This is a genomic window from Nonomuraea sp. NPDC049486, from assembly GCF_040676925.1.
Classification (GTDB): domain Bacteria; phylum Actinomycetota; class Actinomycetes; order Streptosporangiales; family Streptosporangiaceae; genus Nonomuraea; species Nonomuraea ferruginea.
In genome coordinates this window covers 1-113,368 of the sequence record NZ_JBFAPV010000005.1, presented here as the reverse complement: position 1 = coordinate 113,368, position 113,368 = coordinate 1, and the positions used below count along the sequence as shown (strand labels likewise).

Genomic DNA, 113,368 nt, shown 5'->3' with positions numbered 1-113,368 from the left:
GCTGCCGCGTGGCGGGGTGGAGGTGGCGGAGCCGATCGTGCGCCGGCTCGGCGGAGTGCTGGACGTGCTCGTCACCCGCAAGATCGGCTACCCGCCGTCGCCGGAGTTCGGCGTGGGGGCGATCGCCGAGGGCGGCGAGCCGGTGTTCGACCTGCCGTTGCTGCACCGGCTGGGGCTGACGCCGGAGGACCTGGCCGGCGAGGTGGCCGCCGAGCGGCGGGAGCTGGCCCGCCGGGTGGCGGTGTACCGGGGTGACCGGCCGCTGCCCCGCCTGGCGGGCCGCGAGGTGGTGGTGGCCGACGACGGGCTGGCCACCGGGGTGACCGCGCGGGCCGCGCTACGGGCGGTGGCCGCGGCCGGGCCCGGCAGGGTGACGCTCGCCGTGCCGGTGGGCGCCAGGGACACGGTCAGCGCCATGCGGGAGGAGGCCGACGAGGTGGTGGTGCTCTGCGTGCCGGCCGACTTCCGCGCGGTCGGGCAGTGGTACGAGCATTTCGGCCAGCTCTCCGACGCCGACGTGCTGGAGGTGCTGGCCCGGAACCCGGCGCCGGGTTAGAGCGGCAGCACCGCCCACACGAGCTTGCGCGCGCCGCCGGGCGTGAGCCAGCCCCAGGCGCGGCAGAGGGCGCCCACCAGGCGCAGCCCGCGACCGTACTCGGCGAAAACGTCGGCGCCGCCGGTGACCGGCGGCGCCGTGCTGTGATCGCTCACAACGCAGGCCAGTTCGGTCCTGTCCATCAGCAGCCGCAGGTCGATCGCGCCGCCGCCGTGGCGCATGGCGTTGGTGACCAGCTCGGAGGTGATGAGCTGGGCGTCGAACACGGCCCGCTCGGCCCCCCACGAGCCGAGCGTCTGGTCGACGAACCGTCTTGCCACCGAGACGCACCCGGGCTCGAACGTGCTGAGCTCGTGGAAGCCGAAGAGGCGATCGCGCTCGGCGGGCCGACCTTCGATCAGGACGGCCGTCAGCCATCCTGGTGGCCTGAGACCGCTGGCGGTTTGCGGTCCCGGGTCGAAAGTCGTCATGCTGGCCCCCGAAGCGCGTTCTGGTGTCCAAGACCATCTTTACGGCGTGACGTCGGCGATGCAAGACTCTTTCGTGATTTACGGATGCAAATCGCATCTGCACGTGCAGATGCGATAGGGAGCGGTGAGCGTGAGCGCGGAGCGGGCGAAGCGGATGGAAAGCGACATTCTGCGACATTCTCCGGGTAGCCCGACCGTCCTGCGGATCCTGCTGGGCACGCAGCTCCGCAGACTCCGCACCGGCAAGGGGATCTCCCGGGAGGACGCCGGCTACTCCATCCGCGCGTCCCATGCCAAGATCAGCAGGCTGGAGCTGGGCCAGGTCAGCTTCAAGGAGCGCGACGTGGCCGACCTGCTCACCCTCTACGGCGTCACGGACCCCGGCGACCGGGCGCCGCTGCTGGAACTGGCCAGGAAGGCCAACGAGCCCGGCTGGTGGCACAAGTACAGCGATCTGCTGCCGAGCTGGTTCGAGATCTACATCGGGCTGGAGGGCGCCGCCTCGGTCATCCGGACCTACGAGAACCAGTTCGTGCCCGGCCTGCTGCAGACGCCCGCCTACGCCAGGGCGGTGATCGAGCTGGCCCACGAGAACGCCCCGGCCGGCGAGCTGGAGCGCAGGGTCCAGTTGCGGACGGCCCGCCAGCGGCGGCTGACCGGGGAGAGCCCGCTCACGCTCTGGGCGGTGATCGACGAGGCGGCGGTGCGCCGGGTGCTGGGTGGCCCTGAGGTCATGCGCGAGCAGATCGAGCACCTGCTGGAGCTCATCGCCCACCACAATGTCACGTTGCAGATCATGCCGTTCGACCGGGGCGGGCACGCCGCGGCCGGCGGCCCGTTCAGCATCCTGCGCTTCCCCGAGCGTGAGCTGCCCGACGTGGTCTACATGGAGCAGCTGACGAGCGCGCTCTACCTGGACAAGGTCGCCGATTCCGAGCACTACGTGAAGGTCATGGATCGGCTGAGCGTGCAGGCGGAGCAGCCCCGCCAGACCCGGGCGTTCCTGGAGCGGCTGCTGAACGGCTGAGTCCCTGTGACCCATCACATAGGGATTTTTGGCCATCCGGTATATGGCCTCCGGTTCGTCCCTCTATTCTCGGCTCGTAAGCACGGATGCACGTGCATCCGTAAGGGCCGAGGAGCAACACCCATGCACGAGTTCCGCAACGGAACGCCCGCCGGTCGACTCTCCGCCGACTGGCGCAAGAGCGCGCGGAGCAATCCCAACGGCAACTGCGTCGAGGTGGCGACCCTGCCCACAGGGGAGGTGGCCATGCGCAACTCGCGGTTTCCCGACGGTCCCGCGCTCGTCTACACGCGAGCCGAGATCACCGCGTTCGTCCTGGGCGCCAAAGACGGAGAGTTCGACGACCTGCTGGTGTGATCAGCCCTAGCCCGCCGACCGGCGGGCACGCGAAAGCCGCCGTCCGGATCGGACGGCGGCTTCTTTCATGCGCGGTTCTTTCGTGCGGGGCGAGGTCCGCCTGATCAGGCAGTTGTCCCGACCGGGTTCTCCGGAGCCCGGCGTGCCGGGCCCCGGTCATCGGGACAACTGCGTGATCACACGATCTTCGGAGACGCTGCCGGGTGTGTCAGGCGGCGGAGATGCCGGCGCTGGCGGCGCGGCGCATGCGACGGCGACGCTCGGAGGCGCGCTCGTCCTCGTTGAGGCCACCCCACGTGCCGTACTTCTCCGGACGGGACAGTGCGTAGTCAAGGCACTCCGTGCGGACGGGGCACTGGGCGCAGATCGCCTTGGCCTTCCGCTCACGTACGTCACGCTCGGGCTGCCGCTCCCCGTCGGGGCCGAAGAAGAGCACGAGGTCCTCACCCCGGCACGCGGCATCATCCTGCCAACCCCAGCTGGGGCGCGGGCGGGCGAGCTGCCGACGTACCTGAGACATGAGAAAACCACCTTCGTGAGAGGTATTTCGGTAATTGAGCCGCATCGGACGCTTTGGGCGTCACTGTTCCAACGCAATGGAGGACCGTGATGTTCCCTTTGTCAGGCGTAGGCAGGCGTGGCGTACCGCACAGGCGAAAGCCTGTCCAGCGAAACCAGCCGGTAGGTGGCGGCCTTGTCGGCGCAAACCGAGCCACACGGCGCTTGCCGCGCCGAGGGCTGGACCACAACCTTGAACCGGACGTCGCCGCAGCGCACGATGGCTTCGGTGACGTCGCCGTCCGACTTGGAGGATTCCACGGTCACCGCGCCGACGGAGCACTCTCCCGTATGGGTTCGGGCGAAGTGCTCGACGGCTTGCAATGGCTCAGGGATACCCGCGCGTCCCCGGAAACGGTCGAGAATGATCTCGCCCGACCGGTACGCGTTAGCCGCTGCGATCGCAGCAGCCTGAGACATGCTGCCGTAGAAAATTCCGTGTGGCAAGCACACGAGGTTGGCGGCGTACCGATCGCCGCCAACGTGTGACGTTTCCCACACCCTTTCTGGCAGTTTTTCCGCCAGAGCACGGGCGAGGGGCAGTCCGATGCGGGCGCAGCACGCGTTGCGCTTGGCATGCGTGCACACCAGAAATACCGGCTCGTCTTCAAGTATGCAGGACTCGGGGACCACTCCGGCCACCAGCGCGTCCAGGTCAAGATCGTCAGGACCTGCGATGACGCCGCCGGCGAGCCACGGCCGGTCGCCGATCCCGTACCCGACTAGCACGCGGATGCCCTGATCCCGCGTCCGGGTGCGGCGGCCCGGTCGGCGGATGAGCTGCGGCCTGATGCCCCGGGCGAGCGCCCGCGCCACCAGTTCGGCGATGTTCTCAGGAAGTTCGAAGCTTTCCAGGTGTGACGGCCACGGGCCCGCGTACTCGACCAGGAGCCAGAGCCGCGCGCCCGCCGTGGCGCTCGCGAGAGTGGGGACGCCACCCGTGTGACATCCCCTCGCGTGTTCGCAGCCCTTCGCCACACCTTCCCCCTTCCAACGGTTAGGTAAGACTAACCTAACGGGTTGGGGAGGATCAGCCGAACATGCCCTCCGCGGCCTCCAGAGCCCGTTCGCGGTCCGCCGCCACCAGGCCGATCCGGGTGCGCCGGTCGAGCAGGTCGCCGGCGTCGAGCGCGCCCTCGTGCCGCACGGACCAGAGCAGGTCGCCCCGGGTCAGGCCGAGACCGACCGGCTCGGGACAGGACTCCACCAGCGGCCGGACCGCCGCCGCCTCCGCGCCGTAGCGCTCGGCGAGCCTGCGCGGCGTCCCCGCGGCCGGCCGGCCCGCTCCCACCAGCGGGATGGCGGCCGTCCGGCTCGGGCCCGCGCGCAGCCCGCGGACCGCGACCGCCCGGTCCACGGCGTCCTGGGCCATCCGCCGGTAGGTGGTCAGCTTGCCGCCGACGACCGTGACGAACCCGCCCGAGGACAGCACCGCGTGCCGCCGCGACAGATCCGCCGTGCGCCCGCCCGCCCCCGGGTCCCCGCGCCCGTCCCCGCGCCCGTCCCCGTGCCCGCTCGTGTGCCCGCCGCCCGCCAGGAGCGGTCTGAGGCCCGCGTACGCGCCCGCCACGGCCTTCCTCGGCACTTCGATCTCCAGGACGCCGTTCAGCACGTCCAGGAGCGTCCTGACGTCCTCCTCGGGCGCCTCGGGGACGTCGGGCACCGGCCCGTCCACCGCGACGTCCGTGAGCCCCACGTACACCCGCCCGTCCGCTTGCGGCAGGACGAGCGCGAAACGGTTGCTCTCACCCGGGATCGGCACGTGGAGCCCGGCCCGCAGCCCCGGCAGCGCGCCCGCCGCGAGCACCAGGTGGGTGCCGCGCGAGGGCCGCAGCCGCACCCTCGGGTCCAGCCCGCCGGCCCACACGCCGGTCGCGTTGACCACCGCCCGCGCCCTGATCTCGAACTCCTCGCCGGTCAGCTCGTCACGCACCCGGGCGCCGTCCGGGCGCAGCTCCAGCGCGCGGCAGCGGGTCAGGATCCGGGCCCCGTGCGCGGCCGCCGTCCTGGCCACGGCGACCACGAGCCGGGCGTCGTCGAGCACCCGCCCGTCCCACGACAGCAGCCCGCCGCGCAGCCCGCCCGCGCGCAGCACCGGGGCCAGCTCGCGGACCCGGCCCGCCGGCAGCGCCGACGGGCCCGGCAGCAGCCGCCGCGGGGTGCCCGCCGCGCGCCGCAGCCCGTCCCCGAGCAGGTAACCGGTCATCACCGTCGCGGCCCGCGCCCCGGTGACCCCCGGCGTCAGCGGCAGCACGTACGGGTGCGCCCTGACCAGGTGCGGGGCGGTGCGGGTGAGCAGGACGCCGCGCTCCACCGCGCTCTCGTACGCGACCCCCACCTGCCCCTTGGCCAGATAGCGCAGGCCGCCGTGGATCAGCTTGGAACTCCACCTGGAGGTGCCGAAGGCGAGGTCCTGGGCGTCGATCGCGGCGACGCCCAGCCCTCGCGAGGCCGCGTCCAGCGCCGCGCCCGCCCCGGTCGCGCCCAGCCCGACCACCAGCACGTCCACCCGCTCCTCGGCGGTGCGGGCCAGCTCGCGCGCCCTCCGGGCGGCGTTCAGCGAGCTGCCCGGCACGACCCCGCTCACCGTCCCGCCGGGCGCGCGAGGTAGGACTCCAGCAGGGCGGCGAGCTCGGCGTCGAGGTCGTCGAGGGTGAGCGGATCGAGCATGGTGGGCGCCGACAGCAGGAACGACTGGGCGACCAGCAGCACCGCCCTGGCCCTGCGCGGGTCGCCGAGGGCGGGCTCCAGCACCGCGAGCACCGCCTCCTGGCTGGCCCCCCGCCGGTCGAGCAGGTAGGGGAGGAGCAGCTCGGGATCCGCCTCCACGATCTTGCGCCAGAGCGGGTGCCCGCGCAGCCCGCGCACCCCGGCCACCACCGCGCCCACCGGATCGGCCAGGTCGAGCCCGCTGATCACCCGTACCCACTCGCGCGTCATCAGGTCGGCGACCAGCGCCCGCATGTCCGGCCAGTGCCGGTAGATCGTCATCCGCGAGACCCCGGCCCGCCGCGCCACGTCCGTGAGCGTGGTGCGGCGCACCCCGTAGGCCAGCACGCAGTCGCGGGCCGCGTCCAGCACGCCGTCATTGTGACGAATAGCCGTCATATGTCACAGTGTAACCGTGCGATCGGAACCGATGCTCTGGTCCGGCTGGGGCGACCCGGCCAAGGCCCGCGAGCTTCCAGAACAGGTCCGCCGGCTGCTCCACGATCTGCTGGGCGTGCGCGCGCCGGCGGTCCCCGCCGCCGGACTGGAGTCCGTACGGATGCCGCCCGCCGCGCTGGAGCCCCGGCTGCTCGACGCGCTCGCCGGCCTGGTCGGCGACGGGCACGTGCTGACCACGCACGAGGCGCGGGTCCGGCACGCCCGTGGCAAGTCCACCCCCGACCTGCTGCGGATGCGCGCCGGGGATGGCGCCGGCGCGCCGGACGCCGTCGTGCTGCCCGGCGGCCACGACGAGGTGGCGCGAGTGCTGCGGCTGTGCGCGGCCGAGCGGATCGCGGTCGTGCCGTTCGGCGGCGGCACCTCCGTCGTCGGCGGGCTCACCGCAGCCCGCGACGGCTTCGCCGGGGTGATCTCGCTCGACCTGGGCCGGATGGACCGGCTGGTCGAGGTCGACGCCGAGTCGATGACCGCGGTGTTCGAGCCCGGCGTGCCCGCCCCCGAGGCCGAGCGCCTGCTGGCCGCGCACGGCCTCACGCTGGGCCACTTCCCCCAGTCCTTCGAGTACGCCACGCTGGGCGGCTTCGCCGCGGCCCGCTCCAGCGGCCAGGCCTCGGCGGGATACGGCCGCTTCGACGACATGGTGACCGGGCTGACCGTCGCCACCCCCGAGGGCGACCTGGACCTGGGCCGGGCGCCCAAGTCGGCGGCCGGGCCCGACCTGCGCCAGCTCCTGCTCGGGTCCGAGGGCGCCTTCGGCGTCATCACCTCTCTCCGGCTGCGGGTGCGCCGCGCCCCGGCCGAGAAGGTGTACGAGGGCTGGCGCCTGCCCGGCTTCGCCGCCGGCACGGCCGCGCTGCGGGCGCTCGCCCAGGACGGCCCGCTGCCCACGGTCCTGCGGCTCTCCGACGAGACCGAGACCATGATCGGCCTGGCCCGCCCCGACCGGATCGGCGGCGGCGAGGCCGGCTGCCTGGTGATCGCCGGCTACGAGGGCGCCTCGGTGGCCGCCCGCCGCGAGGCCGCCGCCGCGGTGCTGTCAAGCCACGGCGGCGTCCCTCTCGGCGAGGAGCCCGGTCAAGGATGGGCGCACGGCCGCTTCTCCGCGCCGTACCTGCGCGACTCGCTGCTCGCCGCGGGCGCCACCGTGGAGACGCTGGAGACGGCCGGCTTCTGGGCCGACCTGCCGCGCCTGTACGACGCGGTCCGGCTCGCGCTGCTCGGCGCGCTCGGCTCGCCGCTGGTCATGTGCCACATCTCCCACGTGTACGAGACCGGCGCGTCGCTCTACTTCACCGTCGTCACCGCGCAGGAGGACGACCCGGTGGCGCAGTGGGAGCGGGCCAAGGAGGCGGCGAACACGGCCATCGTCGAGGCGGGCGGCACCATCTCGCACCATCACGGGGTCGGCCGCGACCATCGCGCCGCCTACGCCGCCGAGATCGGCCCGCTCGGCGTGGCGATCCTGCGCGCGGTCAAGGACCGGGTGGACCCGCGGGGGGTGCTGAACCCGGGAGCGCTCGTCTAGTCGAGCTCGACGACCCTGGACGCCTCCTCCGCCGCCTCGGCGGCCTCGCCGAAGCGGCGGAGCGCCCTGTAGGCGGCGGCCAGCGCGTGCAGGGAGCGCGCCAGCGGGGCCCCGCCCGCCCTCCTGGCCAGCGCCACCGACTCCTCGGCCGGGGGCAGCGCCTCGGCCGGGCACTTACGTCTCAGCTGCAGGGACGCCTCCATGATCAGGGCGCGCACCAGCAGGGAGGTGTGCTCGGGGTGCTCGGCCGCCAGATCGCGGCTCATCGCCACGGCACGGCTCACCTGGCGCAGCGCCTCGCGCGCGCTCCTCGTGGCGGCGTACGCGAGCAGGCCCTCGACGGCATCCACCTGCGTGGTGTTCCGCCTGAGCGCGTCATCGGAACCGTTCCGGGCCATGGCTAGCCCTCCCCTTGGCGACGACAACCGCTTGCTTGGGGCGACTGAGGTTACACCATCGTGAACCAGCTGTGTCGGCAACGGCACGCTCTGTTCGGATGCGCGCGACGTGATCTACGGGCAAAGATGGGGTCATGGGCGAATCAACGGCTGAACGGGGGAAGCGGGCATCCTCGCGGGTGTCCGAGGAGGGCGCCGGATGGGTGTGCCAGGAGATCGGCACGTTCGACCGGCTGCGGCCGAAGGACGAGGGCTTCACCTGGCTGAACCCGGTCACTCTGTGGAAGTCCCGCAACGAGATCCTCGCCGGCCTGTTCGGCGACCCGTCCGGCGAGGTGCGCGAGCAGTGGGTCGCCGCCCTGCGCGGGCGCGGCACGGACCCCGATTTCCGGATCGCGCCCGAGGTCGGCGAGAGCTTCGACTTCCTGCTCGTCGGCGACACCGGTGAGGGCGACGCGTCCCAGTACGCGGTGGTGCCCGGCATGCTGAAGGCGGGGGAGGGCACCGCGTTCGCGATCCTGGCCAGCGACATCATCTACCCGGCCGGGTCGGGCAACGACTACCGCGACAAGTTCTTCCGCCCTTACCAGGACTACGACGCGCCGATCTACGCGATCCCCGGCAACCACGACTGGTACGACGGGCTCGGCGGGTTCATGCGGGTCTTCTGCGACGCCTCGCTCAAGCCCAGGCCCGACCGGGGGCTGCGCGGGCTGCTGTGGCGCAAGCCCGAGACGATCGACGAACCGGCCCTGGCCGAGGCCCGCGCGCTGCGTGGCCGCCCGGCCCAGCAGGCGACGCAGCCCGGCCCGTACTGGGTGATCGACACCCCGAGCCTGCTCATCGTGGGCGTCGACACCGGCATCAAGGGCACCATCGACAAAGGCCAGACCGCGTGGCTGCGCCGCGTGTCGCTCGACCCCCGGCCGAAGCTCCTGGTCACCGGCAAGCCGATCTACACCGGCAACGCCTACAAGCCCTCCGCGCTGGAGGGCGGCGGCACCATCGACGACATCGTGCGCGACCCGCGCCACCGCTACGTGGCGGCCATCGGCGGCGACGTGCACAACTACCAGCGCTACCCGGTCCAGGTCGGCGACCGGGTCATCCAGTACGTCGTGTCCGGCGGCGGCGGCGCGTTCATGCACGCCACCCACACCATCCGGCGCGTCGACGTGGGCGGCGTGCACGAGGACGACTACCGCTGCTACCCGCTGCGCGGCGACTCGCTGTCCTTCTACAGCCAGCTCTACGCCAAGCGGCTGCGGATGAAGTGGCTCTGCCTCACCCCTGACGAGGCCGCCTGCATCATGGCCGAGCAGATCAAGAACACGCCGGTGCGGCCGGCCGGCGGCGCCGTGACGATCACCCGGCGGATGCGGTGGGCGGCGCGGCTGCTCGGGTCCTGGCCGTGGCCGTTCCGGCTGCCGGTGGACCGGGTGTTCCAGCACTTCCTGTCCGAGCTGTCCGACTGGGACACCCCGCCGTTCTTCAAGCAGTTCCTGCGCCTGTCGGTCACCCCCGACGCGCTCACCATCCGGTGCCACGCCGCCACCGGATGCCTGCGGCAGGAGCTCGAACCCCCCATCGAGGACGAGGTGCGCATCTCTTTGTCGTAGCCGCCTGGCACCCTGGAGTCGTGTACGTGGTGCTGGCCGGAGAGCGGCTCCTTCCCGCGGGCGGGCCGCCCCGCCCCGCCGGGCCCGGCGCGGTGAGCGAGCTGGAGGCGTCGCGGCCACGGTGGGTGTGGGCCGACACCCGCGAGGCCTACCCGCCGCTGCTCGCCGCCGGGGTGCGGGTCTCCCGCTGCCACGACCTCGCACTCACCGAGGCCCTGCTGCTCGCGTACGAAGGGCGTCACGGGGAGCCGCGCTCGGCCAGGGCCGCGCACGCCAGGCTGCACGGCCGGCCCGTCCCCGACGACGCGCCGGAAGATCCCGGCACGCTCTTCGCGCCCGAGCCGCTGCCCCCGGAGGCGGTGGCCGAGGTGCTCGCCGACCAGCTCGCCCGGATCGCGGCGCTGCCCGATCCCGGCCGGTTCCGGTTGCTGGCCGCCGCCGAGTCCGCCGGCGCGCTCATCGCCGCCGAGATGAGCCACGACGGCATGCCCTGGCGCAGAAACGTGCACGACGCGCTGCTCGCCGAGATGCTCGGGCCCCGGCCGGTCCACGGCATGCGGCCGGCCAAGCTGCAGGCGCTGGCCGACCGGGTGTCGGCGGCGTTCGGCCATCCGGTCAACCCCGACTCGGTGCAGCAGCTGGTCAAGGCGTTCAAGGGGGCCGGGGTGGCGATCAAGTCCACCCGGTCCTGGGAGCTCAAGCAGGTCGGCCATCCGGCGGTCGAGCCGCTGCTCGCCTACAAGGAGCTGGCCAGGCTCCACAGCTTCCACGGCTGGGCGTGGGCCGACCAGTGGGTGCGCGGCGGCCGCTTCCGGCCCGAATACGTGGTCGGCGGCGTGGTCTCCGGCCGCTGGGCGACCAGCGGCGGCGGCGCCCTGCAGATCCCCAAGGTGCTGCGCAGGGTGGTGGTGGCCGACGACGGGTGGGCCCTCGTCGTCGCCGACGCTGCCCAGCTGGAGCCGCGGGTGCTCGCCGCGATGGCGGGCGACGCCGGGCTGGCCGCCGCGGCGGGGGAGATCGACCTCTACTCGGCGCTGGCCGGCTCGTTCGGCGGCCAGCGCGACCACGCCAAGATCGCGATGCTGTCGGCGATGTACGGCGGCACCAGCGGCGACGCCGCCCGGCTGCTGCCCGTCATGCGCCGGCGCTTCCCGAAGGCCTACCAGTTCGTCGAGGACGCCGCCAAGGCCGGGGAGGAGGGCCGGCTCGTGCGGTCCTGGCTCGGGCGCACCAGCCCGCCGCCGTCCGCGTCGTGGCGCGAGCTCGTCTCCGGCCCCGAGGGCGGCCGGGCGGCGCGCGACCGGGGCAGGTTCACCCGCAACTTCGTGGTCCAGGCCACGGCCGCCGAATGGGCGCTGTCGCTCATGGGGGTGCTGCGCGGCCTGCTGCCCGGCCCGGCCAGGCTGGTGTTCTTCCAGCACGACGAGGTCATCGTGCACTGCCCGCTCGACCTGGCCGAGCAGGTGGCGAATGCGGTGGGCGCCGCGGCGGCCGAGGCGACCCGGCTGCTGTTCGGGGCCACTCCGGTGCGCTTCCCGATGGAGGCGGTCGCGGTCAGCTGCTACGCGGACGCCAAATAGCGCCCGACCGGCGGGCCGCCAGCGCCAGCCACACCCCGGCCAGCGCCACCATCACGCCCACGCCCGAACCGAGCACCCCGTACGACAGACCGCCCACGATCACGCCGGCCAGCACCGTGCCGGTCGCCCCGCACACGTTCATGAGCAGGTCCGACAGCCCTTGGACGGCCGTGCGGCCGTCGATCGAGACCGACTCGCTGACCAGCGCGGAGCCGGCCACCAGCCCGCACGACCAGCCCAGGCCGAGCACGAACAGCGCCACCGTCACCTGCCACACCTGGTGGCCCGCCGTGGCCGCCAGCACGGCGGAGACCAGCAGCAGGCCCATGCCGAGCAGCAGCACCGGCACCCGGCCCGCCTTGTCCGCCAGCCAGCCGACCACCGGCGACATCACGTACATGCCGGCGATGTGCAGGCTGATCACGATGCCGATCACGTCCAGCTCGGCGCCGTCGTGGTGCAGCTTGACCGGGGTCATCGACATGATCGACACCATCGCGGTGTGGCTGACGGCGATCATCACCAGGGCCTGGCGGGCCATCGGCGTGGTGCGCAGGATCCGCCACGCGGTGCGGACCGTCCGGTTGCCCGCCTCCGTCGAGGGCTTCCTGCCGTCGTGCTCCCTGGCCAGCTTGAGCGGGTCGGGGCGCAGTCCGGCGAAGACGATCAGCAGCGCCAGCGCGAACGCCAGCGCGGCGAACGCGAACGGCCCGGCCTTCCCCACCAGCCCGGCCTCCATGCCGATCCGGTCGGCGGGCTCGGCCAGGTTGGGGCCCGCCACCGAGCCGACCGTCGCCGCCCACACCACCAGCGACAGGTGCCGGGCGGCGTGGTTCCTGGGCGACAGGTCGGTGGCCGAGTAGCGGGCCGCCAGGTTGCCCGCGCTGCCGCCGCCGACCAGCACCAGCCCGGCCAGCAGCAACTGCCAGTTGCCGAGGTTGATGGCGACGACCGAGATGGCGCAGCCGAGCAGCGCCGCCAGGTACGCCAGCGCCAGGCCGGACCGCCTGCCGCCCTTGCTCGACGCCTTGGCCGTCGGCAGGGCGAGCAGGGCCGCCCCCAGCACCGTCGCGGTCCCCGCGAAGCCGCTGATCATCGTCGACCCGGAGAGCTGGTCGACCACCACCGAGCTGAGCGCCAGTCCGACGGCGACTCCGACGCCGCCCACGATCTGCGCGGCCGAGAGCACGATCAGAGTGCGGCGCTGGACGGCCCGGAGATGGGCGGAGGGCGAGGCGTCAGCGGTCGTGGGGGTGCTGGTCACCCGTGAAGTCTCGCATAGCCCCAGAGATCACCCCAAAACGTTGTTTTTGGGACTACAGCACTGTGACGGGGTCACCTCGCCTGATCACGCCCGTGCCGTCGGGGATCAGGTTGACGCCGAACCACACCTTGCCGTCCCACCTGCGGTGACGGTTCAGGGTGCGGATCGGCTCCTTGCCCTTGGCGTAGGTGTCCGGGTCGACGGTCGTCAGCACGCAGCGGTCGCATCCCTTGGCGGCCCGGAACTCCACCTCGCCGATCCGCAGCCGCCGCCACCCGTCCTCGGCGAACGCCTCGTCCGCGCCCTCCACCACCACGCTGGGCCGGAACCTGCGCATGTCCAGCGGCTGCGGGATCTCCTCGCCCAGCTCGGCCGCCGTCTCCGCGACCCAGTCGCCGAGCCGGGCCAGCGAGGCCGTCGTGGTGAGCAGCAGCGGGTAGCCGTCGGCCAGGCTCACCCGGTCGCCGGGCAGGCCGTACGCGGGATCGACCGGGCGCCGGGTGGGGTCGTCCAGCCAGGCCAGCCTGGCGGGCCGCCCGATCAGCGCGGCCATCCACGCGGCCGCGTCGTCCCCGCAGTCGGTCACCTCCACCGGCGTCCCCCAGACGTTCGCCGTGAACCTGCGCGAGGTGGGGACGACGCGCAGCGGGTCGGCGTGCGGGCCGGTGAGTTTGATCGCGGCGCCGTCGGCCAGGGCCACGCAGGCCAGCATGATCGGATGCTCGCGGGCGGTGATCGGCTCGCCGCGCTCGTCCACGACGAGGTAGCGCCGGTCGCCGGCCAGCCCCCACGGCTGCACCTCGGCCTCGGCCACCTCGTGCCCAGAGGTGGATTTGATGGGATAGAAGAAGATGCTCCCCAGCCTCATGTGCAGACCGTACAACATCACGATCTGACTTCCGGGCCTTCCACCAGGAAGGACGCCGGGTCAGGTGGACTGGCGGAAGGTGTCGAAGAAGACCTTGCGGGCCCCGGACTGGTCGTCCCAGACGAGCTCCGGCATGTCGAAGGTGATCGTGAAGGCCGTCTTGTCGTCGACGGTGACGAACCGGGTGAGCGCGTGCATGGGCACCTCGTTCTCGGCGGCGTAGGTGTACTCCCAGTCGGTCGCCTTCCAGCCGCGGTAGTCGGTCTCCTGCAGCTGCACCTGGATGTAGCCGTCCCTGCCGCCGTCCGCCTCCTCGCGGGTCAGCTCCGACAGGCCGCCGTCGGCCTGGGGCGCCACCTGGGCGACGATCACCTCGATGCCCGAGTCCTTCGGCCCGGTGATCGTGGTCTGGCCGCCCGAGGTGCTCAGCTTCCAGCCCTCGGGCACGCCCACGCTGAACCCCGGCGGGGTCTCCTCGACGTACCCGTCGGGCACCGGGGAGGCCTCGGCCCGCGCCGGGGCGCTGCTGGCGACCGAGAGCGGGGTCGTCACGGGCTCGACGGAACCGCTCGACGCGTAGATCATCAGCGCGGCCACCACGGCGACCACGGCCGCCACGGCGGCGACGATCAGCAGCGGCGTCGGCCGCCCGTCGCGCACCCAGGCGTTGCCGTTCTCGTCCGGGCTGCGCCGGCTGGTGGTGGGCCGGCCGGCGGAGGTCCGATGGGGACCGCCGGGCAGCTGGGCCAGGCGGCTGCGGCCGACGTCCTTGGACAGCCTGTGCGACTGGTCGCGCAGGTCGTCGTCAGTGGCCAGCGGCCACCGGCCGGAGGCGCTCACGCTGCGGCTGTCGCTGGTCAGCGGCAGGATGGGCGGCGCCGGTTGCTCACCGGAGTCACCCGGCCCCCGCGTGCGGCCCCCGCCGGGGAAGGACAGGCCGTCCGGCTCCGGGTAGGCGCCGGACGCCCCGCCCGGCGTCGCGTACGGTCCGGACGCGCCTCCCGGCGTCGAGTAGGGGCCCGACGTCTCCTGTCCCGGCAACGGGTACGGGCCGGACGTGTCGTGTCCGGGCAGCGGGTACGGCCCGGACGTGCTGCCCGGTGACGGGTAGCCGCCCGGGGCCGGGTCCGACAGCGACCTCGGGGCCGCCGAGCCGCCGAGCCCCGGAAGGGAGTGCGGGCCCGAGGAGAAAGCGTCGAACCCCGGCTGCCGCACCTGGTCGGTCCGGTGACCGGACGTCGTGTCGTAGGAAATGCCGTACCCGTCGGAAGGGTTGTTCTCCGGGTCGTACGGGACGCGCACCGGGCCCGAGGGCGTCTCCACGATCCGGGAGGGCAGCGGCCCCGACGGCGGCTCCAGCGGCGGCAGCAGCCCCGCGGGCGTCGAGTCGCCCAGCGTGGGCAGCGGCGCGGGCGTCTCCGGGGTGCGCGGCCGTACCGAGCCGTGCGCGAGCAGCACCCGCTCCAGCCGGTCGGCGACCTGGTCGGCGGTGAGCCGCGCGGCCGGGTTCTTCTGCAGCAGCCCCTCGATCACCGGCAGCAGCGCGCCGGCGCGCTGCGGCCTGGACGGCTCCTGCGTGAGCACCGCGCCCAGCACCGCGACCGCGTCAGGACCCTCGTACGGGGGACGGCCCTCGACAGCCGCGTACAGCGTCGCCCCGAACGACCACAGGTCGGCCGCCGCCGAGATCGGCTGCCCCGACAGGCGCTCCGGCGGGATGTACGCGGGCGAGCCCATGAGCAGCCCGGTCTGGGTGATCGTGACGTCGCCCTCGACGGCGGCGATGCCGAAGTCGGTCAGCACCACCCGGTCGGCGGTGAGCAGCACGTTGCCCGGCTTGACGTCGCGGTGCAGGATGCCGGAGGCGTGCGCGTGCCGGAGCGCGTCGAGCACCCGGATGGCGATCTCGGCGGCCTGGATCACCGGCAGCGGGCCGCTCTGCCGCACCGCCTGCTCCAGCGACCAGGCGCGGACCAGCTCCATGACGATCCACGGGCGGCCGTCCTCCTCCACCACGTCGTGCACGGTGACGATGCCCGGGTGCTGCAGCCGCGCGGCCGACCTGGCCTCGCGCAGCACCCGCCGGTGCGCCGCCTGCTTGCCCGCGTGGTCCAGGCCGAACGGCAGGATGAGCTCCTTGACCGCCACATCCCTGTCGAGCAGCACGTCGTGGGCGTGCCACACCATGCCCATGCCGCCCCGGCCGACGGGCGACATCAACCGGTAACGCCTGCCGACGAGCTTGCCCTGGCTCTGTGGAGTGCCGCCTTCAGCGCCGGGGCCGCTGAGCACGCGGTCGGCTGCCATGTCCCGCCCCCATCTCCAGCCTCAAAGGTCACACAAGTCACGCCGTGGTTTCACATCATGGGATTCGTCACCATATAGGCACGTGAACCGGGGCGAAACCATAGTGTCGCTTTTCGGGGGTTGACGTGCGGTTTCGCTATACCTCGAAAGGATCAGCCACCGCGTCCGACAGCGCCCGCAGAGCCGCCGTGAACGCCTCCGCGGGAGGGCTGACGAGCCCCGCGCCGACCTGCCCGGTGCCCGCGATCCTGCCCGCGATTCCGGTGTTCACCACGGGCAGCAGACCGGTCCTGGCGACGAGCGTGACGTCGATGCCGGTGGGCGTGCCGCGGAAGCCGAGCCCCGGGATCTGGTAGGCGGGATGCTCCGCCAGCGTGATCTCGTACATCGAGCGCGTGGCGGCCACCGCGTCCGCGACCTCGCCGCCCACGAACCGGACGATGGCCGGGGCCGCCGCCATCGCGAACCCGCCCAGCCCGGACGTCTCGGTGATGGTGGAGTCGCCGATGTCCGGGTTGGCGTCGCCGGGCCCGTACGCGCCCAGGTACAGCCCGTCCGGCACCCCGGCCGGCCCGGTGAACCACCGGCCGCCGAGCCCCGACACCTGCACGCCGAAGTCTGTGCCGTTCCGCGCCATGGCCACGACCAGGGTCGAACCCGGCACGTCCCGGGCCGCGTCGGTGCTCACCTTGGCCGCGGCCATCCCCGCGTTGAGGAAGAAGTGGTCGTTGCCGGCGATGAAGCGCAGCACCTCCGACGCGTGGCCCGGAGCCGCGTCCGAGATCGCCGGGGCCAGCTCGCGCAGCAGCAGCGAGGTCGCCGCCCGGTTGCGGTTGTGCAGCTCGTCGCCCATCTGCAGCGCCTGCGCGATGAGCGACCGCAGGTCCAGCGGCCCCGTCAGCCCGATCGCCGCCGACAGCGCGGGCCCGAGCACGCCGTCCATCCAGCGCAGCCGGTCGAGCACCTCGGGCCCGTACGCGCCGTAGCGCAGCACCTTGCCCAGGCCCTCGTTGAGCGAGCAGTACGCGGTGCCGCCGTGCTCGGTGTCGCGCACCTCGAACAGCCACATGGACGGGCTGACGACGCCCGCCATCGGGCCCACGGCCGCGTGCTGATGGCACGGCTCCAGCCGCACCTCCCCGGCGGCGAGCCTGGCCGCCGCCTCCCGCTCGTCGTCCGCGTACCCCTCGAACAGCATCGCGCCGATCAGCGCGCCGCGCATCGGGCCCGACGCCCGCTCCCAGGTGATCGGCGGGCCCGCGTGCAGGAACGTGCGCTCCGCCGTCCGCAGCACCTCCGACGCCCGCCGTACGCCGGCCAGCTCCGGGCGGGCCGAGACCAGGCGGCGCACCGCCAGGTCGTTGGCCGCCTGCCTGCGCGGGTCGGCGAGCACCCTGGCCAGGGCGTCCGCGGTGCCCGCCAGGGGCGGGCGCCAGGAGACGCCGGTGACGGCGGCGGCCTGCTCGCGCAGCGCGTCCGCGAGCAGGCCGGCGCCGGCCGTGATGACATGGGGCGGGCCGTCGAGCAGTGTCATAGCGAGTCCCTGGCGTGCCGGGCGGCTTGCGCGTTGGAGGTGAACACGACGGCCCCGGCGTCGCGGAACGCCGCGGCCTGCCGGAGCAGGTCCTGCGGGTCGGCCTCGGTGCCGATCAGCGCGACCACCACGGCGGCGGGCAGGGCGGCGATCGCGGGGGCGAGCCGGGCGGCGGGATCGGGGTCGGCGGCGTGGCCGAGCACCACGTCCATGAGCACCACGCCGCCCGGCGGCACCTTGCCCAGGGCCTCCAGCCGCAGCGTGGGGTCGATCATCGGGTGCGCCCGGCCCCGGGTGTAGACGTCGTCCCCGTAGTCGGTGAACTCCCCGGCCCCGGCGATCAGCGCCGCCTCGGCGCACAGCGTCCCACCGGAGTAGATCCCGATCAGCGGCCCGGGATCTTCGCCTGCCACCGTCACGGCTCTCCGGGCGGAGCCGTCCCAGCAGGGCCAGGCGGGCACCGGGCGGCCGAGGGCGCGCAGCGCGGCCTCGGCGGCGGCGGTGAGGTCGGTGCCGGAGCCGAGCAGCGCCTCCACGACCGGCGTGCGCAGCGACTCCACGACCTCCCGCACGGTCCCCGCCACCTCCGGGTCCGGCGGCTTGGAGACCAGCACGATCAGCTCCGTGGCCGGGTCCTCGTCCAGCATGCGCAGCGCCCGCACCGTCGAGAGCCCGCCGACCGCCGCCGACAGGTCCCTGCCGCCGACGCCGAGCACGTGGCTGACCCCCACGCCCGCGAGGTCCAGCAGGCAGCTCACCTGCTGGGCGCCGGTCCCCGACGCGGCCACCAGCCCGACGGGCCCGGGACGCAGCACGTTGGCGAACCCCAGCCCCACCCCGCCGACCACGGCCGTGCCGCAGTCGGGTCCCATGACGAGCACGCCGCGCTCGTCCGCGCGCTCCTTCAGCAGCCGCTCCAACCCGACCGGCACCCCGTCGCTGAAGACCATGACGGGCAGCCCGGCCTCGATCGCGTCCATCGCCTCGGCGAAGGCGTGCTCGCCCGGCACCGACACCAGCGCCAGGTCCGCGCCGCCGCCGCGCGCCGCCGAGCGGGTGGTCAGCGGCGGCTGCTCGGCCTCCCGCGCCGGCCCCGCCGAGGAGAGCTCCGCCAGGTGGCGGTCCAGCTCGTGCGCCGCCGCCGCGGTGTCCGGCCCGCGCAGCGCGACCAGCAGGTCGCCCGGACCGGCCGGAGGCAGCTCGAAGCCCAGGTCGCGGGCCAGCTCCAGGTTGAGCTCCGTGGCCATGGCGACGATCGCCACCGCCGTGCCAGGCAGCTCGGACAGCGCCCTGCTCACCCGCATCAGCGCCACCGAGTCGTGGTAGACGCCCTCGCGTACGAAGACCGTGTCGTTCATCCCCGTCCCCCCAGCGCGCGTACGGTCTCCAGCCCGATCGCGATGCCCTGCGCCAGGTCGGCGCCCGAGGTGTGGCCCAGCCCGCACAGCCGGCGCAGCGCCGGCCCCAGCGGCTGCCGCCCGGTCAGGCCGCGCAGCACCGCGAGCACCTCCGGGCACGCCTCGCCGCGCGCAGCGCAGTGCAGCAGCGTCGCGGAGATCGGCGTGGTACGGGTGCGCGCGTCGAACGTGACGGTCGCCCCCAGCCACCCGGCCAGGTCGACCGCCCGCGCGGTGCCGGTCGCCGCCCCCAGGTGGCGCAGCGTCACCAGCAGCCCCGCCAGCACGTCGTCGCCGCTCGGCGTCAGCCCGGGACCGAGGCCGACCAGCCGCTCGGCCGCCGTCACCGCGCCCAGCAGCCACCCGGAGGCGCAACTGGCCGCGAGCAGCTCGACCGCGTCGTTGCCGTCCAGGCCCGGCGTGCCCCGCCCGGCCAGCGCCGACGGCGGCGGCAGCGTCGCCGGATCGACCTCGCCCAGCCGCGGAGACGGGTCCCACCAGCGGCGGGCGCGCAGACTCAGCCCGCCGACGTCCACCGAGCCGTCCCCTACGAAGGCCTCGTCACCCATGGTCACGCGCGGCAGCGCTCCGGCGAGCAGCATCGAGTTCGGCAGCCGGGTGGCAGGTCCCGTCACCACGGCGATCACCGCGGGCTCCAGCTCGGTCCTGACCTCCAGGTAGATCCCGGCGGGGAACGCGGCGAGCACCCGGGCGGGCCGCCTCGAAGCCTCCAGGACCGGGCGCACCGCGGTGCTCGCGGCGCCCGTGACGTGCGCGCGTACCCGCCTCACGTGAGTACCGACCGTCACCGGACCTCCCTACCGACCCTGGACCTGACCGTAGAACGGGCCCGGCAACCGCCCGTACGGAGAAATTTGCCAACAGTCAGCGGGAAGACTGGCTCTTCCTGACAGACGGTATGTGGGGCCACAATCTGTACATGGAGCCCCCAGTTCGTCTCGCCAGCACGGGAACGATCATCCACGGCGTGTCCGTCGGAGAGTTGCTGGGCGTGTCGACCCTCGCGGAGGCCCGGCTGATCGCGGGGGAGAGCGGTCTGGGCCGTATCGTGCAACGCCTCAACGTCATGGAGGTGCCCGACATCCTGGCCTGGGTGAAGCCGCACGAGCTGCTGCTCACCACCGGCTACCCGCTGCGCAACACGCCGCAGTCGCTCGGCCGCCTGGTCGCCGACCTGGACGAGCGCGGGCTGGCGGCGCTGGCCATCAAGCTCGGACGGTACGTCGACGAGCTGCCGTCGGCGATGGCCGAGCAGGCGGACCGGCTCGGCTTCCCGCTCATCCTGCTGCCGAACGACGTCGGTTTCGACGACATCCTCAACCAGGTGCTCACCGACATCCTCAACCGGCAGGCGGCCGTGCTCGTCCGCGCAGAGGAGGCGCACCGGGCGCTGGTGCAGGTGGTGCTGGCCGGCGGCGGGCTGGACGAGGTCACCACGGAGGTGGCGGCGCTGCTGGACGTGTCGGTGGCCGCCGTCGACGGCCGCGGCCGGGTGCTGGCGTCGGCGGGCCCGCACGAGGCGGCGCTGCGCGAGTCCATCACCCGCGACTGGCCGCCCGGCGCGGCCGCGTCGCCCGGCGCCCGCACCGCGGTGTCGGTGCCGGTGATCGCGGGCGGGCACCACCACGGCCGGATCGTCGCCTACAGCCCGTCCGGCGACATCCGCGACAGCGACGTCGGCATCCTGGAACGTGCCGCCACCGTGGCCGCGCTCGCCGTCACCCGGCAGGAGGCGGTGAACGCGGTCGAGAGCAAGTACCGCGCCGACTTCCTGCGCGACGTGCTCACCGGCCGGGCCGGCTCCGCCGAGCGGGTGGTGGTCAGGGCGCGGGCGTTCGGCTGGGACCTGGAGCGGCCGGTGACCGTGCTGGTGGCCGAGCTCGACCCCGACGGCGACGAGCGCACCGCCCAGGACCGGCTGGTGACCTGCTGGACGGCCGCGATGCGCCGGCACGACCCGCGCGGCGCGGTGGCCGGCTTCTCCCACGAGGTGGTGGCCGTGGTGGACGCCTCGGTGGACGCCTCCCGCATCGCCAAGGACGCCGCCTCGGCCTTCGCCGACACGCCGCCCGTGACCTTTTCCACCGGCACCTCCCGCCCCAGCCGCGGCCCCGAGACGTTACCGGAGGCGTACTCGCAGGCGCTGAAGGCGGCCCGGGTGGGCCGCCAGCTGCACGGGCCCGGCGCCGTCGCGCACTTCGACCAGCTCGGTGTCTACCGGCTGCTGTCGCTGGTCAACGACACCGACGAGTTGCACGCGTTCGTCCGGGAGACGCTCGGCCCGCTGGCCTCCGACGACGACGCCGAGAACGCCGACCTGCGCCGCACCCTGCAGGTCCTGCTGGAGACCAACCTCAACGTGGCCGAGACCGCCCGCCGGCTGCACTTCCACTACAACACGCTCCGCTACCGCATCGGGAAACTGGAGCGGCTGCTGGGCAACTTCACCGACGACCCGCACCTGCGGCTCAACCTGACCCTGGCCCTGCACGTGCTGAGGATGCGCGGCATCTAGGGTTGGCAGGCGTGGACTTCGAACTGCGCTCCGACTACATCCCGCTCTGCGACCTGCTGAAGTACTGCGGGGTCACCGAGACGGGCGGCCTGGCCAAGATGCTCGTCGCCGAAGGCATGGTGGAGGTGGACGGCGAGGTGGAGCTGCGCAAGACGGCCAAGATCCGCTCCGGCCAGGTCGTCACCGGTGAGGGCTTCACCATCCACGTCCACTGACGATCACCGGCCCCGCCGGGCAGAAGTGCGCAACGGGACCACTGGTCAACCGGGCAGATTTGGCAGATCATGCCCGTGTACCAGCGCGCCTGCTGGCCTAATGTGCCCGCAAGCAGCGGCCCGGTGAAAAGGGGTTCACATGGCATTCGGGTGGACCAAGCACGGCGACGGCAAGCATCTGGCACCAGGCGAGGTCGTGAGGCCGGACGAACGGCTGAGCTGGCCCCGCATGGTGGGGTTCGGCGCCCAGCACGTCGTGGCGATGTTCGGCGCCACGTTCGTCTTCCCCCTGGTGATGGGGCTCAGCCCGAACATGGCGATCATGATGTCCGGGGTCGCCACGATCCTGTTCCTGCTGATCGTCAAGGGGAAGGTGCCCAGCTACCTGGGCACGAGCGCCTCCTTCGTGGGCGGCGTGCTCGCGATCAGGGCGCTGTTCGGCGGCGACTCGCCCGAGGCCAGCTCCGTCGTGGTGGGCGCGATCCTGGTGGCCGGGTTCGTGCTGGCGCTGATCGGCCTCGCGGTCCACTTCCTCGGCGTCCAGGTCATCAACAAGATCTTCCCGCCGCCGGTCACCGGCGCGGTGGTCATGCTCATCGGGTTCGGGCTCGCGTTCGTGGTCGCGGACGTCTACTGGCCGCAGGACCAGTGGATGGCCCTGCTCACGATGCTGATCACGTTCGTCGTCGTGGTGGCGTTCAAGGGCTTCGTCGGCCGCGTCGCCATCCTCGTCGGCCTCGTCGCCGGCTACGTGCTCTCCTGGGCCGCCGACCGGGTCTTCGGCATGGTGCCCGCCTACGACGACGGCGCCGTGCAGGTCGCCGCGCACTTCCGGGTCGACCTCAGCGGGGTGGCCGAGGCCGACTGGTTCGGTCTGCCGCCCGTCACCTGGCCCAGCTTCCACACCTCGGCCGTGCTGCTGGTCCTGCCCGCCGTCATCGCGCTCGTCGCGGAGAACATCGGCCACGTCAAGGCCGTCGGCGAGATGACCAAGACGGACCTCGACCCGTACATGGGCCGGGCGATCGCCGCCGACGGCGTCGCCACCGTGGTCGCCAGCTCGGTCGGCGGCTCGCCGACCACCACCTACGCCGAGAACATCGGCGTCATGGCCGCCACCAAGGTCTACTCGACCGCCGCCTACTACATCGCCGGCGTCATCGCGATCCTGTTCGGCCTGATGCCCAAGTTCGGCGCGCTGGTCTCAGCCACGCCGTCCGGCGTGCTGGGCGGCATCACGGTCATCCTGTACGGGATGATCGGCCTGCTCGGCGCCAAGATCTGGATCGAGAACAGGGTGGATTTCGCCGATCCGGTGAACATGGTCCCGATCGGCGCGGGCATCATCCTGGCCATCGGACCGGTGAAGCAGTTGATCAGCAGCGACTTCAGGCTTGAGGGCATCGCGCTCGGCACCATCGTGGTGGTGGGCGGCTGGCACCTGCTCCGGGTCATCGCCCGCCGCACCCCCGAACCCGTCAGGATCGAGGCAGGGTGAAGCCGCCGCCGTTCGAGTACCACGCCCCCCGCGACCTCGGCGAGGCGCTGGAGATCCTGGCCGGGGCGGGGCCGCGCGGCAAGGTGCTCGCCGGCGGCCAGAGCCTCATCCCGATGCTCAACATGCGGATCGCCGCGCCGGACCACCTGGTCGACATCAACCGGCTCGGCGCGCTGAGCTCGATCGACGCGGCCCCCGGCGGGGTCACCGTGGGCGCGCTGGCCCGGCACGCCGAGGTGGAGCGGGCCGCCCCGCACCCGCTCATGGTCCAGGCGCTCCGGCTGGTGGCCCACCCGGTGATCCGCAACCGGGGCACCGTGGTGGGCAGCCTCGTGCACGCCGACCCGGCCGCCGAACTGCCCGCCGTGCTCGCCGTACTCGACGGCTCGGTGCGCCTGGCACGCCGCGCGCCCGGCGCGTCCGGCCTGCCGGACGGGGTGGTGACCAGGGACGTGCCCGCGGGCGCGTTCTTCACCGGCCCCATGGAGTCGGCGGCCGAGCCGGGCGAGCTGGCCGTCTCCGCGTTCTTCCCCGCGCTGCCGCCGCGCACCGGCACCGCCTTCCGCGAGATCGCCAGGCGGCACGGCGACTACGCGCTCGCCGGGGTGTGCGCGGTGGTGACGCTCGACGAGGACCTGCACATCAGCGCCGCCCGGGTCGGCTGCGTCGGCGTCGGCCCCGTCCCGGTCGTGGTCGACGTGACCGAGGCCTGCGAACGCCGGCCCGCCGCGACCGTCCCCTGGTCGCGGGTCGCCGGGGCCGTACGGGAACGCGCCGAGCCGGACGGCGACGTGCACGCCTCCGCGGCGTACCGGCTCCACCTGATCGGGGTGCTGGCCGAGCAGGCGGTCAAGGACGCGGCCAGGGAGGCGGCTGGATGAGCACCGGGACGGATTCGAGTCACGAGATCACCCTCGGCGTGAACGGCACCGCCCGCCGCGTGCGGGTGCCGGGCAGGCGGCTGCTGTCCGACTGCCTGCGCCACGACCTCGGCCTGACCGGCACCCACGTCGGCTGCGAGCACGGCGTGTGCGGCTGCTGCACGGTGCTGCTCGACGGCCGGCCGGTGCGCTCCTGCCTGATGCTGGCCGTCACCGCCGACGGGCACGAGATCACCACCGTGGAGGGGCTGGCCGGGCCGGACGGGATGTCGCCGGTGCAGCGGGCGTTCGGCGAGAGCCACGCCCTGCAGTGCGGCTTCTGCACGCCCGGCTTCCTCTGCACGGTGACGGCGCTGCTGGAGGAGAACCCCGCGCCCACCGACGAGGAGGTGCTGGAGGGCATCTCGGGAAACCTGTGCCGCTGCACCGGATACCAGAACATCGTCAAGGCCGTCCACCGCGCCGCCGAGCTGAAGGCGGAGGAGTCATGACCACCAGGCTGTTCGGAGAGCCGGTGCAGCGCCGCGAGGACCCCCGGCTGCTCACCGGGCAGGGCCGGTTCCTCGACGACCTGGGCTCCGGCGCGCTGGCCGCCGCGTTCGTGCGCTCCCCGCACGCGCACGCCCGCATCCGCGACGTCGACGTCACCGCCGCGCTCGACGTCGACGGCCTGATCGCCATCTACACCTGGGAGGACCTGCCCGAGCGGGTCGGCCGGCCGCTGCCGCTGCTCATCCCGCACCCGGCGCTCACCCACGGCCGCACCGCCTACCCGCTGGCCAAGGAGACCGTGCGGCACGTCGGCGAGCCCGTCGTCATGGTCGTGGCCACCGACCGCTACCTCGCCGAGGACGCCTGCGGGCTCATCGAGGTCGACTACGAGCCGCTCAAGCCGGTCGTCGGCCTGGAGGACGCCGTGCAGAGCGGCCACCTCGTGCACGAGGACGTGCCCGGCAACATCGGCGCCCACCTGGTGCAGGAGGTGCCCTCCGCGTCCGGGCTGAGCGCCGGGGAGGCGATCGACGCCGCCCCGCACACCCTGTCGTTCCGGCTCGACATCGAGCGCAGCGCCAGCACCCCGCTCGAAGGCCGCGGCGTGTACGCCCGCTGGGACGGCGCCGACCTGCGCGTCTACTCCAGCACCCAGACCTCCACCAGCGTCCGCATGGCCATCGCGGCCGCGCTCGGCCTGCCGCTGACCAGCGTCGAGGTCATCGCGCCCGATGTGGGCGGCGGGTTCGGGGTGAAGATCGTGCACCCGTGGCCGGAGGAGATCCTGGTGCCGTGGGCCGCCATGCTGCTCGGCCGCGAGATCAAGTGGACCGAGGACCGGCGCGAGCACTTCATCTCCTCCGCGCACGAGCGCGGCCAGGTGCAGCACGTGCGGGTCGGCTTCGACGACGACGGCCGGGTGCTCGGCATGGACGTGCGCATCCTGCACGACCACGGCGCCTACACCCCGTACGGGATCATCGTGCCGATCATCACCTCCACCCAGCTGCTCGGGCCGTACAAACTCGGCGCCTACCGGGTCGAATTCTCCTCCGTCTACACCAACACCGTGCAGGTCACCCCGTACCGGGGCGCGGGCCGCCCGCAGGGCGTGTTCTGCATGGAGCGGACGATGGACAAGATCGCCCGCCATCTGGGCAGGGACCGCACCGAGGTGCGCGCCGCCAACTTCATCCAGCCCGACGAGTTCCCGTACGACCAGCGCATGACCTTCCAGGACGGCCGGCCGCTCATCTACGACAGCGGCGACTACCCCGAGATGCTCCGCCTGGTGAAGGAGCTGATCGGCTGGGACGACTTCGAGCGCGCCCCGAACCGTGGCATCGGCATCGGCTGCTACGTCGAGGGCACCGGCGTCGGCCCGTACGAGGGCGGGCACGTGCAGATCACCTCGGACGGGCGGGTGCACGTCTCCACCGGGCTCACCTCCCAGGGGCAGGGACACCAGACCGTGTTCGCCCAGATCGCCGCCACCGAGCTGGGCGTGCCGATCGAGCGGGTGTCCGTGGTCACCGGCGACACCCGCAGGTTCGGGTACGCGGTCGGCACGTTCGCCTCCCGGGCCGCGGTCATGAGCGGCAACGCGATCGCGCTCGCCTGCCGCAAGGTGCGCGAGAAGGCGCTGCGCATCGCCGCCGACGCGCTGGAGGCGAACCCGGCCGACCTGGAGATCACCGAAGGCATCGTGCACGTGGTCGGCGACCCGAAGGCGGCCGTCCCGCTGTCCACGGTCGCGGTGCTGGCCAACCCGCTGCGGTACGCGTTCGACGACGAGGCGGCCAGGGCCACCCAGTTCTCCGGCCAGTCGTCGGGCGGGGCCTCGCCCGACCGGCCGCCGGTCGCCGAGGGGGACGAGCCGGGGCTGGAGGGCCGCGACTACTACTCGCCGATCCGCTCCACCTTCGCCGCCGGCATGCACGCGGCCGTCGTCGAGACCGACCCGCTCACGGCCGAGATCAAGGTCCTCAGGTACGCGGTCGTGCACGACTGCGGCAAGCTGATCAACCCGATGATCGTCGAGGGCCAGATCCACGGCGGGGTGGCGCAGGGCATCGGCGGCGCGCTCTACGAGCGGATGGTGTACGACTCGCACGGGCAGCTCGTCAACGCCTCCTTCATGGACTTCCTCATGCCGTACGCGACCGAGATCCCGCACGTCGAGACCGCCCACCTGGAGACCCCGTCGCCGCTCAACCCGCTGGGCATCAAGGGAGCGGGGGAGGCGGGGGTGATCCCGGTGTCGGCGGTCATCGCCTCGGCGATCGAGGACGCGGAGGGCGTCGACATCGACCGCATGCCGATCTCCCCGTCGGAGCTGTTCGACCTGCGCGGCTGATCGTCCGCCCATGGCAGGATCTGCGGCATGCGAACGGACCGGACCGGCGCCGCCCCTGGCCCCCAGACCACAGCGGCAGAACAGGCGGCCAGACACGCGGCCGGACAGGCGACCAGACAGGCGGCCGGACAGGCGGCCGGTCACGGGGCCGGACGCGCGGTAGAACAGGCGGCCGGACACGGGGCCGGACAGGCGGTAGAACAGGCGGCCGGACACGGGGCCGGACAGGCGGTAGAACAGGCGGTCGAGCTGCGGGTGCCCGGCGCCGGGCTGACTCGGTTCCCGGGCGACGCGGCCGGGGCGGCCCGCGTCCGGCTGGTCGACCTGGCCTGGAACGAGCTCACCGAGCTGCCCGCGTGGGCCGGGGAGCTGACCGAGCTGGAGGAACTGCGCCTCGACGGCAACAGGCTGCGCGCGCTGCCCGACCTGTCGCGTCTGAAGGCCCTGCGCGCTCTCCACGCCGACGGCAACCGGCTCACCGAGGTCCCACCCCTCCCGCCCGCCCTGGAGACCCTCTCCCTGTACGGGAACGTCGTCGAGCGGCTGCCGGACCGCCTAGGCGACCGGCTGCGCCACCTGTCCGTCGGCGGAAACCGGGTCACCGGGCTGCCCGCGGCGCTGTGGCGGCTGACCCGGCTGGAGACGCTCAACGTCGCCGAGAACGCGCTCACCGAGCTGCCGCCCGCCGTCGCCGGCCTCACGTCGCTGCGCATGCTCGACGTGGGCCACAACCGGCTCACGTCCCTCCCCGCGGAGCTCGGCGACCTGCCGCTCACCGACTACCTGTACGCGAGCGACAACCTGCTCACCGAGGTGCCCGCCGCCATCGGCCGCCTGGACCGGCTCGCCTACCTCGGCCTCACCGACAACCGGCTGCGCGCCCTGCCCGAGAGCCTCGGCCGGATGGCCTCCCTGGTCGAGCTCAGGCTCTACGGCAACCGGCTGGAGTCGCTCCCGGCGGGCATCGGCGGCCTGGGCCGGCTCCGCGAGCTCCACCTGAGGGGCAACCGGCTGGGCGCCCTGCCCCCGTCGATCGCCGGGCTGGGCGAGCTGCGCGTACTCGACCTGCGCGACAACGTCCTGCGCGAGCTGCCCGATCTGTCACCGCTCACCCGGCTCACCCATCTCGACCTGCGCAACAACCGGCTGCGCCGTCTTCCGGCGCTGCCGCCCGCCCTGGAGAAGCTCGACCTGCGCTGGAACAAGCTCGACGACGAACCGTCCGCCCTGCGCGACCTGGCCGCCCGCGGCTGCGTCATCCTACGCTGAACGGGTGAACCGTCCTCACGGATCCTGCGTATCTCGGCACATGACGACTTTTCCACGTCTGGCCGCGTTCGGGCTGCTGGCCGGGCTCCTCGTCGCATGCACCCCCGGCGGCGACGGCGACTACGTCGCCGCGGGCCAGAAGCAGGAGCAACTGCCGGCGCTCACCGTGGAGCAGCTCGCCGACAAGGTGGGCTGCGCCCCGCGCATCCAGGTCGACGCCTCCGACATCCGCACCGGCTACTGCAAGACGGACGACGGCGAGTTCTTCGTGAGCACCTTCGCCACGGAGGACGGCAAGGACGCCTGGATGGACCAGGCGCCCGAGTACAAGCCGCACCTCGTCGGCCCCAGGTGGACCGTGCTCGCCGACCTGGAGGTGCTGGAGGCCCTGCAGATCCCGCTCGACGGCGACCTGCACCTGAGCGACCACCGCGTCAGCCAGTCGCCCGCCCCCGGCAACGACGCCGGCTCCGGCTACTGACCTTGCCCCCGGCGCGACCGAACTCGAAGTGTGCCAGCCCCACGCTTGAGGGACAACATCTGGGACGGCCCGCGCCAGGGGAGGGCGAGTGCGCATCGCGATCAGCGGACACCGGGATCTGAGCATTGAAACGGCGGCCCTGGTGCGGTCGGCGATACGGGAGATCCTCCGGCCTTTCGGCGGCGACATGGTCGGCGTGTCGTGCCTAGCACCGGGGAGCGACCAAATCTTCGCTGACGTCGTCCTCGAACTCGGCGGGCGGCTGGAGGCCGTCGTGCCGGCCCGACAGTACGGCCCAGGGCTGCCGGAGGTCGTGCGGTGCGGGTACGACCTCCGGCTGGGCCTCGCCTCCAGAGTGCTCCGGGCGCCGTTCGACCGGCCCTCTCCGGAGGCGTACGCGTCGGCCAACGCGCTGCTGCTGCGAGACGCCGACGTGCTGGTGGCGGTCTGGGACGGCCGGCCGGCGAGGGGCACGGGCGGGACCGCCGACGTGGTCCGCGACGCCCGGCGCCTGAGCATAGAAGTGCGAATAGTCTGGCCCGAGGGTGCCCTGCGCGAGCCTTGACGCCGAAGGCCGGGCAGGATCGGCTCGGGTGCATGGACCTCGCTCACTTCCCTGAGCTGTTCCACCTGGCGGACCGGAGCGCGATCGCCGGTCAGCGAAGGTTTCTCGCTTCCACGCTGGTGCGCCTGGTCTCCCTCGCCATAGCGGCCGTCTTCGGTACCTTCAGCATCGAGAACGGGCTGCTCAACATCGCGGCCCTGATCACCGGCTCGGCGCTCGCGGTCGCCCTCGTGACCGAGGTCTACCTGCTGACGGCCCGGCCCGAGAGACACTGGCACGAGGCCAGGGCGGCGGCTGAATCCGCCAAGTCACTCGTCTGGCGGTACATCGTGGGGGGACAGCCGTTCGGCATGGCGGACGGGCCAGACGATCCGGACGCGCTCCTGCTGAGCAGGATGATGCACATCGCCACCCGTTTCCGGGGCATCCCCACGCGGTCGCCCGCTGAGGAGGGGGAGGCCGTCACAGAGGACATGCGCAGGATCCGCGCGCTCACCCTCAAGGAGCGGCAAGAGTGCTACCGGCACGGGCGCATCAAGGATCAGCGGCGCTGGTACTGGGTGAAGGCGCAGCGGAACGAGCGGTGGGCGGTGGGCTGGTCCGTGGCACTGGCGTCGATCGAGGCGGTCGGGCTGGTCGCGGCGGTGCTCGGCGCCGCCCGGGTGATCGAACTGGACGTGCCGGGGATCGTGGGGGCGCTGGCCGTGGCGGGGATCGCGTGGACGCAAACCCGGCAGTACCGCTGGCTGGCGCAGTCGTACGCGGTGACAGCCCTGGAACTCGGCGTGATCGCCATCGAGGATCGATGGCCGGTGCTGGAGCGGGACTGGGCGCATTTCGTGGACGAGACCGAGGAGACGATCTCCAAGGAGCACATGCTGTGGGCCGCATCTCACAGCATCGAGGCGATGGATCACTAAGCCATGTCCCCGACCTGGGAAGACGCTGACCCACGGTAACGATTGCTTGCCCCTGGCGATAGACCTATGTCGCCAACCGCTGGTGAACCTCCTATTACAATCCGTGAATTAGGAGTCACTGAAAAGCCATGCCTGCACTTCCAAGCTATGAGACGCTGGGTACCGGTCTTTGACTCGTTTCCCCTCAGGTCGAATCGACGTTCCAAACATTCATATCACCTCAACAAGAACCAGGATTCCATGATGGCCGCACAGCTGCCCACGGGGCTCATTTCGGACGTTGCGCTATTCGCGGATTTGCGGCTCGCCGAGATGGAGGCGGTCGGCGAGGAGGAGCTGGCTCTGGCTCTCAGCCGTGTCGTGCCCAAGGTGGAGGAAGTCCGGCGGGTGCCTGTCGCGGCATTCAGTTCGTCCATCTGAGCGGGCAGGACGAGTCAGGTCATGAGCGGCAGAGGCGCCCCTCTCTCGCAATTCATCATCAAGGTGCACAGTCGCTGTGATCTTGCTTGCGATCATTGCTACGTATACACCAAAGCGGATCAATCTTGGAATTCTCGTCCGCGAGCCATGTCCGAGGAGATCGTTGCTCGAACGGCGGGCCGGATCGCCGAACACGCGCGCTTCCACCGCCTGGACGACGTCCGCATCGTGCTCCATGGCGGGGAGCCGCTACTCGCCGGACGCCCCCTCTTGGGCAGGCTCCTGAGCATCCTGCGCGACGCCCTGTCGTTCGTACCCGAGGTCGACATCCGGATCCACACCAACGGACTCCTGCTCGACGAGGGGTTCTGCGATCTGTTCGCCGAGCATGGCGTCCGCGTCGGCGTCTCGCTCGACGGGGATCGGCGGGCCAACGACCTCCATCGCCGCTACGCAGACGGGCGCAGCTCTTATGACCAGGTCAGCAGAGCCCTACGGCTGCTCCAGAGCAGGCCCGGCATCTACGGCGGCATCTTGTGCACCATCGACCTGGCCAACGACCCCGCCAACGTCTACCGGGCGCTCCTGCGCTTCGAGCCGCCGCACGTGGACTTCCTGCTTCCGCACGCCACCTGGGACGATCCGCCGCCGCGCCCGGCCGGCCGGCCCGCGCCCTACGCCGACTGGCTACTGTCGGTCTTCCGTCTGTGGGAGGAGGGCGGCAGGCCGGTTGACGTCCGCCTCTTCAACTCGATCATCCGCACCACCCATGGGAGATCCAGCCTGACGGAGGCGATAGGGCTGGAGCCCAGCGCCCTGGTCGTGATCGAGACCGACGGCACCTACGAGCAGGTCGACTCGCTCAAGGTCGCCTATGAGGGCGCAGCAGGCACCGGTATGAACGTCTTCAGTCACGACCTCGACGCGGTCGCCGCGCATCCGGGAGTGGTGGCGCGGCGGACGGGTCTCGCGGGGCTCAGCCGGATCTGCCGGGAGTGCCCAGTGGTGAGCAGTTGCGGAGGCGGCCTCTACCCGCACCGCTACCGGTCCGGCGCCGGGTTCGACGAGCCCAGCGTCTTCTGTCCAGATCTCTACAAGCTCATCACGAACGTCCGGGGGGAAATCAAGATACAGCGGCACGTCCTGCCGGCTCACACGCTCGACGCTCTGGCCCGCGGACTGGGCGGCGAGCAGGACATACGTTGGCTGGCGGCGTCGCAGCGCAGCCTTCAGCAAGCCCTGATGACCACGCTGCGCACCCGGGAGGACGCCCGCGCCGCCTGGGACGTTCTTGTGGACATGGAGTCCCGCGCGCCCGACGAGACGCGCCGCGTGCTCACCCACCCCTACGTCCGTGCCTGGGCCGTACAGTGCGTGAAGGGGAGGAGTCCGGCCCGTTACCTGGCCAACATCGCCGCGGCCGCCGTCGTCCGCGCCGGAGCCGAGGCCGAGTTGCTGGTGCAGGCGCACGACGGCCTCGTCCACCTGCCGACCGTAGCCACCTTGGGACCGGTGCGGGGTGAGACCGCCCTGCTGACCGCCGGGCCGGACGGCATCCTGCTCGACGGGCGCGAGACCGCCAGCCGGTCCGTCCGCACGCTCACCTCGGGGACCGGCTACGAGATCCTGCTGGAGGACTCCGACCCTTACCGCGACTGCCACCAGTGGCCGGTCGCACCGCCGCTGTCAGACGAGCAGGCGGACGCCTGGCAGGCGGCGTTCGACGCCGCCTGGCGGCTGGTCGAGCGGGAGCACCCCAGTTACGCCGAAGGCATCCGTGCCGGGCTGAATACGCTGACGGTCCTGGCACCGCCGCCTCCCGGCCGCGAGGCCAGCTCGGCGGCCCGGCAGGCGTTCGGCGCGGTGGCCGCAGCTCTGCCGCGCGATCCGGCCACGCTGGCGCTACTCCTGATGCACGAGTTCCAGCATGTCAAGCTGGGCGCGTTGCTCGATCTGTTCGACCTGTACGACGAGAACGACCCCCGGCGCTTCCCGGCTCCCTGGCGCGACGACCCGCGCCCGCTGGAGGGACTGCTCCAAGGCACCTACGCTCATCTGGCGGTCACCGACTTCTGGCGCGTCCACGAGCCGCGCGGAGAGCGCTTCCTGCGCTGGGGACGCCACACCGCAAGCGCCGTCGAGACGCTCGCTGGGTCCGGATCGCTGACACCGCTCGGCGACCTGTTCGTCGCCCGCATGCGCGAGGCTGTGACGCGGATGATCGCCGAGCCGGGCGGCGCCGGATGAACGTCCTCCTTCGCCGGCCGCCCGTGCGGAGCCTTGCCCTGGACGATCGCCGAGCCTGGCGTGGAACGAGCGTCCTGGAGGGCGAGCTGCGCGAGCTGGGAGTACGGGCGGGACGGGTGCTGGTGGTCCACGCGTCCCTGCGAGGACTCGGGCTCGGTTTTGAAGCCGGCGCCGTGGTATCCGCGTTGCGGTCGTTGCTGGGGGCGGAGGGGACCCTCGTGGTCCCGACCCACACGGCCGGGAACTCCGACACCTCCGCGCTCTTCCGCCGGGCAGTCGAGGGTATGACCACGGCCGAGATCGCCGCTCATAAAGCGGGGATGTCCGCATTCGACCGGGCCACCACGCCATCACAGGGCATGGGGCGGCTGGCCGAGACCGTGCGCGTACTGCCGGAGGCCGTGCGCAGCGCCCACCCGCAGACATCGTTCGCCGCAGTCGGCGCGCGTGCCGCGGAGCTCATGGAAGGGCATGATCCGCGCTGCCACCTGGGGGAGTCCTCGCCGCTGGCCAAGCTGTACGAGGCAGACGCCGACATCCTTCTGCTGGGCGTCGGCTATGACCGGTGCACCGCCTTCCATCTGGGGGAGTACCGATACTGTGCGAGCCCGCCCCGGCGGCGTTACCGCTGCGTGGTCGATTTCGGCCAGGGGGCACAGTGGTGGGAGTACGAGGACGTCGAACTGGACGCCAGTGATATGGCTCAGCTCGGGGCGGAATATGAAAGATCCGGAAATGTTGCCATTGGCCGGGTGGGCCAGGCCGAATGCCGGCTGATCTCCATGCCTGGTGCGGTCGATTTCGCCACTCGCTGGTATGCGATGCGGAGAAAGGTGTAGGAAATACCACAGCGGAGGGAGGCAGATGTCAGGTGGCGGGAGGCCTCGGCCTTACTTCTTCCTCAGCTACGCACGGTTGCCGCAGCAGCGCTTCAACCCCAGAGCCAACCCGAACAAGCCTCTTACCAGGCTCTTTGGCAACCTCTGCAGAAACATCCTCAACATGACGGATTGCTCTGAATCGGAAGCCGGATTCATGGATCAGGGGATGGATTCGGGCGACCGATGGCCTGACCGACTGGCGGACGCCCTGGCGACCTGTAAGGTGTTCGTTCCGGTATATTCTCCCCGCTATTTCACCAGCGAGGAGTGCGGGAAAGAGTGGGCCGCTTTCCTGCACCGCGTGCACGCGCAACGTGACGCCGAGGGCCGCGAACCGCAGGCGATCGTCCCTTTGGTGTGGCATCCGGTGCCCGTCGAGCAGTTGCCCGTCGTGGCCAGGCCGATCCAGTACTCGTTACAGAACGCCGGCGAGCGCTACCTGCGCGACGGATTCCACGGGCTGACCGAATTGCCACGCCTGTGGAGCCATCTCCGGGACGCGACGTACCAGATCGCCAGAAGGATCGTGACCGTCGCCGAGACCACCAACGTTGCCCCCTGCGAGCCGCTTCCCTACGACCAGCTCACCAGCGTCTTCGGCGACTACGGGGTTCGCCGCCCGCTCAAGGTGACGGTGATCGCGGCGATCGCCGATGCACTGCCCGAGGGGCGCAACGCGTTCTACTACGGCCGCGTGCCCGCGCAGTGGAGCCCGTTCCGCGACCAGGACGATGCCAGGCCGCTCGCCGACCTCGCCTGCGAGCTCGCCGAGGAGCATGGATACCAGGCGGAGGTCGTCGGCTTCGAGCAGTACATGGCACAGATGCTCGGCTCCGGGGAGCCGGAAGGACCGGAGCTGATGCTGCTGGACCCCTGGCAGGTCACGCGTCCCGGCGCCCGGGACGAGTTGCTCCGCCTTGATGCGAGCGACCGGCCGTGGATCAGCGTCGTCGTGCCGTGGAACCGGTCCGACCCGCAGACCAAACAGGTCAAGGGTGACCTTGAGAACCGCTTGCACGAGGCCCTGCCGAGGAAGTACGACAGCCCAGAGTCGCGGGACGTGGTGTCGGTCGAGGCGTTCCGCGACGCCTTCCCGGAGATCGTCGCCCGGGCGGCCAGCCACTTCTTCAGATCGGTCAGAACGTTCCCCCCGAGCGGCCAGAAGGGGCGCCGGCCTCGGCTTTTGGAGGATCAATGACGGAGAGCGAGCACGAGGGCCAGGTCGTGACGTTCTACTCCTACAAAGGCGGGGCGGGGAGGACCATGGCGCTGGCGAACACGGCGTGGCTGCTGGCGAGCAACGGTCTGCGCGTGCTGGCGATCGACTGGGATCTGGAATCGCCCGGACTGCACAAGTACTTCCACCCCTTCCTCGACAGCCGGCTCATCGAGTCGAGCCAGGGAGTCATCGACATCGTCAGCAACTACTCCTGGGAGGCCACCCGCGAGCACGAAGGCGCCGACTGGTATCGCGACTACGCGAAGGTCTCGCCGCACGCCGTTCCGGTCGAGTGGGACTTCCCCGCCGCCGGGATGCTCTACTTCCTCTCCGCGGGTCAGCAGAACCGCGACTACTCCTCCCTGGTGACCACTTTCGACTGGGACAACTTCTACGGGCGGATCGGCGGTGGCTCCTTCCTGGACGCGCTACGCGCCGACATGAAGGCCCAGTACGACTACGCGCTCATCGACAGCCGGACCGGCCTCAGCGACATCGCCGACATCTGCACGATGCAGATGCCCGACATCCTCGTCGACTGTTTCACCATGGCGGACCAGAGCATCGAGGGTGCCGCGAAGGTCGCGCGCTACATCCACGAACGCTACGCCGCTCGCAAGATCCGCATCCTCCCCGTGCCGGCCAGGATCGACGACGGCGAGAAGGAGAAGCTCGACGCGGGCCGGGCGCTGGCCCGCAGCAAGTTCGAGAAGTTCCCGGGAGGCATGTCCCCGGAGGAGGCGCAGCAGTACTGGGGACGGGTGGAGATCCCGTACAAGAGGTTCTACGCCTTCGAGGAGACGCTGGCGGTCTTCGGTGATCTGCCGGGGTCGCCCACCTCGCTGTTGGCGGCGTACGAACGGCTCACGGAGTTCATCACCGAGGGCCGGGTCACCTCCTTCCCGGGCATGGACGAGGCCACGCGCACCAGGTTCCTGGAGGCGTACACGAGGAAGCAGCCGGTGCAGCAGGCCGACCTGCTGCTCAGCTACGTGCCGGAGGACCGCATGTGGGCGGACTGGGCCGTTGCGGTGCTCACCCACGCGGGCTTCCGGGTGGTGCCGCGGATCGCCGGCAAGAGCGCTCCCGAAGGGGAGGGCTGCGTTCTCGTGCTGCTGTCCGGGGCGTACGCGCGTGTCGCCCGCTCTACCCAGGTGCCGCATCCGCTCGGTGCCGACGCTTTCGGTTCCCGCCAGGTCATCCCGCTCATGGTCAGCGAGTACCGCGGAGCCGTGCCCTTCACCGAACGACCGGCGGTCGACCTGGCCTCACTCGGGGCGGAACAGGCGGCCGAGACGCTGTTGCGGGTCGTGGGCAGGCCGGACGACGTGTCGGGTTACGACATACCGGCCGTGTCACCGTCATTCCGGTTCCCCCTCCACTCACCGGACGTCTGGAGCGTGCCGACCAGGAACGCCTCCTTCACCGGGCGAAACAGGATCTTGGAGTCGCTGCGCGACCGGCTCGTGGGCGGCGATGACCTGGGGTCGCGGCCGCAGGCCCTCTTCGGCCTGGGCGGCGTCGGCAAGACCCAGATCGCTCTCGAGTACGCCCACCGGTTCAAGGCCGACTACGGGCTGGTGTGGTGGGTCCCCAGCAACGATGTCGGTGAGATCAACCGATCGCTCGCGGCGCTGGCCGTGCGCCTCGGCATCCGGTTCGGCGACAGCATCGCCGATGGAGCCAAGGCGGCGCTGGAGGCGCTACGGCGCGGGCAGCCGCACGCTCGCTGGCTGCTCACCTTCGACAACGCCGAGGACGCCGAGGCGCTGCGGCCGTTCCTGCCGGGCGGCCCCGGTCACGTCCTGATCACCTCGCGCAGCCAGGCGTGGTCCAGTGTGGCCGTCCCGCTGGAGATCGACGTGTTCAGTCGCGAGGAGGGCGTCGAGCACCTGCTGCGCCGGGTCCCGAGACTGGCAGCCGATGAGGCTCTGCAGATCGCGGACGCTCTGGGTTATCTGCCGCTGGCGATCGAGCAGGCGGCCGCGTGGCTGGAGGAGACCTCCATGTCGGCGGGCATGTACCTCACCGAACTGGAGACGCAGACGCTCAATACGCTCGATCTCAACCAACCCGATGACTATCCCCACTCGGTGGCCGCGACGTGGGAGATCTCTTTCAACCAGCTCAACGTGCGGTCACCGGCCGCCGGACGCCTGCTCCAGCTCTGCGCCTTCTTCGCGCCCGAGTCGATCTCCCAGTCGCTGGTGTACAGCGATCGGATGCTGGAGGTCCTCAGACCGTTCGACGAGACGCTGCGCGACAAACTCGTACTGGGCCGCATCATCAGGGACATCGGCCGTTACGCGCTGGCCCAGGTGGACCAGGGCAACAACACGATCCAGGTGCACCGCCTGGTGCAGAAGGTCATCCGTTCCCGGATGAGGGAGGAGGAAGCGCTCACGGCGGAGCACGAGGTGCACCGGATCCTGGCCGCCGCCCGCCCCCGGCAGGGTGAGGTGGACGATCCCGAGAACTGGCCGCAGTACGAGCTGCTCTGGCCGCACCTGGGCCCGTCCGGCGCCATCACCTGTACCGAGGAGCAGGTGCGCCTCCTGCTCACCGAGTACGTGCGCTATCTGTACAAGCGCGGCGACTTCGAGAACGCCCTCGCCCGCGGACAGGAGCTGGCGCGTACGTGGGAGGCGGAGTTCGGCGCTGGGGACGGGCAGCGGCTGCACCTGCAGTTTCAGATCGCGAACGCGCTGCGCTCGCTTGGCCGCTTCGAGGAGGCCCGCGAGCTGGACGAGGAGGTGCGCGACGCGCAGCGCTCCCTGTACGGGGACAGCCACTACTACACGATGTTGACGTCGGGTTCGCTCGCCGCCGACCTCCGCGCGCTGGGGCGGTTCGACGAGGCCTTGGCGATGGACAGGGAGACGTACGAGCGGTGGAAGGACGCCTATGGCGAGGATTATCCGCGCACGCTCACCTCGGCCAACAATTTGGCGGTCTCTTACCGCCTGGTAGGCGACCCCTACAGCGCCATGGAACTGGACCAGGAGACGCGCCGCAGAATGCAGGCCAGTTCCGTGATGGGGCCATCCCATCCCGACACCTTGAACACCACCCAGAACCTGGCGCGGGACATGCGCGAGGCGGGTGAGTACCAGGCTTCGATCGAACTGCTCAAGGGAGCGCTCCCCCTCTACCGGGAGGTGCTCGGCGAGAACTACCTGCACACGCTGCGCGCGGGCAAAAGCCTGGCGGTCTCACTGCGCAAGGCCGGGCAGTACCAGGAGGCGCTCGGTCTCGTGCAGGACACCTACCAGCGCTACCAGCGGCTGTACCCCTCCGCGCCGGAGACCAAGGCGGCCGCGCTGGAGGTCGCCACCTGCATGTCGGTCATGGGTCACAAGGAAAGCGCCCGCGACATGACGGCCAAGGTCGTGGAGGACTACACGGAGTTGCTCGGCGTCGACCATCCCTACACGCTCGTGGCGGCCAACAACCTGATGGTCCTCCGGCGTGCCGTGGGGGATGTGGAGCCGGCCCACCGGGAAGGCGAGCGGGTGCTGGAGAGTTTCCGCCATCGGCTTGGCGAGAACCACCCCTTCACGCTGGCGTGCACCGTGAACCTCGCCAATTGCGCCGCCGACCTGGGAGACCTGGAACAGGCCCGGACTCTGGAGGTGCGCGCGCTCGACGGGCTGCGCCGGTGCCTGCGGCCGGAGCACCCGGACAGCCTGATCTGCCAGGCCAATCTGGCTATCACCCTGCGGGAGGTGGGTCAGCGGGCGGACGCCGAGCTCCTGCACGCCAAGGCACTCGACAGGCTCGCCGTCACGCTCGGGGGCAGCCATCCCAGTGTGGTCGCCGCACACGAGTGGGAGAGGCTCAACCGGGATCTGGAGCCTCAGCCGACCTGAGCCACAGCAGCACCTCGGGCAGCACGTCGAGGGCACCGAAGTGGGCGGCGTCGGGCTGTATCCGCACCAGCGCCCCGGGGATCCGGCTGCCGAGCCAGCTGGTGTGGCCGGCGGGAGAGAACACGTCGTCCTCGCCATGCCAGAGCAGTGTCGGGACGGTTATGTCGGCCGGATCGAATCCCCACGCGCTGGTGAGCGCGACCACGTCGTCCACCCAGCCATCCGCCGACTCGCGGAGCCCTTCGGCGAAGTTGCGTACGAGCATGCGCCGGATTCCGTCGTCGGCCACCACCTTGCGGTCCGATTCGGGCACCTGCTCGCGGAGCCCGAGAACCTTGCTGAACGGGTCCGCCCGGATCTGCTCGGCTGCCACGGTCAGCCGGGCGGCCACCGCGATGCGTCCGGTCCGGGCCACGCCGTACTCCACGATGTTGGACTCGTGCATCCCGTCGAACCAGTGGAGCCCCTCGGCGCCTGGCGGCGCCAGGCCGACCAGGGCGGCCGCCCTGGTGATCCGGTGGGGAAGCAGCGCCGCGCAGGCCAGCGCGTGCGGTGCGCCGCCTGAGCGGCCGACCACCCCGAACCTGCCCAGGCCCAGCGCCGCCGCGATCGCCTCGACGTCCGAGGCCACATCGGACACCGTACGGTCCGGCCTGCGCTCCGAGTGCCCGTAGCCGGGCCGGTCGAAGCTGATCAACCGGATACCGAGCCGATACAGCACCCCAGCCCTGGGTGAGGGGCCGAACCTGCTGCCCGGGGTGCCGTGCAGGAGAACGATCGGGTAGCCGTCAGGATTTCCGCTGTCTTCGACTGCGAGTCTTCTTCCGTCGGATGCGACCACCTCGATGGCCAAGAAGCACCTCCACGCGGTGTGCGGCTCACGGTGGATTTTCCCAGAATCGTGACCGCGGTCACCCGGGGCTTGGCGAGTTTCTCAAAGAGCCGGCCGGACCCGCTTCCTGAACACCCAGTACGTCCAGCCCTGGTAACCGAGCACGAACGGCAGCGCGATCAGGCCGATCCAGCTGAGCATCGTCAGCGTGTACGGGCCGGAGGCCGCCTCCGCCAGCGTCAGCCCTGGCAGCGGGGCGTGGCGCAGCTGGGCGAAGACCGCGACCGACACCAGCACGATCGTGGCCGCCATGGCCACGAACGCCCAGCCCTCGCGGCGCCGCCACACCAGCGCCGGCGCGGCGGCCAGCGCGGCCACCGCCGCGAGCGCCGGGATCGTGCCCATGCCCGACAGCGCCACCACGCCGATCGGCAGCGTCACCGCGCTCAGCGCGACCGCCGCCGACCTGGCCCGCTTGCGCACCGGGCCGTCCGTCTTGAGCGCCAGGAAGATCGCGCCGTGCAGCAGGCACACCGTCAGCGAGAACGCGCCGCCCAGCATCGCCGCCACCGCGCTCCCGTACAGGAGGTCGGCGAAGACCGTGCCCCACACGAACGCGGGCAGCGCGCTGCCGACCACGATGCCGAGGTCGCACCAGGCCGGGTTCTCGACCTTGCCGCGCCACTCCAGGCCGACGCCGCGCACGATCAGGCCGACGAGCACGAGCAGCACCGGCAGGTAGAAGCCGCTGAACATGCCCGCGTACCAGGCGGGGAACGCGGCGAACATGGCGCCCACCGCGGTGATCAGCCACACCTCGTTGCCGTCCCACACCGGCCCGATCGTCTGCAGGCTCTGCCGCTGCTCCTCGCCGTCGCCGCTGACGAACGGCGCAAGCAGCCCCACGCCGAAGTCGAACCCTTCCAGGACGAAGTAGCCCGTCCACAGGAAGGCGATGATGATGAACCACAGGTCGATCACGTCTGCTCCTCAGTACATCAGCGACGGCTGGCGCTTCTCGGCCGCGGGAGCGGGCTCGATCTCCTCGGGGCCCTTGCGTACGTGCCGGGCCAGCAGCACGATCTCGGCCACGGTGAGCGCGCCGTACAGCAGGGTGAAGATCGTCAGGGAGATCGCGACCTCGGCCAGGCTCACCCCGGGTGAGACGGAGGCCGCCGTGAGCAGCTCGCCCGCGACCGTCCATGGCTGGCGCCCGATCTCGCTCAGCAGCCAGCCGGCCGTCACCGCGAGCAGCGGCAGCGGGAGCGCCAGCAGGAACACCCGCGACAGCCAGGGCGGCATCGGCCTCCGGCGGCGGGTCAGCCAGAGCCCGAGCACGGACAGCCCGACGGTCGCCATGCCGAACCCGATCATCAGCCGGAACGACCAGAACACGATCGTCTGGTCCGGCCGGTAGTCGCCGGGGCCGAACTCCTGCTCGAAGCGCCGCTGCAGGTCCTCGGTGCCCTGGACGACGGCGTCGGGGTCGTTCGTGGAAAGGAAGCTGAGCACCTTGGGGATCTCGATGCCGGGCGCGACCGTGAACGGCGCTCCGGCGGTGTCGCGTTCGAGCCCTTCGGCGGCGGCCAGCTTCATCGGCTGCTGCTCGTACATCAGCTTGGCGGACGTGTCGCCGGTGACCGCGACCAGCGCGCCCGCGACCGCCGTCATCACCAGCGCCGCCCTGGCGGCGCCGCGCCACATCTCCGCCCGGGTCCGCAGCAGCCAGTAGCCGCACACCGCCAGCACGAACCCGCCGGCCACCACGAACGCGGCGGCGACCACGTGCGGCACCTGCGCGAGCGCGGTCGAGTTGGTCAGCACCGCCCACAGGTCCGTCATCCTGGCCTTGCCGTCGACCACCTCGTAGCCGACCGGGTGCTTCATCCACGCGTTGGCGGCCAGGATGAAGTACGCCGACAGGTTGGAGGCCAGCGCCGCCGCCCAGATGCAGGCCAGGTGGAGCCGCTTCGGCAGCCGGTCCCACCCGAAGATCCACAACCCGATGAACGTGGACTCCAGGAAGAACGCCAGCAACGCCTCCAAGGCCAGCGGCGCGCCGAACACGTCACCGACGAACGTGGAGTACTCCGACCAGTTCATGCCGAACTGGAACTCCTGCACGATGCCGGTGACCACGCCCATCGCGAAGTTGATCACGAAGAGCTTGCCGAAGAACTTCGTCAGCCGCAGGTAGTGGTCCTTCCCGGTGCGGTGCCACGCGGTCTGCAGCCCGGCCACGAAGATGCCCAGGCCGATCGTCAGCGGCACGAACAGGAAGTGGTACACGGTGGTCACCCCGAACTGCCACCGTGCGAGATCAAGTGCGTCCATGTCCCCTCATCGGGTCAACGAGCTCTACGGCTTGTAGTACATCTACTTGAAGTAGTACTACACGCTGTAGAGCAATGTGGTGCGACCTTGGTCACACCGGCCCCCTTCAGCCCATCCCACGATGCCGTTCGGGCTCGTCCCGCCGCGTCACCCGCCGGGTGGATCCCCGCGTACACCGGGCGGTGGACCCGGCCACAGGGCGACGCGGGGACGTTGGGCAGGTGTTGCCCTTATCCCGGCGGGCGGTGGCTTTCTAGAGTGACGGTGTGAAAGTCGCAGGCAGCGCCGAGATCGGCGTCGAAAGAGACCGCGTGTGGGCAGCCCTGCAGGACCCGGCGGTCCTGGTGCGCACCATCCCCGGATGCGAGCGCCTGGAGGAGTGCGGGCCCGACACGTACCGGATGACCGTCAACGCCGGGGTGGCCTCGCTCAAAGGGGTCTACCAGGGCGAGGTGGCCCTCGCGGAACCGGCGGCCCCGGTGAGCTTCGTGCTGCGGGCGCGCGGCCAGGGCGCCCCAGGGACGGTGGACGCCACCGTCCTGGTACGGCTGAGCGAGATCGACGGCGGGACCCGGGTCGAGTACGACGCCGACGCGGTCATCGGCGGGATGATCGGCGGGGTGGGGCAGCGGATGCTGGGCTCGGTGGCCCGGAAGACGGCCGGCGAGTTCTTCGCCGCCGTCGAACGCCACCTGTGCACCCCTGCGGAAACCCTGCCTCCGGCAGAAGCCCTGGCCCCGGCGGGAACCCTGCCTTCGGAGGGAGCCCTGGCCCCTGCGGGAACCCCGGCCGTGGTACCGGTCCCACGCCCCACCACGGAAGGCCCCGGGCCTCTCCGGGAGCCCTCCGCCCTGACACCCGCGGCGAGCCGCCCCGCCGTCTACGAGCGCCCCCCGGTCGCGGAGAAGCGCCGTACGGAGACTCCGCCGTGGGTGATGCTGGCCGCCTTCGGCATGGGCGCCGGCGTCGCGCTCGGCAGCGCGGCCATCGGCTGGCTCTTCGGCCGAGCCCGCCGCTAACCCGCCCGCCCTCGGACGGACGGCGCGGGACCGCCCACCCCTCGGACGGGCGGTCCCGGAGAGCCGCTGGCCTGGTCCGTTTCTTGGATGGGGGTGCCGGAGAGTTGATGGCCTGGACCCTTCCTCGGCCGGGCGGTCGCGGAGGGAGGCGAGCCCGATGTGGGCGCGCCTCCTTCGAACCCCGTCCTTTCGCATGCGCTCCCTCCTCGCCCATGTGACGCCGTGAAAGGCGGATCGCGCGTCGAGGAGTGGGTGGTGGACGAGAACGCGGCGGCCGTCCGCGTTCGAGGAAGGCGGGCTCGGCAGGGCAGGGGCACGCCCTCAGGGGATGCGGGAAACGACCAGGTCAGAGCCTCTCGCGGAAAAGGATCTCCGGGCGTAGCGTGGCAATATGCGGCAGGCTCATGCTGAAGACGCGCGTACCGAGGCCCGGCGGGTTGTCCGCAACCTGCTGGGCGAGGACCACCCCACCGCCGACGCGCTGATCGCCGCAGCCCGGCCGGTCATCGGCGACGAGCGTTGCGACCGGTGCGTCGGGCTGGCGCTGGGCGCGTCCCTGACGCGGCGCTCGGCCGAGCTGGCCGCGCTCGCCGCCCTGCTGGTCGGCACCCGCGAGCTGGGCGGGCAGTGGTGGACCCGGCCCAGGGGCGGCAAGCTGCCCGCGCCCGACGAGGTGCTGCACACGGCGGTGGCGATCGAGCCGTGGACGGACCTGACCGCGCTGGAGATGCTGGCCGCCTGGGTGTCCGACGACGCCGCCGACGAGCTGTGGGGCAGGCCCGTCGCCCAGGTCGACCTGAACTCCTGGCAGGCGGAGGACCGGTTCGGCCTGCCGCCGGGGGTGCGGCCGGGGCAGCGGCTGGTGGTGCACTTCGACGCCGGCGGCCGCCTCGACGCGGTGGTGACGCGCAGGCCTGACGACAACCTGGGCTCCAACCTGGACTTCCACTCGCTGCGCTACTCACGCCCCGCCGAGGCGCAGTGGAGCTGGGGGGTGGCCGCCGGTCTCGGGCCGCACCGGCTGCCGGGGGAGAAACCCGACCCGTACGCGCGCCGCGTGGACGCTTACGCGGCCCGCGTCCTGCGCGCCTGGGCGCTCAGGCACGGTGCCACCGGCCAGCAGCTCGGCGAGCGCTGGGAGACCGTCGGCGACGTGGTGGCCGCGATCGAGCGGGTCGACTGGATGTGGCGCAGCGGCGAGTGGTTCGGCTGGTGGCGCGGCGCGTCGGCGCTGGTGGACGACTCCGCGTACCTTCCCTACCGGCTGGAGGAGCTGGCCGCGGGCTGACCCGGCCCTTGCCCGCGGCTGAACCGGCGGACCGGAATGGACCGCTGTGCCAAGTCGTTGTCAAGAAACATGAAGGTTGAGATTTTCTCCGACGTCGTCTGCCCGTGGTGCTACGTCGGCCATGCCCGCTTCGCCCGCGCCGCGCAGGCGTTCCGCGACAAGGGCGGGTCCATCGAGGTCACCATGCGCCCCTTCCAGCTGAACCCGGACGCGTCCACCGAGGGTGAGCCGTTGCTGCCCGCGCTGGAGCGCAAGTTCGGCGCCGGCGTGGCCCAGATGACCTCCAGGGTGACGGACGTGGCCGCGGAGGAAGGGCTCGACCTCCGTTTCGACCGGGCGATCAGCACCGGCACGCTGGAGGCGCACCGGCTCGTCGAGGTCGCCACCGGCCAGGGCCTGGGCGAGGAGATGGCCGACCGGCTGTTCCGCGCGCACTTCACCGACGGCCTGAACGTCGGCGACGCCGGGGTGCTCGCCAAGCTCGCCGCCGAGGCGGGCGTGCGCGACACCGGTGAGGGCGCCGCCGAGGTACGCGATCAGATCGGCCGCGCCAGGCGGCTGGGCATCACGGGTGTGCCGCTGTTCCTGTTCGAAGGGCAGTTCGCGGTGTCCGGCGCGCAGCCGTACGAGACGATGACGGCCGCGATCGACGAGGTGGCCGACCGCATCGGCGAGACCCCGATCCAGCAGCTCGCCGCCCCCGCCGACGGCTGCGACGACGGCTACTGCGCCGTCTGAGGAGCCGTCTGAACCGTCCCGCCCCCGACGCCGGTGCCCTCGCCGAGCAGCCCCGCCCGGTGATGGCGGCGGCACAGCACCTGGTAACGCACCGGCGAGGCGTCGGTGTCCCCGATCACCACCTGTTCCCCCGTACGCGCCATCTCCCCGCCCACCACGCGCGCGTTGAGCTGCCCCGGCCGCCCGCACCAGCACAGCACCTCGACCTGCAACCGGCACACCTCGTCGGCCAGCTCGAACAGCCGCCGCGAGGCCGGGAACAGCACCGAGCGGAAGTCGGAGGCCAGCCCGAACGCGTACACGTCGACGCCGTGCCCGTCGACCAGGTCGGCGAGCTGCTCGATCTGCTCCACCGTGTAGAAGCACGCCTCGTCGCAGATCAGGTAGTCGATCCGGTCGTGCCCGCGCACCAGCTCCACCAGGTCCATCGAGTCCACCACCTCGACGGCCTCCAGGCCCAGGCCGATCCTGCTGGTGACCCTGGGCTCGCCCGACCGGTCGTGCTTGGTCAGCACCAGCCCTCTCCTGCCCTGACGGCCGTGGTTGTAGTTCATCTGCAGGGCCAGGGTGGACTTCCCGCAGTCCATCGGCCCGAAGTAGAACTTGAGCACGGCATCACGTGGCGCATGGGGTGCAGGAGACAACGCGGACAGTTCGGTCACGGGGTGCCACCTTAGCGCTTGGCTTGTTCCCTGACCTCATGGGAGATTTCTCCTCTGGAGTATCAGGAGGAAAATCTAGTGGTCACAGATAAACCCCCCACGCTCGACGCCATGATGACGCCGGACGACCTCACCGCCGCCCAGGCCGACGCGGCGCGCTGGCGGTACGGCTTCTACGTGGTGCTGACGGGCATCGTGGCGACCCTCGTCGCGTTCGGCGCGGCCGTGTACGCCACCGGGGAGTCGGCCGCCCTGTTCGCCGGTGTGGCGGGCGTGGTCGGCACCATCATCGGGGCGTACTTCGGCGTGCAGGCGGGCCAGTCGGGTAAGGCCAGGGTGGAGGCCGAACTCGGCAGGACCCAGGAGCTCGTGGTCAGGCTGGCGGCCTACGTCGGCACCGACAACGCGCCCCGGGTCATCGACGAAGTGCTCGGCAAGCGCCGAAGCTGAGGAGCCATGCGTAGCGTCCGAATCGGAGTCGACACCGGCGGCACCTTCACCGACGTCGTGGCGGTGGACGAGGAGACCGGTGAGATCGTCACCACCAAGACCCCCTCGACCCCCGCGAACCCCGCCGACGGGTTCATCGCCGGCATCGAGAAGCTCGGCGAGCTGGATGTCGCCGGCATCGTGCACGGCACCACCGTGGCCACCAACCAGTTGCTCGAGGACCGCATCGCCGGCCTCGGGCTGATCACCACCGAGGGCTTCGAGTACATCCTGGAGATCGGCCGGCAGAGCGTGCCCGACGGCTACGGCAACTCCTACTTCTGGGTCAAGCCGTCCCGCATCGTGCCCGTCCACCTGGTCAAGACCGTCGGCGGCCGGCTCGACCACCAGGGCGGCGAAGTGCGCCCCTTCGACGAGACCCAGGCCGTCGAGGTCGCCCGCTGGTACCGTTCCCGCGGCATCACCACGCTCGGCGTCTGCTTCCTCCACTCCTACGCCAACCCCGAACACGAGCGGCGCATGCGCGAGGTCCTGGCCCGCGAGTTCCCCGAGGCGGTCGTGTCGCTCTCCAGCGACGTGCTGCGCGAGTACCGCGAGTACGAGCGGGCCGTCACCACGCTGGTCGACGCCGCGGTCAAGCCGGGCATGCGGGCCTACATCGCCAACCTGTCCAGCCGCCTCGGCCGCCCGTTCTCGGTGATGAAGTCCAACGGCGGCGTGCTGTCGGCCCGCGAGGTCGTCAACCAGCCCATCACCACCGTCCTGTCCGGCCCCGCCGCGGGCGCGCTCGGCGCGGCGCTGATCGCCGCCACCGCCGGCCACCGGAGCGTGATCACCCTGGACGGCGGCGGCACCTCCACCGACGTGACCGTGGTCGTCGACGGCGACCCGTCCGTCACCACGGAGGGCAGCGTCGGCCGCTTCCCGTGCAAGATCCCGATGATCGACATCGTCACCGTCGGCGCGGGCGGCGGCTCGATCGCGTGGATCTCGCCCGAGGGCACGCTCAAGGTCGGCCCCCGCTCGGCCGGCGCGGACCCCGGCCCGATCTGCTACCGCCGCGGCGGCACCGAGGTGACCGTCACCGACGCCCACGTCTACCTGCGCCGCATCCCTCCGCACCTGCTCGGCGGCGAGATCCCGCTCGACTACGACGCCGCCAGGATGGCCGTCGAGGCGCTGGCCGACAAGCTCGACCTCACCCCCGAGCGGACCGCCGCCGGCATCCTGGAGATCAGCGCGTTCAACCAGAGCAACGCCATCCGCCAGCTCACCGTCAAGCGCGGGCTGGACGTGCGCGACTTCCCGCTGGTGACGTTCGGCGGGTCCGGGCCGCTGCTGGCCTGCCGGCTCATCGACATCCTCGACCTGCCCGCAGTGATCGTCCCGCCCGAGCCCGGCAACGTCTCCGCGTTCGGCCTGCTCACCGTCGACGTCAAGAACGACTACGTGCGCACGTACGTCACCCGCGACCTCGCGCTGAACAAGGCCGCGCAGATCTTCGGCGAGCTGGAGAGCCAGGCCGCCGACGAGCTCGAACGCGAGGGCTTCGACGAGCCCGTCTTCGCGCGCAGCGCCGACCTGCGCTACTACGGGCAGGCGTACGAGGTCCGGGTGCCCGCCCCGGCCGGCCCGCTCGACGAGGACTGGCTGCGCGAGGTCACCGGCCGCTTCCACGACGCGCACGAGAAGCTGTACGGCTACGCCTACCGCGACGACCCACGCCACGCCGTCGAATGGGTCAACCTGCGCGTCTCCGGCATCGGGCCGATCAACCGGCCGGTGATCCGGCGCGACCCGTACCCGAAGACCGAGCCCGTCGAGGCGAGCCGGCGCGTGATCTTCGACGAGCCGCACGACACCCCGATCCTCCAGCGCGCCGCGCTGGAGGCCGGCGCCGTCGTCCACGGCCCGGCCGTCATCGAGGAGTACGGCTCCACCATCCCCCTGCACCCCGGGTTCACCGCCACGGTGGACGAATACGGCAACGTGGAGATCCGTCGTGACTGACCCGATCCTCATCGAGATCGTCGAGGGCACCCTCGCCTCCGTGGAGAAGGAGGTCGAGACCGCCATCGCGCGCACCGCCCGGTCGCCCATGATCCGCGACGCGCACGACTTCCGCGCCGGCATCCACGACAGGAAGATGCGCAAGCTGACCGGCCGCTCCTACAGCGCGCTCGTCCAGCCGGTCGTCCGCGACTTCCCGATCGAGACGATGAAGCCCGGCGACGTCTACTTCCACAACGACGTCTACCTGTCCGAAGGCGGCATCGGCCACCTGCCCGACCTGTGCGTCACCGTGCCCGTCTTCCACCGCGACGAGGTGGTGGCGTTCGTGCAGGCGTTCGGTCACCACGACGACATCGGCGGCGCGGTGCCGGGCTCGATGCCGTCGCACGCCCGGTCGGCGTTCGAAGAAGGGCTGATGGTCCCGCCGATCAAGCTGTGGGGCCAGGGCGTGCCCAACGAGGCCGCGCTGCGCATCATGACCCGCAACTCCCGCATGCCCGACTCTCTCGCCGGCGACCTGGACGCGGAGTGCTCCGCCTGCCTCATGGGCGCGCGGCGGCTGGGCGAGCTGTTCGACCGGTACGGGCGCGACGAGGTGGAGGCGTGCTTCGACGCCATCATCGGCAAGACCACCGAGACGTTCCGGCGCGAGCTGCTGTCCAAGATCCCCGAGGGCACCTACGTCTGGGAGGACTACGCCGAGCACGACGGCGTCGACGAGCCCCGCCTGCACACCCAGCGCATCACCCTCACGGTCGACCACGCCGCGGACGCGCCGCTCACCATCGACTTCACCGGCACCTCACCGCAGGCCAAGGGGCCGATCAACCACGCGGGCGACTACGCCGACGGCGTCTTCCTCAAGAAGTGGCTCGCGCCCATCCTGCGCAACCTGGCCGACACGCCCGAGCGGATGGCCGAGCTCGACGTCAACGAGGGCGTCGTGCCGCTCATCAAGATGGTCTTCCCGGAGAAGGGCACCCTGCTCACCCCGGTCTTCCCCGCGCCCACCAACGCCCGCACGTTCGTCATCCTGCGCCTGCTCGGCGTGCTGGCGGGCGTGCTGGCCAAGGCCACCGGCGGGCGGATGCCGGCCGACCAGGAGACGATCCGCTACACGGGCGTGTACGGCACGGACGCCGGCGGGCAGCCCTACCTGATGCGGGAGGTGCTCGGCGGCGGCTCCGGCGGGCGCTGGTACGCCGACGGCGAGGACACCATCCACGTCGTCCCCGACTCGCGCAACATCCCGGTCGAGTTCGCCGAGGCCCGCTGGCCCTTCAGGGTCGAGCGCCTCGGCCTGGCCTGCGACTCGGGCGGGCCCGGCATGTTCCGCGGCGGCCTCGGCTACGACAAGCACATCCGGATGCTGCGCGACGCCTCCTACATGTCGATCGCCGACCGTTCCATCCTGTCCTGCTGGGGCGTCAACGGCGGCCTCGCCGGGCGGCCGTTCCGCGTGGAGATCGCGGGCAAGGAGATGGAAGGCCTGGTCGACGACCACCCGGTCCAGGCGGGCGAGACCATCCGCATCCGCACCACGGGCGGCGGCGGCTGGGGCTCCCCGTACGACCGCGACCCCCGCGCGGTGGCGGCCGACGTCCGCGACGGCAAGGTCTCGATCGCCGGCGCGCTCGGCGACTACGGCGTCGTCCTCGACGGCGACCGCATCGACGAGCAGGGCACCGCCGAACTCCGCGCCCGCCTGCGTCCCCCGGCCGACCGCTTCTTCGACCGCGGCCCCGGCTACCCGAAACTGTCCGGCGGCCGCACCTTCGCGGAGGTAGACGAACTGTAAGAAGACAATCACCGTACGTGATCGCCGGGGATAACATGACCCCTCATGAACCCCCCGTTCTCCGCCTATGTCGATGAGTCCATGCTTCTTCAGCGCGGGCTCTATCTCCTCGCGGCGGTGCTCGTGGCGCCTGCGGAGGCCGAGCGTCACCGCGCCGACCTGCGGTCCCTGTTGCTGCGACGCCAGCGGAAACTGCATTGGCGTGACGAGAACGACAAGCGGCGCACCCTGCTCGCCGAGGCGGTGGCCGCGATGAGGCCGATGGGCGTCGTCGTCGTGGGCGTGGGTCTGGACGGGAGACGTCAGGAACGAGCGCGTCGCAAGTGTGTGGAGCACCTGCTCTGGGATATGGGTGGCCACCATGTGCTCGACGTAGTCTTCGAACGTCGCCACAGTGAGCTCGACCTGCGGGACCATGAGCTGGTCGCGGTGCTCCAGGGGCGTCACTCGATGCCGCCGAGGCTGAGGTTGTCATGGTGCGACCCGGCGGCCGAGCCGCTTCTGTGGCTCCCCGACATCGTCGCGGGCGCGCTCTCGCGCGCTGAACGCGGTGACGAGCGGTTCTGGGACCTGGTGAGCGGTGACCTGGCTGTCCGGCGCATCGACGTGCGGTGAGAAGCGCGAAGCCCGGGCTTCCGTCGTCCGGCGGTCCACCCGGGCTCACTTCCCATCCCCCCGTAGGAGGCGGCAGTCGTAAGCGTACCCGTCTGCGTACCCAGTGTCACCTGAATGCGGTGGCTGCCATGATGGGCGCGTTTCGTGAAGTGCGACATCGGAGGACATCGTGCGCATCGCTCTCGCCGGGCTCGCCACCAGCCACCCGTACACCGACGCCAGGACCCTGGCCAGGCATGCCGAGCTCGTGGTGTGGGAGCCGGACGGGGAACGGCTGCGGAGGTTCACCGAGGAGCACCCGGAGGCACGGGTGGCCGGAAGCCTGGGGGAGGCGCTGGACGGCGGGCCGGACGGGGTGGTGCTGACCGTGCCGAACCCGCGGGTGCCGGAGGCGCTGGCGGCGGTGCTGGAGACGGGGGCGGCGTGTTTCGTGAACAAGCCGGCGGCGGCCACCAGGGAGCAGCTCGACCGGCTGGACCGGCTGCCGATCCACGACCGGGTGATGTCGGGGTCCGTGCTGCGGTTCGCGCCGGCCTTCGCCGGGTGGGCGGCGGATCCGGCCGGGGTGCTGTCGGTGCGCGCGACCGTACGGCATGACGTGGGGCTCTGGGCGACCGGCTACAACGCCTGGCAGGACAACCCGTCCGAGGGCGGCGGGACGCTGGTGACCATGGGGGTGCACGGGGTGGAGCTGCTGGTGGCGCTGCTCGGCCCGGACGTGCGGCTGGCGGGCGCCGCGGGCGCCGTCCGGCACTACGGGACGCTCCGGTCGGAGGACACCGGGGTCATGGCGCTGCGGTGGGGGAGCGGCGTGACGGGCGTGGTGGAGGTCGTCGGCGTGAGCGACGAGGAGTCGTACGCCGTCACCGTCCACCGGCGCGGCGGGGACGAGCACGTGGTGATCGAGGCCGGTGACGACCCGGTGCTGGGCCTCGGTTACGCGGGGACGATCGAGGCGTTCCTGGAGATGGCGGGCGGCGGGCCCAGCCCGGTGCCGTGGGCGGAGACCCGGGCCATCCTCGACGTCCTCGTCTCGGCCCGCGAGAGCGTGCCCGTCCGTTGACAGCGGCAGTCCCTCCCGGTTACGGTCTGGACCGTAAATAAGGACAAAGGGGGACCCCGCGTGCGGACCACAGCGGAACTCGAGGAGCGGCTGGCGCGGCCGAGCGCCGGGCTCGTGGCGGACCTCGCCGCGCTGGACGGCGACATCATGATCCTCGGCGCCGGGGGCAAGCTCGGCCCCAGCCTGGTGCGGCTGGCGCTGAACGCCACCGGGGGCGACCGGCGGATCATCGCCGTCTCCCGCTTCTCCGAGCCCGGACTCGCCGACGCGCTCGCCGGCGCGGGCGCCACCGTGGTGAGCGCCGACGTGGCCGACGACCGGGCGCTGCGCGAGCTGCCCGAAGCGCCGAACGTGGTGTTCCTGGTCGGCGCCAAGTTCGGCACCCAGGGGCGCGAGCACGCCACCTGGTTCACCAACACCTACCTGCCCGGCCGGGTCGCCGACCGGTTCCGCGGCAGCCGGATCGCCGCCCTGTCCACCGGGAACGTCTACCCGCTCGTCCCGGTCGCCGGCGGGGGCAGCGTCGAGGACGACCCCGCCGGGCCTGTCGGCGAGTACGCGATGAGCTGCCTCGGGCGGGAGCGCACGCTGGCGCACTTCGCCGAGGCGCACGGCACCCCGATGGCGCTGATCCGGCTCAACTACGCGGTCGAGCTCCGCTACGGGGTGCTGGTCGACCTGGCGCAGAAGGTCCTGGCCGGCGAGCCCGTCGACCTGACCACCGGCCAGGTCAACGTGGTGTGGCAGGGGTACGCGAACGAGGTGACGCTCCGCTCCCTGCGGCTCGCCGCGACCCCGCCGTACGTGCTCAACGTGACGGGCCCCGAGCGGATCTCGGTACGGTGGGCCGCGCTGGAGCTGGGCGCGCGGCTCGGGGTGGAGCCGGTGTTCACCGGCGAGGAGGCGCCGACGGCGCTGCTGTCGGACGCGTCGCGGTGCCACCGGCTGTTCGGGTATCCCGGGATCACGCCGCTGGAGCTGATCGACCACATCGCCGGCTGGGTGGCCGGCGGCGGGCCGCTGCTGGGCAAGCCCACCAAGTTCGAACGCCGTGACGGCCGTTTCTGAGACCGGCGACATCACATGACGAGGGGGACCCACGTGCTCAGCACGGCTCCAGAGGCCAAGACGTCCGCGCGCGACCTGTTCAGGCGCGGCCTGGTCATCCCGGCGCACCCGCTGGCGCTGACCGCGGACCGGACGTTCGACGAGCGCCGCCAGCGCGCCCTGACCCGCTACTACGTGGAGGCGGGCGCCGGCGGCCTCGCGGTGGGCGTGCACACCACGCAGTTCGCCATCCACGGCACCGACCTGCTGCCGCCGGTGCTGGAGCTGGCCGCGGAGACCGCCCGCGAGTCGGAGCGCGAGGTGCTGCTGATAGCGGGAGCCACCGGGCCGACCGCCCAGGCCGTGGCCGAGGCCGAGCTGGCCCGGTCGCTCGGCTACCACATGGTGCTGCTGAGCCCGTACGCGGAGCTCGGCGAGGACGCGCTGGTGGAGCGGGCGCGGGCGGTCGGGGAGGTGCTGCCGGTGATCGGCTTCTACCTGCAGCCCGCGGTCGGCGGGCGGCCGCTGTCGCGGGACTTCTGGACCAGGCTGGCGGCGGTCGAGTCGGTGGCCGGCATCAAGGTCGCGCCGTTCGACCGCTACCGCACGCTCGACGTGCTGCACGGCGTCGTGCGCGCGGGGCGGGCCGAGGAGGTCGCGCTCTACACCGGCAACGACGACCACATCCTGGCCGACCTCATCACCCCGCACCGGGTGGTCGTGGACGGGCGGGAGGTGGAGGTCGAGTTCGTCGGCGGCCTGCTCGGCCAGTGGGCGGTCTGGGTGCGGCGGGCGGTCGAGCTGCTGGAGGAGGCCAAGAGGGCCAGGGCGGGCGACGACGCGGCCGTCCGGCGGCTGCTGACGCTCGACGGGCACCTCACCGACGCCAACGCGGCCATCTTCGACAGCGTCAACGGCTTCCACGGGTGCATCCCCGGGATCCACGAGGTGCTGCGCCGCCAGGGTCTGCTGGAGGGGCGCTGGTGCCTGGACCCGGCGGAGGAGCTGTCGCCGGGGCAGCTCGCGGAGATCGACCGGGTCTGGGCGGCCTACCCGTGGCTCAGGGACGACGACTTCGTGGCCGAGGGCCTGGCCCGCTGGCTGTCCTGACGGCTTCCGTCCATGAAGGGGAGGAGGCCGCGGGGTGTCACAGTGTCAGCCGGTACAGCGTGAGCGGCCGCCCGCTGGACCCGCTGGTCAGATTCCCGGTGCGTTCGGCGAGGCCGGCGAGCTCCAGGCGGTGGAGCATGCGGCGGGCGGTGCGCTGCTGGACGGCGAGCCGGTCGGCGATCTCCCGGGTCGTCAGCGGCTCGTCGCCGGCGGCCCTGCGCGCCTCCAGGAGCTTCTCCAGGGTGGGCACCGACAGGCCGACGCGGCGGGCGATGACGGAGAGGTTCTGCTCGCCGGCCTGCCCGGTGGGAACCGACTCCAGCACGATGTCGGTGTCGGCGCGCAGCGACAGGACCGCCGCGACGTCGCCGATGCGGCGGGCACGGGCGAGCGCGCGGCGGGCCAGGCTCTCCGCCTCGGCGGCGCTGCGGCCCAGGCCGAAGCCGACGCGCACCACGTTGTTCTGGACGGCCAGGCGGGCCAGCAGCGGCAGACCGGTGAAGCCGCCGGTGGCGTCGTGCAGCGGGCCCCGGGTGGTCACCAGCAGGTGGGTGCCGCCCCGGAAGGCGGCCACGGTGCCGCCCAGCGCGGTGGCCTCGCGCAGCAGGCCCTCGTCGTTCGCCACCTCGACGAGGCCGAGCGCGATCTGCGCGTCCTCCTGGGCCTGGCCCTGCGCGGTCAGCAGGAGCTGGCGCAGCGCCACCCGCACCGAGTGCGTCGACGGGGCCAGCCGCAGCACGCGCATGTCGTCGCGGAGGGCCTCGTGGACGCTGCTGAGGCAGGTGATCACCGGGTGGGCGGGGCCGCGCCGGTGGAAGGCGACGGCCTTCTCCGACGTCATCTCCGGCCGGTAGGGGAGCGTGCGCAGCTCGCCCGTGGGCAGCCCGGCCTCGGCGAACGTGGCGACGACGTCGGCGGCCGGCAGCGTGTCGATGGACAGCCGGGTCACGTCCACGCCCTGGTGCTGGAGTCGTACCAGGGCGCTGAGCAGTGTCGCGCCCGTGTAGTCGACGAACGCGGCGGGGCGGGTCAGCGCCTCGGCGTCGCGGGAGAGCATGTACGGCACGATGCCGGTGAACAGCCATCCCTCGACGGCCGCGGTGTGCGCCTCCACGATCGCGGGCGCCTGCGACTCGTGGTCGTAGTCCAGCCGCAGGGCGCTGACGCCCGGCTGCTCCTCGCAGGTGGCCGCGACCTGGTCTACCAGGTCATGCGGGCCGACGACGCCGATGACGATCGCCACCCATGTCCCCCTCTCGCTCATTACGGTCAAGGCCGCAATCGTATCCTGTGAGGTGCTCTGTGAAGTTCCCGTCCATGGCCGAGCCGGAAGGCCGCACGCTCGGCGACGAGGAGGTGGCCGCCCTGGAGCGGGTGATCCGCTCGGGCATGCTCAACTCCGTCTGGGGCACCGAGGCGCGGGCGCTCGAACGCGAGATCGCCGAGCTGCACGGCGTGCGCCACGCGATCGCGTGCAGCTCGGGCACCGCAGCCCTCCATCTCGCCGTCGTGGCCGCCGCGCCGGACCCCGGCGACGAGATCATCACGACACCGATCACGGACTTCGGCACTGTGGCCCCCATCTTGGCGCAGAACGCCGTCCCTGTCTTCGCCGACGTCGATCCGTCCGACGGCAATCTCGACCCGGCCGCCGTCGCGGCGCTCATCGGGCCGCGCACGCGGGCCATCATGGCGGTGCACCTGTTCGGCGCGCCGGCGCGGGTGGACGAGCTGCGCGCCCTGGCGGACGCGCACGGCCTGGCCCTGATCGAGGACTGCGCCCAGGCCTGGCTCACCGAACTGCCCGACCCGGCGGGCGGAGGCGGCAGGGACGTGCGGCTCGCCGGGACGGTCGGCGACGTCGCCTGCCTGAGCCTGCAGCAGTGGAAGCACATCACCTGCGGCGACGGCGGCCTCACGCTGACCGGCGACGACGAGCTGGCCCGCCGGATGCGGCTGTTCGCCGACAAGGGCTGGGACCGCTCGGCGGGCCGTTCGCACGCCGCCTTCGGGCTGAACTACCGCATGACCGAGCTCCAGGCCGCCGTGGCGCGGGCCCAGCTCGCCAAGCTGCCCGGGGTGGTCGCCGCCCGCCGCCGCACGGCCGTACAGCTCCTGGATGCCTTGCAGGGGCTTCCAGGCGTACGGTTGCCGCGCCCGGAGGGCCACGCCTGGTGGCTCTTCCCCGTCGTGCTCCCCGGCGGCGGCGCGGCGGAGCTGGCCGGGAAGCTGCGGGCGGCCGGGATACCGGCGCGGGCCGGATATCTGGACGAGCCGCTGAACCACGCCCCCGTATGGCAAGGGCCGATATACGGGGCCTCTCGCTACCCTTTGCAGGGGTACGCCCCCCGGCCCTGCCCGGAGGCCGAGCGGATGGTCGCGGAGACCTTGGTGGTCATCGACTGGAACGAGAACTACACACCCGATCACGTCCACCTCATCGCGCGTGAGATGACCAGATTTCTGGCGCCGTCCTCGTCACGGTCGGATATCGGGGATTGACCCGAGACGGATCGCGTTACTAGGTTTCGGTCAGGACCGGTATTAAGGAAAGGTTGCCGCCGATGAGAAAGACAGCGACCCTGGGCGTCGCGATCGCGCTGAGCATCGCCGCCGCCGGGTGCGGATCGTCCAGCGGTTCGGACAAGAGCACGGTGACCCTGTGGATGTATCCGGTCATCGGCGACCAGGCCAAGAGCCAGGCGTTCTGGCAGAAGGTCGAGAAGGACTTCGAGGCGAAGAACCCGGACGTCGACGTCACCGTCGACCAGCAGCCGTGGGAGGGCCGTCAGGAGAAGGTCACCACCGCCCTGGTCTCGAAGAAGGGCTTCGACCTGGTCGTCCTCGGCCCCGACCAGATCCCGCAGTACGCCCAGCAGGGCACGATCGAGCCGGTCGACGACGTGGTGGCCGAGGCGAAGGACGCCTACCTGCCCAGCTCGCTCACCGCGCTGACCGTCGACGGCAAGCTCTACGGCGTGCCGATCTACCAGACGATCACCGCGCCCATCTACAACAAGAAGCTGTTCGCCGAGGCGGGCGTCGAGAAGATCCCCGAGACGCTGGACGAGCTCAAGGCGGCCGCCCCCAAGCTCGCCGCGAACAAGGTCGCCGTCCTGGACTACCCGGGCAAGCCCGAGGTCAGCCTGAACCAGAGCTTCTACCCCTTCCTGTGGGCCAACGGCGGCACCGTGTTCGCCCCCGACGGCAAGAGCGTGGCGTTCAACGGCCCGGAGGGCGTGGCGAGCCTGCAGCTCCTGCTCGACCTCAAGGCCGCGGGCGGGCTCCCGGAGAACACCGCCAGCAAGGGCAACGACATCGAGGGCGGCGCGCTCGCGGCGGGCAAGACCGCCATGTACCACGCGGCCACCGCCGGGCAGGCCGTCCAGCTCGGCGCCGTCATCGGCGAGGAGAACGTCGGCATCGGCCTGCCTCTCGAAGGTGCCAAGCGGGTCGCGTTCGGCATCCCCGGCGGGGTCGTGCTGGCCAAGCACTCCGAGCACAAGGACGCCGCCAGGAAGCTGGCCGGCTACCTGGCCTCGCCCGAGGTCACGGGAGAGCTGGCCAAGGAGTCCGGCTTCTTCCCGGCCCGCACCGACGTCACCGTGCCGGACCAGTCGGAGTCGGCCAAGGAGTTCGCCAAGTCCCTGGAGTACGCCTTCCCCGGCGACACCCACCCCCAGGCCCGCCAGGTCATGGGCCTCATCGCGCCGCACATCCAGGCGGCCCTGCTCGGCCAGGAGGACGCCAAGCAGGCCCTCGACGCGGCGGCCGAGGAGGCCAACGCGCTGCTGGCCAACGGCGGCTGAACGAGAAAGGAACGCCGTGCGTCATCGCTTGCGTGACCCGGTCACCGGGCTGCTGTTCGTGCTGCCCGTGTTCGTGCTCTTCCTGATCTTCCGGATCTTCCCCTCACTGGGGGCGGCGGGCATGAGCCTGACGAACTGGAACATCGGCGGCGAGTGGAGCTTCGTCGGCGCGGACAACTACGCCAGGCTGCTCGGCGACGTCAACTTCTGGCTCAGCCTGCGGGTCTCGCTGGTGTACGCGGCGATCTACGTGCCGCTCACCGTCCTGGTGGCGCTCGGCACCGCGCTGCTGCTCAACCAGGTGGTGTTCATGCGCGGCCTGTTCCGCGGCATGCTCTTCCTGCCGTACGTGACCAGCTTCGTGCTGGCGGGCATCGTCTGGCGCTGGATCTACGAGTTCGACGGGCTGATCAACGGCCTGATCGGCAAGCTGGGGCTCGGCCCGGTGGCGTTCCTGGAGCAGGCGTCGCTGGTGCTGCCCGCGCTGGCCGTGGTGTCGGTATGGAAGGGGTTCGGCTACTCGATGCTCATCCTGCTGGCCGGTCTCAAGTCGATCCCGGCCAGCTACCTGGAGGCCGCCACGGTCGACGGGGCCGGCGCCTGGCAGAAGTTCCGCCGGATCACGCTGCCGCTGCTCAAACCGACGCTCTTCTTCGTCCTGGTGATCGAGACGATCAGCGCCTTCCAGGTGTTCGACACCATCTACGTGATGACCGGCGGCGGCCCGGCGCGGGCCACGTACACGCTCATCTACGGCATCTACGACCACGGCTTCCGCTCCTTCGACTTCGGCTACGCCGCGACCTGGGGCGTGGTGCTGTTCGCGATCGTGCTGGCCGTGTCGCTGATCCAGCGCCGCTTCCTGGACCGGGGGAACACGTGACGCTCACCGCATCCAGGCCGCTCGCCCGCGACCGCGCCGCCGGACGGGCGCCGCGCCGACGGGCCAGGTGGCCGCTCGCCGTCCTGCTGGCCGTGCTGTCGGTGCTGACCGTCGCGCCGTTCCTGGCCATGCTGATCGTGGCGCTGTCGCCGGCGGGTCAGCCGACGCTGCCCGCGCGGTGGCCCGAGACGCTCACGCTGGACAACCTCACCAGGGTGCTGTCGGCGTCGGGGTTCGTGGAGTGGACGGTCAACTCGCTCGTCTACTCCGTCGTGTCCGTGGTGGTCATCCTGCTCACCGCGTCGATGGCCGGCTACGCGTTCGCCAAGAAGCGCTTCCCCGGCCGCGACACGATGTTCTGGACGTTCCTGGCGACCATGATGGTGCCGTTCCAGGCCACGCTCATCCCCACGTTCGTGCTGGTCAACAGCTTGGACGGGGTGGACACGTTCTGGGGCCTGATCGTGCCGACGCTGGCCAACTCGCAGGCGGTCTTCCTGATGCGGCAGTTCATCATGGGGCTGCCGGACGAGCTGTTCGACGCGGCCAAGGTGGACGGGGCGTCGGAGCTGCGGGTCTATCTGACGATCGTGGTGCCGCTGACCCGGCCGATCATGGCCACGCTGGGCGTGTTCGTGTTCCTGTGGCACTGGAACGACTTCCTCTGGCCGCTGGTCGTCGGCCAGAGCGACGCCACCCGGACGCTGACCGTGGGACTGACCACGCTGCGCACCGAGGAGATGCAGCTGTCGATGCTCATGGCGTCGGCGACGATCTCGGTGATCCCGTGCCTGCTGGTGTTCTTCCTGCTGCAGCGGTATCTGGTGAACAGCATCGCGATGACCGGGTTCAAATAAGCTCATTTATGTGGATATTGCTGCACGTGAGCTCCGGGATCGCCTCCGTGGCACGCTGATCGCCGCCGCGGCCACGCCCATGACCGCCGCGGGCGAGGTGGACCCGGACGTGGTGACCCGCTACCTGGCCTCCCTCGTCGCGGACGGCGCCGGCGCCCTGGCGGTCCTCGCCCACACGGGCCGCGGCCCCTTCCTGACGCCGGACACGCGCGCCGCCGTGATCGGGCGCGCGGTCGCCCTCGGCGTCCCGGTCCTGGTCGGCGTGGGCGGCACGCCCGAACAGGGCACCATCCCGGGGGACGGCGAGCCTGACGGCGCCGCGGAGCAGGCGAGGCTCGCGGCGGAGCTGGGGGCCACCGGGGTGCTGGTGTTCCCGTCGCCGGGTGACCGGCTCGCGCACCATGACGCCGTCTGGCGGGCGGCCCGGCTCCCCATGATCGCCTTCGACCTCTACACCCGGCCCTGCCCGCCCGAGGTGATGCGCGGCCTCCTCGCCCATCCCGGTGTGGCGGGCCTCAAGACGGCCCTGCTCTCGGACGCGATGGGCTGCCAGCGCGCCATCGCCCTCACCAGGGACGCGGGCAGGCTCGCGATCACCGGCGAGGACCGCATGTTCGCCCCGTCCCTGCTGTGGGGTGCCGAAGCCGCCCTGGTGGGCATCGCCGCCGCGCAGGTCGGGCTGACCGCCGCCGTGATGCGCGCCTTCCGGGGGCCGGACCTGCCCGCCTTCCACGAGGCGTCGTCCCGCCTGGACCGCATGGCGGCGGCCACGTTCACCGACCCCATGGAGGGCTACGTCCAGCGCATGCTCTGGCTCGCCGCCGCCGAAGGCCGCATCCCGCCCGATCACGCCCATGACCCGTACGGCCCCGCCCTGCCGGTCGGCGAGCGCGAGACCGTACTCCGATCCGTCACACCACCAGCGGACAAACCAGACAGCTAGCATCGGATCATGCGCGACGCGGAAGCCGGAACGATCAGGCAGCTCTCGACCAAGGTGGTCTACGCCAACGCGTGGATGAAGGTCCGGGAGGACGAGATCGAACGCCCCGACGGATCACGCGGCACCTACGGCTACGTCGACAAGCCCGACTTCGCCCTGGTCATCCCGATGGAGCGGGACGGCTTCCACCTGGTGGAGGAGTACCGCTACCCGGTGCGCCGCCGGTCGTGGAGCTTCCCGCAGGGCTCGGCCGCCGAGCCCACCCCCGAGGACGTGGCGCGGACGGAGCTGGCGGAGGAGACCGGCCTGCGCGCGCGGACCTGGACCCCGCTGGGCGCGCTCGACAACGCCCACGGCCTGGCCACCCAGCGGCTGCACGTCTACCTCGCCACCGGCCTGGAGGCGGGGGCCGCCGAACGCGAGCACACCGAGCAGGACATGCGCCGGCGGTGGGTGAGCCGGGCCGAGTTCGAGGACATGCTCCGCGCCGGCGAGGTGGGCGACTCGGGGTCGGTCGCGGCCTACACCCTGCTGACCCTGCACGAGCGCGTCACGCCAGCGTCTGGGTGATCTCGCCCCGCCCTCCGGCGTACGAGACGCGCGCGCGGGCGCCGTTGACCAGCGGCAGGTACGGCGGGACATGACCGCACTCGACGTCGGCGATGATCGGCACGCCGAGCCCGCCGAGGGCGTCGAGCACCGCCTCGTGCTGGGTCAGAGTGAGCAGGCCGGGGGCGCGGGTGCGCCCGGCGAGGATCGCGGTGGCGCCGTCGAAGAACCCGGCCAGGCGCATCCCGTGCAGGTGGCGGCAGATGGTGCCGGCGTCGTGCTGGTCCGCCTCGACGTACACGATGAGCCCGTCGGCGGACAAGGAGGAGGTGTCGGCGTACCGCGTCCCGGCGACGTCGCACAGCGTCTCGACACAGCCGCCGATCAGCCGGCCCTCGGCCGTCACCGGGCCGTCGCCGTCCAGCCGGGTCCAGCCGCCGGGTGTGTCGAGGGTGAACTCGTCCGCCTCGGGAGAGATCTGCCACTCGTCGAAACCCTGCGCCCGGTAGCGGCCCGGCGGCGTCTGGGTGAACGTGGCGCCGGACGGCAGCGCCACGATGTCGAGCCAGCCGAGCAGCCCGTCCGGCACCCGGTACGGCGTGTCCATGAGGTTGTTGCCGTGGATCGTCGCCACGCCGGTCAGCAGGGTCAGCGGGGTGATGATCGTCGACAGGTCGGAGTAGCCCACCACCCAGGTCGGCTCCGCCGCGCGCAGCGCCTCCCAGTCGAGCAGCGGCAGCAGGTCGATCGCGGTCTCCCCGCCCCACGGCGGCACCACGGCCTTGATCGCGGGGTCGGTGAGCATGTCCGTCAGCTCGCGCGCCCGCTCGGCCGCGGGCGCGCTGACGTGGCCGGCGCCGTCCATGCACGACCCGGTCACGACCTCGTAGCCGCGCGCCTCGACGGTGCGGATCGCGACCTGGAGCCGGTCGTGCAGGGTCTTGTCCACGCCGCTGGACGGGGAGGTGACGCCGATCCGGTCACCGGGGCGCAGAGGGGATGGATATCGCATCCCCTCGTCCTATCACCCGTGGATCATCCGAAACCACAGGATTCACGCCGCCTCATCGGCGGCCGGTGATGGCGATGCGGACCAGGTCGCGGCCCTTCACCCCGAACAACGCCTTGCGCGAGGGATCCAGCGCCAGCTTCGGCTCACCGCCGAACCACTGCCCGGCCAGGCCCTCGGCGATCGGCTTGACGGTGAACGTGACCAGGTCGATCTTGTACACCTTGTCGCCGTCCGTGCAGTAGGCCACCCGGCCGACGACGTGCAGGTCGCTGCCGCGGTTGCCGACCTTGAGTGTCCTGGTGACCTTCTTGCGCAGCAGGTCGAACTCGAACACCTCGCCCGTGCTGGAGATGCCGTACAGATTCACGACGCCGAGCGAGAGCGAGATGATCGAGCGGGCGCCGGGCAGGGGTTCGAGCTCCCACAGCAGCTTGCGCCGGACGAGGTCGTAGGCGGCCAGACGGGCGGTGGTGGTGACCGGAGGCAGCCCGAGGCCCTCCTGGATCAGGGTGCCGAGGTAGGCGGTGCCGTGCCTGGTGGCGACCGAGTAGACGGTCTGGCGTTCGACGACGGGCCGCTGGACGGTGTACTCGCCGGTGCGGCGGGAGTAGAGGGTCAGCGCGCCGTTCATGTGGCCGGGCTCCGGCTGGGAGGGCATCACGATCAGGCCCGTCCTGGCGTCGTAGGCCAGGTCGCGCGGGCGGTCCTGCTGGTTGCCGGCCCGGGCGAGCAACTCCGCCTCGGCCTGGCCTGAGCGGTGCGCGTAGAGCGCGGCCTGGGTGTAGACGCCGAGGTAGGTGGTGTGGCCGAGCGTGAGCATGGTCTTCGGCTCGCCGGGGATGGCGAGCCTGGTGACCTCGCCCGTCGCCAGGTCGTGGATGTCGGCACCGCTCTTGCCGCCCACGTAGACGCGCCGGCCGTCGCTGTGCACGGACATCGGCTCCTCGGGCGCGGCCCTGAACCCGCGCTGCACCAGGTTGCGGTAGTCGATGGCGCCGGTCTCGGGGTCGTAGACGAACACCGCGTTGTCCTGCACACCGTAGATCCGGCCCTCGTGGGCGAGGATGCGGTGGGTGGCGGCCTCGAAGTACGGCACGCCGAGCACCTCCAGTTCGCCGGAGTCCAGGCGGCAGCGGTAGAAGGTGCCGGAGGGGCGGCCCGCGAAGTACACGTAGCCGTCGTGGATGAGCACCGAGACGATGTACTTCTCGCCCGGCGCCGTGGCCTTGACGACCTTGTGGTCGGAAGGGTCGGACTTGCTGAGGATCAGCAGCTCGGCCAGGGAGTTCATGCCGCCGGCGATGTGCGTGTCGGAGACGCTCATGCTCGACACCCAGTCGCGGTCGGCCAGCTCGGGCGGCAGCAGGTCGCGCCGCTCGCCGGTGACCCTGTCGATGGCGACGAGGTGGGCGTTGGCGCCGACGCCGGCGTAGACGTAGCGGTCGTCGGCCTGGACGGCGCGCACGTACGCCTCGCCGGGCGCGGCCTCACCCAGGTCGCGCACGACGCCCGTGGCCGGGTCGTACTCCTTGACCTTGCCCGGTTCGGAGGTGCCCAGGTAGACCTTGCCGTCGGGGGAGGCGGCCAGGCTCCAGATGAAGTGGTCGGGCACCGAGGCGACCTTGGTCAGCGTGCCCGCCACCGTGTCGAGCTTGTAGAGGTCGGACTTGGAGTGGGTGCCGACGTAGACGTCGGTGCCCGACTTGCACATCGCCCACACGCCGATGCCCGTCGGGATGTCGAAATGGGCGGTGACCGAATCCTCGGCGAGATCGTACGCGCCGACCACGTTGGGCGACAGCCCGCGCGAGCCGGCGTAGAGCACGCCGCCGACGAACTCGGCGTTGCCGAGCGGGCTGGCGACGCTGGCGGGACCCAGGTGGGTGAGGGTTCCCTCGGGGACCGGCGCGGCGTGCGCGGATGCGGCGGGCAGCGCGGCGGGCAGGGCGGCGGGCAGGGCGGCGGCCACCGTGGACGCGGCGGCCGCCTGCAGGAATCGACGGCGGGGGATCATGTGCGGCTCCCAGGTGAAGTTTCACCGCACGCTATAACGGACTGGGCCGTAATGTCTATATCTTGAACAGCTCGGCGGCGTTGCGCCAGGCGACCCGCTCCGCCGTCACGCCGGTCAGCCCGGCCGCGGCGACCGCGCCGAACGCCGACGACGGGTCGATCAGCGTCGAGTCGGTGCCGAACAGCAGCTGCCGGTCGGGCACGGCCGCCACCACCTCGGCGATCCGGCCCGCCGGCGCGTGCGACCAGCAGGGCTCCAGGTAGAGGCGGTCGCAGGCGTTGGCGGCCTCGATCGCGTGGCGGTGACCGTCGGCGCCCATGTGCCCCGCGATCACCCGCAGCTCCGGGATGTCCAGGCACACCTGGGCCAGGTCCAGCACCGAGGCGCCCCAGGTGTGCACGAGCGCCGGAAGGCCCGCCTCGGCGGCCAGCTCCAGGGCGGCCCGCATCCGCGGCGAGGTCACCGGGGAGCCCGTGTAGTCCGTGTGGATCTTGATTCCGACCCATGGGCCGGTCAGCTCACGCAGGTCCCTGGCCGCCTCGCCGAGCCGCCGCGGGTTCACCGTGACGTACCCGTACAGCCGGTCCTGCCCGTCGAGCACCCTGGCCAGCGCCCGGTTGCCCGCCGGGGCGTCGTAGATCACCGCCTCGGTGGCCGACACGATCGCCTTGCCGATGCCGTAGCGGTCCATGGTGGCCAGGCTCGCCCCGGCCACGTCCATGGTGAAGAACCACGGCCCCCAGTGCGCGTGCACGTCGATGATCATGAAAGCAGCCTCCTCGCGTTGCCCCCGGCCACGGCGGCCACCTGGTCCGGTCCCAGCCCGCTCGTCGCCAGCCGGAGCAGCGGCACGATCGGCTCGTAGTGCGGCGCGCGCGTGCCGTGCAGCAGCCGCTCCGCGCCGACCTCGGCGGCCACCGTCTCCAGCGCGTCGGGGGAGTTGAGCAGCCGCGTCGAGGTGTGGAACCCCGGCTCGTCCAGCGCCGCCACCAGGAAGTCGCCCAGATGGTAGAAGTGCGTGTCGAGGAAGACGACCCGGGCGCCGAGCCCCGCGAACGGCTGCCAGAAGCGGCGCACGTCCCCGCCGGTCAGCACCACCAGCCCGAGTTCCGCGGCCCGCCGGGCGACATGCCGGACCGACGGGAACGACGCCTCCACGCCCTGCTCGTCCGGGAACAGCCGCACCGCCCGCACCCCCGCGCCCGCCAGCCGGTCGAGCTCGCGGCCCGCGCCGACCGGGTCGCGCAGGTCCACCGTGCCGACGGGCAGCCAGCGCGGGTCGCCGCCCAGGGCCAGCACCTCGTCGTTGCCCGATCGCATGTCGAACAGGGCCGCCCGCAGGCTCGCCACCGCCCCGGCCGCGGTGCGGTGCTCCGCCAGCAGGCCGCCCACCGACTCCGCGCCGCCGGGCGGCCCGTCACGGTCGGGATAGGCCCCGACCAGCACGTCCACGTCCAGCGCCACCTCCAGGTCGCCTATCAGACTCCACGCGTCGAAAGCCATGGCGGCCCCCTCCTCCATCGACATGCGGGCCATCATGCCATTGACGTATCCCGTTCATAAAGTTACGGTCTGGCCCAAAATCAAGCACGAATGAACGAGGTATGGGCATGATCCGATCCCTGCTCGCCGTGGCGGCGGTCTTTTTACCCGCGCTCGTCTTCCCGGCGCCCGCCTCCGCCGCGCCGTCGCGCTGCGGCGACCCGGCGGTGACCACGTACGGGCCCGCCTCGGTGACGGCCGCCATCGTCGGCGCCGCCGTCCACGAGGGCCGCGCCTACCTCGTCAGCCGCGGCCCCAAGCCGCCGGTGCTGGCCGAGCTCGACCTGGCCACGCGCAAGGTGATCAGAAGCGTCACGCTGCCCGACGGACCGGCCACGGGTGAGCCCGAGGGCGGCTGGGCGGTCGCCGTGTCCGGCGGCAAGGTGTACGTCGGCACGTACCCGGTGCCCGACCTCTACAGCTTCGACATCGCCACCGGCGAGGTGGCGCACCTGCACTCCTTCGGCGCCGTCGGCGGCTTCGTGTGGAGCCTGGCCGCGGCCCCCGACGGCACGCTGTACGCCGGCACCTCCTCCGACGGCCGTGTCTGGGAGTACGTCCCGGGCAGCGGCGCGGTCCGCAGGTTCGGCGTGCTGGCCCCGGGCGAGCACTACGTCCGCGCGGTGGCGGCCGACGACACCCACGTGTACGCCGGCCTGCTGGAGAAGCGGCTCCTCATGCGGATCGACCGCGCGAGCGGCGAGATCAGGCAGCTCGCCGACGCGGGCGCGGCGTTCGGGGTGGTCACGCTCAACGGCGACCGGGTGCTCGCGGCCGCCGGCGGCGAGCTCATCGACGTCCGCAAGGACGGCACGGACCTGCGGCGCGTCACCGTCGAGTCGGGCCTGCTCGACGCCCTGACCGTGACGGCCGACGGCACCGTCTACGCCGCCTCGCGCCCCGACGGCACCGTCTACCGCTACCGGACCGGCGACACCGCGCTGACCCGCGTGGTGGACCCGCCGTCCTACGGGGACGAGACCCGCCTGCTCCACGTGACCGGCGAGGACACCCTGCTGTCGTTCGCGGGCAGCGGCGGACTGTGGTCGCTGGACGCCCGCACCGGCGCCGCCGAGTTCACCGACCTGATCGACGCGGGGATGCCGGCCGGCGCCGAACGGCCGCAGAGCATGGTGCTCGTCCCCAACCGGGCCCTGTACGTCGGCGGCCACTTCGCCATGGACGTCCGCGCGCTCCGCACCGGCGAGCAGCGCAGGATCCGCGTCCCCGGCGAGCCCAAGGCCATGGTCAGGCACGGGAACAAGATCTACGCCGCCATGTACCCCACCGGCGAGATCGTCTCCGTCGACATCCGCACCGACGAGGTGCGCAGCCTCGGCTACCTGGGCCACGAGCAGAAGCGGCCCTGGGACATCGAGTACGACCCGCGCACCGGCAAGCTCCTGGTCGCCACCTCGTCGCTGTCGGCGTCCATCCCCGGCGCGCTGTCCGTCGTGGACCCCCGCACCGGCGAGGCTGACGTCTACCAGGACGTCATCCCCGGCCAGAACCTCATGAGCCTGTCACTCGACGCGGACGAGGGCGTGGTCTACCTGGCCGGCGACGTGTTCGGCACGAGCACGCCGACCGCGTCCATCGCCGCCTTCGACCTGCGCACCCGCACCGTCCTGTGGCAGGCCGACCCGGTGCCGGGCCACCGCACCTTCCAGGACGTCCTGGTGCACGACGGGCTCCTGTACGCGTCGTACAAGCGGGACTCGGGCGCCTGGATCGCCCTGGACCCGGCCACCCGGCAGATCGTCCAGCAGGGCAAACTGTCCGGGTACGGCGAGCTGACCGTGCACCGCGGGCGGGTCTTCGCCTCGGTGTTCCGGGAGGGAGGCAACGCCTACGAGCTCGACGCGGAGCGCGGCGCCACGCTGCTCGCCACCGGTCTCGGCGACGAGTGGCACACCAACCCGCAGCTCCACTTCGAGCCCGGCTCCTGGCACGCCTGGGCGATAGCGGGCCGCGACCTGGCGCGGATCCGGCTGGACCCGCGCTGCCCCGCCTTGACGGTTCCCACTCCCGGGTCTTAGATTTCGGTCTGTGCCGAAATTGATCGTGGACGCCCACCGGCTGGCCGGCCCCGTGCCGTTCGACGACCTGCCGGTGGACCCGCGGCCCGACCTGGACCGTCTGGGCATCGCCAGGGCGCTGGTGACGCACACCCTCAGCCTCTACTCCGACGCGGAGGCGGGCAACGACGCCCTCTTCGCGCTCGGCGACCCCCGGCTCGTCCCGGTGCCCGTCGTGGTGCCCGGCGTGCCGGGGGCGTGCGCGCCCGCCACGCCGGACGCCGTGCGGGCGTGGGGGGTGGGCATGGTGCGGCTCTGCCCGGAGCGCCACCGGTTCGACCTGACCGGCCCGGTCGCGCTCCGCTGGCTCGCCGCCCTGGGCGCGGGGGCGGCGCCCGGCCCCGCCGTCGCCGTCGACCTCGACGAGACCTCGACGGCGCAGCTCCGCACCCTCGCCGAGCGGCTGCCCGGCCTGCGGATCCTCGTGCTCAACCCCGGCTACCGCCGCCTGCGCGCGCTGGCCGAGCTGATGGCCGAGGCGCCGGGCGTCCGGGTGGAGACCGGCACGGTGAACACCCAGGGCGGCGTGGAGTGGCTGGCCGAGCGGTTCGGCGCGGAGCGGCTGGTGTTCGGCACCGGCGCCCCCGTGGCCGACGACTGCGGCCCGCGCTTCCTCCTCGACCACCTCGGCCTGACCCCGCGCGAGACCGACCTGATCGCGGCGGGCTCCCTGGAAAGGCTGCTCGGAGGCCGCCCATGATCCTCGACGCGCACGGCCACGTCGGCACCTGGCCCGACTTCCTCATCCCCGACCCCACCGCCGGCGGCCTGGTCGCCGCCATGGACCGGATCGGCGTCACCGCCATGGGCATCAGCCACCTGCTCGCCGTCGGCCCCGACGCCGGGCTCGGCAACCGGCTGGCCCGCGAGATCGCCGAACGCCACCCCGGCCGGTTCGGCGTCTGGCAGGTCTACAACCCGCACCACCGCACCCCGCTGTCCCGCGACGGCGTGTGGGGCGTCAAGCTGCACCCGGACGTCCACCAGTGCCGCCTCGACGACCCTCGGTACGACCCGGTCTGGGAGCTCGGCCTGCCGGTGCTCTCCCACGGGCAGACGGACTCGCCGTGGAGCGACCCGGAACAGTTCGCCACCGTCGCCGCCCGGCATCCGGACGTGCCGATCCTCATGGGCCACACCGGCCTGTGGCCGTCCGGGTTCGCCCGCGCCGCCCGCCTCGTGGCCGGCCATCCGAACGTGTTCCTGGAGGTGTGCGGCTCCAAGTCGACCGGCCGCTGGATCGCCCGCCTGGCCTCGCTGGCGGGGGCGGAACGGGTGGTCTTCGGCTCGGACGCCTGCTTCCTCGACCTCAGGATCGGCTACGGCCGCGTCGCCCTGGCTCCCCTCGCCCCCGCTGACCGCGCCCTCATCCAGGGCGGCAACCTGGCCCGCATCCTGGGCCCGCGCCTCCCCTGACCTCCGCCGCACCCCGAGAGCGCGGAGGACCGGCGGGAGACGCCGGCCGCCCCGCGCTCGCCCACGCCGGAACCCCCGCCCGTACCGAAACCCGCGCCGAAGAAGGGACCTCCCGTGACGCTCGCGATCCACGGCGGCTCGCCGGTCCGCACCGCCCCCTGGCCCGCGTGGCCGCCGCCGCTCGACCCCCGCCAGCGCGAGCTCGTCATGGACGTGCTGGAGAGCGGGCGGTGGGGCGCCACCCAGGGCGGCTCCGTGGTCACGGACCTGGTCGCCGCGTTCGCCCGCGCCGCCCGCGTCCCGTACGGGGTCGCCGCGGGCAACGCCACGCTGGGCCTGTTCGCCGCGCTCAAGGGCCTGGGCGTGGGCCGCGGCGACGAGGTGATCGTGCCCGCCTACACCTTCGTCGCCTCGGCCACGGCCGTGCTGCTCACGGGCGCGGTCCCGGTGATCGCGGACGTGGACCCGGCCCACCTCCACCTGTCACCGGATGCCGTACGAGAGGCGCTCACCCCCAGGACGGCCGCCGTCATGCCCGTCCACCTGGCCGGCAGCCCTGCCGACATGGACCCGATCACCGACCTCGCCGCCCGGCACGGCCTCGCGGTGGTGGAGGACGCCGCCCAGGCCCACGGCGCCGCCTACAAGGACCGGCCGGTGGGCGGGCTGGGCGACGCGGGCGTGTTCAGCTTCCAGTCCAGCAAGGCCATGACGGCGGGGGAGGGCGGGCTCGTCGTCTGCCGGGACGAGTCCGCGTACGAGGCGATCTGGTCGGTGTGCAACGTCGGCCGCCGCCCCGGCGGCCAGTGGTACGGCCACCCCTCGGTCGGCTGGAACCTGCGCCTCACGGAGATCCAGGCCGCGCTCCTGCTGCCGTGGCTGGACCGCCTGGACGACGAGCTCGCCCGCCGCGCCGCCTTCTGCGCCGCGCTCGAACGCGAGCTGGCCGGCCTGCCGGTGACGATGCTGGGGCCGCCGCCGGGCACGACGCGGGACTCGCGGCACCTGGTCATGCTGCGGATCGGCACGCCCGTCGAGCGTGGTTTCCTGCTGGCCGCCATGGCCGCCGAAGGGGTGCCGCTGGACGCGGGATACCCGCCGCTCGGCACCATGGCCGCGCTCGCCGCGGAGGGCGCCAGGACCGGGCCGTGCCCCGCCGCCGACGCGGCGGCCGCGAGCGTGGTGTGGGTGCGTCAGGCGATGCTCATGGACGACCCGGCCCGCGCCGCCGACATCGCGGAGGCCCTGGCCAAGGTGCTGAAGTCCTGAGCGCCGCGCCGCGTCCCGGGCGCGAATCTACTTTGTAAAGGCGTCGGCAGGCGATGCGTCGCCTATAGGACCGCCGTCAACGCGGCGCGTCACCCATGGGGCCGCCGCTGGGAGGCGCCGTGGAGACGATCAGGTCGGCGCGGGCGCGCGTGCCGTCGGCGGCGAACCAGGCGCGTTCGGCCTCGAACCACACCCGCCACCGCTCTTCCAGCCCCGGCCCGTCGCGCTCCAGCACCCGCCGGAGCCGGACGTCGTCGGGCGCCTCCAGCCAGATGCCGTAGGCCAGCAGATCGGCGGCGGACTTCCTGGCCGTGCCCACGCCTTCGATGATCAGCACCGGCGCGACGGGAACCGCCACCGGCTCGGCGTAGGCGCCGCGAACCCAGTCATAGCGGCGGAAACCGCCGGGCCGTCCCTGCCGGAGCGGTTCGAGAACCTGGTCGAAGAGGGCGGCGAACCAGGTGGCGGGGCCTTCGTGCCAGGGTGCGGGGAAGTCGTCGGCGTGCACGGCCTGGCAGCCGAGCGTGGCCGCGAGCGCGTTGGCGTACGTGGTCTTGCCGGACCCCGCGGGGCCGTCGACGGCGACCAGCCGAACCGTGCCGCATGACGGGGTGAGCGCCCGGATGCGGCGGGCCAGGGATTCCACGGGCCCAGGGTAGATGACTGGGGTGGTGGGGCTGAGACAATGTGCTCCCGCTCCGACCCGCACGCAGGAGGTTGACGTTGCCCGGACCCCTCGGTGACATCGTGGTGCTCGATCTGTCGCGGGCTCTGGCGGGCCCTCATGCCGCGCAGATGCTGGGTGATCTGGGCGCGCGGGTGATCAAGGTGGAGCATCCGGAGGGCGGGGACGAGTCGCGCGGCTGGGGCCCGCCCTTCGTAGGCCCGGATCACGAAATATCGACATACTTCCTGGCGGCGAACCGCAACAAGCAGTCCATCGCCGTCGACCTGAAGACCCCGGAGGGCAAGGATCTGGTCGAGCGCCTGGTCCGGCAGTGCGACGTGCTGGTGGAGAACTTCCGCACCGGCGTGCTCGACCGCCTGGGCTTCACGGCCGACCGGCTGCACGAGCTGAACCCGCGCCTGGTGATCCTGTCGATCACCGGGTTCGGCCACGACGGGCCGGAGGGCGGCCGCCCCGGCTACGACCAGATCGCCCAGGGCGAGGCCGGGCTGATGTCGCTGACCGGCCCGTCGCCTGACGAGCCCTACCGCGTCGGCGCCTCGATCGCCGACCTGCTGGCGGGCATCCACGGCGCGTACGGGGTGGTGGCCGCGCTGTACGAGCGGGAGCGTACGGGCGAGGGGAGAGTGGTGCGCACGTCGCTGCTGGCGGCGGTCACCGGCGTGCACTCCTACCACGGCACGGCCTGGACCGTCGGCGGGAAGGTGCCGGGGGCCAACGGCAACCACCACGCCTCGATCGCCCCCTACGGCGCCTTCCGGTGCGCCGACGGGATGCTGCAGATCGCGGCGGCGAACGACGGCCAGTGGAGAAAGGTGGCCGAGCTACTCGACATCGATCCTGATATGGCGAAATATGCCAGCAATAGGGACAGATTCGCGCACCGGGATGAGCTGATCGCCGACATGGAGAAGGCCCTGGGCGCCCACGACCGCGCCCACTGGCTGGCCAGGCTGGGCGAGGCCGGGGTGCCGGCGGGGGCCATCCGCTCGATCGACGAGGTCTACGCGTGGGACCAGACCCGCTCGCAGGGCCTGCTGGTCGAGGTGGACCACCCGGTGCTGGGCAGGATCGAGCTGCCGGGGCCGCCGCTGCGCTTCGACGGGCTGACGGGGATGCGCCACACCGCGCCGCCGATGCTCGGCCAGGACGAGGAGGCCGTGCTGAACTGGCTCCAAGAGCGTGAGCGATGATCAGGTTCCGCCCGCGGGCCGACACGAAGGAGCGATGGTGAGCCGTCCGGACGCGCGCACGATGATCGAGACGGTCCTCGACAGAGGGTCGTGGCGGTCATGGGACGCGCCGCCCGCCGAGCCGGCCGAGCCGGGCTCCTCCTACGCCGAGGAGCTGGCCGCGGCGCGGGCCAAGTCCGGCTACGACGAGGCCGTGGTGACGGGGGAGGGGCTGCTGGGCGGCCGCCGGGTGGCGGTGGTGGCGTGCGAGTTCTCGTTCATGGCCGGGTCGATCGGGGTGGCGGCGGCCGAGCGGCTGGTCACGGCGGTCGAGCGGGCCACCAGGGAGCGCCTGCCGCTGCTGGCGGCCCCGGCGTCGGGCGGCACCCGGATGCAGGAGGGCGCGCTGGCCTTCGCGCAGATGATCAAGATCACGGTGGCCGTGCAGGAGCACCGGGCGGCCTGCCTGCCGTTCGTGGTCTACCTGCGGCATCCGACGACCGGCGGGGTGTTCGCCTCGTGGGGCTCGCTCGGTCACGTCACGGCGGCGGAGCCGGGCGCGCTCATCGGGTTCCTCGGGCCGCGCGTGTTCGAGTCGCTGTACGGCTACTCGTTCCCGTCGGGCGTGCAGGTGGCGGAGAACCTGTACGAGAACGGCCTGATCGACGCGGTGGTGCCGGCCGAGGACGTGCGCGAGGTGGCGATCAGGGCGCTCGGCGTGCTGACGGCCGGCGGCGAGCGGGTCCCGGCCGGCGAGGAGCCGGAGGAGGACCTGCGGCCGGTCGAGGCGTGGGAGGCGATCACCCGGTCGCGCCGCGACGACCGGCCGGGCGTGCGCGAGCTGCTGAAGCTGGCCGCCACCGAGGTGACCCCGCTCAGCGGCAGCGGCGCGGGCGAGAACGAACCGGGGCTGGTGCTGGCGCTGGCGAGGTTCGGCGCGGCCCCTGCCGTGGTGCTGGGGCAGGACCGGCGGGGCCAGCGGGCCCGCTCGCCGCTCGGCCCCGGCGGGCTCCGGGTGGCCAGGCGCGGCATGCGGCTGGCCGAGGAGCTGCGGCTGCCGCTGGTGACGGTGATCGACACGGCCGGCGCGGCGCTGTCGAAGGCGGCCGAGGAGGGCGGCCTGTCCGGCGAGATCGCACGCTGTCTCGCCGAGCTGGTCATGCTGGACGCGCCGACGGTCTGCCTGCTGCTGGGCGAGGGCGCGGGCGGCGCGGCGCTGGCGCTGCTGCCGGCCGACCGGGTGCTGAGCGCCCAGCACGCGTGGCTGTCGCCGCTGCCGCCCGAGGGCGCCTCGACGATCCTCTACCGCAGCGTCGACTTCGCCCCCGAGATCGCCCAGGCCCAGCGCGTGCGCGCCACCGACCTGCGCCGCGACGGCATCGTGGACCGGGTGATCCCGGAACGCCCGGACGCCGCGTACGAGCACCACGCCTTCAGCGAGCGGGTGGGGCGGGCTCTGGAGTACGAGATCGCCATGCTGCTGCGGCGGAGCCCGGCGGACCGCAAGGCCGCCCGGCTGGAGCGCTACCGCAACCTGGGCGGCTAGTTGGCAGACATTGCCAGTGAAAGACCGTTTCCTGCGTCATTAGTGTGAACCCCGGGTATGCCGTTCGACGCGGTTGCACTGGTGAGAAGGGGCGCGGGATGCCGGATCCGATTGACGTGCGCAAGGTGCCGATCGAGAGCGTCACGGACGCCTCGGGGCTGGAGCGGCTCATCGACGACGGGGTGATCGAGGCGCGGCGGGTGCTCGCGGTGATCGGGAAGACCGAGGGCAACGGCGGGGTGAACGACTACACCCGCATCCTGGCCGATCGGGCGTTCCGCGACGTGCTGTCCGCCAAGGGTCATCCGGCGCCGGAGAGCGTGCCGCTGGTCTGGTCGGGCGGCACCGACGGGGTGCTCAGCCCGCACGCCACGATCTTCGCGAGCGTGGACCCGGCGTCGGCGCCGCCGTCGGACGAGCCGCGGCTGTCGGTCGGCGTGGCGATGAGCGAGGTGATCCTGCCGGAGGACATCGGCAGGCCGGCCATGGTGGAGAAGGTCGCGGCGGGCGTGCGCGAGGCCATGAAGATCGCCGGCATCGACGACCCGCGCGACGTCCACTACGTGCAGACCAAGACGCCGCTGCTGACGCTGGCCACGATCACCGACGCCAAGAGCCGCGGCGAGGACACCGCGATCGAGGAGACGGGCCCGTCGATGGACCTGTCGAACTCGACCACCGCGCTGGGCATCGCGGTCGCGCTCGGCGAGATCGACATGCCGCGCGCCGACCAGATCCACAAGGACCTCTCGCTGTACTCGTCGGTGGCGTCCTGCTCGTCCGGCGTCGAGCTGGACCGGGCGCAGATCGTGCTGGTGGGCAACGTGCGCGGCATCGGCGGCCGCTACCGCATCGGCCACAGCGTCATGCGCGACGCGCTCGACGCCGACGGCATCTGGGAGGCGATCCGCGACGCGGGCCTGCCGCTGCCGGACCGTCCCCACCACTCCGACCTCAGCGGGCGGCTGGTCAACGTGTTCATGAAGTGTGAGGCCGACCCGTCGGGCCGGGTGCGCGGGCGGCGCAACATCATGCTCGACGACTCCGACGTGCACTGGCATCGCCAGATCAAGGCGACGGTCGGCGGCGTGGCCGCGGCGGTCACCGGCGACCCGGCGGTGTTCGTGTCGGTGGCCGCCGTGCACCAGGGCCCGTCGGGCGGCGGCCCGGTCGCGGCCATCGCCGATCTGGGCGCCGATCTGGGCGCCGACCTGGGCGCCGACTAGCCCGAGAGCCGCTTGAGCCGGGTGACCGCCTCGTCGATGACCTCGTCCTTCTTGCAGAAGGCGAACCTGACGAAGGGGCGGCCCCGCTCGGCGTGCTCGTAGAACACCTGGGTGGGGATGGCGACGACGCCGGCCAGCTCGGGCAGCCGGCGGGTGAGCGCGACCCCGTCGTCGAACCCGAGCGGCCGGATGTCGGTCTGCACGAAGTAGGTGCCGGCCGGGCGGAACACCTCGAACCCGGCCGCGGCCAGCCCTTCCATGAGGCGGTCGCGCTTGTCCTGCAGCGAGGCGCGCAGCGCCGCCACCCACTCGCGCTCGTGGCGCAGCCCGTAGGCCACCGCGGCCTGCCAGGGCGCGCTCGCGGTGAAGGTGAGGAACTGCTTGACCGTCTGCACGGCGCCCACCAGCGGGGCCGGGGCGCAGATCCAGCCGGTCTTCCAGCCGGTGACGGAGAACGTCTTGCCCGCCGAGGAGATCATCACGGTGCGCTCGCGCATGCCCGGCAGCGTGGCCAGCGGGACGTGCTCCACGCCGTCGAACGTCAGGTGCTCGTACACCTCGTCGGTGACGGCGATCAGGTCGTGCTCGCGGCACAGCTCCGCGACGAGCGTCAGCTCCTCGCGGGTGAACACGGTGCCGGTCGGGTTGTGCGGCGAGTTGACCAGGATCACCCGGGTGCGCGGGGTGATCGCCGCGCGCAGCTCGCCGGGGTCGAACGCGAACCGCCCGCCGTCCGGGCGGAGCGTCACACCGACCAGCCGCGCCTGGGCGAGCGCGATCGAGGCCGCGTACGAGTCGTAGTAGGGCTCGAAGGCGATCACCTCGTCGCCCGGCTCGCACAGCGCCAGGATCGCGGCCGCGATGGCCTCGGTGGCGCCGACGGTGACCAGGATCTCGCCGTCGGGGTCGTAGGAGAGGCCGTAGTGCTCCTCGCGGTGCTCGGAGACCGCCTGCCTGAGCTCCGTGACGCCGGGGCCCGGAGGATACTGGTTGGCGCCGGAGCGGATCGCGTGCACGGCGTGGTCGAGCATGGCGGCCGGGCCGTCGGTGTCGGGGAAGCCCTGGCCCAGGTTGATCGCTCCGGTCCGCACGGCTAGCGCGCTCATCTCGGCGAAGATGGTCGTGCCGAAGGAGCGCATCCTGGAGACAAGTGGTTCCGTCACATGTTCACAGTAAGGTGTCGGCCGGGCGGGCCGACGCGCGCGGGCCGGGTCACGGAGTTCCCTCAGTAGGGTGGTTCACCTGAGTTCCCCATCGCGTATTCGTGAGCTGGACGCTCTCCGCGGTTTCGCGGTGGGCGGCATCATGCTGGTCAACACGTGGCAGCACGCCGCCAAGGAGACCTACACCGGGATCGACTGGACGGTCGAGTCCTTCTTCCAGAGCCGGTTCTACCCGATCTTCTCGCTGCTGTTCGGCATCAGCTTCGTGCTCTACCTGCAGCGGGCCGGGCGGTGGTCGCTGCTGTCGCGCCTGCTCTGGCTGATGGTCTTCGGGCTGGTCCAGCACATCTGGTACCCGGGCGAGGTGCTCACCGACTACGCCTTCTACGGGCTGATCGTGCTGCTGCCCGCCTCGTTCCTGTGGCGCGGGGTGCCGGTGCTGCTGCTCGGGCTGGGCGTGACCGCGTGGGGGGTGATGGCGGGCGGCGGGGTGCTGCTCATCCCGGGGATGTTCCTCGTCGGCATGGCGCTGATGCAGCTGCGGCCGCCGCGGGAGCTGCTGCTGCCCGCCTTCGGGGTGAGCGCGGTGTGCGGCGTGCTGCTCTCCGCGGCGGCGTCGTTGTCCGGCGACTGGACGCTCTACACCCTCGGCGCGCTGGCCGGCGCGGCCGCCTACTCGACCGGGCTGGTCCTGGTGCTGCGGCCGTGGCTGTCGGCGGTGCTGGAGCCGCTGGGCAGGATGGCGCTGACCAACTACGTGACGGGCACGCTCGTCATCTTCTTCGCCGGCGGGCTGGTGGACGCCGATCCCACCCGCTGGTCCGTGCTCGCCGTGGCGGGCGTCACCGTGGCCGTGCAGGCGGTGTTCAGCCGGTGGTGGCTGCGCCGGTTCCGTTACGGGCCGCTGGAATGGATCTGGCGCATGCTCACCCGGTTCCGCCGCGTGCCCAACCGGCTAGAGTCGGGCCGTGACGAGAATCGCCCTCTGCCAGGTCCCGGTGTCACCTGACCCTTCGGTCAACCTCACACGGGTGCGCGAGGCGCTCGCCCGGGCCGAGGGCGCCGACCTCGCGATCTTCCCGGAGGCGACGCTCACGCGTTACGGCAAACGCATCACCGACCTGGCCGAGCCGCTCGACGGGCCGTTCGTCACCGGCGTGGCCGAGGCCGCCAGACGGCACGGGGTGGCGGTGATCGCGGGCGTCTTCGAGCCCGGCCAGGGCCTGGTCCACAACACCGCCGTCGCGCTGGACGCCTCCGGCGAGCTCAGGGGCGCCTACCGCAAGATCCACCTGTTCGACTCGTTCGGCGCCAAGGAGTCGGGGCTGGTCGCGCCCGGCGCCGAGCCGGTCGTGGTCGAGCTGGCGGGTCTGCGGGTGGGGCTGGTCACCTGCTACGACATCCGCTTCCCCGAGCTGACCAGGGCGCTGGTCGACCAGGGCGCCGACATGTTCGCGGTGATCGCCGCCTGGGGCTCGGGGCCGCTGAAGGAGGACCACTGGGTGACGCTGGTGCGCGCCCGCGCCCTGGAGAACACCATGTGGACCGCCGCCGTCGGCCAGGCGCCCAACCCGGCCGAGTCGTCCGACGGTTACGGGGTGGGGCGGAGCATGCTGGTCGACCCGCTGGGCGTGGTCAGGGCCGACCTCGGTTCCTCCGCCGGGGTGCAGGTGGTGGAGCTCGACCCGGAGGTCACCGTCCGGGCCAGGTCCGCCCTGCCCTGCCTCGAACATCGCGTTCTCGGGGTCAACAGATCGTAAAGTGGTCATCGTGAGCGGAACGCAGATGCAGAAGGTGGTCCCGCCGCGTCTGCTCGTCCCCTACCTGTCGGGCAAGCGCACGGTCATCTCCGGTTACGTCTACCGCGTGCAGGACTGCGCGCGACTGACCACCCCACGCGACTTCTACCATGGCCTCGACCTGTCGTTCGACGGTTCGGAGCTGACCTCCGACGTGCCGGAGCTCTACGTGCTGCGCTGGCACGCCCGCGACGTCGACACCTACTCCGTCCCGTACGGCCCGCACATGGGCGGCGACTGGAGCGACGCGCCGCCGTTCGCCGGCAACGGGTTCACCACCTCGCGCGAGCACGTGGTGCCGCAGTTCCACACCGTCCCGATGCCGATCCCGGCCGGCGCGCGGATCATGCATGTCACCGGCTCGGGCGAGCGGCCGTTCGCCGAGTACGACGGGCTGACGTGGCGGCCTTCGGCATGAGCGAGGAGATCACGCCGGTCGCCTCCGGCTTCGTCGCCCGGTTCGGAGAGCTGACGCTGCCCGCGGCGCTCGGGCCCGACGACCGGGTCGTGCTGCTGAGCGAGGAGGAGCTCGACGGGTTCGAGCCCGCCTCCGGCTACTGGCGGCGCACGGTCGCCCGTTCCGAGCTGGAGTGGCTGGTGCTCATCCGCACGGTCGGCACGTTCGGCGGGGAGCCCTGCATCGTGCTCGACGAGGACGACGACGGCCTCCACATCGCCTACACCGGCCACAGCGGGATGAAGGCCGAGGCGCTCGGCTACTGGATGGTCGATCATGGCGCCTACGAGGTCGTGGTGCCGCGTGAGGAGGTCTTCTCCATCCGCGTCGAGCGCATCCCGGTGCCGTAGGGTCCCTGATGTGATACGTGAAGCCCACGTCAACGGGATCCGGCTGGTCTACCGGGAAGAGGGCGATCCGGCGGCGCCCGCGCTGGTGCTGCTGCACGGCCGGACCGCCGACCACAACGACTGGAACGGCTTCACCCGCCACTTCGCCGGCCGCTACCACGTGCTCGTCCCCGACCTGCGCGGCCACGGCGCCAGCGACTTCCCCGGCACCTACCCCATCCCGGAGATGGCCGAGGACGTCGCCGCCCTGCTCGACCTGCACGACGCCGCGACCGCCACGGTGATCGGCCACTCGCTCGGCGGCATGGTCGCCTACCACCTGGCCATGCGCCACCCCGAACGGGTGACGCGGCTGGTGGTGGAGGACTCGGCGCTGCCCGTGCCGATGCGCGACCGGCCGGTCCTGGTCGAGGACGACTCCACCGGCTTCGACTGGCGCATGATGCACGACACAGAGCGGCAGTTCCTGCACCCCGACCCGGCCTGGCTCGACGGGCTGGCCCGGATCACCGCGCCGACCCTGGTGATCTCGGGCGGGCAGGCCAGCCCGTTCCGCGCCGACCTGCTGGCGGCGCGCATCCCCGGCGCCCGCCTGGTCACCATCGAGGCCGGTCACCTGGTGCACACCACCGAGCGCGTGGCCTTCCGGCAGGTGGTCGACGACTTCCTGGACGGTTAGTCCAGGCACGCGCGGAACACGGCGGTCAGCCGCGTCACCAGCTCGTCGCGCCGCACCGGCGTGACCGGGCCCATGAGCTGGCGGAACTGCCCGATGCCCATGATGAGCGCGGTGGCGATGGCGGCGCGCAGCTCGGCCTGCCCGCCGTCCAGCCGGGCGGTCAGCGGCTCCAGCAGGGCGGTGCGCACCCGGTCCGCGGCGAGCGTGCCGATCTCGGCGCTGGAGGCCGAGCGGGTCAGCGTCGCCAGCACCGGGTTGTCGGAGTCGGAGCCGAGCCGGTCGGCGACGTACTCGGCCAGACGCACCGCCAGGTCGCCGCCGCCGTCGTCGAGGACGCCGGGGAAGCGCCCCTGCTCGGCCAGCACCTCAGCGAACAGCTTCCGCTTGGAGCCGAAGTAGCGGTTGATCAGCGCCACGTTCGCGTGTGCCTCGGCGGCGAGCATGCGCATCGTCACCTGGTCGTAGCCGTTCTCGGCGAACAGGTGGCGGGCCGCGTCGAGGATGCGCCGCCGGGTCCCCTCCCGGCTCCTCGGTCTCATGCTCACGACAATAGCCATGCGCATCCTGGGCCGATATCGGCCACTATGGCCGAGGTGACCGGAATGTCATTATGATCGGCAAGGATGACAAGGGTGGGAACGAAGCTCGGCGATCACATGCGGGGCCGGGTGGGGACGTTCGGGCTGATGGCCCCCGCCATCGCGCAGAGCTCCGTGGGCGCGGGCGTGGCGTGGCTCGTCGCCACCCAGCTGCTCGGCCACGTCCGGCCGTTCTTCGCGCCCATCGCGGTGCTCATCAGCGTCGGCATCGGGCTCGGCCAGCGGCTGCGCCGGGTGGCCGAGCTGGTGGTGGGCGTCAGCCTCGGCGTCGGCGTGGGCGACCTGCTGGTGGCCTGGATCGGGTCCGGGCCGTGGCAGATCGCGCTCGTGGTGGCGCTGGCCATGACGACCGCGGTGCTGCTCGACAGCGGGGCGCTGTTCGTGGCGCAGGTCGCCTCCTCCGCCGTGCTCGTCGCGGCCGTGCTGCCCGGCGACGACATGGGCGGCCTGGACCGGATGGTGGACGCGCTCGTCGGCGGCGCCGTGGGCCTGGCCGCGGTCGCGCTGATGCCGGCCAGCCCGCTCGCCCTCGCGGCCAAACACGCCTCCGGGGTGCTGGACGCGCTGTCCACCGCGCTGGAGCAGGCGGCCGAGGCGATCGAGAAACGCGACGCCGACCTGGCCGCCGAGGCGCTGGAGGAGGCGCGCGGCACGCAGGCGGTGGTGGCGGAGTTCGAGCAGGCGCTGGAGACCAGCAAGGAGATCATCCTGATCTCGCCGATGCACTGGCACCGGCGGGCCATCCTGGCGCGGTACGAGACCGCCGCCGAGCCGGTCGACCACGCGCTCAGGAACGCCAGGGTGCTGGCCCGGCGCACGATCGCCGCCCTCGGCGAGCCGCAGCCGCCGCCGGCGTCGCTGGCCGAGTCCATGCGCGAGGTGTCGGAGGCGGCGCTGCTCCTCCAACTGGAGCTGGGGGCGGGCCGCGAGCCCGTGCTCGCCCGGCAGGCCCTGCTGGCGGTGGCCACCCGGCAGCGGCCGGACGACGGCGTCGGCTTCTCCTCCGCGGTGATCGTGGCGCAGCTGCGGTCGATCGTCGTCGACCTGCTGCGGGCGACCGGATCCGACCAGGAGGAGAGCTCCGCGGCACTGCCGCCGGTGGCCGGCTGACGGCCGCGTGCGGGTTCCCTCGGCCCCCGACGGGTAGAAGAGCGCAGTCAACGGCTCTGACCAGGGAGGACGACCGATGAGCACGCCCGACGAGAACGCCCCGAAGACCGACGCCGAGCCGCTGCTGGAGCCGGCGGAGGACGACCGCGAGCCGGTGGAGGAGCCCGGCAGGGAGCCCAGGACCCAGGGCAGGGCGGCGATGGAGCGGGCCATGCGCGAGTCGGGCAAGGGCCTCGACGACCTGACATGAGCCTTGTGCCGCCGAGCGGCTGCTGGATCTCAAGGACGGGATGCGGGAGAAGGTGGCGGCGCACGACCCGCTCATCCCGTGGGCCGGGCGGCGGCCCGCGCGCTCCAGTCTTCCGGCGAGGAACGCCGCACGCACCGGGGACGAGGGCGGGGCCGCGTCCGGATAGGGTCGGAGGCGTGCTGACCATTCCCGATCCCCTCGACGCCGGCGACGACGGCAGCACGCCGCCGCTGGTGAGCGCCGCGCTGGCCGCCTACCAGGCCGGCGCCGCGGGGCCCGAGCGGGTGCTCAACGCGCTCGGCGAGAGCCGGCTGCTGGTGCCCGTCGTCGCCCTGCTGACCTCGTCCGAGATCGGGGCGCACGGCGTGCGGCAGGAGAAGGAGAGCGAGATGGCGCTCCCCAAGCTGGTCGGCAAGGACGGGCGCGAGGCGGTGCTGGCCTTCACCGGCACCGAGCCGCTGCGCCTGTGGCGGCCCGACGCCCGGCCCATCCAGGCCACGACGCTCCAGGTCTGCCGCGCCGCCGCCGCCGAGGGCGCCGCCGCCGTGGTCGTCGACGTGGCCGGGCCGGTCCAGTTCGTGATCGAGGGCGAGGTGCTCCGCGCCCTGGCCGCGATCGAGTCCGGCACCCTCGACGGCCTCACCGTGGCCAGACCCGAGCCGGTCAGGAAGCGCGGCTGGTTCGCCAGAAAGGTCGCCCGCGGGCGCTAGCGACCAGCACGCGGTCCCAGGTTCCCGACCGGCGGTCCCGGCGCCTGGAAGGCGACAGCTGACAGCAGCCGGTCTCGACTGCACTGCGGCCGGTGATGGTCAGGTGCCCAGTCCCGGCCCTTGGAAGGGGAGAGCTGACAGCAGGCCAGTGGTGGTCAGGTGCCCGATCCCGGCCCCTGGAAAGCGAGAGCTGGCAGCGGGCGGTCTCGGCTTCGTTGCGGGTGGTGGTGGTCAGGCGCCCAGTCCCGGCTTTTCCGGCGGGGCGGGCCGTCGCGCATTAGAGTGCGGCGCGTGCTCGTACACCCGGTGGTGGAGGCCCTCTCGCCGGACGCCCTGGTGCTCGCCGGACCGTCGTCCTGGCTCGCGCCCGCCGCCCTCGTACTGCTGGGGGTCGTGGCGGGGCGTTATGTGCGGACGCTCGCCGGGGCGTTCGAGCAGGAACCGGCCGACACGCGCGCCGAGGGGCGCGGGGCGCTCCTGGCCACTCTGCGCACGGTGCCCGTCCCCGCCTGGCCGCCCACGTACGAGCTGATCACCGCCGTCGTGCTGACGCTGGTGGTGTGGCGGGCCGGATGGCCGTACGCGTACGCGGCCGTCGCCGGGACGGCGCTGGCCGCGGTCGACTGGCGCACCACCCGGCTGCCCGACGTGATCACGCTGCCCTCGTACCCGATCCTCGCGCTCACCCTGCTGCCCACCGGCGAGCCGGCCAGGGCGCTGCTCGGCGGGCTCGCGCTGGCCGCCTGCTACGGGCTGCTCTGGCTGATCAGGCCCGCCGACCTGGGCCTCGGCGACGTCAAGCTGGCCGGGCTGATCGGCATGGCGTGCGCCGCGGCCGGCTGGCAGGCATGGGTCGTCGCCGCCGTCGGAGGGCAGCTGCTCGGCGCGCTCTACGCGATCCTGCTGCTCGTCACCCGGCGCGGCGACCGGCGCACCGAGTTCCCGTTCGGTCCTTTCATGCTGCTCGGAGCGTTCGCCGCGCTCTGTCTCCAGCCCTGAACGTCTCCGTCGACGAAAGTCTCGATCCCGGAACGTCTCGGCAGGTGAACGCGCGGACGTCGCACCCGGCCGCGCATGGAAGACTTGGACTCATGTTGCGCTGGTTGACCGCCGGAGAGTCCCACGGCCCTGAGCTCGTCGCCATCCTGGAGGGCCTGCCCGCAGGCGTCGAGGTGACCACGGCCGCCATCGACGAGGCCCTGCGCCGCCGCCGTCTCGGCTACGGCCGCGGCGCCCGGATGAAGTTCGAGCAGGACGAGGTGACGATCGTCGGCGGAGTCCGCCACGGCCGCACCATCGGCAGCCCCGTGGCCATCCGCATCGGCAACACCGAGTGGCCCAAGTGGGAGAAGGTCATGGCCGCCGACCCGGTCGACCCGGCCGAGCTGGAGGGCCTGGCCCGCAACGCGCCGCGCTCCCGGCCCCGCCCCGGCCACGCCGACCTGGCCGGCATGCAGAAGTACGGCTTCGACGACGCCCGCCCCGTCCTCGACCGGGCCAGCGCCCGCGAGACCGCCGCCCGCGTCGCGCTCGGCGAGGTCGCCAGGCGCTTCCTCAAGCAGGCGCTCGGCGTCGACCTCCTCAGCCACGTGACCTCCATCGGTGGCGTCCAGAGCCCCGCCACCACCCTGCCCGGCCCCGGCGAGCTGGCCCGCATCGACGCCGACCCGGTCCGCTGCGCCGACCCGGACGGGAGCGCCGCGATCGTCGAGCGCATCGACCGGGCCCACAAGGACGGCGACACCCTCGGCGGCGTCGTCGAGGTGCTCGCCTACAACCTGCCGCCCGGCCTCGGCAGCTACACCCACTGGGACCGCCGGCTCGACTCCCGTCTCGCCGCCGCCCTCATGGGCATCCAGGCGATCAAGGGCGTGGCGGTCGGCGACGGCTTCGAGACCGCGCGCAGGCCCGGCTCCGAGGCCCACGACGAGATCGAATACACCTCCGAAGACGGCGTGCGGCGCCTCACCAACCGCGCCGGCGGCGTCGAGGGCGGCATGACCAACGGCGAGATCCTGCGCGTCAGCGCCGCCATGAAGCCCATCTCCACCGTCCCCAGGGCGCTGGCCACCATCGACGTCAAGACCGGCGAGGCGGCCAAGGCCCACCACGAGCGCTCCGACGTGTGCGCCGTGCCGGCCGCCGGCGTCGTGGCCGAGGCGATGGTCGCGCTGGTGCTGGCCGACGCGGCGGTGGAGAAGTTCGGCGGCGACTCCGTCGAGGAAGTCGCCCGCAACCTGTCCGGCTACCTCTCATCCATGGTGATCAAATGATCAAGGCCGTGCTGATCGGCCCGCCCGGGTCCGGCAAGACGACCGTGGGCCGCCTGCTCGCCGAGCGCCTCGGCGTCACCTTCCGCGACACCGACGCCGACGTGGAGGCCGTCGCGGGCAAGCCCGTCAGCGACATCTTCATCGAGGACGGCGAGGAACACTTCCGCGAGCTGGAGCTGGAGGCGGTGCGCAGGGCGCTGGACGAGCACGACGGCGTCCTGTCCCTCGGCGGCGGCGCCGTGCTGCGCGAGGAGACCCAGGCCATGCTCGACGGCCGCCCCGTCGTCTACCTCCAGGTCGGCCTGGCCGACGCGGTCCAGCGCGTCGGCCTCGGCTCGGCCAGGCCGCTGCTCGTGCTCAACCCGCGCAGCCGGCTGAAGAAGCTCATGGAGGAGCGGCGGCCCGTCTACGAGCGGCTCGCCGTGCTCACCGTGGCGACCGACAAGCGCGAGCCCGCCGAGCTCGCCGACGAGATCGTGGAAGGGCTGGGCCGATGACCGCGGCTACCCGCATCACCGTGAAGGGCGAGAGCCCGTACGACGTCGTGGTCGGCACCGGGGTCCACGGCGAGCTGCCCGGCCTGCTCAGGCCCGGCGTCTCCACCGTCGCGGTGATCCACCCCGAGAGCCTGCCGGAGCTGGCCCGCCCCGTCACCGCAGTCCTGGCCGAGGCCGGTTACGACGTGGTGGCGCTGCCGGTGCCCGACGGCGAGGCGTGCAAGACCGCGGAGGTGGCCGCGGGCCTCTGGTCGGCGTTCGGCCGCCACGGCATGACCCGGTCCGACGCGGTCGTCGGCGTCGGCGGCGGGGCGACCACCGACCTGGCCGGGTTCGTGGCCGCCACCTGGCTGCGCGGCGTCCAGGTGGTGCTGGTGCCCACGACGCTGCTCGCCATGGTCGACGCCGCGGTCGGCGGCAAAAACGGCATCGACACCCCCGAGGGCAAGAACCTCGTCGGCACCTTCCTGCCGCCTGCCGGGGTGCTGTGCGAGCTGTCGGTGCTCGACGGCATGCCCCGCGCCGATTACGTGGCCGGCCTGGCCGAGATCATCAAGGGCGGGTTCATCGCCGACCCCGTCATCCTCGACCTGGTCGAGGCCGACCCCGAGGCCGCCGCCCGCCCCGGCGGGCCTCACACCCGCGAGCTGATCGAGCGCAAGATCCGGGTCAAGGCCGAGGTCGTCGGCGCCGACCTGCGCGAGTCGGGCCTGCGCGAGATCCTCAACTACGGCCACACGCTCGCCCACGCCATCGAGCGCGCCGAGCACTACCGGATGCGCCACGGCGAGGCCGTCGCCATCGGCATGATGTACGCGGCCGAGCTGTCCAGGCTCGACGGCCGCGCCGACCTCGTCGAGCGCACCCGGGCCATCCTCACCTCGGTCGGCCTGCCCACCGGCTACCACGCCGACGCCTGGCCCCGGCTGCGCGACCACATGCGCCTCGACAAGAAGAACCGCGGGGCCAAGCAGCGCTTCGTCGTCCTCGACGAGCTGGCCGTGCCCGCCCGGCTGGAAGGCCCGCCCGAGGAGCTCCTGGAGGACGCGTACAAGGTCATCGGGCGGTCATGAAACGGGCGCGCGCCGGGGTGGCGGCGCGCGCGGGCGCGGCCGAGCCACTACAGTCGTGGGGCCCACGCCGCAGCACGAGAAACGCGGAGATGAACAGCAGGTCATGAGGCATTACGGCTCCTTCGTCGCTCTCGGTGACAGCTTCACCGAAGGCCTGAACGACCCCGGCAGCAACGGCCACTTCCGCGGCTGGGCCGATCGCGTCGCCGAACGGCTCGCCCTGGACGATTCGTCCTTCCGCTACGCCAACCTGGCGGTGCGCGGCAGGCTGCTCGACCAGATCGTGGCCGACCAGGTGCCGCAGGCGGTCGAGATGTCGCCCGACCTGGTCAGCCTCTGCGCCGGCGGCAACGACCTCCTGCGTCCCGGCAGCGACCCGGACGTGATGGCCAAGAAGCTCTCCGGCGCGGTCCGCGCGCTGCGCGCCACCGGCGCGGACGTGCTGCTGTTCACCGGGGTCGACCCGCGTGACACGCCGCTGATGCGCCGCCTGCGCGGCCGCTTCGCCATCTACTACCTGCACATCCGCTCGATCGCCGACCTCTACGGGTGCCGGCTGGTCGACCAGTGGTCGATGCAGGGGTTGCGCGACTGGCGGGCGTGGAGCCCGGACCGCCTCCACATGAACGCCGACGGTCACCGCCTGGTGGCGGCCCGCGTCCTCGACGTCCTCGGCGTGCCGTTCGACGAGTGGCACAAGGTGTGGCCGGAGCGCGTCGTCGACCCTCGCGCCCGCCGCCGCGAGGACGCCCAGTGGATCCGCGAGTATCTCGTCCCGTGGGTGTCGCGCCGCGTCCGCGGCGTCTCCTCCGGCGACGGGGTGTCTCCCAAGCGTCCGGAGCTGTCTCACTGGACGGTGTAGAACCCCGCTCACATCCCGGAGGATTTCTGCCCGGCGGCCCGCTCAGCTGTTGAGTCTGGCCGCCTGCATGGCGCTCAGCCGCCGCACGAACCGAGCGGTGACGATCGCCGTCGGCACGACCGCCATGTGCAGGGCCAGGCTGGCCCAGCTGACCGGCGTGAACTCGTATATCCGGTAGAGGTCGTTGTCCTCCCTGCGTTCGTACTGGGTCGCGAGGAGTGTCGTCCAGTCGATCCAGAAGAGGGGCCAGGTCAGGAACGTGACCAGCCACATGGCCCACCACGTGTGCAGGAGACCGGCCGGGGCTGTCGCGCGGCCGCGTCCGGGCGGGCTGGAGGCGTGCCAGACGTCGTCGGCGATCTGCTTGGGAAGCCACAGGCCGGCGATGGGGATGAACCAGGCGTATACCGCCATGGACGGGCGGTAGCGCAGCCGGCCAGGCGCGAACTGTTCGGCGACGACTCGTACCCGGAAGAACCAGAGCACCCAGCACGCCGTCAGCGCCAGGCCGGAGACGATCTGGGCCACCCACGTGATCGTGCTGATCAGTTCGTCGGACTCGTGAAGGTCGCCGTAGGTCTCCACCGAGCGCCACCGCCCCGCGTCGTCGGCGATGTCGAACTGGTGAACCACCGTGCTCACGGAGACCACGGCGAAGAGGGCAAGGAGCACATAGATGGCGATCTGGTAGGCGGCGGCATGGGACCCCGGGTCGCGGCCGCGCATGAGGCGGCGTTCGTGGACCAGCAAGGGCTGGGGCGCCCGCGGCTGATCCGCGTGCACGGGCGGGGGTGGCGCCGTGGTCCGGGGGTGGCCACCGCCGGTCCCGGTGGCCGGGTCATGGAGGGCGGTCAGTGCCAGGGTCCGCCGCTCGGCGATGACCTGGGTGAGCGCCTCAGGCAGCCACCGGCCCTGGCCGGGCGAGGCGAGCGCGGTGAGCCGGGCCAGCACGTGCTCCAGGCCGGGCCGGGCGGCGGGCTCCTTGGCCAGGCAGGCCGCCACCAGAGCGGCGAGCGGGGCGGGCACTCCGCGCAGGTCGGGGTCGCCGTGCACGACCCGGAAGACGACCGCGTGGACGGGCCCCGTTCCGAAAGGGCTGCGGCCGGTCGAGGCGAAGGCGAGCACGCAGCCGAGCGAGAACACGTCCGAGGGCGGCCCGACCTTCTGGGCCATGGCCTGTTCGGGGGACATGAACGCGGCGGTGCCCAGCACGGTGGAGGTCTGGGTGTGGCTCGTGGCGTCCAGGGCGCGGGCGATGCCGAAGTCGATCAGGCGGGGCCCGTCCTCGGCGAGGATGACGTTGGCGGGTTTGAGGTCGCGGTGCACCATCTCGCAGGCGTGCACGGCGGCGAGTCCTTCGGCCAGCCCCGCTCCCAGCACCGCGGCCGACTCCAGGGGGAGCGGCCCGTGCTCTTCGACGGCCTGGTGCAGGGAAGGACCCGGGATGTAGGCGGTGGCCAGCCACGGCCGGGCGGCCTCGGTGTCGGCGTCCACGACCTGGGCGGTGTAGAACCCGCCGACCTTGCGGGCGGCCTCCACCTCGGAAGCGAAGCGGCGCCGGAAGTCCGCGTTGTCGGCCAGTTCGGGGCGCACCACCTTGACGGCCACCAGGCGCCCGCCCGGGGAACGGCCCAGGAACACCTGCCCCATCCCGCCCCCGCCGAGCCGTGCGTGCAGCCGATACGGGCCGATCTGGGTCGGGTCGCCGTCGCGTAGGGGGTTGGCCATGGCACCGCTTTCCGCGTTGAGATCTTGACAGTCGGTGTTGATGATCCCAAAAAGGAGCGTCTCCTGGAGGGGACTTCGACCCCCGGCGTCCCCGAAGACCGCCTCTACACCGACCGCGGCCGGCTACGACGGGAGGTTCGACGCTCTTCGCCGGAGTGACGGCGGGACAGGCGGGCCGAAGGCTCGCTATCGGCGCTCAGCCCGAGGGGGTTCCCGAAAAGATCTTGACTGTAGACCTGAGGTTCAGTCGCCGGACGAGAGCCGGCGCAGGGCGGCGCGGGGAACGCCCGGGTCGGTGGTGCGCCAGAACGGGGGCAGCGAGCCCAGCAGGAAGCCGCTGTAGCGCGCCGTGGCGAGGCGCGGGTCGAGCACGGCGATCACGCCCCTGTCGTCCTGGGAGCGCAGCAGGCGCCCCGTGCCCTGGGCGAGGAGGAGCGCCGCGTGGGTGGCCGCGACCGTCATGAACCCGTTGCCGCCCTTGGCGGCGACGTGTCGCTGCCTGGCCGAGGTGAGCGGGTCGTCGGGGCGCGGGAACGGGACGCGGTCGATGATGACCAGGCGCAGCGACGGCCCCGGCACGTCGACGCCCTGCCACAGCGACAGTGTGCCGAACAGGCAGGTCGGTTCGTCTTCCGCGAACTGCTTGACGAGCAGCATCGTCGAGTCGTCGCCCTGGCACAGCAGCGGCACGTCGAGGCGGTCGCGGAGGGCCTCGGTGGCGGCCTTGGCGGCGCGCATCGAGGAGAACAGGCCGAGCGTGCGCCCGCCGGCCGCCTCGATCAGCTCGGCGATCTCGTCGAGGTAGGCCTGCGGCAGGCCGTCGCGGCCCGGCTGCGGCAGGTGCTTGGCGACGTACAGGATGCCCGCGCGGGGGTGGTCGAACGGGGAGCCGACGTCGATGCCCTGCCAGTCGTCGTCGCCGAGCCCCCACTGCCGGGCCATGCCGTCGAAGCTGCCGCCGAGCGCCAGCGTGGCGGAGGTGAGCACGACGGTGCGGTCGCCGAAGAGCTTGTCGCGGAGCATGCCGCCGACGTTGAGCGGGGCGACGCGGAGGGTCGGCGGGCGGCGGTCGGTGCCGCCGTCGAGCCACACCACCTCGGCGCGGTCGGACTCCGAGGCGTGCCCGTAGGCCTCCAGCATGCGCACGGCCGTGTCGTGCACCTCGTCCAGCGCGGTGAACGCGGCCTTGCGCTGGCCCGCCCTGTCGGGGTCGTCCTTGTCGCCGCCGCGCGGCCCGAGCGCGGTGAGGCAGCGGGCCGCGCTGTCGCGGACGAGCGCGAGCGTCAGCCCGAGCACCTCGGGCAGTTCGTCGACGCGGCCAGGCGGGGCGGCGGCCAGCAGCGCCTTGAGGTCTTCGCTCGCCTCCATCAGCTGGTCGGCGACCGGCTGGTCGATCAGGCGGCCCACCCGGCGCACCGCGAGGGCGACGGTGGTCTCCGACAGCTCGCCGGTGACCACCGAGGTGACCCGGTCGACCAGCTCGTGGGCCTCGTCGACGACGACCAGCCGATGCTCGGGAAGCACCGGCAGGTCGCCCATCGCGTCGATGGCGAGCAGCGCGTGGTTGGTGACGACCACGTCGACCTCGCCCGCGCGAGCCCTGGCCAGCTCGGCGAAGCACTCGGCGCCGCTGGGGCACCGGCTGGCGCCCAGGCACTCCTGGGCGCTGACGGAGAACTGCCGCCAGGCCTGCTCGCTGACCCCGGGCACCAGCTCGTCGCGGTCGCCGGTCTCGGTCTCCTCGGCCCACTCCTGGATGCGCTGCACCATCCGGCCGGTCGCGCTCACGTCGCGGGCGTCGAACAGCTGGTCCTGCTCGTCCTCTTCGGGCCAGGCGGCGGTCAGCTTGTAGCGGCACAGGTAGTTGCGGCGGCCCTTGAGTATGGCGAACGTCGGCTCGTGCGGCAGCTCCTTGCCGAGCGCCTCGGCGAGCCGGGGGAGGTCGCGGTCGACGAGCTGGCGCTGCAGCGCGATCGTGGCCGTGGAGACCACCACGGGTTTGTCGGCGTCCATCGCGTGGCGGATCGACGGCACCAGGTAGGCCAGCGACTTGCCGGTGCCGGTGCCGGCCTGGACGGCCAGGTGGTCGCCGTCGTCGATGGCCTGCTGCACGGCCTTCACCATCGTGATCTGGCCTTGCCGCTCGGTCCCCCCGAGCGCGTCGACCGCGACGCTGAGCAGGGAGTCGGCTGACGGGAGATGGGAGTCCGGCACGGCAGTAAACGCTACCCGCATTCCGGCGCCCGTCGCGCCGGACGTGAGGTGATCGGCCATGCGCATCCCGGAATTCGCGGACCTCTCCGCCGCGTCCCGTGGCACACTGGCGGTGGAACTCCACCTGGGGACCATGGGAAAAAGTGGGTTCAAGGTGGGGATGGGAAGTCCGTTTTGGTAGGGTTTTCCGGGGTTGAGTGGACGGATAAAGGCTGGTACTAGCAGTATGTCTGCCATGTCGGAAGTTGTCCCGTTGCCGTCGTTCGGCGAAGTCTTCTTCGATGCCCGAGGCCAGGAGCGGTGCCTCAGGGTCACCTGGCACGAAGGCACCCTGGTGCTCAGCCTGTGGCGGGGAGAGATGTGCACCGCGAGCTTCCGCATGCCGCTCGACGACGTCGGCAGGCTGCTCGACACCCTTGACGAGGGGTACGCCGAGGCCACCGGCGAGCACGAGCCCGACGGTCACGCGGCCGACGTGCCCGCCGCCGACCCCGCCGCCGAGGTCATCCCCGGCACGGGCACCTACCACCGGCCCGCCCCGCCGCCCCTCCACGACGAGCGGCCCGCCGCGCCGCTCGGCCCCAACGACGTGCTCGTCGCCCGCGGCAACCCCAACCACCAGGACAAGCTGGTCGCCTCGCGCGCCGAGACCACCCCGCCGCACGCCCAGCCCTTCGCCGGCCCGCAGTACGCCGAGCAGGCGAACGACCCGTTCACCGGCCCCCAGTACGCCGTCGACGCCGGCTACCGCGACCCCTACTCGGGCCCGCAGTACGTGCAGCACGACGCCCAGCCGTTCGCCGGCCCGCAGTACGCCGACGAGCCGGCCTACCAGCTGCCCGGCGGCCAGCCCCCGCACACCGACCCGCTCGGCTTCCCGTCGCAGGCCCGCCCCGCCGAGCCCGCCTACGAGCAGCGCGGCGACTCCTACGGCGGCGGCCAGTACCAGCAGCAGGCCGCACCACCCGCGCAGCCGCGCACCTCGCCCAGCGGCGGCGCCGGCCTGGGCACGCCCATGCACGGCATCCCGGGCGCCGGCCGCCGCCAGGACCCGTTCCGCGCCCAGGAGCCCACGTACGGCCAGGAGCCCGCCTACGGCCAGGACCCCTCCTACGGGCAGGACCCGGGCTACGGCCACGGCCAGGACCCCGGCTACGCCAAGGACCAGGGTTACGCCAAGGACCCGGGCTACGGCCAGGATCCGCATTACCGGCAGGATCCCTCGTACGGCCAGGACCCGGGCTACGGGCACGACTCCTCGTACGGGCAGGACCCCGGCTACGGCCAGAACGCCGCCTACGGGCAGGAGCGCTACGGCGGCGGCGCCCCCAACCCGGTAGACCCGCTGCTGTCGATGGGCCAGCAGGAGCCCGACAGGACTCGCCCGTACCTGGGTGAACCGCTGTTCTCGACCGGCGAGCGCCTGCGCCCGGACCAGCAGTACGACGACCCGCGCGACCGCCGCGAGTGGTGACCGCCCGGCGTCAGCCCATCTGGCTGTCGGCGTAGCACCAGCGCCAGGTCTCACCCCGCTCGAACGACTGCACCACCGGGTGACCGGTGCCGTGGAAGTGGGCGGTGGCGTGCTTGGCCGGGGACGAGTCGCAGCAGCCGATGTGGCCGCAGTCGAGGCAGCGGCGCAGGTGCACCCACCGGCCGCCCTCGGCCAGACATTCCTCGCATCCCTCGGGCGTGCGCGCCTCGGGATCGTCCGCCTGAATCAGATGTTCGCACATAGCCATGTCCGCGATCCTAAACACAGGTTCGCAGCGATTTCGGCCGCGCCTCTTGCTGCGTGTCGGGTGAACGTGGACTCTGTGCTCATCGGGGAGTGATCTGGACCACAATCCCGGGAGCCGCGGTGCTCGAAATCCGCAATCTCGAGGTCGTCTACGACGACGTCATGCTGGTGCTGCGCGGCGTGAGCCTCGCCGTCCCGCCCGGCTCCATCGTGGCGCTCCTCGGCGCGAACGGCGCGGGCAAGACGACGCTGCTGCGCGCCCTGTCGGGGCTGCTCGACGTGCACGACGGCGAGGTCACCAAGGGGGCGATCACCCTTGAGGGCGAGCCGATCCACCATCTGCGGCCCGCCCAGATCGTCCGGCGCGGCATCAGCCAGGTCATGGAGGGCCGGCGCATCCTGGCCGAGCTGACCGTCGAGGAGAACCTCAGGGTCGGCGGCCACACCGCGGCGCGGTCGCACCTGGACCGGGTCTACGGCCTGTTCCCGGTGCTGCGCGAGCGGCGCGGCAGCGTGGCCGGCTACCTGTCCGGCGGCGAGCAGCAGATGCTGGCCGTCGGCCGCGCCCTCATGGCCGGCCCCCGCTACCTGCTGCTGGACGAGCCCAGCCTGGGCCTGGCCCCGTCGCTGGTCGCCCAGGTGCGCGACCTCGTGGTGGAGATCAACAGGCAGGGCACCACGGTGCTGCTCGTCGAGCAGAACGCCGCCATGGCGCTGTCCATCGCCAGCCACGGCTACGTCATGGAGACCGGGAAGATCGTCATGGACAAGCCGTCCGCCGAGCTGCTCGCCGACGAGGACATCAAGGAGTTCTACCTCGGCGCGGTCCGCTCCTTCCGCGAGGTCAAGCACTACAAGCGCAGGAAGCGGTGGCTGTCGTGAGCATCCTGCGGGTCGAGGACGTGCACCTCGGCTTCGCCGGGGTCAAGGCCATCGACGGCGTCTCGTTCGAGGTCGGGCCGGCCGAGCTGCTGGCCGTCATCGGGCCCAACGGCGCCGGCAAGACCTCGGTGTTCAACGTGCTGTCCGGCGTCTACCGGCCGCAGTCCGGGCGGGTCACCTTCCTCGGCGAGGACCTGCTGGCCCGCCGCCCGCACGAGATCGCCGCCATGGGGCTGGCCAGGACGTTCCAGAACGTCGAGCTCTTCCACAACCTGACCGTGCTGGACAACCTCATGCTCGGCCGCCACCACCACTTCCGCTACGGCGCGCTGTCCGCCCTGTGGTGGCTCGGCCGGGCCCGCCGGGCGGAGCTGGCCGCCCGCGCCGAGATCGAGGACATCATCGACTTCCTGGAGCTGGAGGCGTGGCGCCGCCATCCCGTGCGGCTGCTCCCGTACGGCGTGCAGAAGCGGGTCGAGCTGGGCCGGGCGCTGGCCATGGAGCCGAAGCTGCTGCTGCTCGACGAGCCGGTCGCCGGGATGAACCTGGAGGAGACCGAGGACATGGCCAGGTTCGTCCTCGACATCCGCGACGAGCTCGGCATCCCGATCGTGCTCGTCGACCACGACATGGGGCTCGTGATGGACCTGGCCGACCGGGTGCTGGTGCTGGACTTCGGCCGCCCGGTCGCGCTCGGCTCCCCGGCCGAGGTGCAGCAGGACCCGCGGGTCATCGAGGCCTACCTGGGAGGGACCGCATGACCGCCACCCCCGTCGCCGCCACGCTCACCAGCCTCGTCACCAGGGTCCGCGACCGGGCCGCCGCGACGCCGGACGCGGTCGCCATGCGGCACAAGGACTTCGGCATCTGGAAGGAGGTGACCTGGGCCGATTACTGGTCGCGGGTGGAGCTGGTCGGGCACGCGCTGCTCGCGCTCGGCGTCGAGCCAGGCGACCGGGTCGCCATCCACGCCGAGAACCGTCCCGAATGGCTCTACGGCGATCTCGGCACGGTCGCGGCCCGCGGCGTCACCGTCGGCCTCTACCCGACGAACCCGCCCGCCGAGGTCGCGTACCTGCTGGCCGACTCCGGCGCGAAGATCCTCATCGCGGAGGACCAGGAGCAGGTCGACAAGGCGCTGGCGGTCATCGGCGAGTGCCCCGAGCTGCGGCACGTCGTCTACATCGAGCCGCGCGGCATCCGCGGCCGCTACACCGACCCGCGGCTGATGCCGTGGGAGGAACTGCTCGCGCTCGGCGCCCGGCACCGCGAGGCGCACCCCGGCGCGCTCGACGGCCGGACGGCCGGCGCGCGCCCCGACGACGTGGCCACCCTCATCTACACCTCCGGCACCACCGGCCCGCCCAAGGGCGTCATGCTCACCGTCGGCAACATCGAGTTCGGCGTCGAGACGCTCGTGCTGGGCGGCGGCTTCGCCGACCCGCCGCCCTCGCCGCGCGACCTGACGCTGTCGTACCTGCCGCTGTGCCACGTCGCCGAGCGGGCCTTCACCGTCTGGTTCAACGCCGGCGCCGGCATCCAGGTGAACTTCGCCGAGTCCATCGACACCGTCCAGGCCAACCTGCGCGAGGTGCAGCCGACGATCCTGTTCGGGGTGCCGCGCATCTGGGAGAAGGTGCTCGCCCAGGTCGACATCCGGCTCGGGTCCGCCTCACCGGTCAAGCGGGCGACCGGCCGGTTCTGGCTGCGGGTCGCCGACCGCATCGGTGACACGCTGGTGCGGACCGGGGGCACGCACACCGCCGCCACCCGGCTGCTGTACGCGGTCGGGTGGGTGTTCTGCTACCGGGCGCTGCGCGAGCGGCTGGGCATGCGCCGCGTCCGCTACGCCGCCTCCGGCGCCGCCCCGATCGCGCCGGACGTGCTCAAGTTCTACATGGGCATCGGCATCCCGATGCACGAGGTGTACGGGATGAGCGAGAACACCGCCGTCGCCACCGCCAACCGGCCCGGCCGGGTCCGCCTCGGCACCGTCGGCGAGCCGCACCCCGGCGTCGAGCTGAGGATCGACGAGACCACCGGCGAGATCATGACCAGGCACCGGGGCACGTTCGCCGGTTACTGGGGCAAGCCGGGCGCCACCGCCGACGTGCTCGACCCGGACGGCTGGCTGCACACCGGCGACGTCGGCGAATGGGTCGACGGCACCCACGTGCGGATCACCGACCGGATGAAGGACATCATCATCACCGCCGGCGGCAAGAACGTCGCCCCCAGCGAGATCGAGAACGCGCTCAAGGCGTCCCCGTACGTCAAGGAGGCCGTCGTCATCGGCGACCAGCGCCCCCACCTCGTCGCGCTCATCGGCATCGAGCTGGACACGGTGGGGGAGTGGGCCAGGCGGCGGCGCATCCCGTACACCACCTACCGCGACCTGTCCGGGAAGCCCGAGACGCGGGCGCTGGTGCAGGGCGTCGTCGACGAGGTCAACGCCCGGTTCGCGCGGGCCGAGCAGGTCAAGCGCTTCGCGTTCCTGCCCAAGGAGCTCGACCACGAGGACGGCGAGCTGACCGCCACCCAGAAGGTCAAGCGGAGCGCCGTCGCCAAGCTCTTCGAGGACCTGGTCGAAGGGATGTACGCGCGGTGACCGGCACGCTGGAGACGATCATCAGAGGGCTGGGCAACGGGTCCGTGTACGCGCTGCTCGCCCTCGGCTTCGTGATCATCTACAAGGCCACCCGGGTGATCAGCTTCGCCCAGCCCGCGCTCATGCTGGCCGGCGCGGTCGCGGTCAGCTACCTCGCCCCCGTCACCGGGTTCTACCTCGGGGCGCTGCTGGGGGCGCTGCTCATCGCCGCCGTCGCGCTCGGCATCGAACGGGCGGCGATCCGGCCGATGGTGGGCCGGCCGGTGTTCGTGGTGGCGATCATCACGCTCGGCGTCGACGTGGTGGTGCGGGTGGTGGTCAACGGCCTCATCGGCAGGGACGTGCGCCAGGTGGGCGACCCGTGGGGGTTCGACCTGGTCTCGCTCGGGCCGCTCGTGGTGCAGCAGCGCTGGCTGGCCATGATGGCCGCCGCCGCGGTGCTGGTCACGCTGCTGTTCGCGTTCTTCCGGTACAGCAGGTACGGGCTCGCCATGCGGGCCGCCGCCTACGACCAGGAGACGGCGCTGGCCCAGGGCGTCTCCGTCGGCGCGGTGTTCGCGCTGTCGTGGGCGCTGGCCGGGTTCCTGGCCGCGGTCGCCGGCATGTTCGTCGGCACCGGGCAGGGCATCGAGCAGACCACCTGGATCGTCGCGCTCAAGGCGCTGCCAGCGATCATCGTGGGCGGGCTCGACTCGCTCGGCGGCGCCGTGGCGGGCGGGCTGGTGATCGGGGTGGTCGAGTCGCTGTTCCAGTCGTACCAGGGCGCCTACCTGCCGTGGCTGGGGCAGAACTTCGCGGTCGTCTCCCCGTACGTGGTCATGCTCGTCGTCCTGCTGGTCAGGCCGTACGGGCTGTTCGGCACCCGGGAGGTCGAGCGGGTATGACCGGAACGCGAACCGGAGACCCGGCCTTACCGACCGGCCGGTCCCGGAGGGTGCGCGGGCGGCCGCTGCTCTACACCTCCTACGCCCAGGACATGGCGCTGCTCGACACCCGGGCCAAGCGGGTCTCGGCGGGCGCGCTGGTCCTGCTGGCGCTCGCGCTGTCGGCGGTGCTCACCGACCCGGCGCTGGAGGTGCTCGCCGTCGCGTACGTGCTCGCCATCGGGGCGATCGGGCTCAACATCGTCACCGGGTACGCGGGCCAGGTCTCGCTCGGGCACGCCTTCTTCGTCGCCATCGGCGCCTACACCGCCGCCGCCCTGTCCGGGCCGCCCGGCGGCGACACCATCGGGTACGGGATCTCCGAGATCTGGATCTGGCTGCCCGCGGCCGGGTTCGTCGCCGCCGCGGCCGGGGTGCTCGTCGCGCCGCTGGCCACCCGGCTGCGCGGGCTCTACCTGGCCATCGTCACGCTCGGGCTGGTCTTCCTCGGCGAGCACGTCTTCAAGGAGTGGCAGGAGCTGACCGGCGGCGTCGGCGTCGGCCGGGAGGCGGCCGTGCCCGCGTTCCTCGGCGTCAGGCTCGACCAGGACGGCGCGCTCGGCACCCGGGAGCAGCAGCTCTACCTGCTCATGCTCGTCCTGCTCGTGGTCTTCGCGGTCGCCGCGCGCAACCTGGCCCGCTCCCGCGTCGGCCGGGCGTTCGCGGCCATCCGCGACCGCGACATCGCCGCCGCCGTCATCGGGGTGCCGCTCACCCGCTACAAGGTCCTCGCGTTCGGCGTCTCGTCCTTCTACGCGGGCTGCGCGGGCGGGCTGCTCTTCACCGTGTCCGGGTACGTCGAGCCGGGTTCGTTCAGCCTGCTGCTGTCGGTGCAGTTCATCGCGATGGTCCTGATCGGCGGCGTGGCCACCGTGTCGGGGGCGATCGCGGGCGCCCTGTTCATCTCGCTGCTGCAGCCGCTGACCCGTACGCTGCCCGCGCTGGTGCCGGTGATCAGCGGCGACACCACGCAGACGCCCAACGTGTTCCAGGTCGAGACCGTGCTCTACGGCCTGCTGATCGTGCTGTTCCTCATCTTCGAACCGCGGGGCCTGTTCGGCCTCTGGATCCGCGTACGGAATTACTGGAAAGCCTGGCCTTTCTCCTACTAGAAAGGGTCATTTCATGAAGAGTCGCTATGTGGTGGCCATCACTGCAGCAGTGGCCCTTCTGTCCGCGTGCGGCGTCTTCCGGGGGGACGACGAGGGCGGGCAGAGCGCCCAGACGACAGGAGTCACCAGTGAGCCCTGTCCCTCCGCTGTCGACAGCGCCAAGGGATGCATCTACCTCGGCTCCATCTCCGACCTGACGGCCGGGCCGTTCGCGGCGCTGGCCGTGCCGATCACCGAGGCGCAGAAGGCGTTCTGGGCCCGGGTCAACAAGGCCGGCGGCATCGGCGGCACGTACGAGGTCGACGTCACCCGCTACGTCCGCGACAACAAGTACAACCCGGAGGTCCACCGGCAGGTCTACAACGAGATCAAGGACCAGGTGCTCGGCCTCGCCCAGACGCTCGGCTCGCCCACCACCGCCGCCATCATCGGCGACCTCAAGGCAAGCAGCGTCGTCTCCGCCCCGGCCTCCTGGACCTCCGCCTGGGAGTTCGAGGACGTGGTGATCGAGACCGGCGCCAACTACTGCGTCGAGGCGATGAACTCCGTCGACTACGCCATGGAGGCGTACCAGCCCAAGTCCGTGATGGCCGTGCACCTGGCCGGCGACTACGGCGCGGACGCCGCGGCCGGCGCCAAGATCGCGGCCGAGGCGCACGGGCTGGAGTTCACCGGCGTCGAGACCCCGCCGGGCGCCACCGAGCAGGGCCGCGCCATCACCGAGATCACCCGCGTCAAGCCGGACCTGGTGATCCTCACCACCGGCCCGGCCGACGCCGCCACCATCGTCGGCCAGAGCGCCGCGGCCGGATTCAAGGGCCGCTTCATCGGCACCGGCCCGACCTGGAACCCCGCCCTGCTCCAGTCGCCCGCCGCCGAGGCGCTCAAGGCCCTGTACGAGCAGTCGGCCCCCGGCAAGCCGTGGAACGCCGACACGCCCGGCCACCAGGCCATGCGGGAGGCGCTGCCCGGCGTCACCCCCAACGACGGCTACACCTCCGGCTGGGCGTGGGCGTACCCGATGAAGGCGGCACTGGAGAAGATGGTCGCCGGCGGCGACGTGAGCCGCGCCGGCCTGCTCGCGGCCGTCAAGTCGCTCAAGACCGTCGACTACGAGGGCATGCTGCCGCCCGAGGCCGGAAATTACGCCGACGATCCCAACACCGCCACCTTCCGCCAGACGCTCATCAACAAACTCGACGAGACGGCGCCGACCGGCGTCACCGAGGTGCGGGACTTCTTCACCGGCCCCACCGCCGAGTCCTACACCTTCGACGGTCCCTGTTTCGCCAAGCTGTGATCACGCGGGGGACGCGGTCGGTTGGGTAGGGTCGGGACATGTCTCGCCGCTACCGCCGGTTCGCGTCCCTCGCCGTCATCCCCGCGTTCGCGTTCGCCGCGGCCGGCTGCGCCGAGGTCAACACCACGATCGACAGAGCCCAGGCATGCCTGGAGGCCCCAAAGATCGTCGGTGAGCTGACGTCGCAGCTGACCCAGTTGGTCAACGACCCGCAGGCCATGGAGAAGGCGCTCGACGACACGGCCGCCAAGCTCAACGACCTCGCCGACTCGGCCGCCAACACCACCATCAAGGAAGCGTCCGACAAGCTCGCCGGCACCCTGTCCGGCCTCAACGTGCAAACCGTCAACGACGCCGTCGACGCCGCCCAGAAGGTCGGCAGCGACACGGCCGCCTACGTCAAGCAGGTCGCCGAGGCCTGCTCCGGAGGCTGAACCCCGCTTTCTCTAGGGAGAATGGTCGCGAAATAGCGTGGGGCTCATGGAGCCTGACCCGCGTTTCACCCTGGCCAACGAGCGAACCTTTCTCACCTGGCTGAGCACCGCCCTGGCGCTCAGCGCCGCCGGGGTGGCCATGGCGGCGGTGCCCTCCACGGACTTCGTCCCATGGCTGCGCACCACCCTGGCCGTCATCCTGGTCACGCTGTCGGCGCTGGCCGCCGGCATGGCCTATCCGCGCTGGCGCAACATCCAGCGCGCGCTGCGTGCCCAGGCGCCGCTCCCGCCGCCCGCGCTGGCGTCCGTGTTCGGGTACGGGGTCGCGACCGTGGCGGTGCTGGCCCTGGTGATGATCCTGCTGGCGGCCTGACCGGTGGGCGATCCGCACGAGATCTGGGACCAGGGGCTGCAGAGCGAGCGCACCCGCCTGGCCTGGGTCCGCACCGCCGTCATGCTGGCCACCGGCGGCCTCGGCGCGGCCGGGCTGTCGGCGCGCGCCGGGCTGCCGCTCCCGGCGGCGGCCGCGTTCGCGCTGGCGGCGCTCTGCGGCGCCGTCCTGCTCATCCGCACCGGCACCCGCTTCCTCCGGGTGCAGGAGGCGCTGCACGGCGGCCGGCCGCTGGACCACCGGGCCGACGCGGTCTTCGCCTGGCTCGGCACGCTCGCCCTGGTCGCCGGGGCAGTGGTGTTCGTGCTGTCCATGCGCTGAGGGCGGGTTGCGGGGCCGCGGGAGGAAGGCGGACACTCGAAGAGAGGGAGGTGACCTCATGAGAGAAGAACTGCGGAAGGTCCCCTTCGAATGCCGCGCCTGCTGGCACGTGTGGGAAGAGGAATACACCATCAGGTTCGGCGACCGGGGTGAGGTCTGGCTGCGCGGAAACGTCCCTGTGCCGCCCCCGACGCCGGCCGAGAAGTGCCCGAGGTGCGGCTGCTACCAGGCGGTCCAGTTCCCCGAGGGCTACCTGGCCCACCACCCGGAGCTGATGAGGTCCACGCGGCCCGCCGGCTCCGACGCCACCCCGCTCATCAGCCCGGTGCGGAAACGCCCGCGTTGGCTTGAGACGTAACAGATGGTCATATTTTACTAACAGAGAGTGTTATAAGGGCCATCTTGCCGTGTCAATAGGCAGGGCGGACACTCGGTGCGGATGACGGTCCCTGACCCGGGGGGTGGTCCTGGTGCACGAAGGAACCGGTGGGCGCCGGTTGTGGCCGCTGGAGTGCCTGCGCTGCTGGCACGTCTGGGAGGAGGCCTACACCGTCAGGCTCGGTGACCGGGGCGAGATCTGGCTGATGGGCGGCGTGGTGGTGCAGCCGCCCTGGTCGGGCGCCTGCTGCCCGGCCTGCGGCGGGTTCGCGGTGACGTCGTTCCCCGACGGCTACCTCGCCCGCCACCCCGAGCTGCTGTCCTCGCCCGAGCCCGAGCCGGAGCGGCCGCGGGTGCCCGACCCCGATCCCGTACCGGTGGCGGCGGGCCGGACGCCGCGCCACCACCGGCTCCTGGTCGTGCTCGGGGTCCCGGCGGTGCTGGTGGCCGCGTACGAGGTGTATCGCGTCATGGCGGCCGCCAGGCCGCACTAGTCATGGCGTCCGCCGGGCCGCACTAGGAGAGGCTCTCCAGCCAGGCGCGGTGCAGGCCCGCGAAGCGGCCGTCGGCGGCCACCAGCCGGTCCGGCGGCCCGTCCTCGACGATCTCGCCGCGCTCCATGACGAGCACCCGGTCGGCGATCTCCACCGTCGACAGCCGGTGGGCGATGATCAGCGCCGTGCGGTCGGCCAGGATCGTGCGCAGCGCGCGCTGCACCAGCCGCTCGCTCGGCACGTCCAGGCTGGAGGTCGCCTCGTCCAGGATGAGCACCGCCGGGTCGGCCAGGAACGCCCGCGCGAACGCCACCAGCTGCCGCTGGCCGGCCGACATGCGCCCGCCCTGCTTGCCCACGTCCGTGTGGTAGCCGTCGGGCAGCGACGCGATGAAGTCGTGCGCGCCGATCGCCTGCGCCGCCTCGCGCACCTGCCGCTCGGTCGCGCCCGGCCGGCCGAACATGATGTTGTCCAGGACGGTCCCGTTGAACAGGAAGTTCTCCTGCGTCACCATGACCACCGCCCGGCGCAGCGTGGGCTCGTCCAGCTCCCGCAGGTCGGCCCCGTCCAGCAGCACCCGCCCGGCCGTCGGGTCGTAGAAGCGGGAGATCAGCTTGGCCAGCGTGGTCTTGCCCGCCCCCGTCGAGCCGACCAGCGCCACGCTCTGCCCCGCCGGGATCGCCAGGTCCAGGCCGGGCAGGATCGGCATCGACTCCACGTACGCGAACCGTACGTCCTCGAAGCGCACCTCGCCGCGCGCCTGCGGCAGCGGGCGCGGCGCGCGCGGCTCCGGCACCGCCGGCTCCTCCTCCAGCACGCCCGACAGCTTCTCCAGCGCCGCACTGGCCGACTGCAGCGTGTTGTAGAACTGGCTGATCTCCTGCATCGGCTCGTAGAAGCCGCGCAGGTAGAGCAGGAACGCGGTGAGCACGCCCACCGTGACCTCCCCGTGGAAGGCCAGCCAGCCGCCGTAGAACAGCACGGCCGCCACCGTCAGGTTGCCGATCAGCTTGATGCCCGGCATGAACACCGCGATCAGCCTCATGCTGCGCGCGTTGGCCTGGCGGTAGTCGTCGTTCAGCCGCTCGAAGATCTCCTGGTTGCGCGGCTCGCGGCGGAACGCCTGCACCGCCCGCATGCCGGTCATCGACTCGACGAAGTGCACGATGACCAGCGCCACCGTCTCCCTCGTGCGCCGGTAGACGATCGCGGACTGCCGGCGGAACCACCGGGTGAACAGCAGCAGGATCGGCAGCGGCACCAGCGCCACCAGCCCCAGCTCCACGTCCAGCACGAGCAGCAGCACGGCGGTGCCGGCCATCGTCAGCACCGCCGTGACCAGCCCGTCGAAACCGGCCTGCAGCAGCTCGGCGATCGCCTCGATGTCCGAGGTGAGCCGCGAGATGACCCGGCCCGAGGTGTACTTCTCGTGGAAGCTCAGCGACAGCCGCTGGAAGTGGTCGAACACCCTCCTGCGCAGCTCCAGCAGGATCTGGTGACCGATCCGGCCGGACATCTTGAGGAACGCCTGCCGGGTGAGCGCCTGCGCGGCGGCCGCCGCCAGGATCACGCCCACCACCGTCAGCAGCGTGCCCGTGCCCTCGCCGCGCAGCATCGGCGGGATGCCCGCGTCGATGCCCACCTTCACCAGGTAGGGGATGGCCAGCCCGGCCCCGCTGGAGGCGATGATGACCGCGGTGAGCACCATGATGCCCTTGCGGTGCGGGGCCAGCAGGTCGCCCAGCAGCCTGCGCGAACGGGCCCGCAGCAGGCCGCTCACCTTGTCCGGCAGCTCGTCCTGGTCCTCGGAGGCGACCCCGCGCCAGCCGGTCGTGGCGGATGTCAACGCAAGGCTCCTTCCGACGGGTCCAGATCGGCGTCCTGGGCCAGGAGCTGCCGGTATTCGGGCACCTCGGCCAGCAGGTCGTGGTGGCGGCCGACATGTGTGATCGTGCCGCCCGCGAGCAGCGCCACCTTGTCCGCCAGCAGCACGGTGGAGGCCCGGTGCGCCACCACGATGCCGGTCGCCTCGCGCAGCACCTCCCGCAGCGCCGCCTCCACCAGCGCCTCGGTCTCCACGTCCAGCGCCGAGAGGGTGTCGTCGAGCACCAGGATCCTCGGTCTGCTCAGCACCGCCCTGGCCAGGGCCAGCCGCTGCCGCTGGCCGCCGGACAACGACATGCCCTGCTCGCCGATCCGGGTGTCCAGACCCCACGGCAGGTCGTACACGAACATCGCCTGCGCGGTGCGGATCGCGTCGTCGACCTCCTCCTCGGTCGCGTCCAGGCGGCCCATCGTCAGGTTCTCGCGCACGCTCATGGAGAACAGCGTCGGCTCCTCGAACGCGGTCGCCACGATGGAGCGCAACTCGGGCAGCTCCAGGTCGCGCACGTCGTGACCGTCGATCGTGACCCGGCCCCCGGTGACGTCGAGGAGCCGCGGGACCAGCGCGGTCAGCGTGGTCTTGCCCGAGCCGGTGGCGCCCACCACCGCGACCGTCTCACCCGGCCGCACCTCCAGCCACAGGTCGTGCAGGACCGGCCGGTCGGCGCCGGGGAAGCGGAACTCCACCCCCTCGAACCGCAGGTGACCGCGGGGCCGCTCGATCCGCCCCCGGCCGCCGGTGATCTCCGGGACCGTGTCCAGGACCTCCAGGACCCGGTCGGCGGCGGTCATCGCCTCCTGCGCCATGGCCAGGATGTAGCCGAGGCTGGCGATCGGCCACACCAGCTGCAGCACCAGCGTGGTGAACGCGAACAACGCGCCCAGCGTCAGCGAGCCCTGCCCCACGGCCAGCGCGCCGAGCAGCAGCACCATCGCCAGCGTGACGTTCGGGATCACCTCCAGGAAGGTGAAGAACCGCGCCGACAGCCGCACCTTCTCCATCGACGTCCCGTACAGCCTGCGCGCCGCCTCGTCGTAGCGCTCGAAGACGTGGTGACGGCGGCCGAACGCCTTGATCGTACGGATGCCGATGGCCGACTCCTCGACCAGCGTCGCCAGGTCGCCCTGCTCGTCCTGAACCTGCCGGGAGATGCGGATGTAGCGCTTCTCGAACCGCATCGACAGCAGGACGATCGGCACCGCAGAGACGGCCACCAGCACGCCCAGCGGCCAGTACATGTTGAGCAGCAGCACGGTCACCGTGATCAGCTGCAGGATGTTCATGACCAGGAAGAGCATGCCGAAGCCGAGGAACCGGCGGATCGTCGACAGGTCCGTGGTGGCCCGCGACAGCAGCTGGCCCGACTGCCACTCGCCGTGGAACCTCATCGGCAGCCGCTGCAGCTGTGCGTACAGGTCGTCGCGGATGCGCGTCTCCAGCCCCAGCACCGGGCCGATCTGCGCCCACCGGCGCAGGAAGATGAGAAGCGCTTCGAGGACGCCGAGACCGAGCGCCAGCGACCCGAGCAGCAGCAGCGCCCGGCTGTCGCCGTCGCGCACCGGCCCGTCGACGACCCGCTCGCCGACCAGGGGCAACGCGATGCTGGCACTGATGCCGACGATCGCGGCCAGCCAGATGAAGACGAGCTTTCCGACATACGGGCGGAGATAGCGCCGTAACCGCCATAGAGAGATGTTTTCGAGCAGGGGACGACGAGGAGCGCGCGTATCAGGAGGCATCCTTCTAAGGCTAGTACCGCCCCTCAACCCATTTTCGGACGTGGCATGGTGGATCTCATGAACGAGACAGACCTTCGTCACCTGCGCAGATGCGTCGAACTCGCCGCCGAGGCCCTCGCCTCCGGCGACGAGCCCTTCGGATCCGTGCTGGTGAGCGCGGACGGCACGGTCCTGGGCGAGGACCACAACCACGTGGTCGCGACCGGCGACCACACCCGCCACCCGGAGTTCGAACTGGCCCGCTGGGCCGCCGCCAACCTGAGCCCGGAGGAGCGGGCGACGGCCACCATGTACACCTCGGGGGAGCACTGCCCGATGTGCGCGGCGGCCCACGGGTGGGTGGGGCTGGGCCGGATCGTGTACGCGGCGTCGTCGGAGCAGCTGTCGGGGTGGCTGGGGGAGATGGGAGTGGCTCCGCCGCCGGTGCGGACGCTGGCGATCCGGGAGGTGGTGCCGGAAGCGGTGGTGGAGGGGCCGGCGCCTGAGCTCGCGGAAGAGGTCAGGGAGCTGCACCGCCGCTTTCACCGCAGTTAATACAATAATGGTGATTAAGTCCTGACATTTATGGCCTGCTGACCAGCTCCTCCCAATAGCTCGATTTCTCGGTTAATATCTTGAATCACTCCGATATTTCCGGCGGGTGCGGGGTGTTCCAGGGTGACCTACCAGGTGGAAGACCCGAGGAGGGAGTGGCCCGGCACCCTCGACGTCGCCGAAATGCTGAGAAACGGGTGGCGTGCCCACCCCTTCCGGCAATTCCTGCTCAAGGCGCACAGCCGTTGCAACCTCGCCTGCGACTACTGCTACGTCTACACGCTGGCCGACCAGAGCTGGCGGTCCCGGCCGATGATCATGGCGCCGGAACTGGTGAGCGCCGTCGCCGGCCGGATCGCCGAGCACGCGGCGGCCCACCGGCTCGACTCCGTCCGGCTGATCCTGCACGGCGGCGAACCCCTGCTCGCGGGCGCCGACTACCTCGTGCGGGCCGTCCGCCTCGTCCGTGACAGGGCCGGCCCGGACGTGCGCGTCGAGGCGGTCGTCCAGACCAACGGCGTGCTCCTGGACAAGGACGTGCTGCGCGCTTTCGCCGACGAGGGCGTGGACGTGGGGGTGAGCCTGGACGGCACGCCGCGCGGCAACGACAGGAACCGCCGCTACGCGGACGGGCGCAGCAGCTATCCGGCCGTCGCCGAAGCGCTCTCCCTCCTCATGGAGCCGGAGTTCCGGCACGTCTACAACGGCCTCCTGTGCACGGTGGATCTGGCGAACGACCCCGTCGAGACGTACGAGGCGCTACTGCACTTCCAGCCGCCGGTGATCGACTTCCTCCTCCCGCACGGCACCTGGGACGCGCCGCCCCCGGGCCGAGTGCCGGACCCGGCCGCGACGCCGTACGCGGGCTGGCTCGTGGCCGTCTTCGACCGCTGGTACGGCGCCAGCGGGGAGACCGTCGTCCGGCTCTTCCAGGAGATCATCCACCTGCTCCTCGGCCGCGCCTCCGCCAGTGAAGCGGTCGGGCTCACGCCGTCCACCCTGGTCGTGATCGAAACCGACGGGACGATGGAGCAGACGGACTCGCTGAAGGCGGTGCGGCACGGCGCGCCGGCGACCGGGCTGAACGTCGTCGACCATCCGTTCGACGCCGCGCTCCTGCACCCCGGCGTGGTGGCCAGGCAACTGGCCTTCGAGGGGCTGAGCGACACGTGCAAGGCGTGCCCGTACAGCAGGGTCTGCGGGGCCGGCCTCTACACCCACCGCTACCGCCGCGGCACCGGCTTCCTGAACCCGTCCGTCTACTGCCCCGACCTCTACCGGCTGATCGGTCACATCCGCGACCGGCTCCTGGCCGATCTCCGCAGAGCCCGACTCCCGAAGGGACGCCCATGAGACCGCGGCCCCACCGGTTGCCCGATGACATCCTCGCCCGGCTGGCGGCCGGTGGCGGCGGGGCGGAGGCCGCGCGCCATCTGGTGGCCGCCGAGCGCAGCAAGCATCGGCTCCTCGTGCTGGGCGTCGTCCGGCTCGCGGGCTCCCACCCGGCCGTGGGCCATGCCTACGACCTGCTCGCCTGGATCGAGAAGAAGGCGCCGGAGGCCGTGGAGACCGTGCTGGGCCATCCGGCGGTGGGCGCCTGGGCGGCGCACGTCATCCGGTCGCGGGGGACCGCCACCCAACTCGGCGCGCTGGCCGCCGCGGCGGCGATCCTGGCCCGGCTTACGGCCCGGGTCGAGGCGCCCGCTCCGGACGGCCGGATCACGCTGCCCTCGCTCGGCCAGATCGTGACCGCCGACCCGGCCGACCTGGTGGACCTCCGCGTCCACCCCGACGGGACCCTGGAGGCGGGCGGACGCCGCGTACGCGCGGCGGACCGGACGGCCGGACGGCAGGCGGAAGAGCGGGAGGAACCGGGCTGGCTACCGCTGCGACGCATCACGGCGGACGGCTTCAGCCTGTGCGTGGACGACCTGGACCCGTTCCGCTGGTCTCCCGACGAGGCGCCGGACGGGCGGCTGCCCCCGGCCGAGCTGGACGTCTGGCGCGAGCACCTCCGGATTTCCTGGCAGGTCATGAAGGCCCGGCACTGGACGCTCGCCGGCGAGACCGCCTCGATCGTCTCCGTGCTCACACCCATCACCGGCCCGGCCTACCGCATGAACAGCGCCACGGCCAGGGACAGGTTCGGCGCCATCGGGATCTCCACGCCGCGGGACTGGCGCTGGATGGCGTCCACGTTCGCGCACGAGGTCCAGCACGCCAAGCTCGGCGCGGTGCTCGACACGGTCGAACTGCTGGAGCCCGACGACGGCAGGTACTACGCGCCCTGGCGGCCCGACCCCCGCCCGCTGGCGGGGCTGCTGCAGGGCACGTACGCGCATCTCGGGGTCGCGGGCTTCTGGCGGCGCCAGCGTGCGGACGAGACCGGCCCGCAGCCGCACGTCGAGTTCGCGCACTGGCGGCAGGCCGCGTTCGAGGCGACGGGGACGCTCCTGGACAGCGGGCGGCTCACCCCGCCCGGCGAGCGGTTCGTGACGGCGATGCGGGGCACGCTGGCGGACTGGATGGCGGAGAGCGTCCCTCCCGCCGCGCTGGACGCCGCCGGGAGGGAGGCGGCCGCGCACCGGGAGGCGTGGCTCGCCCGTAACGGGTGATCGGTCGTCAGAGGCTGATGGGGTCGAAGTCCCAGTTGAAGCGCTTCTTGCTCTCGGCGTGGATTCTCTCGGGGTGGCCCAGGTCGTACCTTCCGTAGCGTCGCATCGTGTCCGTATACAGGGTCTCCGCCTGTTCCGGTTTCCCATCGGCCTGAAGGTCGAGCGCGAGGTTGACGGCGGCGGCCAGCGTGAGCAAGTTGTCGGGGCCGTAGAACGCGCGCATCTGGGCCAAGAGGTCCTCGCCCAGCTCGCGTGCGCCGGCGACGTCGTCCAGGGCGGCCAGATCACTGGCGAGGTTGAGGGTGGCGCCGAACACGTAGCCGTGATTGGGCCCCAGCCTGTCGAGCAAGCTCTCGTACGCCTGCCGGTCCATCTCCTTCGCCTGGATGACATCCCCGCGGAGCTGGTAGAGCAGCGCGAGATTCATCAGGCAGCCGTTGGTGAAGGGGTGCTGGTCGCCGTAGATCCTGCGATAGCGGGGGAGGGCCTGCCGGGCGAGCGCCATCGCCTCTTCGGAGCGTCCGGCCTGATGCAAGGCCCTGCTGAACGCGACCTGTGTGGCCATGGTTTCCGGGCTGTCCGGGCCGAAGAGCTTATCCATCCTGGTGAAGGTCTCCTCGACGAGCTCCAGAGCGCCTTCGACATCACCCATCCGGCGGCGGGCGATGGACAGGTCACGGGCGGTCATGAGAGTGAGTGGATGCTCGATGCCCAACTGGCTGATCCCATGGGCGTACGCTTCTTCTCCGACGTCGCAGGCCTGCGCATGGTCGCCGAGCAACCTGACCGTGCGCGCCAGTCCGTTCCAGGAACTCTGCAGTTCCCATATGCGGATCCCGTCCCTGGCGCTGCTCTGCTCGATGAAGACCAGTTGCGCGAGATCCAGGGCGGTGTCGAACCGGCTCAGCAGGACGTTGTCGAGTGCCAGGTTGTTCAGCACCCGCAAGGTGGCGGGGGCGACAGCGCCGAAGACCCGGGTGTGCAGGTCCAGCGACTCGGTGTCCTGTTCGAACGCCTCCCTGAACATCCCCTTGGCCCGGAGGTCCGCGGCCACGGTGAGCCGGATGCGCAGCGTCTCCTCGTTCTCCTCGCCGAAAACCTCACGCATGCAGGGGAACGTTTCCTCGTTCAGCGCTCGCGACTCGGAAAACGCTCCCATCTGCCACAGGACATTGCCCAGATGCCGGCAGAGCCGCAGGACGTTCTCGTCCTTCTTCCCGTGGGCGGCCGTCCAGTGCGCGCGGAACTCCTCGGCGAAGTTCTTCGCCGAGGAGTAGTTCGCCACCCGGTGCAGGTAACGAATGACGTCGATAGCGAATCGCTGCACCTGGCGATCGGCGCATCGAGCGACGCCCGCCGGGCGTACATGAGGGACCAGATCGGCGAAGTCGGGCCAGTTGACGGTGTCCTCGGGGTCGGCAGGGGCGCCCCCCGCGAGCAGCAGATGAACCTCGTGCCGAATCTCCTCACGTTCCGGCTCCACCAGCGAGTCCCGCAGGAGGGCCTGGACGAGGCGGTGCACCTGAACGGTCCCCGCCTCTTGCTCGATCTTCACCAGGGCGAACCGGTTGAGCTCGCCGAACGCTTTCGCGGCCAGGACGGGATTCGCCAGTATGGGCGCCATGCGCTTGACACCGCTCTTGCTTCCCCGGCGGAAGACGGCGCGCGGGATCGGATCCGGCCCGAAGAAGGCCAGGCAGCGCAGCACCATGGCTGCTTCGGGCAGCCGGTTCTCGATCTCGTTGACTGAGAGCTGCCAGGCGGCCGTCATCGACAGCGGGTATTCGGTCGACTTGCCGAGGTTCAGTAGTTCCCTCGTCTGTAGGGCGAGCTGCTCGATGTACTCCTCGGTGGACAACCCGGTCATTATTTGAAGGGCCGCGGCCTGCTCCAGGGCCAGAGGAAGGTCACCGAGCTCACTCGCCAGGTGCTCCGCCTCCTTCTGCGGAACGTCCTTCTGCAGCCGCTTGCGGAGGAACTCCACGCTCTCCTCGGTGGAGAAGACGTCCACGGGGACGGTTTCTGCCACACCGCTCCACCGGCTGTTCCGCGACGTGATCAGCACATGCCCGGGCCCGCCTTCGGGGATGAAGTCGCGGATCTCCTCCGGCTCGTCCGCGTTGTCGAATATAAGCAGCCACCGGTCGATCGGGTCGCCGCGCTGCAGCGCGTCACGGACGGACGCGGCGGCCTCTTCGATGCCGACGCTGTTGGCCGGGCGCAATCGGAGGTGGTCGGCGAGGGCCGCGATCGTGCTGGGGACGAGCATCGGCTGGTCCGCCGGCACCCACCAGACCAGGTCGTAGAAACTGCGGTAACGCCACACGTATTCGATCGCCAGTTGTGTCTTCCCGACGCCGCCCAGTCCTTGCAACGCCTGAGGCACGACTGCCGCCTTGGCGGTGGAGATGATGCTCGTGCGTAACTGGTCGAGGAGATTCTCCCGGCCGGTGAAGTGTTTGTTCCGGCCCGGAATCTTCTTCCCCCAGATCGCCGGTACCTGGTGTGACGCCTCTGGAGCCGTCTTCTGATCCATGAACCGACACCTCCTGTCAGCCCGATTTTCTCTCGGATGATTGCTTTTGGCGATGGGCGGTCACACACTCTAAGTGAGGTGCCATAGCCGGGACGACGGTTTTGGAAGTTAAGGGCAGCCGTAATCGGGCAAGAGGGGGCGGCATGGCTGACACGCACGGGACGGGCTTGATCGATGTCAGTGATATCGATCTGGAGGCGTTGAAAGGGCTCGACATACCGGCTCTGAACAGGGTTTTGGAGCGACTGGCCGATGAGGGTGTCATCGTGGCCAGCTTCCAATCATCGGTCTGATTCCTGCCGTCATCACCGAACTTTCCGTCCGGGCGAGGTCGGCTGTTGCCTGCGATAACCAGTGCCGTGGGTGCCTGGATCATTTAAGAGGTCGTGCGAGAATGCGAGAACAAAAAGGTATGTAGTGTATCTCCCGCCGTTCATCCGGCCCATTGCCTCTTTATCTGTAGATTTGGTTCGATCGATGCGGGGAGGGGCGGGCGCAGGTGGATGTGGCGGCGATGGCAAGTGCGGTGGCTCTGGTCGCGGGGACCGGGGCGGTCCAAGGGCTGGGAGAAAGCGCGGCACTGAGCCTGGTGGCGAAGATCCGGGAACGCATTCGCATCGTTTTCGGCGGGGACCCGCGGTCGGCGGACGCGCTGGAGCGCGCCGTGGCGACACCTGAGGACGAAAGCGCGCTTCATGAACTGGCCGAGGCATTGCGCTGGTATGCCGAGCGCGATCGGGCGTTCGCCGATGAAATGGCCGAATGGGCTCGGCAGACCGCTTCCTCCGGGAAGTTCGTGCAGAACGTGCGCGCCGGCCGGGACGCGTATACGGCAGGTCGGGACATGACCGTGCAGCAGCGTCCTGACGCGAAGCCGTCGCCAGATGACTGACGAGCCTTTCCCAGCAGATGAAACCAGAGTGCGGCAAGGTATCGCCGCACTGCGGGATGCGCTGAGTGCCGGACGTGACCTGCACATCACGTACCGCTCCGCCGACGAGGGCACGCCGGTGGTCCCGGGTGGGCACGGAGTGCTGTGGCCTCCGCTGGGGCGCCTGCCGAAGCGTGTACGGGGTCGCGAACCTCTGCTGGAGCAGCTGAGGACGTTGCTGGGGGCGCCGGACGGCCGGGTGCACGTGCTGGCGGGGCTGGGCGGCACGGGCAAATCCACTGTGGCCCTGCAATTGGCCGATATAGCGGTACAGGCCCGCCGGCCGGTCTGGTGGGCCTCGGCGGTGGACGCGGCGGCCCTGTCCGACTCGCTGCTGGTGCTGGCGCAGGCGTTGGGAGCCGACGACGCGCAGGTGGACGCGGCGCGTACCGGCCGCTTGGCCGCATGCGACGTGCTGTGGCAGGCGTTGGAACGCCATCGCGACTGGCTGCTCGTGATCGACGACGCCGACGACGTCGCGGAGCTGGAGACAGCAGGTCGCACGGTGCGCGACGGCAACGGGTGGGTGCGCGGGTCGAGGTCCGGGCTGGTGGTGGTCAGCACGCGCGACGGCGATCCGCGGCACTGGGGCCGTGGGGCCGAGCTCCATCCCGTGGGTTGGCTGAGCAAAGAGCAGGGCGGCCAGGTGCTGGTGGACCTGGTTCCCTGGGCCGGCGACATCACCGAGGCCGAAGCACTGGCAGAGCGGCTGGGCGGTCTCGCACTCGCGTTGCATCACGCCGGATCGCAGCTGGCGTCCCCGTTCGCCCAGCGGCAATCCTTCTCCGGCTACCAACAGGTCCTGGAGTCCAAGGGAACAGCCGTGCTGGGCGGCACGGCAGGCGACGTGGACGATCGCGCCGTGGTGGGCCGGACATGGGAACTGTCGCTGGCTCAGCTGAACGCCGCGGGCGTGGGGCAGGCGCGAGGGCTGCTGCGGGTGCTGGCCTGGTTCGCGCCCGCCGTTCCCATCCCGATCAGCGGTTTGGATCACGAGATACTCGGCCGGGCCTGTGACAGTCCTGATCCGGCCGGCGTGGTGGCAGGGCTGGAAGCCCTGCTCTCAGTGGGGCTGATCCAGACCTCGCTGCCCGCGGCAGAAGGCGCGACGGCGGAGGCGATCGCCGGGGTGATGGTGCATCCGCTGGTCGCCGAGACGGTCCGTGAGGATCTCGACCACGTGGAAACCGACCGTGCCGTATCCGCCGCCACCGAACTGCTGATACACGCGACCGCGGATTTACAGGTGGACAAGCCCGCGCATTGGCCGGCCTGGCAGAAATGGTGGGCCCATCTTGAAGAAATGCTGAACGCCGCCGGCCCGCTGGTTCGTGAACCCGTCTTGGCGAACCTGGTCTGCACCGCATGCGTCACCGCGACGATGCTGCTGTGGGCCGGTTCGTACAACGCCTCTGTGAAGATCTCGGAGGCCGCGCTGAAACGCCTGCCCCGTCTCGGCCCTGATCACCCTGTCACGCGGCCGTTGCGGCGCGTACAGGCAGGCGCGTACCAGTTCGTCAACAGATTGGCCGAGGCCGATCGCATCTATCGTGAGTTGTTGTCCACGGCGTCGGACGGCAACAGCATGGAATCATTGGAGATACGAGCTGATCTCGCGGTGGTGGTGGCGGAGCAGAAGAGGTTCGCCGAGGCCGAGAATCTTCTCCAGGAGTTGCTGCGGGACCAGGAGTCAGCGTTGGGCGCCGATGACGAGCGTACGCTGGCCACTCGGTACGAGATCGCACGGACCTTGGCGGGGCGGGGGGATTTCGCCGAGGCCGAGAATCGCTTCCGGGATGTGCTCCGGGACCAGGAAGCATGGCTGGAACCCCAGCATCCGGCGACATTGGCCACGCGTTATGAGATCGCCAGGGTGTTGGTGAAGCAGGGAGACCGGGCCGAAGCCGAACGCCTTTTCCGCCAACTGCTGAAGCAGCAACAGCAAGTCCTGGGCAGCGACCATCCCCACACCCGGCTCACGCTTCGGGCACTGTCCGGTTTGAATGAAGGCAACATTCCGTGATCACCTGTAAGGGGACTCCGAGACCGCCGCTGGCCGGCGATCGGATGCGGCCTGAGTGCTCTTTCTGGTTGCGCGTTTCGCAACTCGCGTGCTCCGGCCAAGTATGGTTGAGTCACCGCAACTCCCTGCAACTCGGGTGCGGGATCTTCGTCATGAGCGGTGATGACGAACGACGTACTGGTGCGATTACATCTGCGGGCGGGTGTGGCAATGAGGTGATCTCAGAGAAATAATTCAGGGCGATTGGGGATTTCTGGGACGCAGGCGGTGACGTATCGGGCCTTTCGGGAGGAGTCGTCGAAGGCCG

The 113,368-nt window shown here is 71.8% G+C and carries 106 protein-coding genes (1 of these 106 cut by a window edge); 75 read left to right on the top strand and 31 right to left on the bottom strand.

All coding sequences use genetic code 11. The annotated features are described in order from the left end of the window. Positions 1-556: the 3' portion of a phosphoribosyltransferase family protein gene (locus AB0K05_RS16675; protein ID WP_271280336.1), read on the top strand. It extends 86 nt beyond the left edge of the window; the window shows 556 of its 642 coding nt (coding positions 87-642); its start codon lies off the left edge, out of view; the stop codon is at positions 554-556. On the opposite strand, the gene AB0K05_RS16670 is transcribed toward AB0K05_RS16675, so the two are convergent. Then, positions 553-1,026 carry an ATP-binding protein gene (locus tag AB0K05_RS16670; protein ID WP_148030422.1) on the bottom strand — a complete coding sequence of 158 codons (474 nt, stop codon included), beginning with the start codon at positions 1,024-1,026 and terminating at the stop codon, positions 553-555. The genes AB0K05_RS16675 and AB0K05_RS16670 overlap by 4 nt on opposite strands. A gap of 154 nt (positions 1,027-1,180) precedes the next feature. Here AB0K05_RS16670 and AB0K05_RS16665 point away from each other — a divergent pair, with 154 nt between their 5' ends. Further along, a complete protein-coding gene (locus AB0K05_RS16665; RefSeq protein WP_364230410.1) occupies positions 1,181-2,053 on the top strand; it encodes a helix-turn-helix transcriptional regulator in 873 nt (290 codons plus the stop codon). Between the two features lie 123 nt (positions 2,054-2,176). Next, positions 2,177-2,410 carry a DUF397 domain-containing protein gene (locus tag AB0K05_RS16660; RefSeq protein ID WP_148030423.1) on the top strand — a complete coding sequence of 78 codons (234 nt, stop codon included), beginning with the start codon at positions 2,177-2,179 and terminating at the stop codon, positions 2,408-2,410. Positions 2,411-2,618: 208 nt separating this feature from the next. On the opposite strand, the gene AB0K05_RS16655 is transcribed toward AB0K05_RS16660, so the two are convergent. The 4 genes from AB0K05_RS16655 to AB0K05_RS16640 form a co-directional block, all read right to left on the bottom strand. Then, a complete protein-coding gene (locus AB0K05_RS16655) occupies positions 2,619-2,930 on the bottom strand; it encodes a WhiB family transcriptional regulator (protein WP_101784355.1) in 312 nt (103 codons plus the stop codon). 101 nt (positions 2,931-3,031) lie between these two features. Next, on the bottom strand, positions 3,032-3,946 hold the full coding sequence (locus AB0K05_RS16650) for a sucrase ferredoxin (RefSeq protein WP_148030424.1): 915 nt from the start codon (positions 3,944-3,946) through the stop codon (positions 3,032-3,034). A gap of 52 nt (positions 3,947-3,998) precedes the next feature. Next, positions 3,999-5,555, bottom strand: a complete 1,557-nt coding sequence (locus AB0K05_RS16645) for a glycerol-3-phosphate dehydrogenase/oxidase (RefSeq protein ID WP_345482519.1) — start codon at positions 5,553-5,555, stop codon at positions 3,999-4,001. After that, positions 5,552-6,076, bottom strand: coding sequence for a helix-turn-helix domain-containing protein (locus AB0K05_RS16640; protein ID WP_148030426.1), 525 nt, complete (start codon positions 6,074-6,076; stop codon positions 5,552-5,554). Before AB0K05_RS16640 ends, AB0K05_RS16645 begins: the two co-directional genes overlap by 4 nt. 31 nt (positions 6,077-6,107) lie before the next feature. Between AB0K05_RS16640 and AB0K05_RS16635 the strand changes: the two genes are divergently transcribed. Continuing rightward, positions 6,108-7,661, top strand: coding sequence for an FAD-binding oxidoreductase (locus AB0K05_RS16635; protein WP_271279953.1), 1,554 nt, complete (start codon positions 6,108-6,110; stop codon positions 7,659-7,661). On the opposite strand, the gene AB0K05_RS16630 is transcribed toward AB0K05_RS16635, so the two are convergent. Next, positions 7,658-8,059, bottom strand: a complete 402-nt coding sequence (locus tag AB0K05_RS16630) for a hypothetical protein (protein WP_148030427.1) — start codon at positions 8,057-8,059, stop codon at positions 7,658-7,660. The two genes, AB0K05_RS16635 and AB0K05_RS16630, sit on opposite strands and share 4 nt — an antisense overlap. A gap of 134 nt (positions 8,060-8,193) precedes the next feature. Here AB0K05_RS16630 and AB0K05_RS16625 point away from each other — a divergent pair, with 134 nt between their 5' ends. Together AB0K05_RS16625 and AB0K05_RS16620 are read left to right on the top strand one after the other, a co-directional pair. Then, a complete protein-coding gene (locus AB0K05_RS16625; protein WP_364229887.1) occupies positions 8,194-9,678 on the top strand; it encodes a metallophosphoesterase in 1,485 nt (494 codons plus the stop codon). A 29-nt stretch (positions 9,679-9,707) separates the two neighbouring features. Continuing rightward, the gene (locus tag AB0K05_RS16620) at positions 9,708-11,258 is read left to right on the top strand and encodes a bifunctional 3'-5' exonuclease/DNA polymerase (protein ID WP_271279954.1); all 1,551 of its coding nucleotides are present in this window, start codon (positions 9,708-9,710) and stop codon (positions 11,256-11,258) included. Here AB0K05_RS16620 and AB0K05_RS16615 read toward each other — a convergent pair. The 6 genes from AB0K05_RS16615 to AB0K05_RS16590 form a co-directional block, all read right to left on the bottom strand. Continuing rightward, entirely contained in the window at positions 11,233-12,522 is a 1,290-nt protein-coding gene (locus AB0K05_RS16615; RefSeq protein ID WP_271279949.1) for an MFS transporter, read from the bottom strand. The two genes, AB0K05_RS16620 and AB0K05_RS16615, sit on opposite strands and share 26 nt — an antisense overlap. A gap of 52 nt (positions 12,523-12,574) precedes the next feature. Then, the gene (locus tag AB0K05_RS16610; protein WP_271279950.1) at positions 12,575-13,390 is read right to left on the bottom strand and encodes an MOSC N-terminal beta barrel domain-containing protein; all 816 of its coding nucleotides are present in this window, start codon (positions 13,388-13,390) and stop codon (positions 12,575-12,577) included. A 60-nt stretch (positions 13,391-13,450) separates the two neighbouring features. After that, positions 13,451-15,697, bottom strand: coding sequence for a serine/threonine protein kinase (locus tag AB0K05_RS16605; RefSeq protein WP_271279951.1), 2,247 nt, complete (start codon positions 15,695-15,697; stop codon positions 13,451-13,453). A 136-nt stretch (positions 15,698-15,833) separates the two neighbouring features. Beyond that, positions 15,834-17,231, bottom strand: a complete 1,398-nt coding sequence (locus tag AB0K05_RS16600) for a DUF1116 domain-containing protein (RefSeq protein ID WP_219543225.1) — start codon at positions 17,229-17,231, stop codon at positions 15,834-15,836. After that, entirely contained in the window at positions 17,228-18,589 is a 1,362-nt protein-coding gene (locus tag AB0K05_RS16595; protein WP_364229884.1) for an FdrA family protein, read from the bottom strand. Before AB0K05_RS16595 ends, AB0K05_RS16600 begins: the two co-directional genes overlap by 4 nt. Continuing rightward, positions 18,586-19,437: a DUF2877 domain-containing protein gene (locus AB0K05_RS16590; RefSeq protein ID WP_219543227.1), complete on the bottom strand. Its 852-nt coding sequence runs from the start codon at positions 19,435-19,437 to the stop codon at positions 18,586-18,588. Before AB0K05_RS16590 ends, AB0K05_RS16595 begins: the two co-directional genes overlap by 4 nt. Before the next feature lie 131 nt (positions 19,438-19,568). On the opposite strand from AB0K05_RS16590, the gene AB0K05_RS16585 reads away from it, so the two are divergent. From AB0K05_RS16585 to fxsT (AB0K05_RS16515), 15 genes are all read left to right on the top strand, one after another. Next, entirely contained in the window at positions 19,569-21,164 is a 1,596-nt protein-coding gene (locus AB0K05_RS16585; RefSeq protein ID WP_148030436.1) for a PucR family transcriptional regulator, read from the top strand. 11 nt (positions 21,165-21,175) lie between these two features. Further along, positions 21,176-21,379 carry an RNA-binding S4 domain-containing protein gene (locus AB0K05_RS16580; RefSeq protein WP_148030437.1) on the top strand — a complete coding sequence of 68 codons (204 nt, stop codon included), beginning with the start codon at positions 21,176-21,178 and terminating at the stop codon, positions 21,377-21,379. Between the two features lie 139 nt (positions 21,380-21,518). Next, on the top strand, positions 21,519-22,877 hold the full coding sequence (locus tag AB0K05_RS16575) for a solute carrier family 23 protein (RefSeq protein ID WP_219543228.1): 1,359 nt from the start codon (positions 21,519-21,521) through the stop codon (positions 22,875-22,877). After that, positions 22,874-23,758, top strand: coding sequence for an FAD binding domain-containing protein (locus AB0K05_RS16570; RefSeq protein ID WP_271274952.1), 885 nt, complete (start codon positions 22,874-22,876; stop codon positions 23,756-23,758). The genes AB0K05_RS16575 and AB0K05_RS16570 overlap by 4 nt, the downstream gene beginning before the upstream one ends. Beyond that, entirely contained in the window at positions 23,755-24,249 is a 495-nt protein-coding gene (locus AB0K05_RS16565; protein WP_271274951.1) for a (2Fe-2S)-binding protein, read from the top strand. The genes AB0K05_RS16570 and AB0K05_RS16565 overlap by 4 nt, the downstream gene beginning before the upstream one ends. Beyond that, complete coding sequence (gene cutA / locus AB0K05_RS16560) at positions 24,246-26,606, top strand: aerobic carbon-monoxide dehydrogenase large subunit (RefSeq protein WP_271274950.1); 2,361 nt, start codon at positions 24,246-24,248, stop codon at positions 26,604-26,606. The genes AB0K05_RS16565 and cutA overlap by 4 nt, the downstream gene beginning before the upstream one ends. Before the next feature lie 27 nt (positions 26,607-26,633). Next, a complete protein-coding gene (locus AB0K05_RS16555) occupies positions 26,634-27,875 on the top strand; it encodes a leucine-rich repeat domain-containing protein (protein WP_364229879.1) in 1,242 nt (413 codons plus the stop codon). Between the two features lie 40 nt (positions 27,876-27,915). Next, a complete protein-coding gene (locus tag AB0K05_RS16550) occupies positions 27,916-28,356 on the top strand; it encodes a hypothetical protein (protein WP_271274948.1) in 441 nt (146 codons plus the stop codon). A gap of 88 nt (positions 28,357-28,444) precedes the next feature. Then, positions 28,445-28,921 carry a hypothetical protein gene (locus tag AB0K05_RS16545; RefSeq protein ID WP_271274947.1) on the top strand — a complete coding sequence of 159 codons (477 nt, stop codon included), beginning with the start codon at positions 28,445-28,447 and terminating at the stop codon, positions 28,919-28,921. A 32-nt stretch (positions 28,922-28,953) separates the two neighbouring features. Then, a complete protein-coding gene (locus AB0K05_RS16540; protein ID WP_364229877.1) occupies positions 28,954-29,841 on the top strand; it encodes a DUF4231 domain-containing protein in 888 nt (295 codons plus the stop codon). A gap of 243 nt (positions 29,842-30,084) precedes the next feature. Then, positions 30,085-30,261: an FxSxx-COOH cyclophane-containing RiPP peptide gene (gene fxsA / locus AB0K05_RS16535; RefSeq protein ID WP_364229875.1), complete on the top strand. Its 177-nt coding sequence runs from the start codon at positions 30,085-30,087 to the stop codon at positions 30,259-30,261. A gap of 21 nt (positions 30,262-30,282) precedes the next feature. Then, positions 30,283-32,508 carry an FxsB family cyclophane-forming radical SAM/SPASM peptide maturase gene (locus AB0K05_RS16530; RefSeq protein ID WP_364229873.1) on the top strand — a complete coding sequence of 742 codons (2,226 nt, stop codon included), beginning with the start codon at positions 30,283-30,285 and terminating at the stop codon, positions 32,506-32,508. Continuing rightward, complete coding sequence (locus AB0K05_RS16525) at positions 32,505-33,347, top strand: AAC(3) family N-acetyltransferase (protein WP_271274943.1); 843 nt, start codon at positions 32,505-32,507, stop codon at positions 33,345-33,347. Before AB0K05_RS16530 ends, AB0K05_RS16525 begins: the two co-directional genes overlap by 4 nt. Continuing rightward, positions 33,325-34,587, top strand: a complete 1,263-nt coding sequence (locus tag AB0K05_RS16520) for a TIR-like protein FxsC (RefSeq protein WP_333485682.1) — start codon at positions 33,325-33,327, stop codon at positions 34,585-34,587. The genes AB0K05_RS16525 and AB0K05_RS16520 overlap by 23 nt, the downstream gene beginning before the upstream one ends. Then, entirely contained in the window at positions 34,584-38,477 is a 3,894-nt protein-coding gene (gene fxsT / locus AB0K05_RS16515) for an FxSxx-COOH system tetratricopeptide repeat protein (protein WP_271274941.1), read from the top strand. The genes AB0K05_RS16520 and fxsT (AB0K05_RS16515) overlap by 4 nt, the downstream gene beginning before the upstream one ends. Here fxsT (AB0K05_RS16515) and AB0K05_RS16510 read toward each other — a convergent pair. The 3 genes from AB0K05_RS16510 to AB0K05_RS16500 form a co-directional block, all read right to left on the bottom strand. Continuing rightward, positions 38,446-39,318 (bottom strand): alpha/beta fold hydrolase, encoded by an 873-nt coding sequence (locus tag AB0K05_RS16510; protein WP_364230407.1) that lies wholly within the window; start codon positions 39,316-39,318, stop codon positions 38,446-38,448. The genes fxsT (AB0K05_RS16515) and AB0K05_RS16510 overlap by 32 nt on opposite strands. A gap of 93 nt (positions 39,319-39,411) precedes the next feature. Beyond that, positions 39,412-40,290 (bottom strand): cytochrome d ubiquinol oxidase subunit II, encoded by an 879-nt coding sequence (gene cydB / locus AB0K05_RS16505; RefSeq protein WP_364229870.1) that lies wholly within the window; start codon positions 40,288-40,290, stop codon positions 39,412-39,414. A gap of 9 nt (positions 40,291-40,299) precedes the next feature. Further along, the gene (locus tag AB0K05_RS16500) at positions 40,300-41,643 is read right to left on the bottom strand and encodes a cytochrome ubiquinol oxidase subunit I (RefSeq protein WP_148030445.1); all 1,344 of its coding nucleotides are present in this window, start codon (positions 41,641-41,643) and stop codon (positions 40,300-40,302) included. 266 nt (positions 41,644-41,909) lie between these two features. Here AB0K05_RS16500 and AB0K05_RS16495 point away from each other — a divergent pair, with 266 nt between their 5' ends. From AB0K05_RS16495 to AB0K05_RS16485, 3 genes are all read left to right on the top strand, one after another. Beyond that, positions 41,910-42,662, top strand: a complete 753-nt coding sequence (locus AB0K05_RS16495) for an SRPBCC domain-containing protein (RefSeq protein ID WP_271274938.1) — start codon at positions 41,910-41,912, stop codon at positions 42,660-42,662. 391 nt (positions 42,663-43,053) lie between these two features. Further along, entirely contained in the window at positions 43,054-43,950 is an 897-nt protein-coding gene (locus tag AB0K05_RS16490; protein ID WP_364229868.1) for a hypothetical protein, read from the top strand. Between the two features lie 69 nt (positions 43,951-44,019). After that, positions 44,020-44,688, top strand: coding sequence for a DsbA family oxidoreductase (locus AB0K05_RS16485; protein ID WP_364229866.1), 669 nt, complete (start codon positions 44,020-44,022; stop codon positions 44,686-44,688). Here the strand turns inward: AB0K05_RS16485 and AB0K05_RS16480 are convergent. Beyond that, the gene (locus AB0K05_RS16480) at positions 44,673-45,350 is read right to left on the bottom strand and encodes a thymidine kinase (RefSeq protein WP_261808415.1); all 678 of its coding nucleotides are present in this window, start codon (positions 45,348-45,350) and stop codon (positions 44,673-44,675) included. The two genes, AB0K05_RS16485 and AB0K05_RS16480, sit on opposite strands and share 16 nt — an antisense overlap. A 111-nt stretch (positions 45,351-45,461) precedes the next feature. On the opposite strand from AB0K05_RS16480, the gene AB0K05_RS16475 reads away from it, so the two are divergent. From AB0K05_RS16475 to AB0K05_RS16445, 7 genes are all read left to right on the top strand, one after another. Further along, positions 45,462-45,800 (top strand): hypothetical protein, encoded by a 339-nt coding sequence (locus AB0K05_RS16475; protein ID WP_246639159.1) that lies wholly within the window; start codon positions 45,462-45,464, stop codon positions 45,798-45,800. Between the two features lie 6 nt (positions 45,801-45,806). Further along, the gene (locus AB0K05_RS16470; RefSeq protein ID WP_148030450.1) at positions 45,807-47,810 is read left to right on the top strand and encodes a hydantoinase/oxoprolinase family protein; all 2,004 of its coding nucleotides are present in this window, start codon (positions 45,807-45,809) and stop codon (positions 47,808-47,810) included. Further along, positions 47,803-49,611 carry a hydantoinase B/oxoprolinase family protein gene (locus tag AB0K05_RS16465; protein ID WP_364229863.1) on the top strand — a complete coding sequence of 603 codons (1,809 nt, stop codon included), beginning with the start codon at positions 47,803-47,805 and terminating at the stop codon, positions 49,609-49,611. Before AB0K05_RS16470 ends, AB0K05_RS16465 begins: the two co-directional genes overlap by 8 nt. 45 nt (positions 49,612-49,656) lie before the next feature. Beyond that, positions 49,657-50,226: a hypothetical protein gene (locus AB0K05_RS16460; protein WP_271274935.1), complete on the top strand. Its 570-nt coding sequence runs from the start codon at positions 49,657-49,659 to the stop codon at positions 50,224-50,226. A 169-nt stretch (positions 50,227-50,395) separates the two neighbouring features. Beyond that, positions 50,396-51,289, top strand: coding sequence for a Gfo/Idh/MocA family oxidoreductase (locus AB0K05_RS16455; RefSeq protein ID WP_148030453.1), 894 nt, complete (start codon positions 50,396-50,398; stop codon positions 51,287-51,289). 60 nt (positions 51,290-51,349) lie between these two features. Continuing rightward, positions 51,350-52,357, top strand: coding sequence for an NAD-dependent epimerase/dehydratase family protein (locus tag AB0K05_RS16450; protein WP_148030454.1), 1,008 nt, complete (start codon positions 51,350-51,352; stop codon positions 52,355-52,357). A 15-nt stretch (positions 52,358-52,372) separates the two neighbouring features. Beyond that, on the top strand, positions 52,373-53,446 hold the full coding sequence (locus AB0K05_RS16445) for a dihydrodipicolinate synthase family protein (protein ID WP_271274934.1): 1,074 nt from the start codon (positions 52,373-52,375) through the stop codon (positions 53,444-53,446). 37 nt (positions 53,447-53,483) lie between these two features. On the opposite strand, the gene AB0K05_RS16440 is transcribed toward AB0K05_RS16445, so the two are convergent. Beyond that, the gene (locus AB0K05_RS16440; protein WP_271274933.1) at positions 53,484-54,689 is read right to left on the bottom strand and encodes a hypothetical protein; all 1,206 of its coding nucleotides are present in this window, start codon (positions 54,687-54,689) and stop codon (positions 53,484-53,486) included. 59 nt (positions 54,690-54,748) lie between these two features. Between AB0K05_RS16440 and AB0K05_RS16435 the strand changes: the two genes are divergently transcribed. The 4 genes from AB0K05_RS16435 to AB0K05_RS16420 all read left to right on the top strand — a co-directional run bounded on the left by AB0K05_RS16435 (position 54,749) and on the right by AB0K05_RS16420 (position 58,995). After that, entirely contained in the window at positions 54,749-55,948 is a 1,200-nt protein-coding gene (locus AB0K05_RS16435; protein WP_271274932.1) for a DegT/DnrJ/EryC1/StrS family aminotransferase, read from the top strand. Positions 55,949-56,010: 62 nt separating this feature from the next. Further along, a complete protein-coding gene (locus AB0K05_RS16430) occupies positions 56,011-57,255 on the top strand; it encodes a sugar ABC transporter substrate-binding protein (RefSeq protein ID WP_219543243.1) in 1,245 nt (414 codons plus the stop codon). Between the two features lie 16 nt (positions 57,256-57,271). Then, entirely contained in the window at positions 57,272-58,138 is an 867-nt protein-coding gene (locus AB0K05_RS16425; protein WP_148030458.1) for a sugar ABC transporter permease, read from the top strand. Next, positions 58,135-58,995, top strand: a complete 861-nt coding sequence (locus AB0K05_RS16420) for a carbohydrate ABC transporter permease (protein ID WP_261808417.1) — start codon at positions 58,135-58,137, stop codon at positions 58,993-58,995. The genes AB0K05_RS16425 and AB0K05_RS16420 overlap by 4 nt, the downstream gene beginning before the upstream one ends. Positions 58,996-59,001: 6 nt before the next feature. On the opposite strand, the gene AB0K05_RS16415 is transcribed toward AB0K05_RS16420, so the two are convergent. Further along, positions 59,002-59,076, bottom strand: coding sequence for a hypothetical protein (locus AB0K05_RS16415; RefSeq protein WP_364230404.1), 75 nt, complete (start codon positions 59,074-59,076; stop codon positions 59,002-59,004). Between AB0K05_RS16415 and AB0K05_RS16410 the strand changes: the two genes are divergently transcribed. Next, positions 59,051-59,938, top strand: coding sequence for a dihydrodipicolinate synthase family protein (locus AB0K05_RS16410; RefSeq protein ID WP_364230401.1), 888 nt, complete (start codon positions 59,051-59,053; stop codon positions 59,936-59,938). The two genes, AB0K05_RS16415 and AB0K05_RS16410, sit on opposite strands and share 26 nt — an antisense overlap. A gap of 9 nt (positions 59,939-59,947) precedes the next feature. Further along, the gene (locus AB0K05_RS16405; protein ID WP_148030460.1) at positions 59,948-60,508 is read left to right on the top strand and encodes an NUDIX hydrolase; all 561 of its coding nucleotides are present in this window, start codon (positions 59,948-59,950) and stop codon (positions 60,506-60,508) included. Here the strand turns inward: AB0K05_RS16405 and AB0K05_RS16400 are convergent. Genes AB0K05_RS16400 through AB0K05_RS16385 form a run of 4 tightly spaced genes read right to left on the bottom strand, consistent with a single transcriptional unit; the run spans position 60,489 to position 65,040 of the window. After that, a complete protein-coding gene (locus tag AB0K05_RS16400) occupies positions 60,489-61,499 on the bottom strand; it encodes a S66 peptidase family protein (protein ID WP_364229858.1) in 1,011 nt (336 codons plus the stop codon). The genes AB0K05_RS16405 and AB0K05_RS16400 overlap by 20 nt on opposite strands. A gap of 52 nt (positions 61,500-61,551) precedes the next feature. Beyond that, complete coding sequence (locus AB0K05_RS16395; RefSeq protein ID WP_364229856.1) at positions 61,552-63,513, bottom strand: hypothetical protein; 1,962 nt, start codon at positions 63,511-63,513, stop codon at positions 61,552-61,554. Between the two features lie 55 nt (positions 63,514-63,568). Continuing rightward, complete coding sequence (locus AB0K05_RS16390) at positions 63,569-64,279, bottom strand: amidohydrolase family protein (protein WP_364229854.1); 711 nt, start codon at positions 64,277-64,279, stop codon at positions 63,569-63,571. Next, complete coding sequence (locus tag AB0K05_RS16385) at positions 64,276-65,040, bottom strand: amidohydrolase family protein (RefSeq protein WP_364229852.1); 765 nt, start codon at positions 65,038-65,040, stop codon at positions 64,276-64,278. Before AB0K05_RS16385 ends, AB0K05_RS16390 begins: the two co-directional genes overlap by 4 nt. An 83-nt stretch (positions 65,041-65,123) precedes the next feature. On the opposite strand from AB0K05_RS16385, the gene AB0K05_RS16380 reads away from it, so the two are divergent. The 4 genes from AB0K05_RS16380 to AB0K05_RS16365 all read left to right on the top strand — a co-directional run bounded on the left by AB0K05_RS16380 (position 65,124) and on the right by AB0K05_RS16365 (position 69,818). Beyond that, entirely contained in the window at positions 65,124-67,094 is a 1,971-nt protein-coding gene (locus AB0K05_RS16380; protein WP_271274926.1) for a PQQ-binding-like beta-propeller repeat protein, read from the top strand. Positions 67,095-67,104: 10 nt separating this feature from the next. Continuing rightward, positions 67,105-67,833 (top strand): amidohydrolase family protein, encoded by a 729-nt coding sequence (locus AB0K05_RS16375; RefSeq protein ID WP_148030466.1) that lies wholly within the window; start codon positions 67,105-67,107, stop codon positions 67,831-67,833. After that, positions 67,830-68,549 (top strand): amidohydrolase family protein, encoded by a 720-nt coding sequence (locus AB0K05_RS16370; protein WP_364229850.1) that lies wholly within the window; start codon positions 67,830-67,832, stop codon positions 68,547-68,549. The genes AB0K05_RS16375 and AB0K05_RS16370 overlap by 4 nt, the downstream gene beginning before the upstream one ends. Before the next feature lie 114 nt (positions 68,550-68,663). Further along, positions 68,664-69,818, top strand: coding sequence for a DegT/DnrJ/EryC1/StrS family aminotransferase (locus tag AB0K05_RS16365; RefSeq protein ID WP_364229848.1), 1,155 nt, complete (start codon positions 68,664-68,666; stop codon positions 69,816-69,818). A gap of 76 nt (positions 69,819-69,894) precedes the next feature. On the opposite strand, the gene AB0K05_RS16360 is transcribed toward AB0K05_RS16365, so the two are convergent. Continuing rightward, the gene (locus AB0K05_RS16360; RefSeq protein ID WP_364229846.1) at positions 69,895-70,464 is read right to left on the bottom strand and encodes a hypothetical protein; all 570 of its coding nucleotides are present in this window, start codon (positions 70,462-70,464) and stop codon (positions 69,895-69,897) included. Between the two features lie 77 nt (positions 70,465-70,541). On the opposite strand from AB0K05_RS16360, the gene AB0K05_RS16355 reads away from it, so the two are divergent. The 3 genes from AB0K05_RS16355 (at position 70,542) to AB0K05_RS16345 (ending at position 74,450) form a co-directional block, all read left to right on the top strand. Further along, complete coding sequence (locus tag AB0K05_RS16355; RefSeq protein ID WP_148030470.1) at positions 70,542-71,699, top strand: CoA transferase; 1,158 nt, start codon at positions 70,542-70,544, stop codon at positions 71,697-71,699. Between the two features lie 34 nt (positions 71,700-71,733). Beyond that, positions 71,734-73,224: a carboxyl transferase domain-containing protein gene (locus tag AB0K05_RS16350; RefSeq protein ID WP_271274922.1), complete on the top strand. Its 1,491-nt coding sequence runs from the start codon at positions 71,734-71,736 to the stop codon at positions 73,222-73,224. 98 nt (positions 73,225-73,322) lie between these two features. Further along, a complete protein-coding gene (locus AB0K05_RS16345; RefSeq protein WP_364229843.1) occupies positions 73,323-74,450 on the top strand; it encodes a ring-opening amidohydrolase in 1,128 nt (375 codons plus the stop codon). On the opposite strand, the gene AB0K05_RS16340 is transcribed toward AB0K05_RS16345, so the two are convergent. Further along, positions 74,447-75,613 (bottom strand): pyridoxal phosphate-dependent aminotransferase, encoded by a 1,167-nt coding sequence (locus tag AB0K05_RS16340; RefSeq protein WP_271274921.1) that lies wholly within the window; start codon positions 75,611-75,613, stop codon positions 74,447-74,449. The genes AB0K05_RS16345 and AB0K05_RS16340 overlap by 4 nt on opposite strands. Before the next feature lie 142 nt (positions 75,614-75,755). Here AB0K05_RS16340 and AB0K05_RS16335 point away from each other — a divergent pair, with 142 nt between their 5' ends. From AB0K05_RS16335 to AB0K05_RS16315, 5 genes are read left to right on the top strand one after another with little or no spacing between them, the layout of a single operon-like run. Next, positions 75,756-76,622, top strand: a complete 867-nt coding sequence (locus AB0K05_RS16335) for a DUF418 domain-containing protein (protein WP_271274920.1) — start codon at positions 75,756-75,758, stop codon at positions 76,620-76,622. Beyond that, positions 76,582-77,373: a carbon-nitrogen hydrolase family protein gene (locus tag AB0K05_RS16330; RefSeq protein WP_271274919.1), complete on the top strand. Its 792-nt coding sequence runs from the start codon at positions 76,582-76,584 to the stop codon at positions 77,371-77,373. Before AB0K05_RS16335 ends, AB0K05_RS16330 begins: the two co-directional genes overlap by 41 nt. Positions 77,374-77,383: 10 nt before the next feature. After that, positions 77,384-77,830, top strand: a complete 447-nt coding sequence (locus AB0K05_RS16325) for a hypothetical protein (protein WP_261808420.1) — start codon at positions 77,384-77,386, stop codon at positions 77,828-77,830. Further along, a complete protein-coding gene (locus AB0K05_RS16320) occupies positions 77,827-78,219 on the top strand; it encodes a hypothetical protein (RefSeq protein WP_148030475.1) in 393 nt (130 codons plus the stop codon). Before AB0K05_RS16325 ends, AB0K05_RS16320 begins: the two co-directional genes overlap by 4 nt. Before the next feature lie 10 nt (positions 78,220-78,229). Continuing rightward, on the top strand, positions 78,230-78,898 hold the full coding sequence (locus AB0K05_RS16315; protein ID WP_364229839.1) for an alpha/beta fold hydrolase: 669 nt from the start codon (positions 78,230-78,232) through the stop codon (positions 78,896-78,898). On the opposite strand, the gene AB0K05_RS16310 is transcribed toward AB0K05_RS16315, so the two are convergent. Then, a complete protein-coding gene (locus tag AB0K05_RS16310) occupies positions 78,895-79,437 on the bottom strand; it encodes a TetR family transcriptional regulator (protein WP_364229837.1) in 543 nt (180 codons plus the stop codon). The two genes, AB0K05_RS16315 and AB0K05_RS16310, sit on opposite strands and share 4 nt — an antisense overlap. Positions 79,438-79,521: 84 nt before the next feature. Here AB0K05_RS16310 and AB0K05_RS16305 point away from each other — a divergent pair, with 84 nt between their 5' ends. The 8 genes from AB0K05_RS16305 (at position 79,522) to AB0K05_RS16270 (ending at position 86,272) form a co-directional block, all read left to right on the top strand. Then, entirely contained in the window at positions 79,522-80,607 is a 1,086-nt protein-coding gene (locus AB0K05_RS16305) for an FUSC family protein (RefSeq protein WP_187281054.1), read from the top strand. A 76-nt stretch (positions 80,608-80,683) separates the two neighbouring features. Continuing rightward, positions 80,684-80,857, top strand: a complete 174-nt coding sequence (locus AB0K05_RS16300; protein WP_187281055.1) for a hypothetical protein — start codon at positions 80,684-80,686, stop codon at positions 80,855-80,857. A 176-nt stretch (positions 80,858-81,033) separates the two neighbouring features. Beyond that, entirely contained in the window at positions 81,034-81,567 is a 534-nt protein-coding gene (locus tag AB0K05_RS16295) for an SseB family protein (protein WP_219543262.1), read from the top strand. Between the two features lie 291 nt (positions 81,568-81,858). After that, complete coding sequence (locus AB0K05_RS16290; protein WP_271274914.1) at positions 81,859-82,566, top strand: A24 family peptidase; 708 nt, start codon at positions 81,859-81,861, stop codon at positions 82,564-82,566. Between the two features lie 92 nt (positions 82,567-82,658). Continuing rightward, positions 82,659-83,840, top strand: a complete 1,182-nt coding sequence (aroC, locus tag AB0K05_RS16285) for a chorismate synthase (RefSeq protein WP_148030480.1) — start codon at positions 82,659-82,661, stop codon at positions 83,838-83,840. Continuing rightward, the gene (locus AB0K05_RS16280) at positions 83,837-84,337 is read left to right on the top strand and encodes a shikimate kinase (RefSeq protein ID WP_148030481.1); all 501 of its coding nucleotides are present in this window, start codon (positions 83,837-83,839) and stop codon (positions 84,335-84,337) included. Before aroC ends, AB0K05_RS16280 begins: the two co-directional genes overlap by 4 nt. Then, positions 84,334-85,410 (top strand): 3-dehydroquinate synthase, encoded by a 1,077-nt coding sequence (aroB, locus tag AB0K05_RS16275; protein WP_219543264.1) that lies wholly within the window; start codon positions 84,334-84,336, stop codon positions 85,408-85,410. The genes AB0K05_RS16280 and aroB overlap by 4 nt, the downstream gene beginning before the upstream one ends. 103 nt (positions 85,411-85,513) lie before the next feature. After that, on the top strand, positions 85,514-86,272 hold the full coding sequence (locus AB0K05_RS16270; protein WP_271274912.1) for an SGNH/GDSL hydrolase family protein: 759 nt from the start codon (positions 85,514-85,516) through the stop codon (positions 86,270-86,272). A 42-nt stretch (positions 86,273-86,314) separates the two neighbouring features. Here AB0K05_RS16270 and AB0K05_RS16265 read toward each other — a convergent pair whose 3' ends face one another. Both AB0K05_RS16265 and AB0K05_RS16260 read right to left on the bottom strand, forming a co-directional pair. After that, positions 86,315-88,000 (bottom strand): protein kinase, encoded by a 1,686-nt coding sequence (locus tag AB0K05_RS16265; protein WP_271274911.1) that lies wholly within the window; start codon positions 87,998-88,000, stop codon positions 86,315-86,317. A 243-nt stretch (positions 88,001-88,243) separates the two neighbouring features. Then, a complete protein-coding gene (locus AB0K05_RS16260; RefSeq protein ID WP_364229832.1) occupies positions 88,244-90,214 on the bottom strand; it encodes an ATP-dependent DNA helicase in 1,971 nt (656 codons plus the stop codon). Between the two features lie 235 nt (positions 90,215-90,449). Between AB0K05_RS16260 and AB0K05_RS16255 the strand changes: the two genes are divergently transcribed. After that, on the top strand, positions 90,450-91,688 hold the full coding sequence (locus AB0K05_RS16255; RefSeq protein WP_364229830.1) for a hypothetical protein: 1,239 nt from the start codon (positions 90,450-90,452) through the stop codon (positions 91,686-91,688). A 10-nt stretch (positions 91,689-91,698) separates the two neighbouring features. Here AB0K05_RS16255 and AB0K05_RS16250 read toward each other — a convergent pair whose 3' ends face one another. Beyond that, on the bottom strand, positions 91,699-91,956 hold the full coding sequence (locus tag AB0K05_RS16250) for a UBP-type zinc finger domain-containing protein (RefSeq protein ID WP_148030487.1): 258 nt from the start codon (positions 91,954-91,956) through the stop codon (positions 91,699-91,701). Between the two features lie 89 nt (positions 91,957-92,045). Between AB0K05_RS16250 and AB0K05_RS16245 the strand changes: the two genes are divergently transcribed. The 11 genes from AB0K05_RS16245 to AB0K05_RS16195 all read left to right on the top strand — a co-directional run bounded on the left by AB0K05_RS16245 (position 92,046) and on the right by AB0K05_RS16195 (position 100,798). Further along, a complete protein-coding gene (locus AB0K05_RS16245; protein ID WP_364229828.1) occupies positions 92,046-92,837 on the top strand; it encodes an ABC transporter ATP-binding protein in 792 nt (263 codons plus the stop codon). Beyond that, positions 92,834-93,598, top strand: a complete 765-nt coding sequence (locus AB0K05_RS16240; RefSeq protein WP_364229826.1) for an ABC transporter ATP-binding protein — start codon at positions 92,834-92,836, stop codon at positions 93,596-93,598. Before AB0K05_RS16245 ends, AB0K05_RS16240 begins: the two co-directional genes overlap by 4 nt. After that, entirely contained in the window at positions 93,595-95,445 is a 1,851-nt protein-coding gene (locus AB0K05_RS16235) for an AMP-binding protein (protein ID WP_148030489.1), read from the top strand. The genes AB0K05_RS16240 and AB0K05_RS16235 overlap by 4 nt, the downstream gene beginning before the upstream one ends. Then, positions 95,442-96,329: a branched-chain amino acid ABC transporter permease gene (locus tag AB0K05_RS16230; RefSeq protein ID WP_148030490.1), complete on the top strand. Its 888-nt coding sequence runs from the start codon at positions 95,442-95,444 to the stop codon at positions 96,327-96,329. The genes AB0K05_RS16235 and AB0K05_RS16230 overlap by 4 nt, the downstream gene beginning before the upstream one ends. Continuing rightward, a complete protein-coding gene (locus AB0K05_RS16225; RefSeq protein WP_364229823.1) occupies positions 96,326-97,480 on the top strand; it encodes a branched-chain amino acid ABC transporter permease in 1,155 nt (384 codons plus the stop codon). Before AB0K05_RS16230 ends, AB0K05_RS16225 begins: the two co-directional genes overlap by 4 nt. A 13-nt stretch (positions 97,481-97,493) precedes the next feature. Beyond that, positions 97,494-98,780: an ABC transporter substrate-binding protein gene (locus AB0K05_RS16220; protein WP_364229821.1), complete on the top strand. Its 1,287-nt coding sequence runs from the start codon at positions 97,494-97,496 to the stop codon at positions 98,778-98,780. 38 nt (positions 98,781-98,818) lie between these two features. Beyond that, a complete protein-coding gene (locus AB0K05_RS16215) occupies positions 98,819-99,214 on the top strand; it encodes a hypothetical protein (RefSeq protein ID WP_271274901.1) in 396 nt (131 codons plus the stop codon). A gap of 46 nt (positions 99,215-99,260) precedes the next feature. Next, positions 99,261-99,587, top strand: coding sequence for a DUF202 domain-containing protein (locus AB0K05_RS16210; RefSeq protein WP_148030494.1), 327 nt, complete (start codon positions 99,261-99,263; stop codon positions 99,585-99,587). 3 nt (positions 99,588-99,590) lie between these two features. Beyond that, positions 99,591-99,926, top strand: coding sequence for a DUF202 domain-containing protein (locus tag AB0K05_RS16205; protein ID WP_219545343.1), 336 nt, complete (start codon positions 99,591-99,593; stop codon positions 99,924-99,926). Between the two features lie 58 nt (positions 99,927-99,984). Next, positions 99,985-100,284, top strand: a complete 300-nt coding sequence (locus AB0K05_RS16200) for a hypothetical protein (protein ID WP_148030496.1) — start codon at positions 99,985-99,987, stop codon at positions 100,282-100,284. A gap of 112 nt (positions 100,285-100,396) precedes the next feature. Then, positions 100,397-100,798 (top strand): hypothetical protein, encoded by a 402-nt coding sequence (locus AB0K05_RS16195; RefSeq protein ID WP_148030497.1) that lies wholly within the window; start codon positions 100,397-100,399, stop codon positions 100,796-100,798. Positions 100,799-100,820: 22 nt separating this feature from the next. On the opposite strand, the gene AB0K05_RS16190 is transcribed toward AB0K05_RS16195, so the two are convergent. Both AB0K05_RS16190 and AB0K05_RS16185 read right to left on the bottom strand, forming a co-directional pair. Next, positions 100,821-102,644 (bottom strand): ABC transporter ATP-binding protein, encoded by a 1,824-nt coding sequence (locus AB0K05_RS16190; RefSeq protein WP_187281057.1) that lies wholly within the window; start codon positions 102,642-102,644, stop codon positions 100,821-100,823. Continuing rightward, positions 102,641-104,422 (bottom strand): ABC transporter ATP-binding protein, encoded by a 1,782-nt coding sequence (locus tag AB0K05_RS16185; protein WP_219545346.1) that lies wholly within the window; start codon positions 104,420-104,422, stop codon positions 102,641-102,643. The genes AB0K05_RS16190 and AB0K05_RS16185 overlap by 4 nt, the downstream gene beginning before the upstream one ends. A 57-nt stretch (positions 104,423-104,479) precedes the next feature. Between AB0K05_RS16185 and AB0K05_RS16180 the strand changes: the two genes are divergently transcribed. From AB0K05_RS16180 to AB0K05_RS16170, 3 genes are all read left to right on the top strand, one after another. Next, positions 104,480-104,956: a nucleoside deaminase gene (locus AB0K05_RS16180; RefSeq protein ID WP_364229816.1), complete on the top strand. Its 477-nt coding sequence runs from the start codon at positions 104,480-104,482 to the stop codon at positions 104,954-104,956. 123 nt (positions 104,957-105,079) lie between these two features. After that, on the top strand, positions 105,080-106,309 hold the full coding sequence (locus AB0K05_RS16175; protein ID WP_364229814.1) for an FxsB family cyclophane-forming radical SAM/SPASM peptide maturase: 1,230 nt from the start codon (positions 105,080-105,082) through the stop codon (positions 106,307-106,309). Further along, entirely contained in the window at positions 106,306-107,571 is a 1,266-nt protein-coding gene (locus AB0K05_RS16170; RefSeq protein ID WP_364229812.1) for an HEXXH motif domain-containing protein, read from the top strand. Before AB0K05_RS16175 ends, AB0K05_RS16170 begins: the two co-directional genes overlap by 4 nt. 7 nt (positions 107,572-107,578) lie before the next feature. Here the strand turns inward: AB0K05_RS16170 and fxsT (AB0K05_RS16165) are convergent, their stop codons facing one another. Continuing rightward, the gene (gene fxsT / locus AB0K05_RS16165) at positions 107,579-110,107 is read right to left on the bottom strand and encodes an FxSxx-COOH system tetratricopeptide repeat protein (protein WP_364229810.1); all 2,529 of its coding nucleotides are present in this window, start codon (positions 110,105-110,107) and stop codon (positions 107,579-107,581) included. Between the two features lie 143 nt (positions 110,108-110,250). On the opposite strand from fxsT (AB0K05_RS16165), the gene fxsA (AB0K05_RS16160) reads away from it, so the two are divergent. The 3 genes from fxsA (AB0K05_RS16160) (at position 110,251) to AB0K05_RS16150 (ending at position 113,061) form a co-directional block, all read left to right on the top strand. Beyond that, positions 110,251-110,400: an FxSxx-COOH cyclophane-containing RiPP peptide gene (gene fxsA, locus AB0K05_RS16160; protein ID WP_148030502.1), complete on the top strand. Its 150-nt coding sequence runs from the start codon at positions 110,251-110,253 to the stop codon at positions 110,398-110,400. Positions 110,401-110,606: 206 nt separating this feature from the next. Continuing rightward, on the top strand, positions 110,607-110,999 hold the full coding sequence (locus AB0K05_RS16155; protein ID WP_364229807.1) for a hypothetical protein: 393 nt from the start codon (positions 110,607-110,609) through the stop codon (positions 110,997-110,999). Next, positions 110,992-113,061: a tetratricopeptide repeat protein gene (locus tag AB0K05_RS16150; protein WP_364229805.1), complete on the top strand. Its 2,070-nt coding sequence runs from the start codon at positions 110,992-110,994 to the stop codon at positions 113,059-113,061. Before AB0K05_RS16155 ends, AB0K05_RS16150 begins: the two co-directional genes overlap by 8 nt. Positions 113,062-113,368: the final 307 nt, after the last annotated feature.

Bases quoted from the DNA above. Each gene is read 5' to 3' on its own strand.
- AB0K05_RS16550 (WP_271274948.1), top strand. From the start codon at position 27,916: ATGACGACTTTTCCACGTCTGGCCGCGTTCGGGCTGCTGGCCGGGCTC.
- AB0K05_RS16470 (WP_148030450.1), top strand. From the start codon at position 45,807: ATGCGTAGCGTCCGAATCGGAGTCGACACCGGCGGCACCTTCACCGAC.
- AB0K05_RS16630 (WP_148030427.1), bottom strand. From the start codon at position 8,059: ATGGCCCGGAACGGTTCCGATGACGCGCTCAGGCGGAACACCACGCAG.
- AB0K05_RS16460 (WP_271274935.1), top strand. From the start codon at position 49,657: ATGAACCCCCCGTTCTCCGCCTATGTCGATGAGTCCATGCTTCTTCAG.
- AB0K05_RS16250 (WP_148030487.1), bottom strand. From the start codon at position 91,956: ATGGCTATGTGCGAACATCTGATTCAGGCGGACGATCCCGAGGCGCGC.
- AB0K05_RS16660 (WP_148030423.1), top strand. From the start codon at position 2,177: ATGCACGAGTTCCGCAACGGAACGCCCGCCGGTCGACTCTCCGCCGAC.
- AB0K05_RS16180 (WP_364229816.1), top strand. From the start codon at position 104,480: ATGAACGAGACAGACCTTCGTCACCTGCGCAGATGCGTCGAACTCGCC.
- AB0K05_RS16345 (WP_364229843.1), top strand. From the start codon at position 73,323: ATGCCGGATCCGATTGACGTGCGCAAGGTGCCGATCGAGAGCGTCACG.
- fxsT (WP_271274941.1), top strand. From the start codon at position 34,584: ATGACGGAGAGCGAGCACGAGGGCCAGGTCGTGACGTTCTACTCCTAC.
- AB0K05_RS16585 (WP_148030436.1), top strand. From the start codon at position 19,569: ATGGAGCCCCCAGTTCGTCTCGCCAGCACGGGAACGATCATCCACGGC.
- AB0K05_RS16565 (WP_271274951.1), top strand. From the start codon at position 23,755: ATGAGCACCGGGACGGATTCGAGTCACGAGATCACCCTCGGCGTGAAC.
- AB0K05_RS16310 (WP_364229837.1), bottom strand. From the start codon at position 79,437: ATGAGACCGAGGAGCCGGGAGGGGACCCGGCGGCGCATCCTCGACGCG.
- AB0K05_RS16520 (WP_333485682.1), top strand. From the start codon at position 33,325: ATGCGATGCGGAGAAAGGTGTAGGAAATACCACAGCGGAGGGAGGCAG.
- fxsT (WP_364229810.1), bottom strand. From the start codon at position 110,107: ATGGATCAGAAGACGGCTCCAGAGGCGTCACACCAGGTACCGGCGATC.
- AB0K05_RS16215 (WP_271274901.1), top strand. From the start codon at position 98,819: ATGTCTCGCCGCTACCGCCGGTTCGCGTCCCTCGCCGTCATCCCCGCG.
- AB0K05_RS16655 (WP_101784355.1), bottom strand. From the start codon at position 2,930: ATGTCTCAGGTACGTCGGCAGCTCGCCCGCCCGCGCCCCAGCTGGGGT.
- AB0K05_RS16225 (WP_364229823.1), top strand. From the start codon at position 96,326: ATGACCGGAACGCGAACCGGAGACCCGGCCTTACCGACCGGCCGGTCC.
- AB0K05_RS16350 (WP_271274922.1), top strand. From the start codon at position 71,734: ATGGTGAGCCGTCCGGACGCGCGCACGATGATCGAGACGGTCCTCGAC.
- AB0K05_RS16255 (WP_364229830.1), top strand. From the start codon at position 90,450: ATGTCGGAAGTTGTCCCGTTGCCGTCGTTCGGCGAAGTCTTCTTCGAT.
- AB0K05_RS16380 (WP_271274926.1), top strand. From the start codon at position 65,124: ATGATCCGATCCCTGCTCGCCGTGGCGGCGGTCTTTTTACCCGCGCTC.
- AB0K05_RS16575 (WP_219543228.1), top strand. From the start codon at position 21,519: ATGGCATTCGGGTGGACCAAGCACGGCGACGGCAAGCATCTGGCACCA.
- AB0K05_RS16475 (WP_246639159.1), top strand. From the start codon at position 45,462: ATGATGACGCCGGACGACCTCACCGCCGCCCAGGCCGACGCGGCGCGC.
- AB0K05_RS16200 (WP_148030496.1), top strand. From the start codon at position 99,985: ATGAGAGAAGAACTGCGGAAGGTCCCCTTCGAATGCCGCGCCTGCTGG.
- AB0K05_RS16210 (WP_148030494.1), top strand. From the start codon at position 99,261: ATGGAGCCTGACCCGCGTTTCACCCTGGCCAACGAGCGAACCTTTCTC.
- aroC (WP_148030480.1), top strand. From the start codon at position 82,659: ATGTTGCGCTGGTTGACCGCCGGAGAGTCCCACGGCCCTGAGCTCGTC.
- AB0K05_RS16610 (WP_271279950.1), bottom strand. From the start codon at position 13,390: ATGAGGCTGGGGAGCATCTTCTTCTATCCCATCAAATCCACCTCTGGG.
- AB0K05_RS16485 (WP_364229866.1), top strand. From the start codon at position 44,020: ATGAAGGTTGAGATTTTCTCCGACGTCGTCTGCCCGTGGTGCTACGTC.
- AB0K05_RS16605 (WP_271279951.1), bottom strand. From the start codon at position 15,697: ATGGCAGCCGACCGCGTGCTCAGCGGCCCCGGCGCTGAAGGCGGCACT.
- cutA (WP_271274950.1), top strand. From the start codon at position 24,246: ATGACCACCAGGCTGTTCGGAGAGCCGGTGCAGCGCCGCGAGGACCCC.
- AB0K05_RS16320 (WP_148030475.1), top strand. From the start codon at position 77,827: ATGAGCGAGGAGATCACGCCGGTCGCCTCCGGCTTCGTCGCCCGGTTC.
- AB0K05_RS16445 (WP_271274934.1), top strand. From the start codon at position 52,373: ATGACGAGGGGGACCCACGTGCTCAGCACGGCTCCAGAGGCCAAGACG.
- AB0K05_RS16530 (WP_364229873.1), top strand. From the start codon at position 30,283: ATGAGCGGCAGAGGCGCCCCTCTCTCGCAATTCATCATCAAGGTGCAC.
- AB0K05_RS16625 (WP_364229887.1), top strand. From the start codon at position 8,194: ATGGGCGAATCAACGGCTGAACGGGGGAAGCGGGCATCCTCGCGGGTG.
- AB0K05_RS16395 (WP_364229856.1), bottom strand. From the start codon at position 63,513: ATGATCCCCCGCCGTCGATTCCTGCAGGCGGCCGCCGCGTCCACGGTG.
- AB0K05_RS16525 (WP_271274943.1), top strand. From the start codon at position 32,505: ATGAACGTCCTCCTTCGCCGGCCGCCCGTGCGGAGCCTTGCCCTGGAC.
- AB0K05_RS16305 (WP_187281054.1), top strand. From the start codon at position 79,522: ATGACAAGGGTGGGAACGAAGCTCGGCGATCACATGCGGGGCCGGGTG.
- AB0K05_RS16490 (WP_364229868.1), top strand. From the start codon at position 43,054: ATGCGGCAGGCTCATGCTGAAGACGCGCGTACCGAGGCCCGGCGGGTT.
- AB0K05_RS16150 (WP_364229805.1), top strand. From the start codon at position 110,992: ATGACTGACGAGCCTTTCCCAGCAGATGAAACCAGAGTGCGGCAAGGT.
- AB0K05_RS16300 (WP_187281055.1), top strand. From the start codon at position 80,684: ATGAGCACGCCCGACGAGAACGCCCCGAAGACCGACGCCGAGCCGCTG.
- AB0K05_RS16600 (WP_219543225.1), bottom strand. From the start codon at position 17,231: ATGACACTGCTCGACGGCCCGCCCCATGTCATCACGGCCGGCGCCGGC.
- AB0K05_RS16390 (WP_364229854.1), bottom strand. From the start codon at position 64,279: ATGATCATCGACGTGCACGCGCACTGGGGGCCGTGGTTCTTCACCATG.
- AB0K05_RS16170 (WP_364229812.1), top strand. From the start codon at position 106,306: ATGAGACCGCGGCCCCACCGGTTGCCCGATGACATCCTCGCCCGGCTG.
- aroB (WP_219543264.1), top strand. From the start codon at position 84,334: ATGACCGCGGCTACCCGCATCACCGTGAAGGGCGAGAGCCCGTACGAC.
- AB0K05_RS16185 (WP_219545346.1), bottom strand. From the start codon at position 104,422: ATGCCTCCTGATACGCGCGCTCCTCGTCGTCCCCTGCTCGAAAACATC.
- AB0K05_RS16385 (WP_364229852.1), bottom strand. From the start codon at position 65,040: ATGTCGATGGAGGAGGGGGCCGCCATGGCTTTCGACGCGTGGAGTCTG.
- AB0K05_RS16270 (WP_271274912.1), top strand. From the start codon at position 85,514: ATGAGGCATTACGGCTCCTTCGTCGCTCTCGGTGACAGCTTCACCGAA.
- AB0K05_RS16265 (WP_271274911.1), bottom strand. From the start codon at position 88,000: ATGGCCAACCCCCTACGCGACGGCGACCCGACCCAGATCGGCCCGTAT.
- AB0K05_RS16235 (WP_148030489.1), top strand. From the start codon at position 93,595: ATGACCGCCACCCCCGTCGCCGCCACGCTCACCAGCCTCGTCACCAGG.
- AB0K05_RS16220 (WP_364229821.1), top strand. From the start codon at position 97,494: ATGAAGAGTCGCTATGTGGTGGCCATCACTGCAGCAGTGGCCCTTCTG.
- AB0K05_RS16405 (WP_148030460.1), top strand. From the start codon at position 59,948: ATGCGCGACGCGGAAGCCGGAACGATCAGGCAGCTCTCGACCAAGGTG.
- AB0K05_RS16540 (WP_364229877.1), top strand. From the start codon at position 28,954: ATGGACCTCGCTCACTTCCCTGAGCTGTTCCACCTGGCGGACCGGAGC.
- AB0K05_RS16595 (WP_364229884.1), bottom strand. From the start codon at position 18,589: ATGAACGACACGGTCTTCGTACGCGAGGGCGTCTACCACGACTCGGTG.
- AB0K05_RS16670 (WP_148030422.1), bottom strand. From the start codon at position 1,026: ATGACGACTTTCGACCCGGGACCGCAAACCGCCAGCGGTCTCAGGCCA.
- AB0K05_RS16635 (WP_271279953.1), top strand. From the start codon at position 6,108: ATGCTCTGGTCCGGCTGGGGCGACCCGGCCAAGGCCCGCGAGCTTCCA.
- AB0K05_RS16430 (WP_219543243.1), top strand. From the start codon at position 56,011: ATGAGAAAGACAGCGACCCTGGGCGTCGCGATCGCGCTGAGCATCGCC.
- fxsA (WP_364229875.1), top strand. From the start codon at position 30,085: ATGGCCGCACAGCTGCCCACGGGGCTCATTTCGGACGTTGCGCTATTC.
- AB0K05_RS16335 (WP_271274920.1), top strand. From the start codon at position 75,756: ATGCTGGTCAACACGTGGCAGCACGCCGCCAAGGAGACCTACACCGGG.
- AB0K05_RS16400 (WP_364229858.1), bottom strand. From the start codon at position 61,499: ATGCGATATCCATCCCCTCTGCGCCCCGGTGACCGGATCGGCGTCACC.
- AB0K05_RS16370 (WP_364229850.1), top strand. From the start codon at position 67,830: ATGATCCTCGACGCGCACGGCCACGTCGGCACCTGGCCCGACTTCCTC.
- fxsA (WP_148030502.1), top strand. From the start codon at position 110,251: ATGGCTGACACGCACGGGACGGGCTTGATCGATGTCAGTGATATCGAT.
- AB0K05_RS16555 (WP_364229879.1), top strand. From the start codon at position 26,634: ATGCGAACGGACCGGACCGGCGCCGCCCCTGGCCCCCAGACCACAGCG.
- AB0K05_RS16500 (WP_148030445.1), bottom strand. From the start codon at position 41,643: ATGGACGCACTTGATCTCGCACGGTGGCAGTTCGGGGTGACCACCGTG.
- AB0K05_RS16280 (WP_148030481.1), top strand. From the start codon at position 83,837: ATGATCAAGGCCGTGCTGATCGGCCCGCCCGGGTCCGGCAAGACGACC.
- AB0K05_RS16640 (WP_148030426.1), bottom strand. From the start codon at position 6,076: ATGACGGCTATTCGTCACAATGACGGCGTGCTGGACGCGGCCCGCGAC.
- AB0K05_RS16665 (WP_364230410.1), top strand. From the start codon at position 1,181: ATGGAAAGCGACATTCTGCGACATTCTCCGGGTAGCCCGACCGTCCTG.